Raw genomic sequence first — 113,454 nt, 5'->3', positions numbered from 1 at the left:
GACGAGGAGTGGACCGCCGAGTACGCCGAGCCGGGTGCCTGGGCGGACCGTCACGTGCCGATCGGGCGGGCCCGGGTGTACGGGATCGGCTCCGCCGAGGACCTCACCATCATCACGTTCGGTAACGGCGTGCGGATGTCGCTGCGCGCGGCGGCCACGCTGGCCGAGGAGGGCGTGGGCAGCCGGGTGGTGGACCTGCGCTGGCTGGCTCCGCTGCCGGTGGCCGACATCATCAGGGAGGCGTCGGCGACCGGCCGGGTGCTGGTGGTGGACGAGACGCGGCGGTCCGGCGGGGTGGGCGAGGGCGTGCTGTCCGCGCTCGTCGACACCGGGTACGTGGGCGCCGCACGCCGCGTTGCCGGACTTGACTCGTTTGTACCATTAGGTCCGGCTGCCCGTCAGGTTCTGGTCTCCGCGGAAGCCATCACCCAGGGTGCCCGTACGCTGCTGGCACGGTAAATTCCGTTCCACCCGGTGCGCCACTTGCGCGGCGAGCCGCAACTGTGTGGACTGGGCCCGACGGTGTCACCCGACGCCACGAGCAGGGATAGATGAGGAGGCACGCGACAGTGAGCGCGACCGCTGGCCAGGCCGACGGGGTACGCAGCCTGGCGGACCGGTTCGGTATCGAGCCGGGCATGGTCGTCATGGAGATGGGCTACGACGACGACGTCGACACCGATCTCCGGGACGCCCTGACCGACCGCTGTGGGGAACTCGTCGACGAGGACACCGACGAGGTTGTCGACGCGGTTCTGGTCTGGCACCGCGACGGCGACGGTGACCTGTTCGAGCTCCTCGTCGACGCCCTCGGGCCGCTCGCGGACAACGGCGTGGTGTGGCTCCTGACCCCCAAGGCCGGCCGGGACGGCCACGTCGAGCCGAGCGAGGTCGCGGAGAGCGCGCAGACCGCAGGGCTGCAGCAGACCTCGACCGTCAACGCCGGCCGCGACTGGAGCGGCGCCCGCCTCGTCATGCGGCGCGGGTCGAAGAGCAAGAAGTAGGGCGGCGCCGCACACCCGGCGACCGCGGTCGCCGGGTGTGGCAGGCTGATCATCTCCAGACCCGATCCCCGAGGGAGCACGCATGCCCATCGAGGTTGGCGCCGAGGCGCCCGACTTCCTGCTCAAGGACCAGAACAACCAGGAGGTCCGGCTCTCCGACTTCCGCGGTCGCAAGACCGTGCTGCTGGTCTTCTACCCGCTCGCCTTCACCGGCATCTGCCAGGGCGAGCTGTGCGAGGTGCGGGACAACCTCAACGAGTACGTCAACGACGACGTCCAGGTGCTGACCGTCAGCGTCGACTCCGTGTACGCCCACAAGATCTGGGCCGACCGGGAGGGCTACCAGTTCCCGCTGCTGGCCGACTTCTGGCCGCACGGCGCGGTGGCGCAGGCGTACGGCGTCTTCAACGACGTCGCGGGCATCGCCAACCGGGGCACCTTCGTCATCGACAAGGCCGGCGTGGTCCGGTTCGCCGAGATGAACATGCCCGGCGAGGCGCGCGACCAGCAGGGCTGGCGCAAGGCGCTGGCCGAGGCCGTCGCCGCCTGAGTCCCACACCCCAGGCACGTCGTTGCGCGGGGCCGGAGGCGGACAGGTAAGCTGGCCGCTCCGGCCCGCCGTACGGGCGTTCCGGGCGCGTAGCTCAGTGGGAGAGCACTCGCCTTACAAGCGAGGGGTCGCAGGTTCGAAACCTGCCGCGCCCACCACCTTTCAGAAATCCGTAGCATGCGCCTGTGTCGGATGATCCCGTCTTCACGGCAGTGCTCGACAGCCTGCTCGACTGCCTGGCGTTCTTCGAGCTGTGCGATGACGAAACGCTTCACCCCGACACCGCCGTACGGCAGTTGGAGGACGCGGCGTCCCGCCTCAGCGGCCTGGCGCCCGCCGATCGGGCTCGCCTGGCCGCGGCCATCACCGCCAGAGCGCAGAGCTTCGAGCCGCCGTACCGTCGGTTCGTCGAGGAGGCGCCGGAAGCGTTCGGGCTCCTGGACGAAGACGACTGAGCCGAGCCGTCACGCCTGGGCGTTGCCCGGCCGGCGTTCGGCGTGCTGGTCGGCGTCGGCGTACGCGGTGGCTTCGAGCTGCCGGCGTTCTTCCGGGTCGAGTTGGCTGTAGTAGGTCCAGAAGGTGCCGAACGCGTCGCTGATCGCAGGTCCGTACGTGCTGGTGGTGGCCGCGTTCCTGAGCGTCATGTGGCCGTCGAGGACGGCGCGGGCCATCTCGCGGAGTTCGGGTTGTGGGCTGTCGGCGAGCCGGCCGAGGCTGTCGCGCAGCGCCTTCACGCGTCGGGGGTCGCCGCCGGCGATGTCGGCGATCTCGCTCATCGGGTGGCTCCGGAGGTGACGAGCGGGTGGTCGTACCCGTTGCTGCCGGGTAGCGCGGGGAGCTTGACGGATTCCAGGTCGCCGAGCCGATGGGTCAACGCGGACCGGAACGCGAGGACGGCGGCGTTGGCGTGCTGGTAGAGCTGTGTGGCCTGGCCCCACAGCCGGAGCATGTTGGCGACCTCGACGGCGGCCACGCCGTAGCCGATGACGGCGCCGACACCGGTCGCCGCGGTGACGGTGCCGGCGGCGGCGGAGATGCCGGCGATGATGGCCGCGTCGACGAGGCCCTTGATGATGCCGCCGATCGATTCGCCGATGGACCAGACCGAGTCGGCCATGATCTTGTATTCGTTGCCGATGTCGTTGAGCGGCCCGCGCAGGGCGGCGGTGGCGCCGGAGAGCTGCGTGAAGTAGCTGTGGGCGGCGTCTCCCGCCTGCCCGTTCCAGATCTGGTGCAGCGTCGCGGCGCCGGTCTGGACGTTGAGGGCCAGGTCGTGCAGCGCGTTGCCGGCGTTGCTCAGCACGGGCTGCATGACGGCGAGGGCCTCCCAGTTGCCGAACAGGCGTTCCTGCATCCAGGAGATCGGGTCGAAGCCGAAGACCGCGTCGAAGCCCTTCATGGCCCACGACGTGGGGCTCACGTAGTCCATCCAGCCGAGAGCGTTCGGTGGTGAGTCCGGCTCCGGCGGCGGGGTGAGGCTGCCGGACACGTCGCGCAGGTCGACGAAGGGCGGCGGGGGACAGACGAGGGTCTTGAGTTCTTCCTCCAGCGCCGTCGGAGGCTGGCAGGGGACGGCACCCGGGAGCGTGCGGTCCATGTCGGCTGCTGACCGCAGATCCGTCTTGCGGTAGTAGGCGGCGGCAGCGGTCAACTCCGGCCCGGACGCGTCGAGCAGCGTGGTCAGCCGCTTCATCGTGTCCGCGATGACTGTGGAGGCGTGTCGATGACCGTCGGCGGCGATGGCGATGAGCTCGCCGCCGCTGGCCTCCTTGGTGTGGTTGCCGATGTAGCCGGCGATCGCGCTCGCGTCGCCGCTGGCGCGGTCCACCTGCCGGGCGTAGTTGACCAGCGCCGCGGGTTCGACGTCGAAGCTCACGGTTCGAGCACCGTGGCGAAGAGGACCAGCCCGGCCAGGCCGACCACCACGAGCGCACTCGACACGATCAGCAGCCTGACCGCGACCCGGTGCTGGTGGCGAACCGGGTAGTAGGCGGCCCCGGCCAGCCCGGCGAGCACGAGGACAAGCATCGGGATCAGCCGCCGTCCGTCCGCCGCGCCGACGACCGTGGCGAACACCCCGACGAAGCCGAAGAAGATCGCCACGTTGGCGATCGCGTTCCGCAGATTGGCGTACGCGGTGACCTGCAGGTCGGCGACCGCGCCGCGGACGTCCCGCTCGGCCTGCGCCCGCTCCTCCGGAGACATCGGTTTACGCGGCTTGCGCCGGCTCTTGTTACCCCCCGCAACCATGCGGGCGACGATAGCAATCATCGCCCTGCTCAGGCTGTCCCTCCCGTCCCACCCACCGTGCCCGGACGGTCGAGAGCGGACCGTCAGCGATCTGCCGGAGAGGTCAGGAACTCCAGCCGCCCACGCCGCCGCTTCCGGTGTTGCTGCCGTCCGTGCGATTCCGGTGGTCGTCGAGCCTGCGGCGGGCCTCGGCGGATGCCCGGAGGTCACGTACCTGGCGGCCGTCCACTCGTGTCTGCCGACGACGACGTAACAGGCCGGCGGCAAGCACGGCCGCCGCGACGACGAGTACGAGAATGATCCAGCGCATGTCGACCTCCCGGGTCATGCCTGCCCCCAGTGTGCGCCGCCGGTCAAGGGTTCCAGGGTCGGCATCCGGCCACGACAGCGGTGCTGCGGGCGGAGCCGCTCAGGCGGGATGCTCGCGCAGGAACGACCGTGCCGCCGCCTTCGCGGCCGCTGTCGCCTCCTCCGTCTGGTCGAAGGACGGGCCCCAACCGGTGTAGACCTCGAGGAAGCGGTCGGCGACTGCTCGCAGCTCCGGAGCCTGGGATTCGGCCGCCTGGCAGTAGATCTCGTACGCCAGGTCCTCGGCGTCGCCCTCTCCCGCGACGATGGCCGCCGCTGCCTGGCGCATCAGGTGCAGCCGAGCGCCGCCCTCGTCCGGGACCGGCGAGCCGAGCTCGTCCATCGCCTCCCGGAACAGGTCGACGGCCTCCCGAGCCTGGCCCCTGGACAGGCCGGCGAGTTCACGCAGGCTGGGCGAGTCGATGCCACGGGCCAGCGCGTGAGCGGCCGCCATCGCCAGGTCGTCGCCGACCGGCTCGTCCAAGGCCAGCCGGACGGCGACGTCGCGCAGTTGCTGCATCCCGCAGACATTAGGCGGTGCCGGGAAGTGGCACCGGCCGTCGCACCGCCGTGCGGCGACCGAGGAGGAACTCGATATGACTGAGAGGCATATTTATGCCTCTCAGTCATATCGGTTCGAGGCCTCAGTCCTCCGGCAGGCGTGACTCCGTGTGACCGGACGGTCAGGCGTCGCGGGAAGGGCGCTCGCCGTCGTCTTCCGGGTCGGCGGTGAGGGGCAGCGTGGGCCAGGACGCGAGGTCGTGGAGCATCTGCCGGTCGTGGGTGGCGACGACCACCGCCGCCCGGGTCGTCAGCAGGGCCGCGGTGAGGTCGTCGACCAGCGGTGCCGACAGGTGGTTCGTGGGTTCGTCGAGGATCAGCAGGTCGGGACGTTCGGCCAGCCGCAGCGCCAGGTTCAGCCGCCGTTGCTGTCCGTGCGACATCCGGTCGACCGGGGCACGCCGGGCCTCGGCGTCGAGCAGGCTCGTCGCGCTCAGCGGCAGCGCCGTGCCGCCCCGGAGGCGCCCGGTGGAGCGCAGCCGCCCCACGTGCTGCTCGTACAGGTCGTGCGCGAGCATCCCGGGCGGCCAGTCGGGCACCTCCTGACCGAGGTACGCGACGCGTGCCCCGGACAGGTGGCGGACCTCCCCGGTCGACGGCGTGAGGTCGCCGGCCAGCACGGAGAGCAGCGTCGACTTGCCCGCGCCGTTGGGCCCGGTCACCAGCAGGCGGTCCCCGCCGTCGAGCGTGAGCGTGACCGGGGTACGCAGACGCCCGGCCACCGTGACGTCGTGGCACCGCAGGATCGGCAGTCCGGCCCGGGTGTCCAGCGGCGGCCAGCGCAGCGGCTGCGGCGGCTCCGGCACGGTGACCCGGTGCGCGTCGAGTGCCTCCTGCCGGCGTCGTAGCGCCTGGACCAGGCCGGGCGCGCGGGACTGGCGCTGGTGCTTGCCGTGGCCCTTGGCCGGACGCCAGCCGGTGCTGAGCCGATCCTGCGCCTCCCGTACCCCGTCGGCCAGCCGCTGGTGCTCGGCCTGCTGTGCCTCGTGGTCGCGTACCCAGTTCGCGAAGTCGCGACTGCGTCCGTCCTGCCAGGCGGCGTAGTCCCCGGCGTAGCGGCGCGGGCGCCCGTCCGCGCTGGGGTCGAGGTCGAGGAACTCCGTGGCCACGTCCCGCAGCAGGGCGCGGTCGTGGGTCACCAGCACCACGCCTCCGGGGTGCTCGCGCAGCCGGGCGGTGAGGAAGGCGAGGCCGGTCGCGTCGAGGTGGTTCGTCGGCTCGTCCAGCATCAGCAGGTCGACCCGGGCCCCCAGCAGGCACGCCAGCCGTACCCGGTAGCGCTGGCCGACGGACAGCGTGGCCAGCGGGCGGTCCCGGTCCGGGCAGGCGTCGAGACCGGCCAGCGCCACGTCGACGCGACGCTGCGCGTCCCAGGCGTCCAGCCGGGTGGCGGCGTCGAGCGCGGCGGCGTACGCGTCGTCCGCGCCGGCCCGGCCCTCGGCCAGCGCGTCGGCGGCGTCGTCCAGTGCCCGCAGCGCGCGTGCGGACTCACGGATCGCCCCGTGGACGAGCGTGCCCACTGTCTCGCCGTGGCGCGCCTCCAGGTTCTGCCGGGCGACGCCGATCGTGCCCAGCCGTTCCACGGTGCCCTGGTCGGGCACGAGAATGCCGGCCAGCACGTGCAGCAGGGTGGTCTTGCCGCGGCCGTTCTCGCCGACGACCGCCAGGCGGGAGCCGGCGGAGACGGTCACGCCGACGTCGGACAGGACGACCCGGCCGCCGCGTACGACACGGACGCCGTCGGCCCGGACGTGCGCCCGGTGCCCGGCGGGCAGCAGGCCCTCCGCGGCGAACGGGGATGAAGGAATGTTGTCGAGGTTGTTCACAGTCCGCTCTCGGCTCGTCGTGGAGCCGGGCAGCGCGAGGACACCGCCCGGCGGGAACGCCAGGACGGCGGAGCAGAGCTGGTACGTCAGAAGAAGCCGGTCACCCTGCCGCCGTCAGCGGAGGGACCAGGGCTTCATGACGGCGGCGTGGAACCTCATGCGGCCAACACTACCCGGAGCGGAACCGGGGATCATCGGGATTATCGGCGCAGGCGGGCGTGGGCCTCGGCGTCGAGCAGGTCGTTCACCGCGAGCGCCGAGTTGATCAGGGCGAGGTGGCTGAACGCCTGCGGGTAGTTGCCGATCTGCTCACCGGTGGAGGCGATCTCCTCGGCGTAGAGGCCGAGGTGGTTGCTGAAGGTGAGCATCTTCTCCAGGGTGAGCCGGGCGTCGTCCAGCCGGCCGGAGCGGGCCAGTGCCTCGACGTACCAGAAGGTGCACATGTTGAACGTGCCCTCGTGGCCGGGCAGACCGTCGGGGGAGTGCAGCGGGTCGTACCGGTGGACCAGGCTGTCCGAAACCAGATCGCGCTCGATCGACTCCAGCGTGGACAGCCAGAGCGGGTCGGTGGGCGTGACGAACCCGACCGCCGGCATGTAGAGCAGGGCGGCGTCGAGCACGTTCTCGTCGTACGCCTGCACGAAGCTGCCGCGTTCCCGGTGGAAACCGCGGGCCATGACCTGGTTGTAGATCCGGTTGCGCTGTTCGGTCCAGCAGCTCATGTCCCCGGGGCGGCCGGTCCGGGTGGCCAGGCGGATGGCCCGGTCCAGCGCCACCCAGGACATCACCCGGCCGAACGTGTAGTTGCGGGGGTGGTGGCGGCTCTCCCAGATGCCGGCGTCGCGCTGGTCCCAGTTGTGGCAGAGCCAGTCGATCAGGCGCACGGTGCTCTTCCACACCTGGTGCGACACCCGGATGCCCTGCTCGTCGGCGAGGTGCATGGCGTACAGCGCCTCGCCGTGGATGTCGAGCTGGATCTGGTCGGCCGCGCCGTTGCCGATCCGCACCGGCCGGGAGCCCCGGTACCCCTCCAGGTGGTCGAGCACCTCCTCGTGCAGGTCCGAGGAGCCGTCGACCCGATACATGATCTTCAGCGGGTCCTGGTGGTCGCCGGCTTCGCGGATGCGCTCGTCGAGCCAGTCCATGTACCGGCTGACCTCCTCGGTGAACCCGAGGCCGAGCAGCGCGTGCACCGAGAACGAGGTGTCGCGTACCCAGGTGTAGCGGTAGTCCCAGTTGCGGGAGCCGCCGACCAGCTCGGGCAGCGCGGCGGTCGGCGCGGCGATCATCGCGCCGGTCGGCGCGTACGTCATGAGTTTGAGCGTGATGGCGGAGCGCTCGACCATCTCCCGCCAGCGGCCGGTGTAGCGGGAGCGTTCGACCCAGCGCCGCCAGTAGTCCCGGGTCCACTCGAACATGCCCTGGACCTCTTCCGGCGGGATGATCCGGGGTTCCTCACTGCCGGTCTCCAGGATCACCCCGCCGGTGTCGCCCTCGTTGAGGGTGCCGTACGCGATGAGGTCGCCGTCCTCCATGCGGATCTCGCCGGTCTGGGCCCAGAGCTGCCGCACCGGGTCGATCGGGTTGAAGGTGAGCGTCTCCGACGGGCCGCGGAACAGGTAGCCGTTGCGGTGCCGCTCCAGCTTGTGGCTCTGGCGTGCGTAGTCGAACCGGGGCCGGCACTCCACCCGGAACCGCATGCTGCCGCGCACCATGTTGACCATGCGCACGATGCGGTGCGAGTCGGTGACGCGTTCGCCGGTGACCGGCATGAAGTCGATCACCTCGGCGACGCCGTCCGCGCTGATGAACCGGGTGATCAGGATCGGCGTGCCGGGCAGGTAGAGCTGCTTGGTGACGTACCGGACCTCGTGCGGGGCGATCTGGAAGAAGCCGCCCTTGTCCTTGTCCAGCAGCGCGGCGAAGATGCTCGGCGAGTCGAAGCGCGGCGCGCAGAACCAGTCGATCGTCCCGTCACAGGTCACCAGCGCCGCGGTCTGGAGGTCGCCGATCAGCCCGTGATCCTCGATCGCCGGATAGCCCCTCACGTCGCCCCCCAGGTTCCGACTGCCCTCTCCGACTCAACCTAGGGGAAGAATTGTCAGGTTAGGGACGATTCGTGGTCACCCACCCTCCCGCGCGCCCCGCCGCGCCTCGACCGCTCGGCGGGTCTCCTCCTGCACCAGATCCGCGTTGATCATCGCTGCGGTCCGGGCGCCCGCCGCCGCGGCGGACCCGACCTGCGCCGACAGGTCGGTCACGTTGCCCGCGACCCACACCCCCGGCACATCGGTACGCCCCGACTCGTCGGCCGCCAGGTACTCGCCCATCCCGCTCGGGTGCGGTTGCGGGCGCAGGCCCAGCCCGGCCAGGAACCCGGCGCGCGCCACCATCCGGGGCGCGACGGTCAGCACCTCGCGGCCGACAGTGCGGCCGTCGCGCAGGCGTACCCCGGTCAGCCGGTCCCCGTCCGTCTCGACGGCCGCGACCTCGCCCTCGACCACCGGCACGCCGCGCGCGGCGAGCTGCTCGGCCTGCTCGTCGGTGAGCGGCGGCGCGGTGTGCCGCAGGTAGACCACGTCGTCGCTCCACTGCCGGAACAGCAGCGTCTGGTGCACCGACATCGGGCCGGTGCCGATGACGCCGATCGGCCGCTCGCGCACCTCCCAGCCGTGGCAGTACGGGCAGTGCACCACGTCCCGCCCCCAGCGCTCGCGCAGGCCGGGCACCTCGGGCAGCTCGTCGACCAGACCGGTGGCGACCAGCACGTGCCCGGCGCGGATCCGGCGGCCGTCGGCGAGCGCCACCTCGAACCCGGCGTCGTCGCGGGCCACCGTCTCGACCCGGCCCTCGGTCAGGTGCCCGCCGTAGCGGCGGACCTCGTCCCGGCCGCGCGCCAGCAGCTCGGCCGGCGGCACGCCGTCGTGGCCCAGCAGCGCGTGCACGCCGTCGGCGGGCGCGTTGCGGGGTTCGCCCCCGTCCACCACCAGCACCGACCGGCGGGCCCGGGCCAGCATGAGTGCGCCGTTGAGCCCGGCCGCGCCGCCGCCGATCACCAGTACCTCGTAGTTCTCGGTCATCGTGACCACCTCCGCGACCAGACTGCGTCCGGGGTCGGCAGAACCGCAAACTCTGTTGCTGATGTGGCAAACTGGCAGGCATGGACGACGACCTCGACCAGGCCCTCGACGCGGTCGGCCCTCGCCTGCGCGCGCTGCGCCGCGAACGGGAGACCACCCTCACCGACCTCTCCGCCGCCACCGGCATCTCGGTGAGCACGCTGTCCCGGCTGGAGTCCGGCGGTCGTAAGCCGACGCTGGAACTGCTGCTCCCGCTGGCCCGCGCGCACGGCGTCACGCTCGACGAACTGGTCGGCGCCCCGCCCACCGGCGACCCGCGCGTCCACCTGCGGCCGGTCGCCGCGCACGGGATGACCATGCTGCCGCTCACCCGCCGGGCCGGCGGCATCCAGGCGTACAAGCTGATCATCCCGGCCGGCGGGCGGTCCGAGCCCGAGCCGAAGACCCACGAGGGGTACGAGTGGGTCTACGTGCTCAACGGGCGGCTGCGGCTCGTGCTCGGCGAGCACGACCTGGTGCTCGAACCCGGTGAGGCGGCCGAGTTCGACACCCGCGTACCGCACTGGTTCGGCCGCGCCGACAGCGAGGGGGTGGAGTTCCTCAGCCTCTTCGGCAGCCAGGGCGAACGTGCCCACCTGCGCGCCCGCCCTCGCACGTCCCGCTGAGGGGCGTCCGCGAACGCGCCCGCGGCGGCGCCGGCGGCGCGACGATCGGCAGGTGACCTATGCGGACGTCGGCGGGCTGCGGATCTGGTACGAGGAGCACGGCGCCGGCCGGCCGCTGGTCCTGCTGCACGGCGGCTACGGGTCGACGGAGACGTTCGCGCCGGTCCGGCCGGCGCTGGCCGCCCGCCGCCGGCTGATCGCCGTCGACCTGCGCGGCCACGGCCGCACCGGCGGCCTGGACCGGCCGCTGCGGTACGAGTCGATGGCCGACGACGTGGCCGGGCTGCTGCGTCACCTCGGTCTGCCGCACGCCGACGTGCTCGGCTACTCGCTCGGCGGCGCGGTGGCCCTGCGTACCGCGATCCAGCACCCCGCCCTGGTCCGCCGCCTGGTGCTCGTCTCCACGCCGGTGCGGCGGCGCGGCTGGTACCCGGAGACGCTGGCCGCGATGTCCGCCCACGACGAGCGCGCCGCCGAGCGCATGCGCGGCACCCCGCCGTACGAGCGATACGCGCGGGTGGCGCCCCGCCCGCAGGACTGGCCCCTGCTCTGGGCCCGCAGCGGGGAACTGCTGCGCCGGGAGTACGACTGGTCCGCCGAGGTTGCCGCGCTGCCGATGCCGGTGCTGCTGGTCTTCGCCGACGCGGACGAGATCCCGGTGAGCCACGCGGCGGAGTTCTTCGGCCTGCTCGGCGGCGGCCACCGGGACGCGGGCGACGACGGGGCCGGCCGTCCCGCGTCCCGGCTCGCCGTGCTGCCCGGGCTCACCCACTACGACGTGGTGGCCTCGCCCGCGCTGCCGGCGGCGGTGCTGCCGTTCCTCACCCACCCGGCGCGCGCACCCGGCTGACTCACCCCACGAGCGCCGGGGTGTCGGCGCGCGCCGTCGTGGGCGGGCGCAGCAGCGCGTACGCGAGCACGACGGCAACCACCACGAGCCCCGCACCGACCGCGAACGCCGCGTGGAATCCGCTGGTCAGCGCGGCGGCCCGGTCGTCGCCGAGCGCTACCCGGTCCGCCGTCCGGGCGGCGGCCAACGTGGACAGCACCGCGACGCCGAACGCCATGCCGAATTGCTGGGTGGTGTTGAACAGCCCGGAGGCGAGACCGGCGTCCTCGGCGCGGGCGGCGGACATGCCGAGCGCGGTGAGCGCCGGCAGCACCAGGCCGAACCCGCCGGCGAGCAGCATCACCGGGAGCACGTCGCGCAGGTAGTGGCCGTCCACCGGCACCCGGGCCAGCAGCGCGAACATGGCGGCGAGCAGCACGAGCCCGGCGATCAGTACGACCCGCTCGCCGAAGCGGGCGTTGAGCCGGGCCGAGACGCCGAGCGACACCGCGCCGATGACGGCTGCCGCCGGGAGCAGCGCCAGCCCGGTGCGCGTGGCGTCGTAGCCGAGCACCTGCTGGAGGTAGAGCGTGACGAGGACCTGGAACGCGAACGTCGCGGCCACGGTGAGGATCTGGACCACGTTCGCCACGGCGACGCCGCGCGAGCGCAGCAGCCGCAGCGGCATGAGCGGGCGGCGCGCGGTGGCCTGCCGGACCACGAACCCGGCGACCAGCGCGGCGGCGAGCGCGCCGAGACCGAGCGTGTGCGCCGACGTCGCGCCGTACCGCTCGATCGTGACCACCGTGTAGATGCCGAGCACGAGCCCGGCGGTGACCAGCAGCGCGCCCGCCACGTCGGCCCCGGCGGCCAGGCCCAGGCCCCGGTCGGCGGGCAGCGTGCGGACCGCGAGCGCGATCGTGGCCAGGCCGATCGGCAGGTTGATCAGGAAGATCCAGTGCCAGCCCAGCGCGTCGGTGAGCAGGCCGCCGGCGACCTGGCCGATGGCCGCCCCGGCGGCGCCGGTGAACGCGAACACGGCGAACGCCCGCGCCCGCTCGGCCGCGTCGGGAAAGAGCGTGACCAGGATGCCGAGGCTCACCGCGGTGGCCGCCGCGCTGCCGACGCCCTGGAGGAAGCGGGCCGCGACGAGCGTGGCGCTGTTCCCGGCGAGCCCGGCCAGCACCGACGCGGCGGTGAACAGCGCGGTGCCGCCGAGGAACATCGCCCGGCGCCCGATCAGGTCGCCGAGCCGTCCGGCGAGCAGGAGCAGGCTGCCGAACGCGATCAGGTACGCGTTGACCACCCAGCTCAGGCCGGTCGGGGAGAAGCGCAGGTCGCGCTGGATGGCCGGCATCGCCACGGTGACGATGCTGCCGTCGAGGATGGTCATCAGGGCGCCGGTGGCGAGCACGCCGAGGGCGAGCCGCCGCGAGCGGGGAGCGGACATGGAGTCCTCCTGTCGAGAGGTGCGACAGGAGAGACCGTAACGGATAGTTCCGTTGCAGACAATCTGTTCTGAGACTATTGGCGTGCTCGGCGTGCCGGCTTCGGACTCTGCACCGGCGTGGCCAGGTGTCCGCCGGCCAGGCGCCGCAGCGCGCGCAGGAAGACCTCCCGCTCGTCGTCCGGCAGGCTCGCGAGCGTCTCGGCGTGCACCCGGTCGACGATCTCCTGGCTGCGCGCGGCGACCCGGGTGCCCTCCTCGGTCACCGCGATGATCCGCGCCCGCCGGTCCGTACGGGCCGGACGCCGCTCGGCCAGCCCGGCCCGCTCCAGCGCGTCCACCGTGACGACCATCGTCGTCTTGTCCATGTCGCCCATCTCGGCGAGCTGGATCTGCGTACGCTCCTCGGGCAGCGCGTGCGCGAGCACGCAGTGCATCCGTGCGGTCAGCCCGATCTCGGCGAGCGCCGCCGCCACCCGGGTACGCAACACGTGGCTGGTGTGGTCGAGGAGGTACGACAGGTCCGGGGTGCTCATTCGCCCAGCGTACCGATGATTCCGTGGCGGATGATCCGGCTCGGACCCGGACTGGACCCGGATACGATCTTGTGAGATGTCGTCGGTGAGAGAGGTTGGGTGCGGTGAGCGACGAGCACGGCAGGCAAGTGGTGGTGGGTTACGACGGATCTCCGGCCGCTAGCGCCGCCATCGAGGTGGGCGCGCTGCTGTTCCCCGGCGCGCACGCGTGGATCGGGCATCTGTGGACGCCTCCCTTCGCCAGCGAGGAACTCCGCAAGCGGCTCTGGACCGGCACCCGCAACATCAACGTGTTCGTCGAGGCGATCGAGCGCGAGGGCAGCCGGGAGGCCGACCGGATGACGGCCGTCGGCGTGATGCTGGGCCGCGCCGCCGGCTGGGACGCCGAGCCGCTCGTGTGCCGCAGCTACGGCGGCGAAGGACTCCGGCTCGCCGAGCTGGCCGACGAGAAGCAGGCCGACGTGCTGCTGCTCGGGTCGCGGGGCCTCGGCGGCGCCCGCGCCGTGCTCGGCTCCGTCTCCGACATGGCCGTGCACTACAGCCCGCGTCCCGTACTGGTCGTGCCGCACCCGCTGCTGACCGACGAGTACGACGCGCTCGCCGCCGGGCCGGTCGTGGTCGGCTGGGACGCCTCCGCCGGATCCGAGGCCGCGCTCGCCGCCGCCCGTCGCCTCTTCCCGGAGCGCGAGATCGTCCTGGCCGCCGTCGACGGCGACGAGGGGGACGCGCCGGAGACGGTCGACGGGGTGACGACGGTGCGCGTACGCGCCGGCGGCGGCGCGCCCGGTCGCGCGGTCGCCGACGCGCTCTCCGCCGTGGCAACCGAGCGCAAGGCGAGCCTGGTCGTGGTCGGCTCGCGCGGCCGTACCGCAGTCCGCAAGATCCTGCTCGGCAGCGTCGCCATGGCCACGCTGCACCGCGCCCACCGGCCGGTCATGGTGGTGCCGCAGAGCCCGGTCCGCGAAACCGAGTAGCGGTCACCGGAACAGCACGGGTGTCTCCCCGGGCCGGGAGACACCCGTGGCGTTCCACTCGTGCGTCGGCAGTCCGGTGGGCGCCTCAGCGCTGGCTGCTGTCGATGTGTGCCAACTATCCTCGGTATCGGAGAGCCAGTCGCCATCCGACGGAGTGGTCGATGCTGAAAGGTCTGGCAGCGGACCGGCACGCGCAGGGGGACAGCCGCCGGCTCAACCTCGGCGCGCTGCTGCGGCGCGTCCACCTGACCGGCCCGGTCACGCGCGTCGAGCTGGCCGAGTGGATGGGCGTCAACCGCAGCACCGTCATGGCGCTCACCGCGGAACTGGCGGCGGCCGGCCTGGTCCGGGAGGTGGCGGCCGGTGGCAGCGGGCGGGCCGGGCGTCCGTCGCGTGTGGTGCGTCCCTCCTCCGACACCGTCTACGTCCTCGCGTTCGACATCGCCGTGGACCGGCTCGTGGCCGCCCGTGTCGGGCTCGGCGGGGTGATCTCGGCGCGGCTGGAGGCGGAACGGCCGCGGGCCGGTGCCGACCTCGACTCGGTGGTCTCGGTGCTCGCCGACTTCGGGCGGGCGCTGCACCACGCCGCGCCACCCGGGTCGGTGTGCGTGGGCGTCGGCGCCTCCTACTGCGGCATGATCCGGCCGGGGGACGGGATGGTCCGGTTCGGACCGGACATGGGGTGGGTGGACCAGGCGTTCGGCGCCGAGCTGGCCGGGCGGCTGGACCTGGGCCTCCCTGTCCTGGTCGGCAACGAGGCGCACCTGGGCGCGCTGGCCGAGCATCAGCGCGGGGCCGGTGTCGGCGTGCAGAACCTCGTCTACCTGCACGGTGACGTGGGTGTCGGCGGCGGGATCATCGTGGGCGGGGAACTGCTCGACGGCGACGGCGGGTACGCCTCCGAGGTCGGGCACATGCTCGTGAACCCGTACCAGGGGCGGGCCTGCGGCTGCGGCTCGCGCGGGTGTCTGGAGGCCGAGGTCGGGGAGCGGGCGCTGCTCGACGTCGCGGGCCGCCCGGCGCAGGAGAAGGGGCGTGAGGCGGTACGCGCGGTGGTCGCCGCCGCTGCTCAGGGGGAACCGGCAGCGCAGGAGGCGCTGCGGCACATCGGTGACTGGCTGGGCATCGGCGTGGCGAACGTGATCAACCTGTTCAACCCGGGCGTGGTGATCTTCGGGGGCACGCTCAGCGAGGTCTTCCCGGTCTGCGCCGGTCACGTCCGTAGCCGGATCGCCGCCAACGTGCTGCCCATCTCCCGCGACAAGGCCCGCCTGCGGGTGTCCGCGCTCGGCTACGACGCGACCCTGATCGGCGCCGCCGAGCTGGGCTTCTCCCCGTTGTTCGCCGACCCCCTCGGAGTCCCCACTGCCGGGTGAGCCCGCGCGCCGCGCACCGCCGCGCGTTCAGCCTCCCTTGAGCGCGTTGATCTTGCGCTTCCGGCCCTGACAAAGCGCGCCAAAGGTGCATCCCAGGGGCCGAAACCGCAAGATCGCCGGGGCGGGGCGGGGCGGGGCGGGGCGGGGCGGGGCCGGGCCGGGCGGGGCGTTCAGGGCTTCAGGCGGTGGGTCAGCCACGGGAGCAGGGACTCGCCCTGGAGGCGCTGGAACGCGCGCACGGTCGGGATGCCGGGTGGTGGGGGCTGGCGGGCGCCGTCGAGGAAGAACCCGGTGAGTCCGGCCAGCACTCCCGTCAGGTCGGCCGGGTCGACATCGGCGGTCAGTGGCCGGGCGGCCAGCAGCGCGTCGGGGTCGTGTCCGCCGTACACCTGCACGTTGACGACGGTGAGCAGGGTGTCCAACCAGGCCGGTCCCCGGCAGGCCCAGGGCCAGTCGACAACGGTGACCGACCCGTCCGGGCCGAGCAGCAGGTTGTCGGCGCGGACGTCGACGTGGCAGAGCGTGTCGCCGTCGAGCGCGGCCAGCCCTCGCTCGGCGGCGGCGCACAGCTCGGGCAGGTGAGACCGGGCCCACGGGTCGAGGTCGGCCGGCGGGTCGGCGGCGAGGCGCCGCCAGCCGCCGAAGTCGTGTGCGAGCCGTTCGGCGGCGGTGGGGGTGGGCGCGGCGGCGGGCGCCGGGGTGAGCGCGGCGGCCATCGTCTCCAGCGTGGACAGCACGGCGGCCAGCTCGTCGGCCCGCCACGGGGTGACCGGGTGCCGGCCCTCGACGTCGGCGAAGACCAGCGCGATCCACTCGCCGTCGTCGTAGCTGCCGAGCAGCCGGGGCGCGGGCGCGTCCGGCGGCAGGGCGTCGGCGATCCGGGCCTCGGCGCGGTGCAGGGTGGGGCTGCGGTCGTTCTGCGCCGGGCTGACCGCCTTGACGAAGGCCCGGCCACCGCCTGCGGTACGGACGCGGTCGGCGGTGCCGGGGGAGAAGCCGCCCGGCTGGGACTGCGCCGCCACCACCCGGTCGCCGAGGACTGCTTCGACGCCGTCGCGGACGTGCGGGGGCAGCTCGTGCCAGTGCAGCCGGGTCTTCGTCACCGCTCCACGGTGCGTGCCGCCCGCCGCCGGGGCAACCGGGTTAACCGTTGCGCGTGTAGTGCAGGACGACCACGCCGGCGTCGAACGGGCGCGCCGAGGTGAGCGTGAGGCGCCGCGGATCGAAGCCGCTGTCGACGAGCTTGATGCCGCTGCCGACGACCACCGGGTTGAGCTTGACCACCATCTCGTCGATCTCGTCGAGGAGCTGACCGGCGAGCCGGCCGCCGCCGCAGAGCCAGATGTCGCGCCCGGGGCGGGTCTTCAGCTCGCGGACGAGGGCCACCGGGTCGCCGTCGACGACGTGCACGTCCGGGTAGTCGGCAGGGGGCAGCGAGCGGCTGAACACGTACTGCTCGAGGTGGGCGTAGGGGCTGGTGACGCCGAGCTGCAGGCCCGGCTCGTAGCTGCCGCGGCCCATCAGCACGGTGTCGAAGCGGCCGGCGGGCGGGGAGTCGATGCCGAGCTGGGCGTGGACGAACGTGGGCAGCGTCTGGGGCCACTCGGCCGCCAGGTGGGGCGCCAGGTCGGGCGTCAGGGGGAGGAAGTCGAACGACCCGTCGGGCGCGGCGATGAAGCCGTCGAGGGTGCTGGCGACGAAGTAGACGAGCTTGCGCAAACCGGCTCCGATGTCCGAGGTGATCCACGACGGCTGTCGTGGTTCGATGGCGAATCTACAACACCTGTCGTGGTTGTTGCTAGTGTGTTCGCGTGGCCAGGAATCCGGAACGCCGTACCCTGCTCGCCGACGCCGGCCTGCGGATCCTCGCCGACGCGGGCGCGCGCGGGCTGACCCACCGGGCGGTCGACGCCGAGGCGGGTGTGCCCACCGGCACCACCTCGAACTACTTCCCGTCCCGCGCGGCCCTGCTCGCCGGCCTGGCCGAACGCATCTTCGACCGGATCGCCCCCGACCCGGCCGTCCTGGCCGACCTCGGCCGCCGCGAGCCGTCGCTCGCGCTGATGACCGACTACCTGCGCGACATCGTCGCGCGCACCACCCGCGAGCCGGGCCTCACCCGGGCGCTGTTCGAGCTTCGGCTGGAGGCCGCGCGCCGCCCGGAGCTGCGGGCCGCGCTCGGCGGCGTGCTGCGCCAGGGGTACGCCGACGACGTCGCCCACCACACCGCCGCCGGACTACCGGGCGGGGCGTACGAGGTGGCGCTGCTGCACTACGCGGTCGACGGGCTCCTGCTCGACCTGCTGACCACCTCGATCGACGCCGGGTTCGACACCGATCAGGTGGTCTCGGACCTCGTCTCCCGTCTGGTCGGCGGCGCCGCCGACTAGGCGCGAGTCAGGTGTCTGCGGTTACCGATTTGCATTGCTAACGGGGGGTCGACAGGTGGCCGTAGAGATCGTCGTCCCGCTGTAACGCGATACCCAGCGCCCGCAAGCACATGTAGAGGGGCATCGACGCGGCCGCCGCGACATCGTCGGGTAGGCAGTCGAGCGAGTCCGGGTCGCGTCGGAGCAGATGCAGGTCTATGCGGCAGTCGAGGGTCAAGCCCTGAACGTACGGCGTCTCCACGAGCCGAACGTCGGTGTCCACCAGATCATCTGACGATACGGTGAGTTCGGTCAGGCCGACGTACTCCGGCTTGCCGCCTCGGTTGAGCCAGCGAAAGTAGCCGAGCACCCGCGTCTTCCCCAGATGGCTTGGACTAAGGTGGCTTTCCTCCATCAACTCGCGGCGCATCGCCGAGCTGATGAAGTCGGTCAACTTGGCGCCCGGCGGAATATCGTCAACGTCGACCAAGTCCACCGAGCCGGAGCCGGCTGGTGCGGCCAGCCCGCCCGGGCCCGCTTCCCCCTCCGGTTGCTGCCATGCCAGGACGAGCCGCCGGTCCTTAGTTAACGCCAGGGTCGACACACCGATTGCATTCGCCAACCTGCTTTCCGACAACGGCAGGAGACGGCCGCCTTCCCCATAGGGCAGAAGGCTCCCATCCAGGTTCAGGGCCCCGGTGGCTCGATCCAGCACTCGCCAGCCGAACAGGTAGTTGGAGCAGAGGAGCGCGTAATAGTCGGTGCAGCCGAGTCGCACCGCACCGCCTCGGAGCAGTTCCGGCGTGAGGTCATCCGACTGGCGGACGAGGCGACCGTTGAATGTCCTCCGAGGGCGCACTCGAGCGACCAGGATCGGCCCGGAATGTGCTGCCACCCGCCGAGGCAGTTCCAGCCGCTCGGCCGACCACCGGTAAGTCGCCTCGGCGTGCGGGAGTGCATCATCAACATCGGGTCGGCACCATGCCACCTCATGGTGATCTGTCGGTAGTCGCACGAGGATTTCCATTCCGGCTGTGGGGGGCGTCGACACGCCTCTGTGTCGAACGAGCCGGACGCGTCCGCGCCGCAACGCCAGCCATTGCGGCGCTAGCAGGAGCACCGAGAGCAGGACGGCGGCAAGCCCAGTCAGCAGTGCCGGAACTGATCCCAGCGGAGTTGACGCCAGGCCAATGACGCCCAACAAGAACCCTGCGACGGCCGCGTACCAGGTCCAGCGGTGACGTGCGAGAGCAAGACGCAACTGCCACCAACCGCGGACGCCTACCAGCAGCAACCAGATCCGCCAGTGTCGTAGCCCACGGGCCGACTTCTGCGCCATTCCCACCCTCACCTTCACGGATCAAGGCCGACAGGTTATTCGAAGACTTTTCGACTAGCTGTCTGGTTTGAGCAGTTCTCAGCAGGCATGGGTTGCAGAGCGTGGGGAAACCACGGCGGACGCCCCTGGGAAGGAGCAACGGATGAGGGAACGCACCGGACTGACCATCGGCGTGCTCGGCTCCTACGGCGGTCGCAACCTCGGCGACGAGGCGATCCTCACGGGTCTCCTGGACGATCTGCGCCGCCACGAGCCAAACGCCCGGATCATCGTCTTCTCCCGCAACCCGGCGCACACCGCGCTGGCCCACCCCGAGGTCGAGGCGGTGCCGTGGGAGGGCGTCAGCCGCGTCGACTCGTCCCCGGTGCTCAACCAGCTCGACCTGCTCATCCTCGGCGGCGGCGGGATCCTCTACGACAAGGAGGCCCGGCGCTACCTGCGGGTGGTCCGGGTCGCCCAGGAGCGCGGGCTGCCGCTGATCACGTACGCGGTCGGGGTCGGCCCGCTCACCGACACGCTGGACAGCGGCATGGTGCGCGAAACCCTGGCGCAGGCCGTCGAGGTGACAGTCCGCGACCAGGAGTCCCGGATGGTGCTGGAGGAGGCGGGCCTGGTGAACCCGATCACCGTCACCGCCGACCCGGCGTTCCTGCTCGAACCGGAGGAGTTCCCCCAGCAGTGGCTGCGCGAGGAGGGCGTACCGGCCGGCTCCCGGCTGGTCGGGCTCAGCGTGCGCGAGCCGGGCCGGGCCGCCGAACGGCTCGACGTGGACGGCTACCACCGCCTGCTCGCCCAGATCGGTGATTTCCTGGTGCACCGGATCGACGCGCACGTGCTGTTCGTGCCGATGGAACGCGACGACATCCGGCACTCCCACGGCGTGCTGTCGCACATGACCGCCGCCGACCGGGGCCGCATCCTGCACGGCGACTACCGCCCGGCGCAGATCCTCGGGCTGATGCGCCACTTCGACCTCGCGGTCGGCATGCGCCTGCACTTCCTGATCTTCGCGGCCATGATGGGCACGCCGTTCCTGCCGCTGCCGTACGCCGGAAAGGTCTTCGACCTGGCCCAGCGGCTCGGTGTGCCGGCGCTGCGCGGCGTGGAACGGGAGGTGGAGGGCCCGTTGCTGGCCGAGGTGGACCGGCTGTGGGACGAGCGGGCGGCCCGGGCCGACGCGACCGCACGCCGGGTCGCGGAGGTCTGCGAGCAGGCGCGCGGCACCTCCCAGGTGACCCGCAGCGTGCTGGACAGCATTCGGGCCCGCACGCTGACGCCCGCGGTGTGAGCCGGGCCGTCAGACCGCCGGGCCGCGCCAGGAGTAGACCCACTCCCGGCCCGGCTGGTCGTCCGACTCCAGCTCGTAGATCTGCGCCTCCGCGAGTCCCTGCGGCCCGAGGTGGTGGTGGGTCAGCGGCGGGCGGCCGTTGACGTCCAGCTCGACGGTGACGGTCTCGCCGTCGGCCGTACCGCCCACCAGAGGGATCTGCACCGTGGAAGCCATGCGCCCATCCTGCCCCGGCCGGCCCGCCCGCGCAGGGGATCACGCGGGGCAGCGGACCGGGCACACCGCGTACTAGGGTCCGGAAATGGCGCACCCGACGATCGATCCGACACTCGGTCCGGTCCTCGCCCGCACGGGCGGCGAACGGGCAATCCTCGACGCGTTCCTCGACCTGCATCGCGCCAACGTGCTGCGCAAGGTGCGCGGCCTGACCGACGCCGACGCCGGCCGGCGGCTGGTGCCCTCACTGACCACCCTGGCCGGGCTGCTCAAGCACCTGGCCCTGGTCGAGGGCAACTGGTTCCGCCGCCTGTTCGCCCCCGAGCCGGGCGACGTCTACCTCACCTCCCAGGCCGACGCCGACGCCAGCTTCACGCTGCGCGCCGGCGAGACGGTCGAGACGCTCGCCGCCGCGTACGAGGCGGCCTGCGACGAGTCCCGCCGGGTCGCCGCCCGGTTCGACCTCGACCACGTGGTGCCGCATCCGCAACTCGGTGAGGTGTCGCTGCGGTGGGTGCTGGTGCACCTGATCGAGGAGACCGCCCGGCACGCCGGGCACGCCGACATCCTGCGTGAGCTGACCGACGGCGAGACCGGCGCGATCTGACGCCTCAGTCACGGGGCAGCAGCCCGTCCGGGTACTCCATCCCGTCGTGCGTGCAGGCGGCGGCGGCGACCCGGGCGGCGTACCGGGCCGCGTCGAGGACGTCCGCGCCGCGCAGCCGGGCGGCGATCACCCCGGCGGCGAAGGCGTCCCCGGCACCGTTGGTGTCCACCACCGGGCCCGGCGGGGTGGCGGCGGGCACGTGCGTCGGCGGCGCGCCGGGCGTGTGCAGCGTCGCGCCCGCCGCCCCGCCGGTGACCAGCACCGTGCGCGGCGCCAGCTCGGCCGCCTCCTTCGCGGCCCGCTCGCCGAGCCGCGTGTCGCTGACGAAGACCAGGTCGGCGATCCGGGCGAACGGGCGGTGGTAGTCGTTCTCGCCGTCCCAGTCGTGCAGGTCGGTGGAGACCGACGTGGCGGCGCGCAGCACCCCCAGCGAGTCCCGGGCCCAATCCATGATCGACAGGTGGACGTGGGTCGCCTCGGCGACGAGCGCGGCCAGCTCCGCCTCGCCGAAGGGCGCCGGTCCCGACCAGGGACGCGGGTCGTGCAGCGACATCCGCCGCCCCGCCGGGTCGACCATGTTCACCGAGCGGCGGGTACCGGCCGGCGCGTCGGCGAGCGTCGTCCGGATCGAGGTACGCGCCAGCGCCGCCCGCACCACGTCACCGGCCGCGTCGGCACCGAGCACGTCGACGAGCGCCACCCGCAGGCCGAGCGCGTGCGCGGCCAGCGCCACCCCGGCCCCGGTGTTGCCGATCCGCATGTCGATCGGCGGCACCAGCAGCGAGTCGGCGACGGGCGGCGGCAGCGCGGGCACCTGAACCCGGACGTCCACGCCGAGCCCGCCGATCACGAGAAGGTCGACCATGGCGCCGACGATAGCGGCGCCCGGCGGCCTATCCTGGCTCCCCGGGCGCCGTCTTTCGGCCCCGGGGCCGTCGTCGAGGGGGAGCAGTGCTGGTCATCCACGGGTTGTGGCTGCCCGGCGCCGGGCTCGCCCTGTGGGCCGAGGACAGCACGCTCCCGGCCCGCGCGCCCCGCCGTCCCGGCCGCGTCCCGCGCGAGCGCCCGCACCCGTTCGCCGCCGACCACACCACGCTCGCCGACGCGCTCGACGGCCTGCCGGGCGAGCCGATCTCCGTCCTGCTGAGCCTGCCGACCCGCGCCGGCTCGCCGCTGGACTCGCCGGAGCTGGTCCGGGCCACCGTCGGGGAACCGGTCCGCGGCCCGGTCACCCGCGCCGGGTGGCGCGCTCCCGCCCTGGGGTACGCCCCGGACGACGCGTACGCGCTGCTGCGCGCCCCGATCCCGGGCCCGGTCGGGGCGAGCCTGCGCCACCTGTGCGAGCTGGCCGACTTCGCCGCCGACCTGGTCGTACGCGGCCGGTTGCTGCCCGGCGTGCTCGAGGCGTACCCCGGTGGTGTGCCCGGCGCAGGGTCGGCCGCGACCGGCGGGCGGACCTCGGCGCGGCGCTCACCGGTGGTTTCGGGGGCCGGGCGGCCGTTGCGGGCCGTGCGGGCGGACGACGTGGCGACCGGGTGGGCGCTCTGGCGGCCGCTGCTCACCGGCACCGACGCGGGTTGGGCGCGCGACCTGGCGACGGCGTTGCCCCCGGCGGCCCGCGCCGGCCGGGAATGGCGGCCCGAGGTTTCGGCCGCGGCCATCGGCGGCGCGGCGATCGTCTCGGGGCCGGCTGATGCCCGGACGGGCGGCGGCGCCGGGCGCTCGCCGGGAGGGAGTGCACCGCGAAGCGGGCCGAGCGGTCCGGCGGACGACGCGTGGGCCGGGCGGGCCGACGACATCGGGGCCGGTGAGCTGGTCGCGGAGGCGCTCGACGGGCTCGTCGACGCCGCCGCCCGGGTGGCGCTGGCCGACACCCGGCTGCACCGGGGATGCGCCCGGTCGGCGCGGTGCCGCGCTGGCTGGCCGCGCTCACCGGACCGCAGCGCGCCTTCCCCGCCGAGCCGGACGCGCTGGCGACGCTGCGCGACGAACTGGACGCCTGGCAGCGCGACGCGGCGGGCGGCACGGTACGGGCCACGTTCCGCCTCGTCGAGCCGGCCGTCGACCCGGTCGCCGAACTGGTCGAGGACGCCGTCTGGCGGGTCGAGTTCGGCCTGCACCCGGCCGACGAGCCGGGACTCGTGGTCGACGCCGCGCACATCTGGCAGCGGCCCGCACCGGCGCTCGCCGCCCGGGGGGTGGAGCCGCAGGAGACGCTCCTGGCCGAGCTGGGCCGGGCCAGCCGGCTGTGGCCCGAGGTGGACGCCGCGCTGCGCACCGCCGCGCCCGAGGGCATGGAGCTGGACGCCGAGGGCGCACACCGGTTCCTGCGCGAGGGCGCGCCCGTGCTGCACGCGGCCGGGTTCGGGGTGCTGCTGCCGTCCTGGTGGCGGCGCTCCTCGTCCCGGCTGGGGGCGCGGTTGCGGGCGCGCAGCCGTACCGCGCCCGGTGCGGTGGCCACCACCGCCGGGAAGCTGGGTCTGGACGCGCTCGTCGACTACCGCTGGGAGCTGGCGCTCGGCGACCAGCCGCTGACCGCGGAGGAACTGGCGTCGCTGGCCGACCTGAAGTCGCCCCTGGTCCGGCTGCGCGGCCGGTGGGTCGAGCTGGACCCGCAGCGGCTGGAGGCCGGGCTGAAGCTGCTGCGGTCCTCCGGCGAGCTGACGGTGGCCGACCTGCTCCGGATGGGACTGTCCGGTGACGACGGCGCCGGTGAACTGCCGGTCCTGGACGTGGTCGCCGACGGGGCACTGGGCGAACTGCTCGCCGGTGAGGCGGAGCGGCGGCTCACCCCGGCCGACCCGCCGCCGGGCTTCACCGGGACGCTGCGGCCGTACCAGCGTCGCGGGCTGGCCTGGCTGGCGTTCCTCCAGTCGCTCGGGCTCGGCGGGATCCTCGCCGACGACATGGGCCTGGGCAAGACCGTGCAACTGCTCGCGCTGCTCGCCGGCGACCCGCCGGAAGCCGGGCCCACGCTGCTGGTCTGCCCGATGTCCCTCGTCGGCAACTGGCAGCGCGAGGCGGCGAAGTTCGCGCCCGGGCTGCGGGTGCACGTGCACCACGGCGCCGAGCGCGCCCGGGGCGAGGGCTTCGCCACCGCGGTGGGGGAGGCGGACCTGGTGCTCACCACGTACTCGGTGGCGGCCCGGGACGCGTTCGAGCTGGCCGGCGTCGACTGGCACCGGGTGGTGGTGGACGAGGCGCAGGCGATCAAGAACGCCGCCACCCGGCAGGCCGAGGCGGTCCGGTCGCTGCCCGCGCGGCACCGGGTCGCGGTCACCGGTACGCCGGTGGAGAACCGGCTCGCCGACCTCTGGTCGATCATGCAGTTCGCGAATCCGGGGCTGCTCGGACCGGCCGCGACGTTCCGCAAGCGCTTCGCCGAACCGATCGAGCGGCACGGCGACGCCGAGGTGGCCGAGCGGCTGCGCCGGATCACCGGCCCGTTCGTGCTGCGCCGCCTCAAGACCGACCCGACGATCATCACCGACCTGCCGGAGAAGCTGGAGATGGAGGTGGTCTGCAACCTCACCGCCGAGCAGGCCGCGCTCTACCAGGCCGTGGTGGACGACATGATGGCGAAGATCGAGTCCAGCGACGGGATCGAGCGGCGCGGGCTGGTGCTGGCCACCATGACCCGGCTCAAGCAGGTCTGCAACCACCCCGCCCAACTGCTGCACGACGGATCCGCTCTGGACGGCCGGTCCGGCAAGCTGGAACGCCTCGACGAGATCGTCGACGAGGTGCTCGCGGCGGAGGAGAAGGCGCTGCTGTTCACCCAGTACGCCGAGTTCGGCGGCATGCTGCGCGGGCACCTGTCGGCGCGTACCGGCCGGGAGGTGCTGCTGTTGCACGGCGGCGTCGGCAAAGCCGAACGGGACGCCATGGTGACCCGGTTCCAGACCCCGCAGGGGCCGCCGCTGTTCGTCCTGTCGCTCAAGGCCGGCGGCACCGGGCTGACCCTGACCGCCGCCAACCACGTGGTGCACGTGGACCGGTGGTGGAACCCGGCCGTCGAGGACCAGGCCACCGACCGGGCGTTCCGCATCGGACAGCGCCGCCGCGTGCAGGTACGCAAGTTCGTCTGCGCCGGCACCGTCGAGGAGAAGGTGGCCGCGATGATCGCCGACAAGCGCAGCCTCGCCCGGTCGGTGGTGGGCAGCGGCGAGCAGTGGGTCACCGAACTGTCCACCGAGACGCTGCGCGACCTGTTCACCCTGGAGTCCGGGGCGGTGGTCGAGTGAGCCCCGGTTTTGACGAGTACGGTCCGCCGCTGCGGGTCGAGGGCGGGCTACGGGCACGCAGCACCCGGGGCGCGATCGGGCAGTCCTGGTGGTCCCGGCGGTTCGTGGAGGTGCTGGAGTCGTTCGCGCTCGGCTCCCGGCTGACCCGTGGCCGGGCGTACGCGCGCCGGGGCCAGGTGCTCCGGCTGGACGTGTCGCCGGGCGAGGTCACCGCCGAGGTGCAGGGCTCCCGGCCACGGCCCTACCCGGTGCGGATCGGGCTGGCCGCGTACCCGGAGAAGACGTGGCGGCGGATCGAGGCCGAACTGGCCGGGCAGGCGTTCTTCAGCGCCCGGCTGCTCGCCGGTGACCTGCCGGCCGAACTGGAGGAGCTGTTCGCCGACGCGGGCGCGCCGCTGTTCCCGGCCGAGATCGACGAACTCGACCAGCGGTGCGGCTGCCCCGACTTCGCGGTGCCGTGCAAACACCTGGCGGCCACGTTCTACCTGCTCGCCGAGGCGTTCGACGCCGACCCGTTCCACCTGCTGCACTGGCGTGGCCGGTCCCGCGCCGAACTGCTGGACCGGCTGCGTACGCTCCGGGGCGCCGACGCCCGGGGCGCCGACGCCCGGGGTGCGGGCGGAGGCGGCGGTGCGGGTGCAACCGGCGACGTGGGCCGAACCGGCGACGTGGGCCGAACCGGCGACGTGGGCCGAACCGGCGGTGTGGGCCGAACCGGCGGCGCGGGAGCGGGACCGGTTCCGGGTGCCCGGCCGGAGCCGGCCGCGTCGAGCGCGGTGCCGGTGGTCGGCGCGGCGCGTGCCCTGGCCGGGTTGCCGGCGGTGGAGCCGGACGACGAGCTGGACCGGTTCTGGCTGGCGCCGGTGGCGTTGCCGGACCGGCCGCCCACGCTCGCCACCGGCCCGGAGCTGCTGCTGCGCCAGCTCGGGCCACCCGGGGCCGCGGTCGGCGGGCCGGGCCTGGCCGAGCGGCTGCGCCGGGCGTACCGGGAGTTCGCTGGCGGCGAAGCCGCCTCCCCCAGGGAGTTCAGCGGCGGCGAAGCCGCAGGCGAGCGTTAAGAGGGGGCCCTTCCTCTACCGAATGCGTTAAGAAGGGGCCCTTCCTTACGCCTAAAGGAGGCGGCGGCGAAAACGCCACATCACTGCGGCGTTGGCGACGAGCACCACCGCGCAGATCGCCCCGGCCAGCCGTCCGACGAGCACTGTCATCGCCGGCAGCGAGGCCCACAGCACGATCGTCAACAGCATCATGTACCGGCCCCGGCGGCCCTTGATCCGGCTGTCCAGCCGGGCGAAGAACCGTGGATCACTCTCCCGCAGTTGACGGGTGATGAGTTCGAACCTGCGCTGATCCTCTTGGCTGAGCATGGCGGTGCCTTCCCCTCACGGCTTCAGCGGTTCGGCGGCATACCCGGATCGGAGGGCGGTCACGCGCCGCTGCTGCTGCTGTTTCGGCGGACCGGACGGGCGGGACGACGTTCTCAGCGCAGGCTTATCCGTACCTTAAGTTTTGGTGAGGCGGTGAACGCCCCCGGCGGCGTCGCCGGGGGGCGAAACCTCGCATCCGGGCGGTGTGCGCCCGGGTCGGCCCTGCTCCGGAGGCCGCCGCGTCCCCGCCGCCGCGACGGGCCCTCCCCGGCGGGCTTGAGCACCGTCTTAAGTGCGCTCACGAGCGCGTCCGACGCGTCTTGAGCGGCCGGGGCGGCATGGCTACTTTCCCGTAGGCAACTTCTCCGGCAACCGTCGCCGCCCCTGCGCTCACCCGTCCCCCCGGGTGGCAGGCGTGCCGGCGCTCGAAGAAAACGGGATAGGTACATGGCCGACCTGAACGTGCCACCGCGTCGTCCCCGGGACGACCGCGGCTGGGACGGATACCAGCACCCCCATCCGGACGGGTACCGCGACCCGCACGCCGCGCCGCACCCCGGCGCCCACCCCGCTCAGGGCCCGCAGTGGGTCGGGCCGAACGGCTTCGCCCCCGCCACGCCGGCCCCCGCCGGCTACCCCCAGCCCGGTGGCTACGCCCAGCCCGCCGGCGGGTACGGCCCGCCGCCCGGCGGCGGACTGCCCGACCTGGACGACGACGGCGAGGAGGCCCCGAAGCGGGGCCGGCGCCGGGCGCTCGCCACCCTCGGCGGCGCCGTGGTGGTCGCCGGTGGCGCCGCCCTGGCCATGTCCCCGCAGGTGCGCGGTCTGTTCAGTGACGCCCCGGCCGGTGACGCCACCGGCACGGTGACCACCGACGGCAACGCGGCCCGGCCCAGCGGCCAGCAGCCCAGCACGGTACGCACCTACACCGAGCAGAACGAGAGCTACATGGGCTCCCGGGCCGGCGAGGCGCTCAAGCGCAACGCGCCGTCCGGTGGCCGGCTCTACGGCAGCCCGGCGGAAGCCGCCGCGGCGACCAAGGTGACGGTCAAGACCGTGCTCGCCAAGGACCCGATCCGGCACCTGCTGACCCGGACCACCTTCGGTCCGACGCAGAAGATGATGGCGGAGGTCAAGCGGGTCGGCATCGACGACTGGCTGCGTGAGCAGCTCCAGCCGGAGAAGATCGCCCCGACCAAGGCCGAGCTGAAGCTGAGCGAGCTGCAGTCGCTCAAGCTCAGCCCGACGCAGCTTCGCGACCAGCGCGAGCAGCTCAACGAGAAGGGCGTCGACCCGGCCCGGGAGACGGTGGACGCCACCATCGCCCGGCAGATCTGGTCCGACCGCCAGCTGTTCGAGGTGATGGTCGACTTCTGGAACGACTTCCTGCACGTCGCCGCCGACTTCGACGGCGGGGAGAACTACCGCAACGCGTTCGACCGGGACGTCATCCGCAAGCACGCGCTCGGCAGCTACCCGGAGATGCTCGTCGCCGCGAACAAGCACCCGGCGCTGCTGCTCTACCTGAACCAGGTCGACTCGCGTAAGGACGCGGTCAACGAGAACCTGGCCCGGGAGAACCTGGAGCTGTACTCGGTCGGCGTCGACGGCGGCTACACCGAGAAGGACGTCCGCCAGGCCGCGCTGCTCCAGACCGGACGCGGTGTCGCCGACGGCAAGTACAAGTTCTTCGCCGAGCGGCACTACCTCGGCAAGGTGAAGATCCTCGGGTTCAGCCACGCCAACAACTCCGACGACCCGGTGGCTGCCGACAAGGTCATCGACTCGTACATCCGCTACATCGCGATGCACCCGTCGACCGCGCGGTACGTGGCACAGAACCTCGCCACCCGCTTCGTCTCCGACACCCCGCCGAAGTCCGTGGTGGACCGGCTCGCCAAGGCTTACACCACGAACAAGGGCCAGATCCGGCCGGTGCTGGCGACGCTGTTCAGCTCCTCGGAGTTCTGGGCCGCGGTCGGGCAGAAGGTGCGCCGCCCGATGGAGTACCTGGTCGCCACGTACCGGGCGCTCGGCGTCTCGCCGGACGCGGCACCCGACTACTCCGGCGACAACCGGCGGACCCCGTTCGCGCAGGGCCTGCGGCAGATCCAGGACAAGATGCGCGAACTCGGCCAGTACCCGATGGGCAAGCCCACCCCGGACGGCTACGCCGACGTCTACCTGGCCTGGACCTCCGCCGGCACCATGATCGACGGCTGGAACGAGGCGGGTGACCTGCTCGCCGGCTACCGCAAGCAGTTCACCTTCGTCAAGCCGGAGAAGCTGGTGGCGAAGCCGCCGGCCACCGCCGGGGCGTACGTGGACGCGCTCGCCCAGCGGCTGGTGCAGCAGAAGCTCAGCGCCAAGGAGAAGAAGCTCGTGCTCGCCGTGGCCGGTGTGGCCGAGAGCGCCAAGGTCGACGCCACCTTCAACGGGGCCATCGCCGCTGTCGCGCGGACGATCCTCGCGTCCCCCCAGCACCACCTCCGGTGAGGCATTCGATGGAGATGACCGTGAACCCGTACCCCCTGCACCCCGAGTGCCCCGACCTGCGGCGGCTGGCCGACAACCCGGCCGAGGCGCTGCTGCGCGCGGAGGCGGACATCGTCGCGGCCGAGAACGCGGCCGAGGCCGACCGGTACCGCCGGCTGGAGGAGATCGAGGAGGCGCAGCAGGACGGCCGGGGCGTCACCCGGCGTACCTTCGTCGCCGGCGCCGCCGCGACCGCGACCGCGCTCGCGACCGCGCAGTTCGTCACCACCTCGGCGTCGTTCGCCGCGACCAAGACCGGCACGCTGATCCACGTCTTCCTCTACGGCGGGCTGGACGGGCTGAGCCTGGTCGCCCCCGCCGATGACCCGGTGCTCGCCAAGGCGCGCCCCGACCTGCTGCTCGGCAACGACTCGCTGGCGCTGGCCCGCGGCTTCAAGCTCACCAGCGCGTTCGCGCCGCTGGACAAGTGGCTCAAGGCCGGGCAGCTCGGCTTCGTGCCGGCCGTGTCCGACCCGCGCCTGTCGCGCAGCCACTTCCAGGCCGCCGACGCGTGCAACCTGGGCGGCCTGCCGGGCGAGACCGGCGGCCGGGGCTGGCTGGACAGCCTGGTCGACTCGCTGGGCAAGGGCACCGCGTTCCGCAGCGTCGGCATCGGCAGCACCCTGCCCCGCTCGCTGGTCGGCGTGAACGGCGCGATCTCCCTCAACAGCGTCGGCGACCTGCGGCTCAACGGCGCCGACAAGTACCGCGCGGCCACCGAGAAGGCCATCCGTGGCCTGTTCACCGGCATCAACCACCCGGTCGAGGAGGCGGTGCAGGAGGGCATGGGCGCGCTCGCCACCGCGCAGAAGCTCGCCGCCAAGCCGTACGCCGCCGCCGAGGGCGTCCAGTACCAGGGCGTCGGGAACGCGTTCAAGCAGCTCGCCCAGCTCATCAAGGGCGGCGCGAACGTGCGGGTGGCCACCGTCGGCATGGGCGGCTACGACACGCACGAGAACCAGGGCACCCGCGAGGGCGGCCAGCTCTGGCGGCGGCTCAACGAGCTGGCGAACGCGATGGCCGCGTTCTTCACCGACCTGGGCGACCAGGCGGCGGACGTGACCATCATGGTGTCCAGCGAGTTCGGCCGGCGGGTCGGCTCGAACGGCGGCGGCACCGACCACGGGCACGGCGGTGTGGTCACCGTGCTGTCCGGCCGCAAGCTCGCCGGTTCGCTGCTCGGCACCTGGAACGGGCTGGACAAGCTGGACAGCGGCGACGTGCCGGAATACAACAACATGTTCAACGTCTACGGATCCGTCGCGCAGGGCCGCTTCGGCCTGACCACCGCCCAGGTGGACAAGGTCTTCCCCCGGCAGAAGTTCACCCCGGTCAAGATCTACGCGTGACGTACCAGGACACCCGCGCCGCCGGCCGCCGTACCGGGCATCCCGCCCCGTACGGCGGCCGTCCGGCTGCCCCCGTACCCCCGGGTCGTCCGCGCCGCGGACCCGGCGGCCGGCGTGCGCTCGCGGTGGCCTTCTGGCTGGGCCTGGTCGCCGCGGTCCTGCCGTGGTGGCTGGACACCCCGGCCGGGTCGCTCGCCGACACCGCCGACCTGCTCACCGCCGGCGGCCGGATCACCGGCCTGATCGCCGGCTACCTGCTGCTGGTGCAGGTGCTGATGATGAGCCGGCTCGGCGTGCTGGAACGCGCGCTCGGCGGCGAGCGGATCTCCCGCCTGCACCGCGATCTCGGCGCGACGCTGCTGGTGGCGGTGCTCACGCACATGTCGCTGCTGGTGGTCGGCTACAGCCGGCAGGAACGCAAGACGGTGCTCGGCGAGGTCGGCGCGCTGCTGACCGACTACGAGGACATGGTCACCGCGTTCGTCGCGGCGGGCATCCTGGTCACCGTCGCGTTCACCGCGGTACGCGCCGTGCGGCGCCGACTGCCGTACGAGCTGTGGCACCTGCTGCACGCCGCCAGCTATCTCACGCTGCTGCTCGGGTACGCGCACCAGTTCAGCAACGGCGCGCAGCTCTACGAGCCCGGCCCGGTGCGTACCGGCTGGATCGCCGCGTACCTGCTGGTGGTGGCCGCGCTGGTGTGGGGCCGGATGCTCGCCCCGCTGGTGTTCAACCTGCGGCACCGGCTGCGCGTCGCCGACGTGGTCGCGGAGAGCCCGGACACCGTCTCGGTCTACCTGACCGGGCAGCGGCTCAACCAGATCGACCTGCTCGGCGGGCAGTTTTTCCGCTGGCGCTTCCTCAACCCCGGCTGCTGGTGGCAGTCGCACCCGTTCTCCGTCTCCGCCGCCGCGAACGACCGCTGGCTGCGGATCACCGTCAAGGTGGTCGGCGGGTACACCGCCGAGCTGCGGGACCTCACGCCCGGCACCCGGGTCTGGGTGCAGGGACCCTCCGGTACGTTCACCGCCGCGCACCGCACCCGGGAACGGGCGCTGCTCATCGCCGGGGGCAGCGGCATCGCGCCGTTGCGGGCGATGCTGGAGGAGTTGCCGCCCGGCGCGGCGCTGATCTACCGGGCGCGTACCCCGGCCGACGTGCTGCTGCACCAGGAGCTGGACTGGCTCGCGCAGGCCCGGCACACCTCCGTCTGGTACGTCGTCGGCCGCCGCGACGACCCCGGCCCCCGCCAGGTGATGAACCCCGAGGGGCTGCGCCGCCTGGTGCCTGATCTGACCCGCCGCGACGTCTACCTGTGCGGCCCCGGCGGCCTGGTCGACGAGGCGGTCGCCGCGCTGCGGGCGGCGGGCGTGCCCCGCCGCCAGATCCACCTGACCGCGTTCGAGCTGTAGGAGAGGCACTGCCCATGCGTCGCGCGCTGTTCGCGATCACCGGCCTGGCCGCCGGCACCACCGCACTGGTGGTGCTCAAGGGTGCGCCGGGCACCGGGCAGGCCACGCCGGACGTACCGGCCGCGCTGGCACCGGTCGCACCCGGTGGGTCGGCCGCGCCCGAGCCGCCGTCGCCCACCGGCTCCGCGCCCGGCGACGTCACCCCGTCGCCGCGCGCCTCGTCGAAGCCCGCCCCGAAGCCGTCCGCCGACCGCAGCGCGGCCAGCCGGGGCGGCACCCGCACCAGCACCAGCACCGCACCCGCCGCGCCGCGGACCACCACCAGCGCGCCGAAGGCCACCACCCGCACGGTGACCGGGTCGTCGGTCACCTACGAGTACGGCTCGCTCCAGGTCCGGATCACGCTCAGCGGCAGCCGGATCGTCGACGCCACCGCGATCGGACTGCCGCTGGGCGGGCAGTCCGGGCAGCGCAGCGACGACGTGCAGGCCCGCTACAGCGGCACCTCCGGCGAGGTGGTGGCCCGGCAGAGCGCGAACCTGAGCACCGTGTCCGGGGCCACCTACACCAGCACCGCGTACAAGCAGTCGTTGCAGGCCGCGCTGGACAAGGCGTGACAGTGCCGGCTCGTGCCGGCGTCGCCGTCGGTCCCGGTCGGTCCGCCCGGCGCGGCCTGCGCCGGGTCGAACACGTCATGGGTACGGCGATCAGCCTCGACCTCGCCGACGACCTGCCGGGGGAGGCCCTGCACGAGCTGGCCGAGGACACGTTCGGCTGGCTGCGCGAGGTGGACGCGCGGTTCAGCACGTACCGCGACGACAGCGAGGTGTGCCGGATGGACCGGGGCGAACTGCGGGCCGCCGACGCCTCCGCCGACCTGCGGGCCGTGCTGGCGGCCTGCGCCGACCTGTGGACCGCCACCGACGGGTTCTTCGACGTGTACGCGACCGGGCGGCTCGACCCGTCCGGCTACGTGAAGGGCTGGGCGGCACAGGTCGCCTCGGACCGGCTGGTGACCGCGGGCGCGCCGAACCACTGCGTGAACGCGGGCGGCGACGTGCGGGTACGCGGCCACGACGCGACCGGTGAGCCGTGGCGGATCGGGGTGCGTCATCCGTGGGACGCGGCGGCGACCTGTCTGGTGCTGACCGGCACCGACATGGCGGTCGCCACCTCGGGCGTGTACGAGCGCGGCCACCACGTGGTCGACCCGCGCCGGGGCGTACCGGCGACCGGCTTGCGCTCGGTGACGGTGGTGGGGCCCGATCTGGGTGTGGCCGACGCGTACGCGACAGCGGCGGTGGCGATGGGCGCACCCGGCCTGGCCTGGCTGGACCGCCTACCGTCCCCGTGGCAGCACGCCGTGGTCACGGACGAGGCCCACCAACACCACTCCCGAACCCTCCCCACCCTGCCCTGACCTGCGCCGCCCTCCCGCCCCGCTTTGCCCCGTCGATCATGAGGTTGGCGGCACCGCCTCCCGGCGTGTCGCACCGCCAACTTCATGATCGACCACGCGTCGGCCCGGCGCGGTGGGCTGTGGGGAGAGAGGCGGGGAGGGACGCAGGCGGGGTCAGCGGAGGGGGCGGTGGAGGATGGCGGGGCGGGAGCCCGTCGGGCGAGGACGTCCGGGGCGGACGCCGAGGGGGCGGGTGAAGGCCCACGGGTGCAGGCGGCGTCGGGGCCGCGCCGGCTCGGTACCGCCGGTGTGGCGGGCAGCGTCGTCCCTGGACATGGTCAAACCCCCGCTCTGGCGCGCTCGCGCCCTCGCCAGGTTCAACGAGCCCGGTGCCGGGGAGGTCGCTGTCGGCCACCCGTCCGGGTCACCGGACCCGCCGTGAACAGGGAGAACGCTCGGCGTCGGCGTACGCGTTGCGGCAGCACCGGCCGGGTGCCGGGAGGTCAGCGGCCGCGGCGGGGCAGCGGGAGATGACCGGGGAACAGGTCCGCGCCGAGCGTCACCCCGGCCGCGCGTAACGCGGCGATCAGCGCGTTCTGCACCAGGTACGAGTCGGGCAGCTGCCAGCGGGCCTGCTCCGGGGCGACCGCCCAGCGCACCGTCCCCTCGGGCAGCCGGGTCGGCGGGGCCGGAATCCACGAGCCGGGTCCGTGGCGGACCACGTGGAAGCAGTGCTCCAGCTCGGGCCGCAGCGGGTCGCCGGGGCGTACCAGGAACATCCAGCGCCCGGTCGGGGTGACCAGCGCGGGCCCGCGTACGCCGAACCCGGCGGGATGGGTGGCGACCGCGTCCAGGACCTGCCGGCCCAGGTGGGCGGCGACCTCCAGGACGTCGAACGCGCGCCCGGTGGGCAGCAGGATGCCGTGCGGGCGGCTGCGCCACCAGGTGGCCACCCGGGCCGGGTCGTCGCTGGCGGCGTGCTCCCAGTCCTCGAGGGCCGGGTGGCAGCCCACCGTGGGGCAGCCGGCCCGGCCGCACACGAAGCGGCTGTTGGCCAGGCAGGCGCCGGGGGTGACCGGCCAGCCGTGCAGCGCGTACCGCACCGCGACCCGGCGCAGCCGGACCCGTTCCAGCGGTGACAGGTGAGCGACGCGCGGTCGGACGTTCCTCCACATGTCAGTCGTCCCCTCTGGTCCCACCGAACCGTCCACAAGCCCGAACCGTCCACAAGCCCGAACCGTCCACAAGCCACACGTCGAAAGCCGTCACTGCCGTAACCCACGCTCGTTGAGGTGACTAACGGTCGGTGCAACTTGCACGAAAACTACGAGAACTGGCTGGTCGGTGGACGCACAACCTGTGCGATCGGCGCGAGTCTGAGGGACGTGGGGGGACCGGCCGGCGCCGTGAGGGGGAGGGAGCAGGGATGGACGAACTACCCATAGGCCGGCGGGTGGCGTACTGGCGGAGTCGCCGCAAGATGTCCCAGCAGGTCTTCGCCGACCGGCTCGGCAAGTCCAAGAGCTGGGTGGACAAGGTGGAGCGCGGCGTCCGCCGGCTGGACAAGTTCTCCGTTCTCTACGAGATCGCCGACATCCTCCAGATCGACGTGCAGCTGCTGCACGGCAAGGACCCGGAACGGCGCACCGACGCGCTCAACTGCATCGACCAGGTCGAGGTGGAGGAGATCCGCACCGCCCTGGAACGGTACGACTCCATGAGCGCCTACTTCGACGCGGCGCCCTACCCGCCGCCGCTGGCCGACATGCGCAAGGCCGTGAACCACGCCTGGCTCACCTACCAGTACGGCCGGTACGGCATGCTGACCCGCGCGCTGCCCAAGCTGCTGCGCGACGCCCAGGCGGCGGACGCCGGCTACGCCACCGGCGACCAGGTACGCGAGGCCGCCCACCTGCTCGGGCAGGTCTACCAGATCGCCTCCTCGGTGCTGCGCAAGCTCGGCGAGTGCGACCTCGCCTGGCTGGCCGCCGACCGGTCGATGGCGGTGGCCCAGCGCGCCGACGACCCGCTGCTGGCCGGCATCGCCACCACGCGCGTCTGCAACGCGCTCGTCGCGATGGGCCGCCCCCGCCCGGCGCTGGAACTCAACGTCCGCATCGCGGGCCGGCTCGCGCCCGGCGGCGACAACGACGTCCGCCCGGAACGGCTCTCCGTGTACGGCATGCTGCTGCTCCAGGGCGCGATGGCCGCCGCCCGGATCGGCGACTCGGCGACGGTGGACGACCTGCTCGCCGGCGCCGGTGAGGCGGCCACCATGCTCGGCGGCGACCACAACCACTACTGGACCTCCTTCGGCCCGACCAACCTGGAGCTGCACCGCGCGGCGGCGGCGGTCGAGCTGGGCGACGGCGGCCGGGCGGTGGAGACCCACATGCGGCTGTCCGAGCCCGCGTTCAACGCGCTGCTGCCGGAGCGGCGCGCGCACCACCTGCTCGACCTGGCCCGGGGCTACTCCCAGATCGGTGACGTCGCCAACGCCGGGGACATGCTGCTGCGCGGTGACCGGCTCGCGCCGTCGGAGATCCGGTGCCGGCCGATAGCGCACGAATTGATGTCCGAGATTCTCCGTCGCACACGTGGTGCGCCGCCTCCGCCGATCGCGGAGTTGGCTGAGCACATGGGAGTCGGAGTATGAGCGGTCCGGAGACCGCAAACGGGCACCGGCGGGTGCTCTACGTCATCGCCTGCGGTTCGCCGCTGGCCCGTCACGTCGGCCGGCTGGTCGACCTCGCCCAGCGGGACGGCTGGACGGTCTGCGTGGTCACCACGCCGGACGGCGCGAAGTTCGTCGACCGGACGGAGCTGGCCCGGCAGACCGGCCATCCGGTCCGTACGCACTACAAGAACCCGGGCGACCCGGACGTGCTTCCCCCGGCGGACGCCATGCTGGTGTGCCCGGCCACCGTCAACACGATCAACAAGTGGGCGGTGGGCATCACCGACACCCTGGCGCTCGGCCTGCTGGTCGAGGCGCAGGGCATGGGGGTGCCGATCGCGGCCGTCCCGTACACGAACGAGGCGATGGCCGCGCACCCGGCGTTCCGGGCCAGTATCGACCGGCTGGCGCAGTGGGGCGTCCGGGTGGTGTTCGGCGACCACGTCGTACGCCTGCATCCGCCCGGCACGGGGGACCGGCGCGCGGACGCCTTCCCCTGGGACGCCGGCCTGGCCGCCCTGCGCGGCGCGGACCGGCCGGTCGCCCCGGTCGGCTGAGAGTCGCGACGGGTACGGCCCTCGGCAGATGCCGGGGGCCGCGCCCGGCGGCGCTCGGCGTGTATCGGCGCGGACGCCGGTAAGCTGGCCGCCCGTGAGTACAACCGTCGCCGACGTGGTGGCCGCGCTGGACCGCCGTTATCCGCCCGCCTGGGCCGAGGAGTGGGACCGGGTCGGCCTGGTGCTGGGCGAGCCCGACCACCCGGTACGCCGTGTCGCCTGCGTGGTGGACGTGGTTCCGGAGACCGTGGACGAGGCGCTCGACGCCGGCGCGGACATGATCGTCGCGCACCACCCGCTGCTGCTGCGCGGCGTCTCCTCGGTGGCCGCCACCACGTACAAGGGCCGGATCGTGCACCGGCTGATCAAGGCGGACGTCGCGCTGCACGTGGCGCACACCAACGCCGACGTGGCCGATCCCGGCGTGTCCGACGCGCTCGCCGCCCGGTTCGGGTTGACCGGGCTGCGCCCGCTGCACCCGCCCCGCCCCGGCTCGCCCGCCGCCGGGCCCGGCCGGGGCATCGGCCGCATCGGCGAGCTGCCCACCCCGATGACGCTCGCCGAGCTGACCCGGCTGGCCGCCGCCGTGCTCCCGGTCACCGCCTGGGGAGTTCGCGCCGCCGGGGATCCCGGGCGTATGGTTCGTACCCTCGCCGTCAGCGGCGGCTCGGGGGACGGCTTCCTCGCCGAGGCGACCGCGGCCGGGGTGGACGCGTTCCTCACCGCGGACCTGCGCCACCACCCGGCCGGGGAACACCTCGCCGCCGGCGGCCCGGCGCTGCTGGACGCCGCCCACTGGGCGACGGAGCGACCCTGGCTGGACGACCTGGCCGCCTACCTGGCCGCCGAGCTGGACGTCGAGACCGTGGTGTCCGACCTGGACACCGACCCGTGGACCGTGCACGCCGCCGCGCCCCGGCCGGACGACAAGGAGCCCCGACGTGAAGGCTGACCCGAAGGTGCAGCGCCGCCTGCTCGACCTCCAGGCGATCGACACCGCGCTGGCCCAGCTCGCGCACCGCCGCCGCACCCTGCCGGAGCGCGCGGAGCTGGAGGCCCTGGCGCGTGAGCTGTCCGCGCTGGAGGACGAGCGGGTCCGCGCCCAGGTGGCAGTCGACGACCTGGACCGGGACATCGCCCGGATCGAGAAGGACGTCGACCAGGTGCGGGCGCGCAAGAGCAAGGACGAGGCCCGCCTGGCCTCGGGCAGCGGCCCGGCCCGGGAGCTGGAGGCGATCCAGCACGAGCTGGTCTCGCTCAACCGCCGCCAGAGCGACCTGGAGGACGCCGAGCTGGAGCTGATGGAGCAGCGGGAGACCGCGCAGGGCGTGCTCGACGGCGTCGAGAGCCGGCTCGCCGAGGCCCGCGAGCGTCGTGCCGCGACCGAGCAGCGCCGCGACGAGACCCTCGCCGAGATCGCCAAGGAGGAGGAGTTCAAGCGGACCGCCCGCCAGCCGCTCGCCGGTGACCTCCCGGCGGACCTGATCAGCCTCTACGACAAGATCCGCGAGGACACCGGCATGGGCGCCGCGCTGCTCACCGGTGGCCGCTGCGGCGGCTGCCGACTGGAGATGTCCGGCGCCGACTTGGCCCGAATCCGCAAGGCCGACCCGGACGACGTGGTCCGCTGCGAGGAGTGCCGGCGGATCATGGTCCGGACCAACGAGTCGGGGCTGTAGCCGTCGTGGCGGTGCGCGCGGTGGTGATCGAGGCCGACGGCGGCTCCCGGGGCAACCCCGGGCCGGCCGGCTACGGCGCTGTGGTCCGGGACCCGGAGACCGGTGAGGTGCTGGCCGAGCGGTCCGAGTCGATCGGTACTGCTACGAACAACGTGGCCGAGTACCGGGGCCTGATCGCCGGGCTGGAGGCCGCCGCCGAGCTGGGCGCGGCCGAGGTCGAGGCGCGGATGGACTCCAAGCTGGTGGTCGAGCAGATGTGCGGCCGCTGGCAGATCAAGCACCCCGGGCTGCGTCCGCTCGCCGCCCAGGCGGCCGGGCTGGTCAGCCGCTTCACCGCCGTACGGTTCACCTGGGTGCCCCGGGAGCGCAACCGGCACGCCGACGCCCTCGCCAACGCGGCCATGGACGCCGCCGCCTCGGGCGCGGCGCCGGCGGCCGCCCCCGTGAAGGCCGAGGCGCGGGAGGCGGCGGTCGTGCGCGCCACCGGCACCGACCCGGCCACCACGCCCGCCTCCTGGGAGCCGCGCCCCACCGAGGAGGCCACCCGGCTGATCCTGGTGCGGCACGGCGAGACCGAGCGCACCGTGCAGAAGCGCTACTCCGGCCGGGGCGACGTGCCGCTCACCGAGCGCGGCCGGGCCCAGGCCCGGGCCACCGCCGCCCGGGTGGCCGCGCTGGCGCCGTCCGTCGTCGCGGTGGTCAGTTCCCCGCTGTCGAGGTGTACGGCAACCGCCGAGGCGGTCGCCGCGCATGTCGGAAACCCGCCGGTACGTACCGACGACGACCTGATCGAGTGCGACTTCGGGGTCTGGGAGGGGCACACGTTCGCCGAGGTACGCGAGGGCTGGGCGGCCGAACTGGACGCCTGGCTCGCCTCCACGAGGGTCGCGCCGCCGAAGGGCGAGTCGTTCGTGACAGTCGCCGAGCGGACCGGGCGGGCGGTCGACCGGCTGCGGTCGGCGTACCCGGGGGAGACGGTCGTGGTGGTCTCCCACGTCTCGCCGATCAAGCTGGTGCTGCGCGACGCGCTCGCTGCCGGCGACGCGTTCCTGCACCGGCTCTACCTGGACACGGCGGGTATCTCGGTGCTGGACCTGTACCCGGACGGCGGCGTCGCGGTCCGCTCGGTCAACGACACCTCCCACCTCACGGACGTCTGACGGCCGCTCGGCGCATGCCGGCGGCCGTTCGGCGCATCGACATCACCCGATCGGACGTGACCCCCGTCACAGGGTCGTAGCCTCCGGCCGTCACATGGCCCGCTACGAATGCCCGGAGGGGTGTCACATGTCCGAACTGGAACCGGAGGCGCTCGGCACGGCGCGATCCAGGGCGAAGGACAAGAGTCCCTGGAACTGGTTGCTCTTCATCCCGATCGTGGTGCCGCTGATCCCGGCACTGTTCAACGCCGACTCGCCCCGGCTGTTCGGCTTCCCGCGCTTCTACTGGCTGCAACTGGTCTGGATCCTGCTCGGCGTCGGCACCACCACGCTGGTCTACCAGATGACCAAGAAGAAGCGGGGTGACCACTGATGTGGCGGGACCACCTCACCGAGATCATCGTCTTCACGCTGCTGTTCCTGCTGGTCAGCGCCATGGGATTCGTGGCCGCCCGGTGGCGCAGACCGACCGACATGGCCCACCTCGACGAGTGGGGACTGGGCGGGCGCAGCTTCGGCGGCTGGATCACCTGGTTCCTGGTCGGCGGTGACCTCTACACCGCGTACACGTTCGTGGCGGTCCCGGCGCTGATCTTCGGGGCCGGCGCGGCGGGCTTCTTCGCCGTGCCGTACACGATCGTCATCTACCCGCTGGTGTTCCTGGTGCTGTGCCGGCTCTGGTCGGTCTCGCACCGGCACGGGTTCGTCACCCCGGCCGACTTCGTCCGCAACCGGTTCGGCTCGCCGATCCTGGCGCTGCTGGTCGCGATCACCGGCATCGTCGCCACCATGCCGTACATCGCGCTGCAGCTGGTCGGCATCGAGGCGGTGCTCAAGACCATGGGCGTGACCGGGGACAGCGCGCTGGCCCGGCACCTGCCGATCATCATCGCGTTCGCGATCCTGGCCGCGTACACCTATCAGTCAGGGCTGCGCGCCCCGGCACTGATCGCGTTCGTCAAGGACTCGCTGATCTACATCGTGATCCTGGTCGCGGTGATCTGGCTGCCGTACAAGCTCGGCGGATGGGGCGCCATCTTCGACGCGGCCGACGCGAAGTTCCAGGCGTCACCCGCGCCCGGCGACGGCATCCTGCTCAACCAGAACAACCAGATCCAGTACGTGACGCTGGCGTTCGGCTCGGCGCTGGCGCTGTTCCTCTACCCGCACAGCATCACCGGCGTGCTGGCCAGCCGGAACCGCGACGTGATCAAGCGGAACATGTCCGCGCTGCCCGCGTACAGCCTGCTGCTGGGGTTGATCGCGCTGCTCGGGTACATGGCCATCGCGGCGAACGTGAAGCCGCTACCAGGCGCGAAGGAGGGCACGACCGACGGCAACACGGTGGTGCCGCTGCTGTTCGACCAGCAGTTCCCGGACTGGTTCGCCGGGGTGGCGTACGCCGCCATCGGCATCGGCGCGCTGGTGCCCGCGGCGATCATGTCGATCGCGGCGGCGAACCTGTTCACGCGCAACATCTACAAGGAGTACCTGAAGCGGGACGCCACCCCGGCGCAGGAGGCGAACGTCTCGAAGATCACCTCGCTGGTGGTGAAGGTCGGCGCGGTGGCCTGCATCGTCTTCCTCGACCCGCAGTTCTCCATCGACCTGCAGCTCATCGGCGGCGTGATCATCCTCCAGACGCTGCCGGCGGTGGCGCTGGGCCTCTACACCCGCTGGTTCCACAGGGGTGCGCTGATCGCCGGCTGGGCGGCCGGCATGGGCCTCGGCATGTGGATGCTGTACCAGATCGGCAACCCGGCGACCGGGAAGAAGCACTTCGCCGGTTCGGCGTTCCCGCTGGAGAAGTTCGGCTTCGACACCCCGAAGACCATCTACGTCGGCATCGTGGCGGTGCTGGTGAACCTGGTCGTGGCCGCGCTGCTCACGTTGGTGCTGCGTGCCGCGAAGGTGGCCGACGGACCCGACCACACCACGCCGGACGACTACTTCGCCGACGAGGGCGACCCGCGCGTCACGCCCTCCGCCGACGCCGCCCGCGAGCCCGTGGCATGAAAGGAAGGGCCCCTTATTAACGCCTCGTGCATTGAAAGGGGCCCTTCCTAACACCTCAGCGGCGGCGGTTGCGCGCGTCGAGCGCCTCGTTGAGGCGGTGCAACATCTCCGCCAGCGTCTCCCGGTCCGCCTCGGGCCAGGCGGCGAGGATGTCGCCGTACAGCCGGGTGCGGGCCGCCCGGACGGCGGCCATCCGCTGGAGCCCGGCCGCCGTCGCGGAGATCACCGTGCCGCGCCCGTCGGCCGGGTCGGGGGTACGTGAGATCAGCCCGTCGCGCTGGAGCGCGGAGACCTGCCGGGTGACTGTCGAGCCGTCCAGGCTCAGCCGTGCGGCGAGCGCCGAGACGTTCTGCGGGCCGGCGGCGTCCAGGTGGCGCAGGATCACGTACGCGGCGCGGTCGAGCAGCCGGTGCTCCGTCGTGCCGGTGCCTCGGCGGGTGGCCTCGCCCAGGCGCATCAGCAGCGCGACCTCGGTTTCGATCCGGCCCAGCGTGGCCTCGGCGGCGTGGACGTCCTCGCTCATGACTGTATGATACAGGGAAAATGCCTGTACGATACAGCTATCTGGGAGGTTGCGGAGTGGATCGCCGATCCGAGCCCAACCGCAGTGCCGTCTACGCCACCACGCTCGTGGCGTTCCTCGCCATCGCCGGCATCGCCGTGGTCGACCCGATCCTGCCCGCCATCGGCGAGGCGATCGGCGTCACCGCCTGGCAGGTCGAGCTGCTCTTCACCGCGTACATCGCGGTCATGGCCGTCGGCATGATCCCGGCGACGCTCGCCAGCGGACGGTTCGGTTTCAAGCCGGTGCTCGTCACCGGCGTCTCCGTCGTCGGCCTCGCCGCGATCGGAGCCTCGTTCAGCAACGACATCGTGCAGCTGTCCGTGCTGCGCGGCGTCTGGGGTCTGGGCAACGCGATGTTCTTCGCCACCGCCATGGTGGTGCTGGTCAACCTGGCGAACGACAGGGAATGGGTGGTCGGCCTGTTCGAGACCGCCCTCGGGCTCGGCTTCGCCGTCGGCCCGCTGATCGGCGGCCTGCTCGGCGAGGTGAGCTGGCGGCTGCCGTTCTTCGTCTGCGGCATGTTCATGGTGCTGGCGCTCGGCGTCGCCGCCCGCAAGCTGCGCGAACCTGCGAACAAGCAACAGCCGGTACGCCTCGGCCAGATCTTCGCCACGTACCGCAAGCCCGCGTTCGTGACGCTGTGCGTGGTCACCGCCGCGTACAACTTCGTCTTCTTCGTCGTCCTCGGCTACACGCCGCTGTTCCTGCGCCTCGACGTCATCCCGCTGGGCCTGGCGTTCACCGGCTGGGGCCTCGGCCTGGCCGCCGGCATTCTGGTGCTCGGGCACCGGCTCGCCCACCGCATCGGCGCCGTGCAGACCGTCGGCGTCGCCCTGCTCGGCCTGCTGGCCTGCATGGTCGCGTTCGCCACCTCCACCGGCACCGCCGTCTCGCTCGTCGTGCTGGTCGTGGCCGGCCTGTTCATGGGCCTCGCCAACGCCAACCTGACCGACCTGGCGCTCGGGCTCGGCTCCGCCGACCGGCGCGTCGCCACCGGCGCGTTCAACCTGGTCCGCTGGGGCGCCGCCGCGCCCGCGCCGATCATCTCCGGCAAGCTGGCCGAGCACAGCCTGGCGCTGCCGTTCTGGGTCGGCTTCGGGGTGCTCGCCGCGGGCCTGCTCGCGTACCTCGCGTTCGGCCACCTGATGGCGGCCGGCTACGGCGAACGCGTCATCTGGAACCGGGCCGCCCGCCGCGCCGAACACGCACCGGAGGAGCCGGTGGGGGAGGCCTACTGACCGGTCCCGGTCCAGCCGGGCCTGGTCCGGCCCGCCCCGGTGGCGTCAGGTCAGCGCCCGCCACAGCAGGTAGAACCCGATGGCCGTGCCGAACACCACGATCACCGTCTTCAGCACCACCTGCGGAAGCCGGCGGGCCAGCCGCGCGCCCGCGTACCCGCCGAACAGGGTGGCCGGCGCGACCACCGCGACGGCCGCCCAGTTCAACGGGCCGAACAGGGCGAACACCACGAGCGTGGTCAGCCCCACCACGGCCGAGAGCAGGTTCTTCACCGCCGACACCCGGGCCAGCGTCGCGTCGAGCACCAGCGCCAACCCGGCCACCAGCATCACCCCGAGGGCCGCGCCGAAGTAGCCTCCGTACACCGTGCCGAGCGCGACCATGGTCTGAACCGTGACGGTACGGCGGCGCGCGCCCAGCCGTTCCGGATGGCCGACCAGCCGGCGCAGCGGACCCTGGAACGCGAGTACGGCGGTCGCGCCCAGCACGAGGAACGGCACCACCAGCTCGAACGCGCGCGCCGGAGTCGCCAGCAGCAGCGCGCACCCGGCGATCGTGCCGAGGACGGCGGTGGGCAGCAGCGACCACAACTCCCGCCCGCGCGGCAGGTCAACCCGGCTGCCCGCCACGCTCGCCACGTACCCCGGAAAGACCGACACGGAGTTGGAGACGTTCGCCGCCACCGGCGGCAGGCCAGTGGCGATCATCGCCGGGAACGTGATCAGCGAGCCACCACCGGCCACCGCGTTCACAGTGCCCGCGGCGAGACCGGCGGCGATCAGGAGCGCGGCGTCGGAGAGATCCATGGTCCCCCGAGGCTAGTACGCCCTCGTTGTGTCACGGCGTCGACCCGTGCTGGGCCCGCCGGGGCGGAAATGGGCGCGGCGGATGCGTCGTTAGGATGAGGGCGCGACGGACGAGTCGACCGGGCGGTCGCGTCGACGGGCCCCGGCCCGTCGCCGAGGAACGTCCGGACTCCACAGGGCAGGGTGGTTGCTAACGGCAACCCGGGGTGACCCGCGGGACAGTGCCACAGAAAACAGACCGCCGGCCCGTAACGGGACGGTAAGGGTGAAACGGTGGGGTAAGAGCCCACCAGCACCCCGGGTGACCGGGGTGGCTCGGTAAACCCCACCCGGAGCAAGGCCAAGAAAGGGCCGTCACCGCAAGATGACGACCCGCGCAGACGCTTGAGGGCTGCCCGCCCGATGTCTGCGGGTAGGCCGCTGGAGCCTGCCGGCAACGGCAGGCCGAGATGGATGGCCGCCGCCGGTGCGCCTGCGGGCGTGCCGGTCACAGAATCCGGCGTACAGGTCGACTCGTCCGTCGCCCACCAGCTCAGAGCCGCCGGCGCTACAACTCGCGCCACTCTCCTGCCCGGCCGGTATCACCTGTGCGAACGAACTCCTCGATGACCTGCCAGGCGCGTTCGAGGTCGAGAACGACGTCCGCGGTGAACTCCACCAGGTCGTCCAGCACCAGTACCTCGGTATGCGTGCACGCAGGCTCATCGGCGGCCAGCAGGAAAACGGCATCCTCGTCCGCCATCAGGTGGACGACCGCCGCCGACCCCGTGAACCCGAGCGTCAGCACCGGGAATGCGGCGTCGCCCCGCACCTCGAGGTAGCCGCGCCCCTGGGCGCGCAGTTCCTCGAACCGCTCGACCAGACCGGCGACGCCCGACCGCTCCATCGGCACGAACCTCCCCGACGAGGGAGACGTAGCGCTCCACGCAATGGTCACCCGGCAACACTAGGGATTCGGTGCGGCCGAAACTCGCAGGAGCGTGGTCCCGTGGCGGCGCTAGGATCGGCTGCCCGTCAACCGTGTGCGGCGGGCTCCGGGAAGGGAACCGCGATGGCGGACGTGTCGGTCGAAGTGCCGTGCCCCCTGCGCGAGTGCATCGACTATTGCGAGGTCCACTGCGTTCGCGGGTGCTGCGGGATCGACGCCGTGTCCACCGACCCCGCACTCATCGAAAAGTGGTGCCGCCGGGTGGGTCCGGCCAAGGTGGTAGAGGCTCGGCTTCAACTCATGAAGTTGATCGAGGTGGTCGAGGACCGCTCCCGTTGCGTCACGTCGGACTTCCTGAACCACCGCACACATGACGAGGCCGCACGGCGTGAGTTGCTGGACTTCCTGACCGCGCTCGATGCCGGACTGGCGGCCGGCTCACTCGTCCCGTAGCGGCGGGGGAAGCGGCGCCTCTCCCTTCAGGGCCATCTCGGCCAGCTCGATGCGTTCCGGATGGAGGACGGCGTCGCGAAGCGGGTGGCTCGGCACGTTGATGCACCGCTGACCCGCCACCGCCTCGCAGACCGGGCACTGGAGGAACAGCCCGCACTGCGGCACCAACTCGCTGCCCTGGGCCAGCGCACCCCGGCCGATCTTGACGATCGCCCGGTAGAGGTCGTCGTCCTGATGCCGGGCGGCGGCGGCTGCCACCTCCCGCATGCCCTCCCAGAAGAGTTCCGCGGCCCTCGGTTCGTCGATGTCGATGTTGATGCGCACGGTCGGGAGTACCCGCCCTCGGCGCGGTGGAACATCGCCCGCCAGACCTTGCGATGATCAGGTGGTGACCTCCTACGTGTCCCACACCACCGTGGACTGTGCCGACGCCTATGCCCTGTCCCGCTGGTGGGCAGGCGTTCTCGACTACCGCGAGGATCCCGACGACCCGAACGAGCCGGGCCACGAGGAGTGCATGATCTCCTCGCGGGACGGGCGGCATCGGCTGCTGTTCATCGAGGTGCCGGACGCGAAGCAGGTCAAGAACCGTATCCATCTCGACCTGCGCCCCGTCGAGGGGACGCGCGACGAGGAGCTGGCCCGGCTGACCGGGCTGGGCGCGGCAGTGGTGGCCGACCGGCGCAACTCCGACGGCACCGGCTGGGTGGTGCTCGCCGATCCGGAGGGCAACGAGTTCTGCATCCTCCGCAGCGACGCCGAGGTGGCCGCCACCCGAGCGTGACCGCGATCGAGCGCCGCCCGCCGGCTCCAGCCACCGATCTTGCAGTTGTGGCACCTCCCGAACTTCGCGAACAGGGGTGTTCTGGGCGCCACAACTCCAAGATCGACCAGCAGGGCGACGAGCGCGGGCGGCGGGGACGAGCGTGGGCGCGAGGGGTGGGTGTGGGACGCTGCGGTGGTGATCGAGCTTGCGGACATCGAGGCGGCCGCCGACCGGATCGCCGACGTCGTGGTGCACACCCCGACCCTGCCCAGCCCGGGACTGACCGAGCTGCTCGGCGTACCGGTCACCGCCAAGCTGGAACTGCTGCAACGTACCGGATCCTTCAAGGCCCGGGGCGCGGCGGCGAAGCTGCTCGCGCTCGACGACGCGGAGCGGGCGGCCGGGGTCGTCGCGGTCAGCGGCGGCAACCACGGCATCGCGGTCGCGGTGATGGCCGGCGCGCTCGGGGTGGCGGCGACTGTGGTGATGCCGCGCACCGCGCCCGCCCGCGCGGTCGAGGTGGCCCGTGCGGCCGGGGCCGAAGTGCGGCTGACCGAGGACATGGCGGGCGCGTTCGCGCTGATGAACCGGCTGCGGGACGAGGGCGTGACGCTGCTGCACCCGTTCGACGACCCGATCGTGCTCGCCGGGCAGGGCACCGTCGGGCTGGAACTGGCCGACGACGCCGGTGAGCTGACCGACGTGCTTGTCAGCATCGGCGGGGGCGCGCTGATCTCGGGTGTGGCGGTGGCGCTGCGGGCGCGCCGGCCGGGGGTACGCGTCTGGGGCGTGGAGACCGAGGGCGCGCAGGCGATGTCGCAGGCGATCGCGAAGGGCGGGCCGGTCGAGGTGCCGTTGTCGTCGATCGTCACCACGCTCAGCGCGCCGACCGTCTCGCAGCTCACTTACGACCATGTGACCGCGCTGGTCAGTGATGTCCTCGTGGTCTCCGACGCCGAGGCGGTGCGGGGCACGCTCGAGTTGGCCGAGCACGCCAAGGTGTGGGCCGAGCCGGCCGCCGGGTGCCTGCTGCCCGCCGCCCGCCGGGTCATCGAGCGGGTGGGCGGCGACGCCCGGATCGGCCTGGTGGTCTGCGGCGGCAACGCCACCGTGGCCGACGTGACCGCGTGGGCCGGCCGCTTCGGCATCTGACGCGCCGCGCCGCACGAGCCGGACAACCCCGGGGTACGCCGGCCGCCTCCGGTCCGGACGGGTGGGACCGGGTGGACGACCGGCGTACGTCAGGACGTGGCCGGGCTGACGCCGTCGAGCAGTTCGGCGAGCTTGGCCGCGGTGGCCGGGGCGTGCAGGTGCAGCCGCGCCACGTTGATGCTGTCCGTGCCGATCACTGCGAGCAGCGCCTGCCCGTTGATCGCGTACACGCTGAGGTAGCCGCCCGCGTTGCGCACCGTGGACTGCTGGAAGTCGCCCTGTCCGAGCCGGATCCCGACCTGACGGCCGAGCCCGTACGTGGTGGCGGCGAGCGCGGCCAGGTCGTCCGGGTCGGCGCCGTTCTGCAGGTTGTGCGTGACGAGCAGGCCGTCGACACCGCCGAGGACGCAGCCGTGCACGCCGGGGATCTGCAGCCGCAGCGCGGACAGTTCCTGTGCGATGGCCGGGTACGGCAGCGCCGGGTTGCCGGCGAGTGAGGGGGGAAGCGCGCGTGGTGGCGGCAGGGTGCCGGTCTGGGCGCGCGCACGGCGGGGGAGGTCGTCCACCCGGCTCACAGTTCCAGGCTCTCCTCGATCATGCGCAGTTGGTGCCGCGCCATCGCGAGGTTGGCCCGGCTCTTGCTCACCATCAGGTAGAGGAACAGGCCCTTGCCGGTGCGGTTGCTCAGCGGGCGGATCAGGTGGTACTGGCTGCCGAGCGTGATCAGGATGTCCTCGATCTCGTCGTCGAGCTTGAGCATCTCGATGGTGCGCAGCTTGGCGCGTACGACATCGGTGTTGCCGGCGGCGGCGACCGTCAGGTCGATCTCGCCGGTGCCCCCGGCGACGCCGAGTGTCATGCCACTTGTGTAGTCGACGAGCGCGGCTCCGATCGCACCGTCGATGTCCATCGCGTTCTTCAGCGCGATGTCAAGGTTGCCCACGATTTTCTCTCCCCAGCTCGGGCCGCTGTCTGCTGAAAGCGCGACAGCGGATTCGTCCGTCGAGGCTCGCATATGGAGGCGTGAGGTGCACACGGACCGCCGGTGATCCACCTGAGCGGGCCCTCCGGACGGGCCACCGGTCCCGCGGGAGGGACCACGCCGTCCATCGCCGATCGCCGTCCGTCCCGGAAAGACGGTGCATCCATGCTATGTAGAGATCCGGTAGAGTGAGCCAGTGCGACTGACCATTCCGGTGGCGAAGGTGCTCTCGGCGCTGCTCGCCGAGCCCGGGGCGCCGCGCTACGGCCTCGACCTGATGCGGCTCACCGGCCTGCCCAGCGGGACGCTCTACCCGGTGCTGCACCGCCTCCAGGATGCCGGCTGGCTCGCCGCCGACTGGGAGGACGTCGACCCGGTCACCGCCGGCCGCCCGGCCCGCCGCTACTACCGCCTCACCGGCGAGGGCACCCGGTCGGCCCGGCTGGCGCTGGCCGAGCTGCGTGCCCTCGTACCCTCCGAACGGGCCGGCGGCGCGGACCCGGCCGGGGTGCCGGCGTGGTGATCCGGCGGGTGACGGCGCTGCTGCTGCGGGTCGCGGTGCGCCGGTGGCCGGCGGAGCTGCGCGCCGACCTGGCCCGCGAGTGGGCCGCCGAGCTGCACGAGCTGGCCCGCACCGGGCAGCGGTGGGGGATGGTCCGGTTCGCCGCGAGCCTGGCGGCGCGCCGGGCGGCCACGCCACTGACCGGGCGGGCCGGGGCGCGGCGGCTGGGGCGTACCGCAGGGGTGTTGCTGCTCGCGCCGCCGGCCTGCGTCGCGGTCCTCGTGGTGGCGGCAGTGGTGATGGGCCTGGCCCGCGGGTGGCTGGAGATGCGCGTGCCGTGGGCCGTCGCCGCGCAGCTGCCGGCCTGGTCGGCGCTCACCGCGCTGCTCGGCGTCGCGCTCGCGCTCGTCGTCGCCCGGGCCGCGCGCCGGACCGTACGCGTGGGGGCGCTGCCCACCGCGCTCGGCGTGGTGCTGCCGATCGCCGCGACGGTGACCGCGACGCTCGCGCTGTTCGCCGCCCGGGGCGAGAGCCGCGTCTGGGAGAGCGTGCCCGGGCTGCTGCTCTGGCTGGCGCTGCTGACGGCGGCGCTCTGGACTGCCGGGGTGCTGGCGCGCCGGGGCCGGGTCCGGGCCGCGTGGCTGGCGGGGCTGCTCGGCGCGCTGGTGGCGGCCGACGCGGCGGTGGTGCTCGCGGTGGTCACCTCGATCCCGGCCGCCGCGCCGGTGGCGGACGACCTGCCGCCGGACGCGGTGGACCGGATCTCCGCGCCGCTCTGGCTGTTCACCTGCTGGACCGACTCGTCGTTCGGGCTGCCCCGGCCGACCGAGTGGGAACGGTTCCTCATCACCGACCGGGTGCTCGTCGAGCCGATGTTCCACCTGGCCTGCACGCCCTACGCCCTGGCGTACGCGATCGGGGCGGCCCGCCCGGCGCCCGCCGCCGCGCCCGGTCCGGAGCCCGTCCCGGCGCCCGCCTAGCCGGGCCGCGGGGGTTCCGCCGTTCCCCGCCGCAACCGCCGTGACCAGGTCTAATGTGGAGAAGGCCGTGACTATTTGTGCCGTTCCGGTGGCGGCCGGGCGGTTCCGGGTGCACAGTGATCGCATGAGCGACGACGGAAGTGGTGGGCACTACTACTGGTGCACGCGACACCACCGGGTCGAGACCGATGCCGACGTGTGTCCCGCGCGGCACGTTCTCGGACCGTACGCCTCAGCCGCCGACGCGGACAACGCCCTGCAGACCGTGCGGGAGCGGAACGACGCGTGGGACGCCGAGGACGCCCGTTGGGCCGGGGAGGGCCGCTAGACGGCGCGGGAGGGCCCGCGTCGAGGTGATCCGTGCTCCGCGAGGGCGAGAGCACGTCCCCAGGAAAGGGAACCGAGATGGCCGAAGCACAGCAGGCCACCCGCCCGGCCGCGAAACGGACGACCGCGAAGAGGACCGCCGCGGGCAGGACGACGACGGTCACCAAGGCGTCGCCGAACGCCTCGGGCGCCGGCGCCGGACGGGCACCGGCGAAGAAGGCGGCGGCCAAGAAGGCAGCCGCCAGAAAGGTCGTGTCGGCGGCGCGCAAGGCGCCGGCCAAGGCCACCACCACCAGGACGACCGCGAAGAAGACAGCGGCTCGTACGGCACCGGCCGGCCGGGCCACCGCCAAGAGCGCGCCGGCCAAGAAGACCACCGCGAAGAAGACCACCGCGAAGAAGACGGCGGCAACGAAGACCACAGCGGCGAAGAAGACAGCGGCGGCGACGAAGACCACGGCGGCCCGCAAGACCACAACGGCCCGGACCACCGCCACCGCGAAGAAGGCGCCGGCCCGCAAGACGACCACCGCGAAGAAGACGACGGCGGCCAAGAAGACCACCGGCGCGCGCAAGGTCACCGCGGCGGCGAAGAAGACCACCGCCGCGGCGAAGAAGGCGCCCGCGAAGAAGACCACCGCCTCGACGCGTCCCACGGCGCGCAAGACGGCGGCGAAGAAGGCGCCCGCGCGCAAGACCACCACCGCGCGCAAGACCACCACCACGGCGAAGAAGACCACCGCCGCGAAGAAGGCGCCCGCCCGTAAGAGCACCGCCGCCAAGAGCACCACCGCACGCAAGGCGCCGGCCCGCCGCGCCTGACGCCGTGGACACCGCTCCCTCCCGGGGAGCGGAACGTGCGGGTCGCTGTCAGGATTGAGCGCGTGGTGATCCGACGCGTACTGGCGCCCCGTATCGACTTCGGCGCGCTGCGCCGCGAGCTGGGACTGCCCGAGGGCTTCCCGGCCGCGGCGCAGCGCGAAGCCGACCTGGCCGCCGCCGCGCCGCCGCCGGCCGTCGCCGACCGGACCGACATCCCGTTCGTCACCGTCGACCCGGCGACCTCGCGCGACCTCGACCAGGCCATGCACCTCACCCGCCGTCCCGGCGGCGGCTACCGCGTCCGGTACGCGATCGCTGACGTCCTGACCCACGTACGCCTCGGTGGTGACCTGGAGGCCGAGACGTGGCGCCGGGGACAGACGGTCTACCTGCCCGACGGCAACGTGCCGTTGCACCCGCACACGCTCAGCGAGGGGGCGGCCAGCCTGCTGCCCGACGCCGACCGGGCCGCCGTGCTCTGGACCGTCGACCTGGACGCCGACGGCGGCACGGTGGCGGTCACGCTGGAGCGGGCGCTGGTGCGCAGCCGGGCCAAGCTCGACTACGGCGGCGTGCAGCGCGACGCCGACGCCGGGCGGCTGCCCGAGCCGATCGCCCTGCTGCCCGAGATCGGGGCGCTGCTCACCGCCCGGGGCCTGACCCGGGGCGCGATCAACCTGCCGCTGCCGGAGCAGGACGTCGAGCCCGACGGGGACGGGTGGCGGCTGGTGCTGCGCGGCCCCGGCCCGATGGAGGAGCACAACGCGCAGATCTCGCTGCTGACCGGCATGGCCGCCGCCGACATCATGCTGGCCGGCCGGATCGGGCTGCTGCGCACCATGCCCCGTCCCCGCGCGGAGGCGGTCGAGCGGCTGCGCCTCGCCGCCGGCCCGCTCGGCGTGCCCTGGCCGGACGGCACACCCGTGGGTCAGGTGCTCGACGGGCTGGACACCTCCCGGCCCCGGGTGGCCGCCTTCGTCGACCAGGCCGCCGAGCTGATGCGCGGCGCGGCGTACACCGCCTTCGACGGCGAGGTGCCCGAGCAGCCCGAGCACGGCGGCGTGGCCGCCGCGTACGCGCATGTCACGGCGCCGCTGCGCCGCCTGGCCGACCGCTACGCCACCGAGGTCTGCCTGGCCCTGCACGAGGGCCGGGTGGTGCCCGAACAGGTCCGGGCCGCGCTGCCGAAGCTGCCCGAGGTGATGGCCGCGACCGACCGGACCGCCGGTGCGGCCACCCGGGGCGCCGTGGAACTGGCCGAGGCGGTACTGCTCGCGCACCGGGTGGGGGAGACGTTCGAGGCGGCCGTGCTCGACGTGGACGAACCGCGCCCGGCGGGCAACGGCCGCCCGGGCCGCCCGCCCGGCGGCACGATCGCGCTCGACGAGCCGCCGGTACGGGCCCGCTGCACCGGCGAGCTGCCGCTGGGCGAACGCGTCCGGGTACGGCTCACCGTCGCCGACCCGACCCAGCGCCGGGTCGCCTTCGAACGGGCCTGACCAGCGCGGCCATTGTCACAGCATCGGGATGCACCGCACGCCGCCGTGCTTTGCGAGGATGTGCCCATGGCTTATGACGCGACCACGCTGCCCGACGTCTCCGGGCTGACCGTCGGCATCATCGGTGGCACCGGCGACCAGGGACGGGGTCTCGCCTACCGGTTCGCCCGGGCCGGGCAGACCGTGCTGATCGGCTCCCGCACGGCGGAACGGGCCAACCAGGCCGCCGCCGAGATCGCCGCCCTGCCCGGGGTTGCCGACGGCGCTCTGGTCTCCGGCGGCGACAACGAGGACGTCGCGCGGCGCAGCGACGTGGTGATCGTGGCGGTGCCGTGGGACGGGCACGCGGCCACCGTCGCCGCGCTCGCCGAACCGCTGGCCGGCAAGATCGTGGTGGACTGCGTCAACCCGCTCGGCTTCGACAAGCAGGGCCCGTACGCGCTCACCGTCGACGAGGGCAGCGCCGTGCAACAGGCCGCCGCGCTGCTGCCCGAGTCCCGGGTGTGCGCCGCGTTCAACCACGTCAGCGCGCCGCTGCTGGCCGACCCGGAGATCGACCGGATCGAGCTGGACGTGCTGATCTGCACCGAGGAGCGGGAACTCGTGGGTGTGGTCGGCGCGCTGGCCGCGCGGATCCCCGGCATGCGGGGCATCTACGCCGGGCGGCTGCGCAACGCCCACCAGATCGAGGCGTTCACCGCGAACCTGATCGCGATCAACAAGCGTTACAAGGCGCACGCCGGCATCCGCGTCACCGACGTCTGACGTGCGCGCCGCCGTCGCCGCGTGCGCCGCGGCGGCGTCTGTTAAGAAGGGGCCCCTCCTCTACGCCAGGCGTTAAGAAGGGGCCCTTCCTTACATCCCTCAGAAGGTGTGCTCGGGGGCGGGGAACTCGCCGCCGCGTACCTCGTCGGCGAACCGGCGGGTCGCGTCCGTCAGCGCGCCCGCCAGTTCGGCGTAGCGCTTGACGAAGCGAGGCGCCCGCCCGGTACGCAGCCCGGCCATGTCCTGCCAGACCAGCACCTGCCCGTCGGTGTCCGGGCCGGCCCCGATCCCGACGGTGGGGATGGACAGCTCGGCGGTGACCCGCTTGGCCACCTCGCCCGGCACCATCTCCAGCACCACGGCGAACGCGCCCGCCTCGGCCACCGCCCGCGCGTCGGCGAGCACCTCCTCGGCGGCCTCGCCCCGGCCCTGCACCCGGTAGCCGCCGAGCGTGTGCTCGCTCTGCGGGGTGAAACCGATGTGTGCCATCACCGGGATGCCGGCGCCGGTGATCGCCTCGATCTGGGCGGCGCAGCGCCGCCCGCCCTCCAGCTTCACCGCGTGGCAGCCGCCCTCCTTCATGAACCGCACCGCGGTGCGCAGCGCCTGCGCCGGGCCTTCCTCGTACGAGCCGAACGGCAGGTCGCCGACGATCAGCGAGTGCTTCGTGGCCCGCACCACGGCACGTACCAGCGGCAGCAGCTCCTCGGCGGTCACCGGCAGCGTGGTCTCGTAGCCGAAGACGTTGTTCGCCGCGGAGTCGCCGACCAGCAGCACCGGGATCCCCGCCTGGTCGAAGATCGAGGCCGTGTACTGGTCGTACGAGGTGAGCATCGCCCACCGCTCGCCGCGTTCCTTGGCGGCGATCAGGTCTCGGGTGCGTACCCGCCGGGTCGCCGGCCCGCCGTAGAGCGCGGTCACCTCGGCCGGGGTGGACTCCACCATGACAATCTCCTTCCTCGAGGCCGCGCACGCGGTCCCCGGGTTCCCCACGATCGTCGCACCGGGCGGCGGGCCGCGGGCAGGTCGCAGTGGAGGATGTCACTCCCCGGCCGGGGGAACGGTCAGCCGTCCTCGCGCCAGCGGTTGGTGATCGGCAGCCGCCGGTCCCGCCCGAACGCCTTCATGGAGATCTTGGTGCCGGGCGCCGACTGCCGTCGCTTGTACTCGGCGGTATCCACCATCCGCAGCACCTTGTCCACCACGGCCGGGTCGTGGCCGGACTCGACCAGGCCGTCGCGGCCCAGGTCGCCGTCGACGTAGCCGATCAGGATCGGGTCGAGCACGTCGTAGTCGGGCAGCGTGTCGCTGTCGAGCTGGCCGGGGCTCAGCTCGGCCGACGGCGGCTTGCCGATCGAGTTCTCCGGGATCGGTGGCGTCTGCCCGCGCCGTGCCGCGTCCGCGTTGCGCCACTTCGCCAGCCGCCACACCAGCGTCTTCCAGACGTCCTTGACCGGGTTGTAGCCGCCCACCGAGTCGCCGTAGAGCGTCGAGTAGCCCACCGCCAGCTCGCTCTTGTTGCCGGTGGTGAGCACCAGGTGGCCCTCCTGGTTCGACAGCGCCATCAGGATCACGCCGCGGACCCGGGCCTGGAGGTTCTCCACCGCCACCCCGGACAGCGACATGTTCGCCAGGAACGAGTCCACCATCGGCTGGATCGGCTCGACCCGGTAGTCCAGGCCGGTGCGCTTCGCCAGGTCCTCGGCGTCGGTGCGGGAGTGCTCGGAGGAGTGCTGGCTGGGCATCGAGACGCCGACGACCCGGTCCGGGCCGACCGCGTCCACCGCGATGGCCGCGGCCACCGCCGAGTCGATGCCGCCGGACAGGCCGAGCACCACCGACGGGAAGCGGTTCTTGTCGACGTAGTCACGCAGGCCCAGCACCAGCGCGTGCCACACCTCGGCCTCGTCGGCGACCGGTTCGATGATGCCGCCGTCCGCCGCCGGTCCGGTCGGCGCGGCCGGGATCGCCGGGATCTCGTGGCGGACCACGCGCATCCCGTCGGTCAGCGCGCCGGTCCCGCCGGGCGTACCGGCCGCCGGCAGCTCCAGGTCGTGCACCACCAGGTGCTCGACGAACTGCGGTGCCCGGGTCAGCAGCGTGCCGTCCGCGGTGACGATCATCGAGTCGCCGTCGTAGACGAGTTCGTCCTGGCCGCCGACCATGTTCACGTACGCGATGGGGGCGCCGGCCTCGGCAGCGCGCCGACGCACCAGCGGCAGCCGCACGTCGTCCTTGTTCAGCTCGTACGGCGAGGCGTTGATGCTCAGCACCAGCCCGACGCCGGCCTCCCGGGCCACCGCGAACGGGCCGCCGGCCTGCCACAGGTCCTCGCAGATGGTCAGCGCCACGTCGACCCCGCCGACGCGCACCACGGTGAGTGTGTCGCCGGGGACGAAGTAGCGGTCCTCGTCGAAGACGCCGTAGTTGGGCAGGTGATGCTTGAAGTAGGTGGCCACCACCTCGCCCCGGTGCAGCACCGCCGCCGCGTTGCGGGCGCCCCGGCCCGGCTGGGCGTCGGCGCTGACCTGCGGAGGGCCGTCCGCGTCCAGGTAGCCGACCATCACCGGCAGGTCACCGAGGCCGTCGGCGGCCAGGTCGGCGGCGAGCCGGTGCAGCGCGGCACGGGACGCGGCCACGAACGAGCGGCGGAACACCAGGTCCTCGACCGGGTAACCGGTGAGCATCAGCTCGGGGAACAGGACGAGCTGGGCGCCGGCGTCGGCGGCCTGACGACTCCACGAGCGGACCAGGCCGGCGTTGCCGGCGAGGTCGCCTACCGTCGGGTTGACCTGGCACAGGGCGAGACGCAGGGTGGGCATGCCTCCATCTTCCCCCAGCCGTCCGGGCCGAATCCGACAGGTCGCGGGATACCGGGGCGGCCGGCCGCGCGTCCCGGCGGGCCGGACACGGCGGGACGGCCGGCCGGGGGTAGGCGTAACGTCGGCGTAACGAGCCCGGTGGAGACTGGGCGGTCAGGCCGGGCCGGCCCGACCGGTGCGGACGTACGTGTCACGAGGGGTGGAAGTGGACCGTCAGCAGGAGTTCGTCCTCCGCACGCTGGAAGAGCGGGACATCCGTTTCGTCCGGCTGTGGTTCACCGATGTGCTCGGCACGCTCAAGAGCGTCTCGGTGGCCCCGGCGGAGCTGGAGGCGGCCTTCGACGAGGGAATCGGGTTCGACGGCTCCGCGATCGAGGGCTTCGCCCGGGTCTTCGAGTCGGACATGGTGGCCATGCCGGACCCGACCACGTTCCAGGTCTTCCCGTTCGAGGGCGGGGTGAGCGGCGAGAGCGCCCGGATGTTCTGCGACATCTCGCTGCCCGACGGCAGCCCGTCGTGGGCCGACCCGCGGCACGTGCTGCGCCGGATGCTCTCCCGGGCCGCCGACAAGGGCTTCACCTTCTACACCCACCCGGAGATCGAGTTCTTCCTGCTGGAGAACGGTCCGCAGGACGGCTCGGTGCCGATCCCGGTGGACACCGGCGGCTACTTCGAGCACACCACGCACGCCGTCGCGCGGGACTTCCGCCGCCAGGCCGTGCTGGCGCTGGAGCGGATCGGCATCTCGGTGGAGTACAGCCACCACGAGGTCGCCCCCGGCCAGCAGGAGATCGACCTGCGCTACGCCGACGCGCTCACCACCGCCGACAACATCATGACGTTCCGGCACGTGGTGAAGGAGGTGGCGCTCTCCACCGGTGTGCAGGCCAGCTTCATGCCGAAGCCGTTCACCGACCAGCCGGGCAGCGGCATGCACACGCACCTGTCGCTGTTCGAGGGGGAGCGCAACGCGTTCCACGACGCCGGTGACCCGATGAAGCTGTCGAAGGTCGCCAAGTCGTTCATCGCCGGTCTGCTCACCCACGCCCGGGAGTACACCGCGGTCACGAACCAGTGGGTGAACTCGTACAAGCGGCTGTTCCCGCAGGCGCTGCCGGACCGGATCACCGAGAGCCCCGCGTACGTCTGCTGGGGTCACCTGAACCGGTCCGCGCTGGTGCGGGTGCCCGCGTACGGCAAGCCGAACTCGGCCCGGGTCGAGGTGCGTTCGCTGGACTCCGCGACCAACCCCTACCTGGCGTTCGCGGTGATGCTCGGCGCCGGCCTCAAGGGCATCGAGGAGGGCTACGAGCTGCCGCCGGGCGCCGAGGACGACGTCTGGTCGTTGAGCAGCGCCGAGCGCCGCGCCATGGGCTACGAGGCGCTGCCGGAGAACCTGGCCGAGGCGATCGACGTGATGGCCGGCTCGGAGCTGGTGGCCGAGGTGCTCGGCGAGCACGTCTTCGACTTCTTCCTGCGCAACAAGCGCTCCGAGTGGGAGCAGTACCGCCGCGAGGTCACCCCGTACGAGCGGCAGCGCTACCTCTCGCTCTAGATCGTTGTGGCGCGGTGCCGCTATCGTCTGCGGCACCGCCCGGCACCTCCGCCGGGCGGCGTGAGCCGGGGAGGCGTTGGTGCTGGGAGATCTGCTCGACGGGGCGTGGCAGAGCATCGTGTTCGGGCTGGTCGGGGTGGCGCTGATGGCCGCCGGCTTCCTGCTCGTCGACCTGCTCACCCCGGGCAAGCTGCGGGAGCTGATCTGGGTGCGCCGCAACGGCAACGCCGCGCTGCTGCTCGCCGCCAACCAGCTCGGCATCGCCGGCATCGTCTTCACCGCCGTGCTGACCAGCTACAGCTCGTTCACCAAGGGCCTGGCGTCCACAGTGGTGTTCGGGCTGGTCGGCCTGCTGGTGATGGCGGTGGCCTTCCTGGTGCTGGACCTGCTCACCCCGGGCAAGCTGGGCGACGTCATCGCCGCCGACGAGCCGCACCCGGCCGCCAGGGTCAGCGCCGCCACCCACTTCGGCGCCGCGCTGATCGTCTGCGCCTGCATCGCCTGAGGGGTGTCGTACCCCCGGGTTAGCGTCCGGGGGTGAACCGCACCGATCGCCTCTACGCCCTGGTCGAGGAGCTGCGGGCGGTGTCGCCGCGCCCGCGCAGCGCGACCTGGCTGGCCCGCCGCTTCGAGGTGAGCACCCGCACCGTCGAGCGCGACATCTCCGCGTTGCAGGGCGCCGGGGTGCCGATCTGGGCCGAGCCGGGCCGCACCGGCGGCTACGCGGTCGACCGGGCCCGCACGTTGCCGCCGGTCAACCTGACACCGGCCGAGGCGGTGGCGATGGCCGTCGCGCTGCACCGGCTCGGCGGTTCCCCGTTCGCCCCGGCGGCGGGCGCCGCGCTGCGCAAGCTGGTCGCGGTGATGCCGCCGGCCGATGTGGCCGAGGCGCACCGGCTCGCCGGCCGGGTGCACCTGGTCGGCGACGGACCGGGCACGCCCGTCCCGGCCGCCGTCGCCGACGCGGTCGCCGCCGGGCGGGTGCTGCGCCTGCGGTACGCCGACCGCGGCGGCGCCGATTCGGTACGCGACGTGGAGCCGCTCGCCTATCTGGGCAACTCGGTGCACTGGTACCTGGTCGCCTGGTGCCGGCTGCGCGACGGTGTGCGTTGCTTCCGCACCGACCGGATCCGCTCGGTGCACCCGCTGGCCGAGCCGGTGACCCGGGAGTGGCGTCCGGACGACCTCGACGTGCCGGTCGACCGGGTGCGCCCGCTCACCCTGGTCTGAAACCCGACAGCGCGGGCCGCTCGAGTCGGCGATCCTGGTCGGTCTGCCGTCCCTGGGGAGGAAACGCCGGTGCCCGACACGCTCAGTTACGCCGACGCAGTACGCCTGCTCGGTGGCGAGAAGAGCAAGGTCGTCGACTGGTTCGACAAGCTGGTCGGCTGGTCCCTGCTGGGGGCCTCGGTCGTTGGCGTGAAGGACGCTTTGGGTATCTTCGACGCTAAGGCGGAGTTCGTCCGCCTCGGTCACGAGTTGATGCGTAACGTCGCGGAAAAGCGGTCCGGATTGTCCCGCTTTGGGCGCTCCCAGCGGCTGGAGGCGGCGCACGCGGTCATCGTGGTGACCGCGTTCTTCGAGGCGCTCGACGGCTTGGACCTGCCGTTCGACCTCGGGGAGCTGGCGATCGACCGGTCCGACCAACTACATCTGGCCGGCGCCCGACACGCCGTCGAGGACCTCACCGGTGCGCTTTTCCGGACTGCTGCCCCGGTGCCCGGCCCGCACCTGCCCCAGCCGGTGCTGCGGTCGGCGCTCGTCGCCTGGTATGCGCAGAAGGCCCACGGGTTCCTCAGCTTCCTCGGTGGGCTGGCAGTCGGCGACACGCTCCCCGATGCGAGCTGGCGCATCACGGAGCGAGCTCTCGCCGATCTCCCCGCCGTCGCCGTCGACAAATACGTCGCCATGCTGCACCGGCTCGCCGTGGACTTCCCCGAGGTGTCCTTCTGGATCGACCTGCACGAGCACGAGGCCACCCGGGTCGAGGTCCGCCGGTTGTCGCTGGGCCTGGCCGACCTGCACCGGGCCTTGGCCGAGCTGTCCACCGGTTCGGCTCCGGACGGGCGGCGGGCCGGCCTCGCCGCCGCGTACTCCGCCGAGCTGGTCCGGCCGATCATCAGCTCCGGCGACGTGCCGGCCGGGCTGACCGTGCCGACGCTGGGCGAGGCGTACGTGCCGCCGCTGTGCCGGATCGCCGACCTCGACCGGGCCGCGCGGCCCAGCGACGAGAACTGGTGGGACGACCGGCCGGACCGTGACGACCTCTGGCAGGCGCTGGTCGTTCACTTCACCTCGCCCGGGGCCGTCCGGGCCCCGTTGCTGGTGCTCGGGCAACCCGGCTCGGGCAAGTCGGTGCTCACTCGGATCATCGCCGCCCGGCTGCCCGCCGCCGACTTCCTGGTAGTCCGGGTGGTGCTCCGCGACGTGTACGCAGCCGGCGACATTCAGGAACAGATCGAACAGGCGGTCCGTCAGGACACCGGCGAACGCGTCGAGTGGCCCGCGCTGGCCCGCTCGGCCGGCGACGCGCTGCCGGTGGTGCTGCTCGACGGCTTCGACGAGCTGTTGCAGGCCACCGGCGTCAACCAGACTGACTATCTGCGGCGGGTGGCCGAGTTCCAACGACGGGAGGCCGACCAGGGGCGGCCGGTGGCGGTTCTGGTGACCAGCCGGACCAGCGTGGCCGACCGTGCCCAGCCGCCGCCCGGCACCGTGGCGGTGCGGCTGGAACCGTTCGACGAGAGCCGCGTCGACGCGTGGGTGCGGACCTGGAACCGGGTCAACGCCGCGTCGCTCCGGGCGCCGGGAGCCCGGCCGCTCGACCCGGCCACGGTGTTGTCGCACCGGGACCTCGCCGGGCAACCGCTGCTGCTGCTGATGCTGGCCCTCTACGATGCCGAGGGGCACGACCTGCGCCAGGCCGGTGATCTGCGTCGCGGCGAGCTGTACGAGCGGCTGCTGCGCCGCTTCGCCCGGTGGGAGGTGGTCAAGCAACGCTCGGGCCTGCCCGAGCCGGAGCTGGACCGGGCGGTCGAGGAGGAACTGTCGCGGCTGGCCGTGGTGGCCTTCGCGATGTTCAACCGGGGCGTGCAATGGGTGAGCGTCGCCGATCTGGATGCCGACCTGGCCGCGCTGCCCTTCGGTGGCTCGGCGTCCGGTCGGCGCGACGAACTGCGGGCCCCTCTGGCGGCTGCCGAGGTGGTGCTGGGCCGGTTCTTCTTCATCCACCGTGCCCGGGTCGGTGACGAGGCGCGACGCCGCGAGACGTACGAGTTCCTGCACGCCACGTTCGGCGAATTCCTGGTGGCCCGGCTCACCACGCGGGTGGTCGACGACCTGGTCAAGCGGCGTAGGGCGGCCAGCCTGACGCTGGCCGCCGAACCGGTCGAGGACGACCTGTTGCACGCGCTGCTCTCGTACGCGGTGTTCAGCAGCCGGGTCACCGTGCTCGGCTTCGTCGAGGAGAAGCTGCGCGACGACCCGGACCGGGCCGCCTGGGCCGACCTGCTGGTGCGGTTGTTCCGGGCCGCGCCTTACGCGACCGGCAGCCGCCGCTACGACGAGTACCGCCCTCGTCGCCTGCGGGAGTCCGCCCGCTGCGCCGCCTACACCGCCAACCTGTTGCTGCTGATCCTGGTGGCGGAGGTGGAGACCGTCGGACGGACGCTGTTCCTGGAGGATCCGGTGGCCGAGTGGCGAGCCCAGGTGGGGTTGTGGCGCTCCCAGCTCTCACCCGAGGAGTGGCAGAGCCTCAGCGACGTGCTGGCCCTGGACCGGCTCGGCGCGGGGCCGGACCGGGACGTCCGGCTTCGGCTGGGTGACCGTCTCGCGGTGCCGCCGAACGCGGACCCGCTGTGGTTGCTCGGTGTGCCGCAGGGGGCGCATGCTGGCCTACCGGCCGAGCTGTTGACCCGGGCTCGCCGCGCCGCCCACCTCGCCTGTGACGTCGACGGGGCGGTGCTGGTCGGTGCCCTGGAGCCGGTGTTCGACAAGCTCGCCACGGCGCTGGCACTGGTCGTCGGGTCGGACTCGGACGGCGTGTCGTCCGCCGCGCACACGTTGCTCGAGGCGTGGCTGCTGCCGTTGCGCGCGGCGTCGGACCAAGAGCGGCGGCGGGTGTATCTGCGGTGTGTGTTCCTGGCCGAGCACGGCGCGGGCGTGGTCCCCGACTGGGACCGCGGCGCCTTCCTCCGCCTGCTGCTCGACCGGGTGGCCGGCGACCGCGAGGCGTCCGCCGAGGTGGTGGCCGACGTGTTGGAGGCCGTCTGCCGGCTGGACCTGCTGCCCTTCACCGACATCTCGGCCGTGTTGCTGTCCTGCGTGCACCGAGTGCTTGGCCTGGACCGGCGGGTCGACCGGCGGCTCGTCGCGGTCGTTGAGGCGGCGGCGAGGATTCCCCTGCCGCCGCACGAGTCTCCGCTGGATGAGGTGGCCGCGGAGATAGCCGTTCGGCTGCACGAGGCCGGCGTGGAGACCATTCCGATCGGGGCGGCGCTGCTCAACGACGTCAACCAGCGATATGGCGAGCGGCGTCCCGACCTGGTGCGCCGACTGGTTCCGCTGGTGGAGGATCCGCCGAATCTGACGCCGAAACTCCGACAGCACGTTGTCGGGGACAACGCCGAAGCTGATTCCTGACGACGCCGGCGATCGCCGGCGCGAACCTCAGGAGGCAGCATGTCCAGCACGCCCGTGACCTGGTTCGAGATCGGCTCCGACCGGCCGGACGAGGCGCAGCGGTTCTACGCCGACCTGTTCGGCTGGAGTTTCGAGGAGCAGGGCGGCCCGGCCGGGTCGTACCGGCAGACGGCGGCCGGCGGTGAGCGGGGGATCGGCGGCGGGATCCGGGGCACCGACACCGGCAACTACGCGATCTTCTACGCCGAGGTGGCGGACGTCGCGGAGACCTGCCGCCGGGCCGAGGCGACCGGCGGTGTCGTGGTGACGGCGCCGGTGACCACGCCCGCCGGCCTGGTACGGGCCCTGCTGCGCGACCCGTCGGGCAATCTGCTCGGCGTCTTCACCCCGCCGTCCGAGGGCTGAGCGCGTCCGGGCCGGCCGGTGACCGTGGCGGGCCGTCCGCACGCGACGGCGCCGGTGGGGCGGGGCCACGCCGGTCAGGCGGCCGCGGCGGCGGCCGTCCTGACCGTCCATGGTGCCGGCCGGCATCAGGCAGCGGCGGGCAAGAGAACGGTCGATGTCCGGACCGGTCAGGGCGGTAGCGGGCTGCGCCGGTCGGTCGGACGATCACCCGAGAGGATCTTGGATGCGCCCGCGACCTCGGGTTATGTTCAAGATCCTCCGAGTTGGACGGCCAACGACCGGCCGGCTCGCACAGTCAGGAGAAGCGTATGACCAACGACGGCCACCCCTCTTCCCCCGCCATGGACATCACCGGATCCACTGTGAACCGACGCCGCATGCTGACCATCGCCCTCGGTGGCGCCGCCACCGTGGCCCTGCCCGCGCCGGCCTGGGCGGCCGACGACAGTCGGCCGGGCTCCCGTCGGGCGCCGGCGCTCACGTCGGACGATCGCAAGATCATCGCTCAGGTCTCGGCCGAGCGGGCGCTGGCGCATCTGCGCGTCCTCAGCGAGGAGATCGGGCCGCGTATCGGCGGGACCGCCTCGGAGCGGCGTGCCGCCGACTAAATCGCCAAGCAGCTCGACCGCCTCGGCTACCAGGTAAGGCTGGAGCCGTTCGCGGTGGCGGACAAGTTCCTCGCTCAGCTCGCCTCGCCGGCCGGGCTGCCCACCGACCTGAACTGGCAGGCCGGTGCCTCCCCGCAGGCCGCGCTGAACATCACCGTTCAGGGCGACGTGGTGGACGTGGGCGCGGGTGCTCCCGAGAACTACCCGGCGAGCGTGGCCGGCCAGATCGTGCTCGTCGACTACGTGGCGGCCCGGCGCGAGCAGCTGGTCGCCGCCGCGCTGGAGCGCGGCGCGGCCGCCGTGGTGTTCCTCGCCGCCGACGGGGTGCCGCCCCGGCGCAGCGGCACGTTCTCACCGACCCTGCCGGGCTCGGCCGGCGCCCCGGTGCCGATCCCGGTGGTCGGCGTCGCCCAGGCGCAGAAGGAGCGGCTGCGGGCCCTGCTCGCCACCGGGCGGCTCACGCTCACCGTCTCCACCGCCGCGCACCGCAACCTGACGTCCCACAACGTCATCGCGGAGCGGGTCGGGCGGTCGGGCGCGAACGGGCCGGTCGTCATGGTCAGCGCTCACTACGACACGGTCGTCGGCGCCCCCGGCGCCAACGACGACGGTTCCGGCACGGTGCTCTGCCTCGAACTGGCCCGGGTGATGAAGGCGATCCCGGTCGACGCCACCCTGCGGTTCGCGCTGTGGGGCTCGGAGGAGCAGGGCCTGCTCGGCTCCCGTCATCACGTGCGACAGCTCCCGCAAGCCGAGCGGGACCGCATCCTGGCGGTGTACCAGAACGACATGGTCGCCACGAGCTGGGACCCGGCCACTCTCTACTGGCTGCTGTCCTTCACCGGCCAGTCCAACCGGGCCACCGACGAGGTGGCCGCCGCCGGTGTACGCCTCGGCTACGACCCGCGGATGTCGCCGGTGACGCAGCGCGGCTCCAGCGATCACCAGTCCTTCCAGGAGGTCGGCATCGCCAGCGCCAACTTCTCCTGGCGCGGGGAGACGAGCCCGGCGCTGCTGGAGCCGCCGTACCACACCCCGGAGGACACCATCGCCAAGAACATCAGCCTCGAGCGACTCCAGGTCTCCCTCGAACTGATCGGCTGCGCCGCGTACGCGACCGCTCGCTGACCCGCTGCCGTACCCGTGTCGCCGGCGCTGCGGTGTCACGGGTACGCCGCGAACGGCGCCGCACCGGGGAGCCCCGGTGCGGCGCCTCTGTCGCACCGCCTGGTGCCGAGCCGGCGCCGGTCACGAGGAGGTCCGGCCGGCGGGGCGTGGCCGTGCGTCACTTGCCGTCCGGGCCGCCCTTGCCGTGCCCGCCGCGCGGGCCGCCCTTGCCGTCGTGGCCGGGGCCGCCCGGGAACACGCCCGCCTCGGCGGCCTTGAGCACCGCGTCGGCCTGCTCCTGGGTCAGCTTGCCGTCGGTGACGGCCTGGTCCAGCCGCTCCTTCAGCGCGGCCTGCCGGTCCTCGGTCGACGGCCGCTCCGGCCGCTCCGGGCGGTCGCCCTGGCGCTGCTCGTGCAGCTTCTCCAGCGCCGCGGTGACCTTGTCGGTCGAGACGCCCAGCTCCTTGGCGAGCGCCTCGGCGAACTCGGCCTGCCGGTCGGCGTGCTTCTGGCGGCGGTCGTCAGCCTGGTCGGTGCTGCCGGCGCTCGAAGACGGGTTCGGGCTCTTGTCGTCGGCGAGCGCCACCGTCGGGGCGGCGATCCCGACGCCGAGCACGCCGGCGGCGGCCAGGCCGGCCAGCAGCTGCTTCTTCGACATCGTGCGGATCATGCGATTCTCCTGTTCGGTGGTGGTGCGATGACGTCACCGACAGTGGCCGCCGGAACTGAGGGCCACCCGTGGCGAACCTGTCAGCGAGCTGGCAACCCGCCCGGAAGGCCCGAATTATTCGTGTTGCTGCCTCCCCGGAGTGCCCGCGAGGCTGGGGCGAACCCGACGAAAGGCCACTCGATGACACAGCCCGCCATCCGCGAGATCCCGCTCACCGGGCCGGGCTCCGGGCCGTACTCGATCACGGTCGGGCCCGACGGCGCGCTCTGGCTGGCGCTGGCCGGCTCCGGCGGCGTCGCCCGGCTCGGCCTCGACGGTGAGGTACGGACCTACCGCGACGACCCGCCCGGCAGCCGCCCGCTGATCATCGTCGCCGGCCCCGACGACGCGCTCTGGTACACCCGCTCGGGTGACGACCGGCTCGGCCGGATCACCGTCGACGGCGAGACCGGCTCGGTGCCGCTGCCGCCCGGCTGCGGCCCCTGCGGGCTGGCGGCCGGTGCGGACGGCGCGCTCTGGTACGCCGGGATGAGCGACGACACGATCGGCCGGGTGAGCGTCGACGGAGAGGTCACATCCTTCCCGCTGCCGGCGGCCAAGGGCTTCCCGTCGATGCTGGCCGCCGGCCCGGACGACGCGCTCTGGCTCACGCTCAACCAGGCGAACGCGATCGCCCGGGTCGACCTGGACGGCGAGGTGACAGTGCATCCGCTGCCCACCGAGGCGGCCGGGCCGGTCGGCATCACCCGCGGTGGCGACGGCGCCCTCTGGTTCGTCGAGATCCTCGCCGGGCAGCTCGGCCGGATCACGCCGGACGGGCGGATCGACGAGATCCCGTTGCCGGACCGGACGGCGCGCCCGCACGCGATCGTCGCCGACCCGGCCGGTGGCTGCTGGTTCACCGAGTGGGGCGCCAACCGCATCGGCCACGTCGACCCCGACGGTCACATCACCGCCCACACCCTGCCCACGCCGGCCTCGGAACCCCACGGCCTGACGGTCACCCCCGACGGCTCGGTCTGGGCTGCCCTGGAGATCGGCGCCGTCGCCCACCTCGCGCCCTCCCAGCGTCGATCATGAGGTTGGCGGCAGTCCAGAGATCCACAACTGCCGCCAACCTCATGATCAACCCGGTGGGCGGACGGCGGCGGTGACCGTCAGGGTGCCGGTGGTGGCGTCGAGCCGGGCACTGGTGTTCACCGGGACGGTGAGCTGGCCGGGGCCGTGACCGATCGGCAGGCCGCCGAGCACCGGCACGCCGAGGTCGCCCAGGCGGTCGGTGAGCACGTCCACGACAGTGGTGTCCCAGCCGTCCGCGCACTCGGTGAACTGGCCGACCGCCACCCCGGCGATCCCGTCCAGCGCGCCGCAGCGGCGCAGGTGGGTGAGCATCCGGTCGATCTTGTACGGCGGCTCCTGCACCTCCTCGACCAGCAGGATCGCCCCGGTCAGGTCGGGCATGTCCGGCGTACCGATGGACGCGGTGATCAGGCACAGGTTGCCGCCGATCAGCCGGCCCTCGGCCCGCCCGGGCACCCGCACCGGGTACGTCTCCTCCGCCTCGACCGCCGCGACCGTCACCGGCTCGGCGCTGGTCAGCGCCGCGTGCAGCGACTCCGCCGAGCGGACCGGCGTGCGTTCGTCCCGCCACGCCGCACCCGGACCGTGCACCCCGGCCAGGCGGGCGCCCCGCCACAGCGCGAACTGCAACGCGGTGATGTCGGAGAACCCGGCCACCACCTTCGGGTCCCGGCGCACCGCCGCCATGTCGATCAGGTCGACCACCCGCTGTGCGCCGTAGCCGCCCCGGGTGCAGATCACCCCGCGGATCTCCGGGTCGGCGAACGCGGCGTTGAGGTCCGCGGCCCGCAGCGCGTCGTCGCCGGCCAGGTAACCCCGCCGGGCGTACGCGTTCGGCGCGGGCACCGGCCGCAACCCCCAGCCGGTCAGCAGCTCGATGCCGCGGGCCACCCGCTCGGGACGGGTCGGCCCGGACGGGGACACCAGCATCACCGCGTCGCCGGGACGCAGGGCCGGCGGGCGCAGGCAGTCGTCAGGCACGATCGGAGCCTAGGGCCTGCCGGACCGTGCCCTGTCGGGCGCACCGGTTAGCCTCGACGTCGTGGCGACCGCGCTGGTGATCGAGAACGACCCGACCGACGACCTCCGCCGCCTGGGGGAGTGGCTCATCGAAGGGGGCCTTGAGCTGCGTGTGCTGCGTCCGCACGCCGGCGACGTGCTCCCCACCGACCTGGAGGGATACGCCGCGCTCGTGGTGCTCGGCGGCGACCAGCAGGCCTACCCGGGGGCCGACGACGCCCCCGGCGCGCCCTGGTTCCCGGCGCTGGAGGGGCTGCTGCGCAAGGCGGTCCGCGGGCGGGTGCCCACGCTCGCCGTCTGCCTCGGCGCGCAACTGCTCGCCACCGCGCACGCCGGCCGCGTCGAGCGCAGCCCGTCCGGCCCGGAGGTCGGGCCGGCGCTCGTGGGCCGGCGCGACGCCGCCGAGGACGACCCACTGTTCCGGTACGTGCCGTTGATGCCCGACGTGTTCCAGTGGCACGCCGACGAGATCACCGAGCTGCCGCACGGCGCGACGCTGCTCGCCGCGTCCACCCGCTACCCGCACCAGGCGTTCCGTCTCGGCGACCGGGCCTGGGGCCTGCAGTTCCACATCGAGTGCGACACCGCGATGATCGCCGAGTGGTCCCGCGACTCGGCAGTGCTGGCCGAGCTGGGCTACGACCCCGAACTGGTGGTGGCCGCCTGCGACCGGGTGATGGCCGACGTCGAGGAGGCGTGGCAGCCGTTCGCGATCCGGTTCGCCGCGCTCGCGCTCGGCGAACTCGGCGACGACAACCCGCGCCGCAGCCTGCCGCTGCTCGGGGCCTGACGGTGACCCGGCCGGCCCGCGGGCGCCTGGCCCGCTACGGATTCGCCGAGGGTGACGGCGCCACCCGCGCCGTGGACCTGCTCGGCCCGGACGGGCTCGCCCTCTGGCGGCCCGACACCCAGGAACCCGCCGACGACCGCGCCGCCGAGCTGCTCGGCGCGCTGTCCCGCGCCGCCGACCCCGATCTGGCACTGCGTCAGCTGCACCGGCTGGTCGAGTCCGAGCGGCGCTCCGGCGACGAGGTGGCCGTCCGCGACGCCCTGGCCGCCGACCCCGGGCTGCGCCGCCGGCTGGTCGCGGTGCTCGGCGCCTCCTCCGCGCTCGGCGACCACCTGGTCGCCAACCCCGGGCAGTGGGCGGTGCTGGCGACCGAGCCGGACGGGCTCGCCCCCACCGCGGACGGCCGGCTCGACCTCAGCGTCGCCGCCCGGCTCACCACCATGACCGGCGCGGTCCCGCTGCTGCGGCAGGCGTACCGTCTCGCGCTGCTGCGGATCGCGGCGGCCGACCTGACCGGCGGGCGCGGCCTGGAGCAGACCATGGCGGCGCTGTCCGGGCTGGCCGACGCCACGCTGGCCGCCGCCTACGACATCGCCGCCGACGAGCTGCCCGACGGCACGCCGCGCCCCCGCCTCGCGGTCGTGGCGATGGGCAAGTGCGGCGGCGACGAGCTGAACTACGTCTCCGACGTCGACGTCATCTTCGTCGCCGCGACCGACGACGACCTGCCCGCCGCGACCCAGGTCGCCACCCGGCTGATCCAGATCTGCGGGCTGGTGGCCTGGCCGGTCGACGCGGCGCTGCGGCCCGAGGGCAACCGGGGGCCGCTGGTCCGCACGCTCGCCAGCCACCTCGCCTACTACAAGCGCTGGGCCCGCACCTGGGAGTTCCAGGCGTTGCTCAAGGCCCGCCCGGCCGCGGGCGACCTGGAGCTGGCCCGGGAGTGGATCGAGGCGCTGGCCCCGCTCGTGTGGACCGCCGCCGAACGCCCCGAGGCGGTCCAGGACGTCCGCTCGATGCGTCGCAAGATCCTCGACAACGTGCCGCCGAAGGAGCTGGAACGCGAGATCAAGCGCGGTCCGGGTGGGCTGCGCGACATCGAGTTCGCCGTGCAGCTGCTCCAGCTCGTGCACGGCCGGGGCGACGAGTCGCTGCGCGTGCCGGGCACCGTACCGGCGCTGCGCGCGCTGGTCGCCGGCGGCTACGTGGGCCGCGCCGACGGGGAGGCGCTGCTGCGCGGATACCGCTTCCTGCGCGCCGTCGAGCACCGGCTCCAGCTCCAGGCCCTGCGCCGCACCCACACCGTGCCGACCGAACCGGCCGCGCTGCGCTGGCTCGCCGCCGCGCTCGGCTACGCGGCCACCCCGGGCCGCAGCGCCGTCGAGGAGTTCCGCGCCGAGTGGGTCACCCACGCCACCGAGGTACGCCGGCTGCACGCCAAACTGCTCTACCGGCCGCTGCTGGAATCCGTGGCCCGGGTACCGGCCGAAGGGCTGCGCCTCACGCCCGAGGCGGCCCGGCACCGGCTGGAAGTGCTCGGCTTCGCCGACCCGGCCGGCGCGCTGCGGCACCTCCAGGCGCTCACCGGCGGCGTCAGCCGTACCGCAGCCATCCAGCGCACGCTGCTGCCGGTGCTGCTCGACGAGTTCGCCGACGCCCCCGAGCCGGACCGCGGTCTGCTCAACTACCGGCAGGTCTCCGACAAGCTCGGCAGCACCCCCTGGTACCTGCGTCTTCTGCGCGACTCCGGCCCGGTGGCGCGCCGGCTGGCCCGGGTGCTGTCCTCGTCCCGGTACGCGGCCGACATGCTGGCCCGCGAACCGGAGGCGCTGCGGCTGCTCGCCGAGGACAGCGAACTGACCCCGCGTCCACGGGAGACGCTCGTCGAGGGCTTCGCCGCGGCTGCCGCCCGCCACGACGACCCGGTCGAGGCGATCCGGGCGGTCCGCGCGCTGCGCCGCCGGGAGCTGGTCCGGATCGCCGCCGCCGACGTGCTCAGCCACGCCGGTTCGCTGGCACCGCTCACCCCGCGCCCGGTCGGCGGCGGGGAACGCCGGCCCACTGTGGTGGACGTGACCGCCGTCGGCACCGCGTTGTCGCACGTCGCCGACGCCACGCTGGCCGCCGCGCTGCGCGCCGCCCGTACCGTCCACCCCGGGCCGCCCGGCCTGCGCTTCGCGGTGATCGGGATGGGCCGGCTCGGCGGGTACGAGTCGAACTACCTCTCCGACGCCGACGTGCTGTTCGTCTACGACCCGCCGCCCGGGGTGGAGGAGAGCGTGGCGAGCGCCGCCGCGCAGGCCATCGCCGAGGAGCTGCGCCGGCTGCTGTCCGCGCCCGCCCCCGACCCGCCGCTCGGCGTCGACGCCGACCTGCGCCCCGAGGGCCGGCAGGGCCCGCTGGTGCGCAGCCTGGCCGCGTACGCCCAGTACTACGCGCGCTGGTCCCGGGTGTGGGAGGCGCAGGCGCTGCTGCGGGCCCGGTACGTCTGCGGCGACGCCGACCTGGGCGCCGAGTTCGAGGCCATGATCGAGCCGGTGCGCTACCCGGCCGAAGGGCTGAGCCGCGAGCAGGTGATCGAGATCCGCCGGATCAAGGCACGGGTGGAGACCGAGCGGCTGCCCCGCGGCGCCGACCCGGCCACGCACACCAAGCTGGGCCGGGGCGGGCTGGCCGACGTCGAGTGGGCGGTGCAGTTGCTCCAGCTCCGCTACGCCGGTCAGGTGCCCGCGCTGCGCGGCACCCGTACGCTCGACGCCCTCGCCGCCGCCCGTGACGCCGGGCTGCTCGACGCCTCCGACGCCGCCGAGCTGGCCGCCGGATGGACGCTCGCGGCCGAGGTTCGCGACGCGCTGATGCTGGTACGCGGCCGGGCCGGCGACCAGCTGCCCCGGCACGGGGTGGAGCTGGCCGGTGTGGTGCGGCTGCTCGGGCGCGAGGACCAGGGCGAGTTCCTCGACGAGTACCTGCGCACCGGCCGCCACTCCCGCACAGTCGTCCAGCGAATCCTCGAGTCCCCCCTCTAGCCCAAGCCGCCCTCTACCGCCCCGCCTCCCCTCGGCGTTGATCTTGCACTTGTGGCCCCGGCGAAAGGGGTATATCCGACTCTCGAGGGGTCGCAACCGCAAGATCGACGGGGCAGGGGCAGGGGCAGGGGCAGGGGCAGGAGGGGCGGGTGGGTCAGCTTGTGAGGGTGTAGGTGCCCTCTCGGGGGACCGTCACGGTGGTCCAGGTGCCGTCTCGGGTGACTTCGGCGCCGCCTGAGGCGGTCAGCCAGCGGTCGTGGCGGACGCGGATCGGGATCGGGCCGGCTGTGGGGGCGCGGAACGTGATCGAGGCGCCGTCCTGGCTGATCAGCTCACCCGGTGCGCCGACCAGCGGGGTGGGGTCGGCGACCGCGTACAGCTTCCAGTGCCGGTCCGACCAGACCTCGGTCAGGTACGGCTGGCCCGCCTCCACCAGCTTCGCCTCCGACGAACCCACCCAGGAGAACTCGGCGTCGGGCACGGCCACGTACTGCACCGCGTTGTCGGCCAGCCAGTCCCGGTAGGTGATCGGGGTCAGTGGAACGCCGGTGCCGTCCGCGCCGGGCACCGTGGTGAAGAACAGCGGATTGCGGTCGATGTCGGCCTGCCGCAGCCAGCCCCGGGCCAGCGGCACGTCGCCCATGTGGGCCGCCTCCCAGTAGTTGCGGGTCGGCGGCACCTCCACCCGCCCGGTCAGGCCGCGCCGGGCCAGTTCCGCGCGCAGCGGGGCGAAGTACGCCGGGTCGGCGGTCGGGTCGTCGGCGCTGCGCAGGTCGGCGGTGACCACCGGCGGCTGCCACCAGCACACCATCGCCAGCAGCGCGGCCAGCGCGAACGCCCCGGCGAGCCGGGAGCGCCGACCGGCGGCGCGGAGCCGACCGGACAGCGGGGCGGGAAGCGTCGCGGTGGCGGCCAGCACCGGCAGCGCGAACATCACCACCAGGCGGGTGGCGTTCAGCCCCACCGGGGTGTGCAGCAGCGCCGACGCCAGCACCCCGGCCGCGGACAGCAGCGCGCCGACCCGCACCGGCCGGTACGCGACGAGAGCCGCCACGACCAGGCTCGTCACCACGGCGTGCACGGTGTCGGCCGTGCTGATGTTCATCCAGCCGCCCTCGCCGAACAGCAGCCCGGTCACCGCCAGCGGCGCGGCGGCCGGTACGGCGAGCAGCAGGCCGTCGGCGTACCTGCGGGTCAGCAGCAGCGCGACGCCGGCGAGCCCGACGAACAGCCCGGCCACCGGGCTGGCCGCGGAGGCGAGCAGTGCGGCGGCAGCGGCGGCGACGGCCGCCCAGACGCGCCGGCCGGGACCGGGACCGGGAGGGCCGGACCCGACCGGCTCGGCGGCGGCACCGGCGACGAGGCTGGTGCAGCGGGCCGGGACGGTGAGCGCGAGCAGCGCGGCCAGGCCGAACGCGACGCCGAGGGCGTACGTGACCCGGCCGGACACCAGGTTGCCGGCGATCGTGACCACGCCGACCAGGCTGCCCAGCAGCGGCCGGGGCACCCGGGTCCGCACCAGCAGGGCGGCGAACGCGGTGGCGGAGGCGAGCAGGGCGAGCGCGCCGGTGACGCGTACCCCGAGCAGCGCCATCAGCGGCGGCGAGACGAGGCTGTAGCCCCACGGGTGCACGCCGCCGTACCAGCGCAGGTCCACCAGGGCGGCCCCGTGCTCGGCGAAGAAGCCGGCGCGGGCGACCTGCGCGGACAGGTCCGAGCCGGTGGCCGGCAGCGTGAGGTGGAACGCGGCGAGGACGAGCGCCGACACGGCGGAGACCGCCACCACCCGACCGCCCCGCATGCCCACCTCCTGATCGCGAACCACCGTACTGGCAGCATGTCGGACGTGCCTCACCACCTCTCGCGCTGGATCGGCCTGGCGGGTTCGGTGCTGCTCGCCGTGGCCGCGTACCTCGGTGGCGCCCTGCCCGACGGCGAGTTGCGTCCCACCCCGGTCAGCATCTGGCAGGGCCCGAACGGGCCGCTGATCATCGGGTTGTGGCTGGTCGGCACCGGGCTGCTGGCGTGGGCCTGGTGGTCGCTGCGGGACAGCGTGCCGTCGGCCCGCTGGGTGCTGGTCACCGTGGCCCTGTGGCTGCTGCCGATGCTCGTCGCGCCGCCGCTGGGCAGCCGGGATGTGTACGCGTACGCGTGTCAGGGCGCCAGCTTCTCGGCCGGGATCAACCCCTACGAGCAGGGCGTGTCGGCGCTGCCATGCCCCTGGCTGGACACCATCTCCTACATCTGGCGGGACACCCCGGCGCCGTACGGGCCGCTGTTCGTGCTGCTCGCCGGCGCGGTGGTGGAGGCCACCGGCTCGCTGCTCGGCGCCGTGGTGCTGTTCCGGGCGCTCGCCGTGGCCGGGGTGGCGCTCACCGCGTGGGCGCTGCCGGTGCTGGCCCGCCGCTGCGGGGTGCCGCCGCAGCGGGCGCTCTGGCTGGCGCTGGCCAGCCCGCTGGTGCCCGTGCACCTGGTCTCCGGCGCGCACAACGACGCGCTGATGATCGGCCTGCTCGTGGCCGGGCTGGCGGTGGTCGCGGCCCGCCCGGGCCGGCCCGGACCGCTGCTCGCCGGTGGGGCGCTGCTCGGACTCGCCGCCGCCGTCAAGGTCACCGCGCTGGTGGTGATGCCGTTCGCCGCGCTGGCCGCGATCGTCGGGGCGTACCGGATCAGGACGCTCGTGCGCGACGGCGGGTGGGTGGTCGGCGGCTCGCTCGCGGCGCTCGCCGCGGTGACCGTCGCGTCCGGCCTCGGGCTGGGGTTCATCAGCGGGCTGGAGCAGGGCGGGCTGGTGGTGGCGTGGACGTCGCCGCCGACGGCGGTGGGGCAGACGGTGGGCTACCTGCTGGCGCCGTTCGGGGTGCACGTCGACGCGTTGCCGGTGACCCGGGCGATCGGCATGGTCGTGCTGATCGCCGTGCTGATCTGGCTCTGGTTCCGGTCGTTCCGTCGCGGTGAACCGTTCTGGCACGCCGGGCTGGCGCTCACCGCCACCGTCGCGCTGTCCCCGCTGTTCCACCCCTGGTACTGGCTGTGGCCGCTGGCAGTGCTCGCCGCCACCGCGCGCCGCACGCTCTGGTTCTCGATCGTCACAGTGGTGTCGTCGTTCCTGGTGCTCGCCGACGGCACCGGGCTGGCCCGGTACAGCAAGATGCCCGGTGCGCCGCTGATGACCCTGTTCGTGATCGGTGTGGTCGTCTGGTTGGTACGGTCGGCTCGCCAGGGCCGGCAGCCGGTTCCCGTGGACTGAGGGGAGGGCCGGTGAGCGAGCCCGACGGACCCGTCCGGCCGGTCGCCGCCGGTCTCGCCCGCTACGCCGGTCTCGCCGGGGCCGTCCTGCTCACCGTCGCCGGGTGGCTCGGCGGCGCCCTTCCCGGTACGCCCTCGCGGGCCACGCTCGCCGCGATCTGGTCGGCGCCGCACGGGCCGCTGACGCTCGGCTGCTGGCTGGCCGGGACGGTGCTGCTGGTGGGCGCATGGTGGTCGCTGCGGTGGGGCGCCCCGTCCGGCCGGTGGGCGTACCTGACGGCGGGGCTCTGGTCGCTGCCGCTGCTCGCCGCGCCGCCGATCGGCAGCCGCGACGTCTACTCGTACGCCTGCCAGGGCTGGACGTGGACGCAGGGGCTCAGCCCGTACCGGGTGGGGGTCGCGGCGGCCGGCTGCCCGTGGACCGACTCGGTGTCGCCGATCTGGCGGGACACCCCGGCGCCGTACGGGCCGTTCTTCGTCCTGCTGGCCGGGCTCGCGGTCCTCGTCGGTGGCGGCCTGATCGGGACGATCGTGGCGCTGCGGCTGGTCGCGGTGGCCGGGGTGCTGCTGGCGGCGCTCTGCCTGCCCGGTCTGGCCCGCGCCGCCGGGGTGCCCACCCGCCGGGCCGCCTGGCTGGTGCTCGCGTGCCCGCTGGTCGGCGTACACCTGGTGGCGGGCGCGCACAACGACGCGCTCGCGCTCGGGTTGCTCCTGCTCGGCCTGCTGGTGCTGGTCCGCCTGCCGGGCAGGCCGCGCGCGCTGCTGGTCGCCGGGGGGCTGCTGGGCCTGGCGGTGGCGGTGAAGGCGGTCGCGGTCGTGGCGCTGCCGTTCGCGGCGCTCGCCGCCGTGCTCGGCCGCTACACCTGGCGGGCGCTGCTGCGCGACGGCGGGCAGCTGGCGGCGTCGGTGCTCGGCACCCTGCTGGTCGTGTCGCTCGCCACCGGCCTCGGACTGGGCTGGGTGGGAGGGCTCGGCCACAGCGGCGACTCGCAGCAGTGGACCTCCCCGCCCACCGCTGTCGGCTTCGTCGTCGACTACGCCGGCGAGCTGGCCGGGCTGCGGCCGGCGGCGGTGCCGGTGGCCCGGACGGTCGCGCTGGTGCTGCTGGCCGGCACGCTCGTCGCGCTCTGGTGGTGGGCGTGGACGACGCTGCGGCGGCTCAACGACGCCCGGCAACGGGTGGCCCGGCTGACGCTGGCCCGGCCCCGGGTGGCACTGCTCGGCGCGGGACTGGCGCTCGCCGCCACCGTGCTGCTCGCCCCGGTCTTCCACCCCTGGTACGCGATCTGGCCGCTGACGCTGCTCGCGGTCGCGGCGGTGCCGCTGGCCCGGCAGGTCTGGTTCGTGGCGCCCTGCGCGCTGGCCTCCGTGCTCACCCTGCCCGACGGATCCAACCTGGCCCGGTTCAGCAAGGCGCCGGGCGCGGTGCTGATGACGGTGCTGGTGGTGGTCGTCGCGGTCGCCGGCGCCCGGGCCACGTTGCGCCGCCGCACGACGTAAAGGCCGGACCGCGCTGCTTAAACGGCCGGGCCGGCTCCGCCATCGCGGAGCCGGCCCGGCCGGTGCTGACGTACGTGCTCAGCAGTCGAAGTACATCGCGAACTCATGCGGGGTCGGGCGCAGACGCACCGGGTCGACCTCGTTGGCCCGCTTCCACTCGACCCAGGTCGAGATCAGGTCCGGCGTGAACACGCCGCCGTCGAGCAGGTAGTCGTGGTCGGCCTCGAGCGCGTTGAGCACCTCCGGCAGCGAACCCGGGACCTGCTTGACGTCGCCCCACTCCTCCGGCGGCAGGTCGTACAGGTCCTTGTCGATCGGCGCCGGCGGCTCGATCTTGTTCTTGATGCCGTCCAGGCCGGCCATCATCATGGCCGAGAACGCCAGGTACGGGTTGCTGGACGGGTCCGGCACCCGGAACTCGACGCGCTTGGCCTTCGGGTTGCTGCCGGTCACCGGGATGCGGGTGCACGCGGAGCGGTTGCGCTGCGAGTAGACCAGGTTGACCGGCGCCTCGAAGCCCGGCACCAGACGACGGTAGGAGTTCACCGTCGGGTTGGTGAAGGCCAGCAGCGAGGGTGCGTGGTGCAGCAGGCCGCCGATGTACCAGCGGGCGGTGTCGGACAGGCCGGCGTAGCCGGTCTCGTCGTAGAACAGCGGCTCGCCGCCGCGCCAGAGGCTCTGGTGGGTGTGCATGCCGGAGCCGTTGTCACCGAACAGCGGCTTGGGCATGAACGTCGCGGTCTTGCCGGCGGCCCAGGTCTCGTTCTTGACGATGTACTTGAACAGCTGGAGCTGGTCGGCGGCGTGCAGCAGGGTGGAGAACTTGTAGTTGATCTCCGACTGGCCGGCGGTGCCCACCTCGTGGTGCGAGCGCTCGACGGTGAATCCGCCGTCGACGAGGCGCCGCACGATCCGGTCGCGCAGGTCGGCGTAGTGGTCCACCGGCGGCACCGGGAAGTAGCCGCCCTTGTACGCGGTCTTGTAACCGCGGTTGCCGCCCTCCTCGATCCGGCCGCTGTTCCAGGCGCCCTCGATCGAGTCGATGTAGTAGAAGGACTGGTGCGCGGAGGTCTCGTGGCGGATGGAGTCGAAGATGTAGAACTCCGCCTCCGCCCCGAAGTACGCGGTGTCGGCGATCCCGCTGGCGGCGAGGTAGGCCTCGGCCTTCTTCGCGACGTTGCGGGGGTCGCGGGAGTACGCCTCGCGGGTGAACGGGTCGTGGATGAAGAAGTTGAGCGCGAGGGTCTTCTGGGCCCGGAACGGGTCGATGAAGGCGGTCGCGACGTCCGGCAGCAGGAGCATGTCGGACTCGTGGATGGCCTGGAAGCCGCGGATCGAGGATCCGTCGAAGGCGAGGCCGTCGGTGAAGACGCTGTCGTCGAACGACTCGACCGGCAGGTTGAAGTGCTGCATCACGCCGGGCAGGTCACAGAAACGTACGTCGACGAACTTCACGTCCTCGTTGGCGAGGTATCGCAGGAGTTCCTCGGAATTGGCGAACACACGTCCTCCTGGCAGGTCCACTCCGGTAGCTGGCTACTGGCGACGCTATGGCCGGGGGGTTGCCCTGCCGTGTCTCGTCTGTTTCCGCCGTGTTACGTCGCTTGCGGAGCGTCATCCCGGCACACTCTGATGCCGAATGTCGTATTTTTCGTCAGGGGTCGCGGCGGCGCTACCCTGGCCGCTGTGACCGATACCGCCGCCACACCGGTGCCGCCCGCCACCGACCCCGCGTTCACCCCGCCCAGCCTCGGCCGCCGCTTCGGCGCCCTGATCATCGACTGGGTGCTGTGCCTGATGGTCGCCCGGGCGTTCTCCGACCCGGTCCGCGACGGCTGGCCGCCGGTCCTGGTGCTGATCCTGGAGTACGGCTTCTTCATCGGCCTGTTCGCCCAGACCCCCGGCATGTTCCTCACCCGGCTGCGCTGCGTGTCCTGGGCCGACGGCGGCCGGATCGGGCTGCTCCGCGGGCTGTGGCGCGGACTCCTGCTGGCCCTCGTGGTGCCGGCGCTGCTCATGGACGAGCACCGGCGCGGCCTGCACGACCGGCTCGCCGGGTCGGTCGTCACCGACGCCCCGCGCCGCTGACCCGCATGAGGAAAGGAGCCGGCCCCGCACGGGACCGGCTCCTTCTCGCGTACGCCGGAGGTCAGCGACCCCGGGTCTGCCGGAACGCGCCACGCGGCGGCCGCATGTTCTTCGGGATCGCGCCCTTGGGCATCTGCGGTCGCGCGGTGAGCGCCTTGAGCCGCTTGTCGAGGGCGTTGACGTCCTTCGGGGACAGGGCGCGCGGCAGCCGCATCAGCGTCATCCGCAGCTTGCGGACCGGCAGCTCACCCTCGCCCTGCCCGATCACGTAGTCGTGCAGCGGGGCGGTGCCGATCACCTTCGCGAGGCGGCGCTTCTCCTGGCCGAGCAGGCCGCGGACGCGCTGCGGGTTGCCCTCGGCCAGCAGGATCACGCCCTGCCGGCCCACCACCAGGTGCACCATGTCCATCTGGGTGGTCGAGCTGACCGCCGGGGTGACCCGCCAGTCGCCGCGCATGCTCTCCATGATCTGCGCCGCCGCGCCCGGCTGCCCCTCGGCGGCGTTCATCATCGCCTTGTTGGAGCGCAGGTTGAGCACGATCAGCACGGCGAGCAGGGCGAGCAGGATGCCGATCGGCAGCCAGATCCAGCCCCAGGCGATCACCGCGACCACGGTGAGCGCGAGCGGGATCAGCACCGCCGCCGCGGTCAGCGGCGCGAACCACTTGTCCTGCTTGGCGGTGAACCGGAACACCATCCCGATCTGCTTCAGCCGCTGGCCGAACGAGACCTTCTCCTGGGGCTTTGCCATACCGCAGAGTCTAGTGGTCGGCGCACATCACGTTGATCCGTGGCCGCCTGTTCCGCCGAGGGCTGAGTACCTTACCGCCGCGCCGGCCCGAACCGGCCCGCCGGTAAGGAGGCGGAGGGGCCGAAGATCAGGCGGCGTACCCATGCCCCGGGGGCACCTTCGCGCGGAGAGTCGATCTCGACAGGGAACGACACCGCACGGCAAGGGAGACCGAGATGTTCGGCAACGACGCGGACTTCATCCTCAGCATCCACCGCAGCCACGCCTCCGAGTTGCAGGCCGACGCCGCCCAGGACCGGCTCGCCCGGTCGCTGCCCCGCCGGCACCCGCGCGGCTGGCTCGGCCGACGCCGGCACGGCGCCCGCACCACCGACGCCCGCCGGTGACCGCACCGGCGGCCGTCGCCGGTCCGGCCGGGTTCGTGGGCGCGGCCGGTGCCGTGGGGGAAGTCGCCGGTCCGGCCGTCACGGGGGCGGCCGGGCCGGCTGGCCCCCTCGGCCCGGCCGCGCAGTCGGGGGGTCGTGGCATGCTCGACGGCGTGACCGTACGCGCTGCCAGCACCGTCCTCGTCGGCCGCCGGCCCGAGCTGACGGCGCTCGGTGACGCGCTGACCCGGTCCCGGTCCGGCGAGCCGACGACGGTGCTCGTCGGCGGCGAGGCGGGTGTCGGCAAGACCCGGCTGCTGGAGGAGTTCGGCACCCAGGTGGAGGCGGCCGGCGCGCGGCTGCTCGTCGGCCAGTGCCTGGAACTGGGCGAGGCCGGCCTGCCGTTCGCCCCGTTCGCCGCCGCGCTGCGCGACGTGCTGCGCCACGACGGGCCGGCCGCCTTCGCCGGCTACGAGGCGGAGTTCGCCCGGCTGCTGCCGGAACTGGCCCGGATGCCCGCGGCCGTCGCCGTGCCCGCCGGGCCGGCCCTCGCCGACACCCCGCGCGGCTACCTGTTCGACCTGGTCGCCGACCTGTTCCGGCGGATCGCCGAGGAACGCCCGCTGGTGCTGGTGATCGAGGACCTGCACTGGGCCGACCGGTCCACCCGGGATCTGATCGGCTTCCTCGTGCGGGCCGCCCGCGCGACCCGCCTGCTGGTCGTCTGCACCTACCGCACCGACGAGCTGCACCGCGGGCACCCGCTGCGGCCGTTCCTCGCCGAGCTGGACCGGGTTCGCGGCGTGGACCGGATCGAGCTGGGCCGCCTCGACCGGGATGGCACCGCCGCCGTACTGGCCGACCTGCTCGGCATCGAGCAGTACGCCCGGACCGTCGACGACGTGCACGAACGCACCCAGGGCAACCCGTTCTTCATCGAGGAGCTGGCCGCCGCCGGTGGCCCGGTCGGCTGCGCGGCCATCCCGGAGACGCTGCGCGACCTGCTGCTGGCCCGCGTCGACCGGCTGCCCGAGCCGGCCCAGCGGGTGCTGCGGATCGCCGCCGCCGGAGGCACCCGTTTCGCCCACCAGCTTCTCGCCGAGGTGGCCGGCCTGCCCGAGGCCGAACTGGAGGACGCGCTGCGCGCCGCCGTGGCCGGGCAGCTCGTGGTGGCCGACCCGGATGGCGACTACGAGTTCCGGCACGCGCTGGTCCGCGAGGCCGTGCACGACGACCTGCTGCCCGGCGAGCACGCGCGGCTGCACGCCCGCTACGCCGCCGCGATCGAGGCCCAACCGCACCTGGTCGCCGCCGGTCGCGCGCCGGCCGAGATCGCCCACCACTGGTACGCGGCGCACGACCACCCGCGCGCGCTCACGGCCGCCCGGGTCGCCGCCGAGGCGGCAGCCGAACGGTACGCGTACGCCGAGCAGAGCCGGCTGCTGGAGCGCGTCCTCGAACTGTGGGAGCAGGTGCCCGACGCCGCCGACCGGCTCGGCATGGACCACCTGCGGGTGCTGGAGGACACGCTCACCGCCGCGGTCACCGCCGGTGACCTCAGCCGCGCGCTCACGCTCACCCGGGCCGCGCTGGCCGAGGTCGACTCCGACGCCGAACCGCTGCGCGCCGCCCGCCTGCTCGACCATCGGGGCCGGCTGTTCGCGCTGCTCGGCAAGAGCGACGGCGCGGCCGAGCTGCGCGAGGCGTACCGGCTGGCGGCCGCCGCCCCCGACGGCCCGGAACGGTTCGCTGTGCTCGCCGACATCGCGTCGCACCTGATGAAGGTCGACCCGCGCGAGGCCGCCTCGGTCGCCGCCGAGGCCGCGGCCGGCGCGTCCGAGGTCGGCACCGACCTGGTGCTGCTGCCCACCCGGATCGCCCTGCTGCACCGCCTCGACGGCACCCCGGAGCGCGGGCTGGCCGAGCTGCGCCGGGTCGAGGCGCGGGCCCGCGCCGCCGGTGACTCGTGGGCCCTGGTCAGCGCGCTGGTCTTCCTCTCCGACGTGCTCTACGAGCTGGGCCGCTACGACGAGTCGGAGCAGGCGGCCGCGGCCGGGGTGACCGAGGCGCGCCGGGTCGGCATCAGCCGCTCGATCGGGGCGTACCTGCTGTCGAACCGGGCCGAGGCGCTGATCGCGCTGGGCCGCTGGGACGAGGCGGACGCCACCTGCGCCGAGGCGGCCCGGATCGACCCGCCCGGCGTCTCCGGGCTGCACTGGCTGCAACTGCGCGCCGGGCTCCACCTGGCCCGCGCCCATCCCGCCGCCGACGAGGTCGTCGGGCGGGCGCTCGCGTTCCTCCGGCGCCCCTACCTGTGGCCCAACCACCGGCTGCCGCTGCACGAGCTGCGCGTGGAGGCCGCGCTCGCCGCCGACGACAAGCTGGAAGCGGTACGCGCGGCGCGCGCCGCCCTGGCCGACCCGCACCTGACCGACCTGCCGCGCGAGGGGTGGCCGGTGCTCGGTGCGGTGGCGCGTACCGCCGCGCTGACCGGGGACGCCACGCTCGCCGCCGAGGTGTCCACGAGGGCCGCCGCGCTGCCCGCCCGGCACCCGGCCGAGCAGGCGTACGCGGCAGGCGTCACTGCCGTCCTGACCGGGGTCGGTCCCGCCGCTCCCGCCGACGCGCTCGTCGCGTGGCGGGCGGCGGTGGCGGCGTGGCGGACGGCCGGGCAGCCGTACCCGCTGGGCCGGGCGCTGCTCGGGCTGGCCGAGGCGGCCGCGGCGGCGGGCGAGCGGGACGAGGTGGCCGCCGCGGTACGGGAGACAGTGGAACTGGCCGCCAAGCTGGGCGCCACCCCGCTGGGCGAGCAGGCGGCGACTCTGGCCCGCCGGGTCGGACTGCGCGGCACCGGGCGACCCGGGCCGGACCTGCTGACCAGCCGGGAACAGGAGGTGCTGCGGCTGGTCGCCGAGGGGCACAGCAACAGCCGGATCGCCGAGCGCCTGTTCATCTCGCCGAAGACGGCGAGCGTGCACGTGTCCCGGATCATCGCCAAGCTCGACGTGACCAACCGGGTGGAGGCCGCCGCGCTGGCCCACCGTCTCGGCCTGCTCGACGCTGCGCCCCCCGCCCCGGCACAGCGCCGCGCCCGGTAGCGCGCCGCGTCGGCCCACGCCGCGTCGGCCCGCGCGGCATCGGGAGCGAGCGGTGACCGCTTCGGGCCTGCGTCAGCGGCGTGGCAGGTAGATCCGCCAGCCGGCGACGGTGACGACGTCGAGCGCGCCCGATTCGGTGCCGACGCGTTCGTCCAGCCGGGCGGCCAGCGGTGAGCCGGCGAGCGCCACCCAGGCCGCGTCCGGGTCGGCCGCCACCTCCCGCCGGTACGCGGGCAGCCTGTCGAAACCGGGGCGCAGGTCGTCCTCGACCACGGCGCAGAGCACGTTCTCGCCGGTGGCGTAGGCGAGCCGGTTGCACGTCCAGTAGCCGCCGCGCACATTCCGCACGTCGAGCGCGCCGAGCGTGTCCACGAGCGACCGGTGCCGGTCGGCCTCGGCGTGCACGGCCGGCGCTGCCCGGATCACGTCCACCGTGGCCGCCACGCCGGTGCCGAGCACACCCGCGAGCACCGCCACCGCCGCGACTCGCGCCACCCGGACCGCCGGCCGGCGGGCGGCCCGCCACAGTGGCCAGAACAGGGCCGGTACGGCGACCGCCAGGCACGACAGGTAACGGCTGCTCTCGATCGGCGTCTGCCCGGCCGCGTTGCTCACCGCGTAGGCCGCGAGCACGCCCGCCGCCCCGCCGAGCAGCGCCAGCCGCACCCCGGCCGACACCCGCTCCGCCGAGCGCGGACCGCCGGCGGCACGGCGAAGCGTGTGCCACGCGGTGAACGCGGCGAGCAGCAACAGCACCGGGAACGCGACGGCCCACCAGAGCTGCCAGGTCGCGCACCGGCCGGGGGAGCAGAAGCCCATCGCCAGCGGCGGCCCGAGCACCAGCCCGCCGTGCAGCCGGTCCGCCCAGTCCGCGGGCGTACCCGTGCCACCGGCCGCCAGCACCGCGGTCACCGGGTTGCGGCCGTGCCGGATGCTGTCGGCGAGCATCGGCGCCGCGCCCAGCAGCAGCGCGCCCGCCAGCACCACCCCGGCCCGGCCGGCCAGTTCCCGCCACCGCCACGCCACCAGCAGCACGCCGAGCGTCAGCACGTACGGCAGGATCAGCGGGTCCACCCAGAGCAGCACCCCGGAGACCAGTCCCCAGGCCGCCCAGCGGGGCAGCCGCGCGCCCGCCCCGGTCACGCAGAGCCCGACCGTCAGCAGCGCCAGCGCGGCGCCGGCCGGATTCAGCTCCGGATAGCCGCCACCGGCGATGAGCTGGTTCTTCACCACCCGGTCCGAGCCGAGCGCCAGCACGGCCACGACGAGCAGGGCGTACCAGCGGTCACCGCCGAGCCGCCGGGTCAGCCGCCAGGACAGCAGCAGGAACAACGCGTACAGCGCCAGCGTGGGCAGCCGCAGCACGAGCACCGACGGCCCGGCGAGCGCGACCAGCGGCGCGGCCAGGTACGCCTCCAGCGTGCCCATGTAGGCCTGGCCGTAGAACCAGACCGGGAAGCCGTCGCCGCGGGCGATGTGCAGGGCGGCCAGCCCCATCGTCGCCTCGTCGCTGTTCGTGGGCGGCACGTCGGCGAACAGCAGCGCCAGCCGGTACCCCACAGCGGCGAGCCCGACGAGCAGGGCGAGCAGAGTCGGCAACGGCAGCCGCCGGGGCGTACGAGGGCGCACGGATTCGCGTGGCTCCTCGCGTACCCCGGCGGTCATGCCTGTGATCATGGCATCCGGCGGGCGGCGGCGGCGGGTGACGCGGTCGACGGCCGGCCTCAGCCGGCGACCGGAACCTCCCGGCGGGCGGCGAGCGCCTGCTGGTAGAGGCGGCCCGCGCGGTACGACGAACGGACCAGCGGGCCGCTCATCACGCCCGCGAAGCCGATCTCCTCGGCCTCCTCGCGCAGCTCGACGAACTCCTCCGGCTTGACCCAGCGGGTCACCGGGTGGTGCCGGGGGGAGGGGCGCAGGTACTGCGTGATGGTGATCAGCTCGCAGCCCGCCTCGTGCAGGTCGCGCAGCGCCTGGGACACCTCGGCGCGCTCCTCGCCCATGCCGAGGATCAGGTTGCTCTTGGTGACCAGGCCGTCGGCCCGCGCCTGGCGGATCACGTCCAGCGAACGCTCGTAGCGGAACGCCGGGCGGATCCGCTTGAAGATGCGCGGCACCGTCTCCACGTTGTGCGCCAGCACCTCGGGCCGCGAGCCGAAGACCTCGGCGAGCTGCTCCGGTACGGCGTTGAAGTCGGGGATCAGCAGCTCGACACCGCAGCCGGACTGCAGCGCGTGGATCTGCCGGACCGTCTCGGCGTAGAGCCAGGCACCGCCGTCGGGCAGGTCGTCGCGGGCGACACCGGTGATGGTCGCGTAGCGCAGGCCCATCGCGGCGACCGACTCGGCGACACGCCGCGGCTCGTCGGCGTCGAACTCGGCCGGCTTGCCGGTGTCGATCTGGCAGAAGTCGCAGCGCCGGGTGCACTGGTCACCACCGATGAGGAAGGTGGCCTCCCGGTCCTCCCAGCACTCGTAGATGTTGGGGCAGCCGGCCTCCTGGCACACGGTGTGCAGCCCTTCGCGCGAGACGAGCCCGCGCAACTGGGTGTACTCCGGGCCCATCTTGGCCTTCACCTTGATCCATGGCGGCTTGCGCTCGATCGGCGTCTCGGCGTTGCGCGCCTCGATCCGCAGCATCCGCCGCCCCTCCGGGGCGACGGTCGCGGTGCGCGCTGGCTGCTCAGTCGTCGGCGCGGATTGCTCGATCGTCACAAAACCGAGCGTACGCCGGTCGGCGCCGGTCGATGAACGTGGGCGACGGCCGTCACGCCGGAATCGCTGTGACACCGGACACCAGGGGTGAAAAAACCCGGTCACAGCGCGGCCCGCGCGGTGCTAGCGTGCCGGGCAGAGCTGTGACGGAGCCGAGTAACGGACCGATCCGCCAGTCGAGAGAGCCGCCGGTTGCTGCGAGGCGGTCTGGCGCCGGTCCGTGAAGACCCTCCCGAGCTGCGGGAAGAACGGCGCGTCGCGCCCAGTAGAGCCCGCCCGGCCGGCCCCGGTGAAAAGGCGACGAACGAGGTTCCCGCTTCGGCGGGGACGAAGGTGTGGTGGCACCGCGAGGTTCCCGCTCGCCCACACCTCCCTGGGGATCGCGTTGCGATTGGTCAAGGAGGTAGTCGTCGTGCAACGCATCCTGTCCACCCAACTCCCCGCCCATGTGGGCGCCACCGTGCGGCTCGCCGGCTGGGTCCACCGCCGCCGGCTGCTCAAGTCGGTGGCCTTCCTGATCGTCCGCGACGCCGCCGGGCTCGCGCAGGTGGTGGTCGCCGCGCCCGCCGTGCGCGAGCAGATCGAGGCGCTCACCGAGGAGACGGTCGTCGAGGTCGTCGGCACCGTGGTCGCGAACGCCACCGCGCCCGCCGGGGTCGAGGTCGTCGAGCCGACGGTACGTCCGCTCGGGCCGACCGCCGTCCCGCCCCCGTTCGACCTGTACCGGCCGGTGCTCACCGCCGGCCTGCACACTCAGCTCGACCACGCGCCGGTCGCGCTGCGGCACCCGGTCCGCTCCGCCGCGCTGCGGGTATCGGCGGCCGCCGTGTCCGGCTTCCGGGCCACGCTCGACGGGCAGGGCTTCGTCGAGGTGCACACGCCGAAGGTGGTCGCCTCGTCCACCGAGAGCGGGGCGAACGTGTTCGCGCTGGACTGGTTCGGGCGGCCCGCCTACCTGGCCCAGTCGCCGCAGTTCTACAAGCAGCTCATGGTGGGCGTCTTCGAGCGGGTGTACGAGGTGGGGCCGGTGTTCCGTGCCGAGCCGCACGACACGGTGCGCCACCTGGCCCAGTACACGTCGCTCGACGTCGAGCTGGGGTTCGTGGCCGACCACCGGGACGTGATGACGGTGCTGCGGGAGACCCTGGCCGGGATGGTGGCGACCGTCGGCGAGCGGGCCGGTGGGGCGCTGACGACGCTCGGCGTGACGGTGCCGCAGGTGCCGGCCGAGATCCCGGCGGTGCACTTCACCGACGCGCTGAAGATCGCCGGGGCGCCGCCTTCCGAACCCGACCTGGCGCCGGCGCACGAGCGGGCGCTGGGGGAGTGGGCGCTCCGCGAGCACGGGAGCGACTTCCTCTTCGTCACCGGGTACCCGATGGCGAAGCGCCCCTTCTACACCCACCCGGACCCGGCCCGGCCCGCGTACTCGAACGGTTTCGACCTGCTGTTCCGGGGCGTGGAGCTGGTCACCGGCGGGCAGCGCCTGCACCGGCACGCCGACTACCTGGCCGCGCTCGCGGCGCGGGGCGAGCCGGTGGAGCCGTACGCCGGGTACGTGGACGCGTTCCGGCACGGCATGCCGCCGCACGGCGGGTTCGCGATCGGGCTGGAGCGATTCGTCGCGCGGCTCGTCGGTGCGGCGAACGTCCGGGAGGTGACCGCCTTCCCGCGCGACCTGCACCGCCTCACGCCCTGACCGGCGGCTCTCGGCCGCGCCGGGGCTGGGAAACCAGCCCCGGCGCGGACACTGAGAGTGAGGGGAGGTCGTCTCCGGCTGCGGTCACGGTCCGTAAGGGTGCGCTAGATGTCGCGCGGGTGCCCTTGTTGCCTCCGGAGCGGGCTGAGCAGGGGTTATGGCGGCGCCCGCCGAGGGGGAGGGACGGGTGCGTGCGCCCTTTGCTCTGCAGCCACCGACGCATCGATCGACCAGGAGTGACCGTCGCGTATCCGGCTGCAGAGCAAAGTCGGCGAGAGGGGACAACCCTCGGGCACGGCTTCTGTCACTCACGGTGACCGCAGGGCGCTGGCCTGCGGCGGCGATCGGACCGGTCGGCCACCGTGTGTCCGAGGCGGTCAGGCCGGGCCGAGCAGGTCCCAGGGGTTGCCGGCGATGTCGCGGAAGACCGCGACCCGGCCGTACGGCTCGGTGCGGGGTGGCCGGACGAACTCGACGGCCGCGTCGACCATCCGGCGGTACACCGCCTCGAAGTCGTCGACCTGCAGGAAGAAGCCCACCCGGCCGTGGGTCTGGTCGCCCACCGCGCCGGCCTGGTGTTCGCCGTCGGCGCGGGCCAGCAGCAGGCCGGTCCCGCCGCCCGGCGGGCGTACCACCACCCAGCGCTTGGGCCGGCCGTCGTTCGTCAGGGACGGGCTGTCCTCGGCCAGCTCGAAGCCGAGCACCTCGGTGAAGAACGCGATGGCCGGGTCGTACTCGGCCACGACGAGCGTGACCAGGTCGAGCCGCACCGGGCTCAGACCCGCGTCAGCGTCGGCAGGTGCCGTTCGACCACCGGCAGCACGTCGGCCACGGTGATCGGCCGGCCCAGCTCGGCGGTCAGCGAGGTGACCCCGGCGTCGCGGATGCCGCAGGGCACGATCCGGTCGAAGAAGCCCAGGTCGCAGTCGCAGTTGACGGAGAAGCCGTGCAGCGTGACGCCGCGGGCCACCCGGATGCCGATGGCGGCCACCTTGCGGGCCGGCCCCCTGTCGTCCTCCGGCACCCACACGCCGCTGCGTCCCTCGACCCGGCCGGCGGCCAGCCCGAACTCGGCACACACGTCGATCAGCAGTTGCTCGGTGCGGCGGACGTACGCGACCACGTCGACCGGGTCGGGCAGCCGGACGATCGGGTAGCCGACGAGCTGCCCCGGACCGTGCCAGGTGATCTTCCCGCCGCGGTCCACGTCCACCACCGGGGTGCCGTCCATCGGCCGGTCCCACGGCTCGGTGCGCTTGCCGGCGGTGTAGACGCTGGGGTGCTCCAGCAGCAGCACGGTGTCGCCCTGCTCGCCGGCCACCACCGCCTCGTGCAGCCGGCGCTGCTCGTCCCAGGCGGCCTGGTAGTCGAGCAGGCCGGCGCGGACGGCGGTCAGCCCGGAAGTCGTCACGCTCACCCGTCCAGCCTAGTCCCGCCCACCGGGAACCGGACCCGTGAGCCTCGTCGCCATCGGGCCGAGGCGGCGGTCAGGCCGGCACCCGCCACAGCCAGACGTCCTCGACCCGCTCGGGCGGGCCGAGCAGCGCGGCGGCGGTGCGCCGCAGCGCCTCCTCGTCGACGTCGAACTTGGCGCCGTGCACCCGGTCCGGCAGCACCACCGCCTGGACCCCCCAGTAGCGCAGGTCCGCCCGGGACGCCCGGATGCTGCCGTCGGTGATGATCGGCACCAGGCCGGTCCGCCCAGCCTGATCCATCAGCGAGTCGAAGGTGCGCGGCACCGGGCCGATCCGGCCCCGGCCCTCCGGCCCGCCCGGCCCGAGGAAGAACCCGGACGGGATCCGGAACTCACCCTGCCGGTTCGCCAGCGCGTACGCCTGCCAGCGCTGCCCGTCCGGGTAGACGTCCACGGTCAGCGGCAGCGGGGTCAGCACCCCGTCCGGCGGGACGTAGCGCTGCCAGGCGCCACTGGTGATGAACTGCGGAATCGGCTCGCGGACGCTGGTGAGCAGCGGCGTCGGCACCAGCGGCAGCAGCGCGGCGACGAAGCCGAGCGCCCAGGCCAGCCCGCTCACCCGGTGCCGTGGCGGCCGGGCGCGCAGCGTGTCGATCGCGTACGCCAGCAGCAGGCCGATCACCGGCGCGACCACGAGCGCCAGCCGGGACGGCAACGCCGCGTTGATCACCGGCAGGTTGTCCAGCACCCCGAACGGCAGCGTCTGGTCGAAGCGGCGGCCGTTCCACTTCACCGTCGGCCCCCACGACAGCACCGCGAAGACCACGGCGGTCACGCCGAGCGCCGCGAGCGTGGCCCGGAACGCCCGGTCCGCGCGCCACCACAGCAGCGCGAAACAGGCGACGGCGAGCAGGAGCAGCGGTACGCCGAAGAACGAGTTCTCCTCCGTCGGGTTGGGCGCCAGCGAGGTGCCCCACCCGGCCCAGCCGGCCAGCGACCGGCGCGGGTACGACCCGTACGCGGCGATGTCCTCGGAGTGGATCAGCGGGTCGAACCCGGTGCCGTGGAACCGTTGCGGCCCGAGGAAGTGCAGCCAGAGCGGGTACGCCAGCAGCGCCCCGGCGACGAGCGCCGTCACGCCCAGCCCGGCCGCCATCCGGGGCAGCGCGGCGCGTACCTCGGACCGGCGGGCCGGGTGCAGCGCCCACACGGCGAGGAACACGCCGAGCGCCAGCGCGGTGAAGAACAGCCCCTCGGCGGCGATCGAGAACGCGACCGCCACCAGCAGCCCGAGCACGATCCCGCCGGTGACCGCCCGGCCCGGGCGACGCAGCCGGAACACGCCCCAGATCAGCAGCGGCACCAGCCAGCCCGCCGTCCAGTTCAGGTGTGCGTTCGCGTGCGACACCATCGCCGGGCAGAAGGCGATGAACAGCGCGGCCACACCGGCGGCCAGCCGGCTGCGCACCAGGTGCCGGCTGAGCAGCCAGTACCAGGCCACCGCCGTCGCGGCCAGGTTGAGCGTGAGGATCACCAGGAAGGTCGCGGGCGGCCCGATCAGGTACGTCAGGGGCGCGAAGACCGCCGCGTACACGGTGATCGAGGTGTTCACCGCGAGGTTCACCCCGTCCGGCACGTTGATCAGCGTGGTGAACAGCGGGTTCTGGCCGTGGGTCAGCGCGTGCCCGCCGAACGCCAGCAGCCACTCGAACAGCGCCTGGTCGCTGGAGTTGACGGTGATGGCCCGGCTGTTCGGATCCCGCCACATGCCACTGGTCACCCAGAGGGCCAGGGTCAGCGCGGCGAGCGTCACCAGCAGGTCGGAGCGCCGGTCGCGGACAGCTGTCGGCGACCGGCCGGTGGCCGGGGACGGGGAGGAGGGCACGCAGCGGACGTTACCAACCGGACCTGGGCAGACCGCCCGGACACGAAACTCGGCCGCACACTTCGGTGGTCGTGAATGTGTGAGCGGCGGCCATTCCGGTGTGACGAAACGCGGCCGTAACGTCGCGGCAACCCGGAAGTGACTCAGTTCACATTCCACGATCGGGAGGTCCCCGTGCCCCGCTCCTCATCCCTCATCGCCCGCGTCGCCGGGGCGGCGGCCGGGGTCGTGCTGGCCGCGGCCACCGCGCTGGTCGCCGCCCTTCCCGCCCAGGCCGCCTCGCTGACCCAGGTCACCGGCTTCGGCTCCAACCCCGGCAACCTGGCCATGTACGCGTACCGCCCGGACGGCCTGCCCGCCGGCGCGCCCGCCGTGGTGCTGCTGCACGGCTGCGTGCAGAACGCCTCGACGTACGTCGCCAACTCCGGCTGGCAGAAGTACGCCGACCAGTGGAAGTTCACGCTCATCGCGCCGCAGCAGCCCAGCGGCAACAACGCCAACTCCTGCTTCAACTGGTTCGAGACCGGCGACACCGCGCGCGGCCAGGGTGAGACGCTGTCGATCAAGCAGATGGTCGACTACGCCAGGACCACCTACGGCACCGACGGCGCCCGGGTCTACGTCAGCGGCCTCTCCGCCGGTGGTGCGATGAGCGCGGCCATGCTCGCCGCCTACCCGGACGTCTTCGCCGGCGGCTCGATCATCGCCGGCATCCCGTACCGCTGCGCCACCAGCACCGTCACCGCGTTCAGCTGCATGAACCCGGGCGTGGACAAGACCCCGGCGCAGTGGGGCGACCTGGTCCGCGGCGCGTACGCCGGCTACTCCGGCAAGCGGCCCCGGGTGGCGATCTGGCACGGCACCAGCGACACCACGGTGGCGACCGCGAACGCCGCCGAGTCGCGGGACCAGTGGACCAACGTGCTGGGCGTGCCGACCACCCCGACCAGCACGTCCACGCTGCCGTCCGGGACGAGCCTGGAGGTCTACGGCGCCGACCAGGTCCGTCTCTACCGGGTCTCCGGGATGGGCCACGGCACTCCCGTCGACCCGGGTACGGGCGCGGACCAGTGCGGCACCGCCGGGGCGTACTTCCTGGACACCATCTGTTCGACGTACCGCGACGCGGTCTTCTTCGGGCTCGGCGGTGGCGGCGCCTCGCCCAGCCCGACCCCGACGGCGACCGCGTCACCCACCCCGACCGCGTCACCGACCCCGACCGCCTCGCCCTCGCCGACCAGTGCGCCGGTCTGCGTCACCGCCAGCAACTACGCGCACGTCGTGGCCGGGCGGGCCTACCAGTCCGGCGGGTACGCCTACGCGCTCGGCAGCGGGCAGCGGATGGGCCTCTACAACACCTTCTACACGAGCACGCTCAAGCAGACCGGACCCGCGTACTGGGTGATCGGCTGCTGAACCGCGACGCCGCGCCGCCCTCGCGGGCTCACTCCGTGAGGGCGGCGCGCAGCGCGCCCGGCAGGTCCGGATGCGTCCAGGGGAAGCCGGACTTGTCGAGCACGCCCGGCAGCACCCGGCTGCTGGTGAGCGCCTCCTGTGAGAAGCCGCCGAGCACCACCTTCAGCGCCACCGCCGGGATCGGCATGATCGCCGGGCGGTGCAGCTGCCGGGCCAGCTCCCGGCTGAAGTCGGCGTTGGTGACCGGCGCCGGGCCGACCACGTTGACCGGGCCCGCCACGTCGTCGTGGTCCAGCAGGAACTTCGCCGCGTTCAGCCAGTCCCGCATCGAGATCCACGGCACCCACTGCCGCCCGCTGCCCAGCTTGCCGCCGACGCCCAGCCGGAACGGCAGCAGCTGCGGCTTGAGCAGGCCGCCGTCGCGGTGCAGCGGCAGTCCGGTACGCAGGCGAACCACCCGTACCCCGGCGTCCTCGGCCGGCCGCGTCGCGGCCTCCCACACCCGGCAGACGTCGGCCAGGAACCCCTCACCCGCAGGCGCCTCCTCGGTGACCGCCCGGTCGCCGGTGTTGCCGTACCAGCCGACGGCGGAGGAGTTCAGCAGCACTGCGGGCCGGTCGGCGGCGGGCAGGCCGGCGATCGTGATGGCGAGCGTGGTGGTGCTGTCCACCCGGCTGGTCCGGATCAGCTTGCGGTACTCGTCGTTCCAGCGCTTGTCGCCCACCCCGGCGCCGGCCAGGTTCACCACCGCGTCGGCGTCGGCGACGCACTGCGGGTCCAGCTGCGCGGCGGACGGGTTCCACTGCCGTTCGGCGGGTGTGCGTGGTGGGCGGCGGACCAGGCGGGTGACCTGGTGGCCGTCCGCGGTGAGGCAGTCGACCAGTCGGGTGCCGAGGAAGCCGGACACGCCGGCCATGAGGATCCGCATGCTCACATCTTCCGATACGAACCCCGATTCGGATGCGTTGAGCGAAATCACTCACTCGTCACGCCGGCCGGGTTGCGCGCCGCCCGTCGCCCCTCAGCCGGTCGGCCTGTTGACCGGATGCACGGTGATCAGACCGTCGAGTCCGAGGAAGTCGGCGGGGTTCGTGGTGTAGAGAGGAAGCGCGTTGGCGTGTGCGACGGAGGCGATCATCAGGTCCGCCACCCGGCGGCGTGTGCCTCGTCCGGCGGCGAGCACAGCCGCTGAAACCAGGCCGAATGCCCGCGCCGCCTCGGCGTCGAACGGAAGTGGTTCGAACGTGGCTTCGACGTGTTGCAGGACGCTCATCCGGTGGGCACGCTCGCGCGGATCGTCGGTGTGATGTGGACCGGCCGAGAGTTCGGCAAGCGTGACCGCACTGATGACCATCTCGTCGGGCAGTTCCGCGCCGTCGAGGCCAGCCAGATGGATGACGATGTTGGTGTCGATCAGACCGCGAACGGGGAGGTCACCATTCACGGCCGGGCAGATCCTGGTCGATTGCGGCGTCGAGGTCGGCCCGGAAGCGTGCCTCGTCCAGCCGTGGTGCGCTGGCGAAGGCGGCGAGCACCTCGGCTCGCGGCACGAACGTGCGCCGCCGGATCGGGATCAACCGCCCGATCGGCGTGCCGTTGCGGGTGATGGTGAAGGACTCTCCGCGCTCGACTCCGCGCATGATGGCGCCGGAGTCGTTGCGCAGCTCGCGTTGGGTGATCTCGCGATGAGCGTGCTCGGCCACACCGGCAGCCTACCGCCTGTGTGCTACGAAGTGCTACAGGTTGTCCGCGTCGGTGCGGCCGGGCCGGTCAGGCGTCGGCCGGGGCGGTGCGCAGGTCGGCGAGCAGGCGTTCCACCTCGGCGAAAGCCGCCTCCGGCAGCGGCCCGTACGCCAGCGCGCCGAGGTTCTCCTCGGCCTGCGCCACCGTCCGGCAGCCGGGGATCGGCAGCGTCTGCGGGCTGCGGGCGAGCAGCCAGCCCAGCGCGCCCTGGGCGAGGGTCCGGCCGTCTGCGGTCAGCGCCGCACGGACCCGGGCCACCCGCTCGGACCACTCGGCGCGCGGTACGCCGCCGGTGAACCAGTCCAGCCACTCCGGCGCCACGCCGCGTACGTCGTCGTCGCCCCGGGCGGTCGGCGCGTCATGGTACTTCGCGGTGAGCAGGCCCATCGCCAGCGGCCCCCGGTTCAGGGCGGCCAGGTCGAACTCCGCGCAGACCGCGAGCATGGCGGCGTTGTCCCGCAGCACCGACTGGTCGTGCTGGATCGCCGCGCAGTGCGGTCCCGCCTCGGCGAAGGCGCGCGCCGAGGTGGGGTCGTCGGTGCTCCAGCCGTACGCCCGGATCTTGCCCTCCGCGACCAGGTCCTCCAGCGTTCCGACGAGGTCCAGTGCCCGCGGTACCGGCAGGCCGCCCAGGTGGAGCTGGTAGAGGTCGACGTGGTCGGTGCCGAGCCGGCGCAGCGAACCCTCCAGGCTGCGCCGCGCGTAGTCCGCGGTGGCGTCCTCGCCGAGCGCCTGGCGGGTCTCCTCGTCGGTGGGGTAGCCGAACTTGGTCGCGATGACCGCCCGGTCCCGGCGGCCGGCGAGCGCGCGCCCCAGCACCCGTTCGCTGTGCCCCGCGCCGTAGTTGCTGGAGGTGTCGAACAGCGTCGCGCCCAGCTCCAGGGCCCGGTGGACGGTACGCACCGACTCGTCGTCGTCCACCTCGCCCCAGCCCAGCGGCTGGGTGCCGTCCCAGAGCGGGCCGCCGATCGCCCAGCAGCCCATGCCGATCGCGCTGACCTCGATGCCGCTGCGGCCCAGCCGTCGTGTCGTCGTCATGCGGCCAGTGTTCACCGTCGAGTGTGCTCGAAGTCCAGCTCTTTTCCCGCCAGCCGGGGCAGGAGCGGGGCGAGCGCGTCGACCGCTCCGGCGCGTACCACGAAGCGGGTGACGCCCCAGCGGCGCTCGTGCCCGGCCACGGCCGCGACGATCTCGTCGGGCGTGCCGGCCAGCACGAACGGGGTGGCCAGCACCTCCGCCGGGGTGAGTCCGGTCTCGGCGGCCGTCCCGGCGGCGGCCGCCTCCGCGTCGTCGGTGACGGCGACGTGCTGGACCAGCGCCTCCAGGACCGGCGGGGTGTCCCGGTCGGCGGCGCCGGCCGCGACGCAGGCGAGCTGCGCCTCGATCTGGTCGGCCCGCCACCGGACGGTGTGCTGGTGGCCGTCGGGCAGGGTACGGCCGAAGCCGGCCAGGCCGACCACGTCGGCGTGCCTCCCGGCCCAGCGCAGCAGCGCCGAGTTGGACGTGCCCACGGTCAGCGGGATCCGGTCCTGGACCGGCCGGGGCGCCGTGAGACGGGCGGTGTGCGCGGTCAGCTCCTCGGTGTCCACAGTGACCTCGTCGCCGGCCAGCAGCGCCCGTACCGCCTCGGTCACCGCGACGCAGCGGCGGACCCGGCCGGCGACGTCCGGGCGCTCGCGTCCGACGGCCCGCCACTCGGCCGGCGTGTGGCCCGCCCCGACGCCGAACCGGGCCCGCCCGCCGGAGACCACGTCCAGGGTGGCCACGTCGGCGGCGAGCAGGATCGGCTCGCGGACGCCGGCGTTGGAGACGTACGAGCCGAGGCCCAGCGTGCTGGTCACGGCCGCCGCGGCGGCCAGCGCGACGAACGGCGACGCGCAGTCGCCGGGGTGGTCGGCCGCGAACAGCGCGTCGAAGCCGGCCGCCTCGACGGTACGGGCCAGCTCGGTCCAGCTCGCCGCGTCGGTGGGTTGGGCCTGTACGGAGAAGGTCGCCATCGTCTCAGCATCGGCGCGCACGCAGCGGTGGGCCACCCCGTACGCGCCGATTCTGCCGACGGCCGAACGTCACACCGCGTCGAGGCGGGCCAGGTCGGCGGGGGAGAGACGCAGCGCGGCGGCGGCGACGTTCTGCTCCAGGTGCGCGGGGTCGCCGGTGCCGGGGATGGCCAGCACGTTCGGGCCCCGGGCCAGCGTCCAGGCCAGCCGGACCTGGGTCGCCGTTACGCCGTGCTCCCGGGCCACCGCGAGCACCTCCGGGTGCTCCTCGCCGGTCGCGCCGGCCTCCCGGCCGCTGGTGACGATGGAGAAGAACGGCACGAACGCGGTGCCGTGCGCCGCGCAGTCCCGGATCAGCTCGTCGTGGCTGCGGCGGTAGCCCAGGCCGTACGAGTTCTGCACGCACACCACCGGGGCGATGGCGCGCGCCTCGGCGACCTGGTGCGGGCGTACGGCGGAGACGCCGAGGTGCCGGATCAGCCCGGCGTCGCGCAGCTCGGCCAGTGCGCCGAAGTGCTCGGACAGCGGCTCCGGGCCGTGCACCCGCAGGTTGATCACGTCCAGGTGGTCGCGGCCGAGCTGGCGCAGGTTCTCCTCCACCTGCCCGCGCAGCTGGTCCGGGCGGGCCGCCGGCAGCCACTGCCCGGACGGGTCCTTGCCCGGCCCGACCTTGGTGACGATGACCAGACCCTCCGGGTACGGCCACAGCGCCCGGTTGATCAGCTCGTTGGCCGAGCGCAGCGGCGAGAAGTAGAACGCGGCCGTATCGATGTGGTTGACGCCCAGCTCGACGGCGCGGCGCAGTACGGCGACGGCCCGGTCCCGGTCGCTGGGGCTGCCGTCGGCGTTCGCGGTCAGCCGCATCGCGCCCAGGCCCATCCGGTTGACGGTCAGGTCGCCGAGCTGCCAGGTGCCGGCCGCGCCGGCGTGGACGGTGTCGATGGTCATGTGGCCCCCGTATCCCTCAGGTGTGGCCCCGCGGCGGGGCCGACAGGTTTCACGGAGGCGGCGGGCCGCTGGTTCACTCGCCTTCGTCGCGGTCGTCGGGCCGTTCGTGCCAGCGGGCCCGCCAGGCCGCCTCGTGCGCCTCGTGGCTGGCGCGTTCCTCGAAGATCAGCTTTCGCAGGGCCCGCCGGCCCTCGTCGAAGACGATCACTTCGACGGCCACCATACCCACGGTGATGGCGGTGAGCATGCCCAGCGCGGCCAGCCCCGGCACCCGTTCCGCGACCGGGATGGTCAGGCCGAGCAGCAACGCCGTCGCGACCCGCGTCCAGCTCAGCGTGCGCAGGGTACGCAGCTGGAACAGCATGTTGCCGCAGAGGTAGCAGATCACGCCGCCGAACAGCAGCGGTACGCCGGGACCGTGCGCCGGTTCGCTCGGTGGCACGTTCGGGTCGGCGATCCCGTGCACGATCGTCTCGGCGCCGAGCGCGAACAGGATGATGCCCGCGATCATCGGCAGGAACAGGTACGCGTACGCGTCCCGGGCCATCGCCACCCGGGGGCCGTCCTGCGCGACGTGCAACGCGATCCGGGCGGCCGGCCCGATCATGTCGTAGTGCGCCCACCAGAGCGCGGCGGTGAAGAAGATGCCGAGTACCGCCGCCGCGACGGCGGGCCAGGTCGGCGGCTGGCCGAGCAGGTTGCTGCCCACGCCGACCGAGATGACCGACTCGCCCAGCGCGATGATCAGGATCAGGTCGTACCGCTCGGTCCAGTGCTCGGCCGACGCGACGCCCCAGCCCCAGGTGCCGGCGATCATGCCGCTGCCGTACTGGAGCAGGATGACCACCGCCCACAGCACGTCCCGGAGCGCCGCCGCGGAGAACAGGTCGTCGATCCTCGGCGGCAGCAGCGCGGCGACCAGCAGCAGCGCGGTGCTGCCGATCAGTTCCGGGGCGAACCGGATCAGTTGCCGGCGCTCGTTCGGGCTGTCCCGTACCGCGTGCCGGTACAGCAGCAGGTGGATCAACCGCAGGACGGTGTAGCTGAGCGCCGCGACCATCGGCCCGGCCGCGTTGCCGCGCGGGTCGCGGAACGCGTGCGGCAGCGAGAGCGCGAACGTGAACAGCGCGGCCATGCCGACGGTCATGAGCACCGGGACGAAGCCCTCGCCGAGGCGTACCCGGGTGGCGACCACGCTGTGCACCACCCACGACCACCAGAGCACGGCGAGGACCAGCAGCGCGTGCAGCAGCGCGCCGCCGGTCACCTGCAGGGCGGTGGCCCGGGTGATGATGAAGAACGAGAAGACGAAGACCAGGTCGAAGAAGATCTCGAACCGGTCGACCCGGGCGCCGGGGGCCACCGGCACCGCCGGTCCCAGGCGTCCCCGCCACCCGTACGAGCCCACCGGCCGAGTCTGTCAGCGCAGGTCGGGCCGGGTGGCCGATTCGGTCAGCCCGGCCGGTGCCGCAGACCGTCCATCAGCAGGTCGAGCAGGCGTCCGGCCTGGGCGCGCTGGTCCGGCTCGCCGGCCACCAGGGAGACCCCGCTGAGGCTGGCGAGCACGTCGGCGGCGGCCACGTCGGCGCGCAGGGCACCGGCCGCCGCGCCGGCCGCGAGCAGTTCGCCGAGCGCGGCCAGCAGCCGGTCGCGGCTCTGCGCGTACGGGTTGGCGCCGGAGGCGATGACCAGCCGCAGCGCGTCGGCCATGCCCCGCTTGGTGGCGAGGTAGTCGACGAACCGGTCCATCCACGCGCGCAGCGCCGCGTCGGCGGGCTGGGCGGCGAGCAGCGCCGGGGCGGCGTCGCAGAGCTTCTCCAGCTCGTTGCGGTACGCCGCCTCGATCAGCGCCTCCCGGCTGGGGAAGTGGCGGTAGAGCGTGCCGATGCCGACGCCGGCCTCCTTGGCGACCCGGTCCAGCGTTACCTCCGGGCCGTCCTGGGAAAACGCCTGGACCGCGGCGTCCAGCAGCCGCTGCCGGTTGCGCAGCGCGTCCGCGCGCAGCGGTCGGTCGGGCACGGTTCCTCCTCGGCTCGACCGGGTCGCGGCCCGGGTCGGTGGTAACCGGAGTCTCCTCCGGTTATGCTGAGCAAGTAACGGAGGATCCTCCGCTTCTGATCGTAGCGGGCGGACATCGGTCCGCGTCGCCGTCGACAAGGATGGACCATGACAACCCCGACACCAGTCACCACCCCGTTCTCCGCCGAGACCACCGCCCTGGAGGTGGTCAGTGACCTGGACCTGACCGGCCGGCGGGCCGTCGTCACCGGCGGCGCCTCCGGGATCGGCGTCGAGACCGCCCGCGCGCTCGCCGCCGCCGGGGCCGACGTCACCCTCGCCGTACGCAACACCGAGGCCGGTCAGCGTGCCGCCGCCGAGATCACCGGTGCCACCGGCAACGACCGGATCCTGGTCGCCCCGCTCGACCTGGACGATCTCGCGTCGGTGGCCGCGTTCGTCCGGAACTGGGACGGGCCGCTGCACATGCTCGTCAACAACGCCGGGATCATGGCCTCCCCGGAGATGCGTACCCAGCAGGGCTGGGAGATGCAGTTCGCCACGAACCACCTCGGCCACTTCGCGCTGGCCACCGGACTGCGCCCGGCGCTCGCCGCGGCCGGTGGCGCGCGGATCGTCTCGGTCAGCTCGGGCGCCCACCTGCGCTCGCCTGTGGTGTTCTCCGACATCCACTTCCGGCAGCGGCCGTACGACCCGTGGCTGGCGTACGGGCAGTCCAAGACCGCGAACGTGCTGTTCGCGGTGGAGGCGACCCGTCGCTGGGCCGACGACGGCATCTACACCAACGCGCTGATGCCCGGCGCGATCCGGACCAACCTGCAGCGCTACATCACCGAGGAGGAACTGGTCCGGATGCGCGCGCAGAGCGGTGGCGGCGCGGCCTCGTTCAAGACCCCCGAGCAGGGCGCGGCGACCTCGGTGCTGGTCGCCGCCTCACCGCTGCTCGACGGCGTCGGCGGCCGGTACTTCGAGGACTGCCAGGAGGCCGGGCCGAACCAGCCGGGCACGCGGACCGGCTGGGCGCCGTACGCCCGGGACCCGGAGGCCGCCGAGCAGCTCTGGACCGTATCCGAGGAGCACCTGAAGGGCTGAGGCCGCACACGACGAAGGGGGCGCGCGGCATGTCGCCGCGCGCCCCCTCGCCGTACGGGATCTACAGACCCAGCTCGGCCTCGAAGTTGCCGCCCTCCAGCCGCTGCTTCACGGCGGTGAGGAAGCGGGCCGCGTCGGCGCCGTCGATCAGCCGGTGGTCGTACGACATGGCCAGGTAGACCATCGACCGGATCGCGACGACCTCACCCAGCTCCGGGTCGTTGACCACGACCGGGCGCTTCACCACGGCACCCGTGCCGAGCATCGCCGACTGCGGCGACGGCACGATCGGGGTGTCGAACAGCGCGCCCCGGCTGCCGGTGTTGGTGATCGTGAAGGTCGCCCCGGCCATCTCGTCCGGGGTGATCTTGTTGGCCCGGGTGCGCTCGGCCAGGTCGGCGATCCGCTTGGCGATGCCGCCCATGTTGAGGTCACCGGCGTTGTGGATGACCGGCACGAGCAGGCCGCGCTCGGTGTCCACGGCGATGCCCAGGTGCTCGGCGGCCGGGTAGGTGATCGTGCCGCCGTCCAGGTCCATGCTGGCCTGGACGATCGGGTACGTCTGGAGCGCCTCGATCGCGGCCAGCGCGAAGAACGGCAGGAAGGACAGCTTCACGCCGTGCTTGGCCTGGAACGAGTCCTTGGCCCGCGCCCGCAGCTTGGCGACCTTGGTGACGTCGACCTCGACGACGGTGGTCAGCTGCGCCGTCTCGTGCAGCGACTGCTGCATCCGCTTGGCGATGGTGGCCCGGATGCGCGGCAGCTTCTCCGTGGTGCCCCGCTTGGCGCTCGGCTCCGGCTTGGCGGCCGGCTTTGCCGGGGCCTCGGCCTTGGCGGCCGGCGCGGCGGCGGCCGGCTCCGGCTTGGCGGCCTTCGCCTTCTCGGCCGCCTCCAGCACGTCCTGCTTGCGGATGCGGCCACCCACGCCGGTGCCCTTGAGCGAGCCCAGGTCCACGCCGTGCTCGGCGGCGAGCTTGCGCACCAGCGGCGTCACGTACCCGGCGGAGTCCTCGCCGAACTCGGCCGGAACGCTCGGACGCTGCGCGGCGGCCGGCGCGGACGGCTGGGCTGCCGCCTCGGCCTTGGCCGGCTGCGCTGCCTTCTCCGCCTCGGCGGCCGGCTCGTTGTAGGACGCGCCCGGCGTCGGCTCCTCGACCTTCGGCTCCGGCTTCGGCTCGGGCTTCGCCTCGACCTTCGGCTCCGGCTTGGGCTCGGGCTTCGGCTCCGCCTTCGCGGGGGCGGCACCGGCCACCCCGACGATCGCCAGCACGGCGCCGACGTCGGCGGTCTCGTCCTCGGCGACCTTGATCTCCTGCAGCGTGCCGGCGACCGGCGACGGGATCTCGGTGTCGACCTTGTCGGTGGAGACCTCCAGCAGCGGCTCGTCCACCTCGACGGTCTCGCCGACCTGCTTGAGCCAGCGGGTGACCGTACCCTCGGTGACGCTCTCGCCCAGGGCCGGCATGGTCACCGGCGTGCCCTCGCCCGACGACGCGGCGGGCTGGGCCGGCTCCTCGACGGCCGGCTGCTCGGCCTCGGCGCCCGGCTCGGCGGCGGCCTCCTCGGCCTGCTGCTCCGGCTCGGGGCCGGTGCCCTCGGCGGCGGCCGTCGGCTCGGTGGCCGGCTCGGCCTCCTCGGTGGGAGCCGCGCCCGCGTCCTCGCCCTCGCCGGCGATGACCGCCAGCTCGCTGCCGACCTCGGCGGTCTCGTCCTCGCCGACCACGATCCGGCTCAGCACGCCCGCCGCGGGGGACGGGATCTCGGTGTCGACCTTGTCGGTCGACACCTCGAGCAGGGGCTCGTCGACCTCGACGGTGTCACCCTCCTGCTTGAGCCAGCGCGTGACGGTGCCCTCGGTGACGCTCTCGCCGAGCCGGGGCATGGTGACCGATACCGGCATGTTCTCCAGACTCCTTCATTCCCCTGGTGGGATCATCGCCCGTCGCCGGACGCCGCGGTTGTCGTGTCAGGCGTGCGAGTGCAGCGGCTTGCCGGCCAGGGCCAGGTGCGCCTCGCCCAGAGCCTCGTTCTGCGTCGGGTGGGCGTGCACGAGCTGCGCCACCTCGGCCGGGTACGCCTCCCAGTTGTAGATGAGCTGCGCCTCGCCGATCAGCTCACCGACCCGGGCGCCGACCATGTGCACGCCGACCACCGGGCCGTCGTCCACCCGGACCAGCTTCACGTGGCCGGCGGTCTTGAGGATCTGGCTCTTGCCGTTGCCGCCCAGGTTGTAGTTGTAGGTCTTGATCTTGTCGGCGCCGTACTGCTCCTTGGCCTTCGCCTCGGTCAGGCCGACCGACGCCAGCTCCGGGTCGCAGTAGGTGACGCGCGGGATGCCGGCCTCGTCGATGACGGCCGGGCTCTTCCCGGCGATCTCCTCGGCGACGAAGATGCCCTGCTGGAAGCCGCGGTGCGCGAGCTGCAGGCCGGGCACGATGTCGCCGACCGCGTAGACGTTCGGCACGCTGGTGCGCAGCCGCTCGTCGGTCAGCACGTAGCCGCGGTCCATCTTGACGCCCTGCTCCTCGTAGCCGAGGCCGGCGGTGTTCGGGCCACGGCCCACGGCGACCAGCAGCAGCTCGGCCTCGACCGTGTCGCCGCCCTGAATGGTCAGCTTCACGCCCTTGTCGGTCTTCTCGACCTTCTCGAACGGCTTGCCGACCTTGAAGTTGATCTTCCGCTTGCGGAACGCCCGCTCCAGCGCCTTCGACGACTCCTCGTCCTCGGCCGCGACCAGGCGGGGCAGCGCCTCGACGATGGTCACGTCCACGCCGAAGGACTTCCAGACGCTGGCGAACTCGACGCCGATCACGCCGCCGCCGAGCACGATCGCCGACGACGGGACGCGGTCCAGGGTCAGGGCGTGGTCGCTGGTGATGATCCGCTCACCGTCGACGTCCAGGCCGGGCAGGCTCTTGGCGTACGAGCCGGAGGCCAGCACGACGTTGCGGCCGGTGTAGCGCTTGCCGTCCACCTCGACGACGTTCTTGCCGACCAGCTTGCCCGCGCCGGCCACGAAGGTGATCTTCTTGCTGCCGCCCACCAGGCCCTGCAGGCCCTTGTACAGACGGGAGATCACGCCGTCCTTGTACGAGTTGACCGCCTTCATGTCGATGCCGACCAGCTCGGCCTTCACGCCGAACTGCTCGGACTCGCGGGTCTGGTCGGCGATCTCGGCGGCGTGCAGCAGCGCCTTGGTCGGGATGCACCCGTTGTGCAGGCAGGTCCCGCCCAGCTTGCTCTTCTCGATGAGGGCGACGGAGAGGTCCAGCTGGGCGGCACGCAGCGCCGCCGCGTAGCCGCCGCTACCACCTCCGAGGATGACGATGTCGAAGGTCGTGTCGTTCGGCTCGCTCACATCCAACTCCCAGGTCGCGTCACTGCATCGGGGGTTACGGCGGAGTAACAGGCACACCCCACCTCGGTCATCTTGTCACCACCACGGACCGGGCGCGTACCGAGGTGCCCAACGACACGTCGGTGACACGTACCCTTGGCACCGTTCTCGATGACGGCGGTGGGGGAGGAGTGGATTCGGTGGGGCTGTTCCGACGACGCAAGCGGGCGGCCCCGGCGAGCCGCGACCGCGCCGCCGACCGTGCCGATCTGGACCATCTGGAGAACTTCGTCCGGACCCGGAAGGGCGTCGAGGCGTACATCGAGCCTCGTACGACAGTCACCGAGACCACGATCATGCTGATCGCCGACGACGGCGAGTGGACCCGGCGGCGCGTCGGCGGGCCGGACGAGGCTCGCCGCTGGGCGCACCGGATCGCCATTCCGATCTACGACGTGCGGCTGATGGGCTACCCGCAGCGCATGCGCGACTACAACGAGCGCCGCAAGCGCCGTCCCGAGCTGTACTGAGGCTCTCGGGCGCAGGTGTTGAAAAGGGCCCCTTCTGCAACGCCAGGCGTTGAGAAGGGGCCCTTCCCTACACGTCAGCCGTTGGTGGCGACGTCCTCGACCAGGTGCACGAGCGTACGCACCGGCACGCCGGTGCCGCCCTTGGTCCAGTAGCCGGTCGCCTCACCCGAGTGGTAGCCCGGGCCGGCGATGTCGATGTGCGCCCACGCCACGTCGTCGGTGACGAACTCGCGCAGGAACACGCCGCCCTGCAGCATGTGCCCGGCCCGGTCCATCCCGGCGTTGACCTGGGAGATGTCCGCGACCTCGGACTCCATGCCCTTGCGCACGTCGTCCGGCAGCGGCATCGGCCAGGCCGGCTCGCCGGTCGCGTCACCGGCGACCCGCACCCGCTCGCACAGCTCCGGGGTGCCCATCACACCGGCGATCCGCTTGCCCAGCGCGATCACCTGGCCGCCGGTCAGCGTGGAGGTCTCGAACAGGTAGTCGGCGCCGTCCGCGCAGGCCCGCGCCATCGCGTCGGCCAGCACCATCCGGCCCTCGGCGTCGGTGTTGAGCACCTCCACCTTCTTGCCGTTGAACATGCTGATCACGTCGCCCGGCCGGTAGCTGGTGCCCGACGGCATGTTCTCCGCCATCGGCAGGTAGCCGGTGACGGTGACCGACGGCTTGAGCGCCGCGACCGCCAGCATGGCCGCGCCGACCGCCGCCGCGCCGGCCATGTCCGACTTCATCTCCCACATGCCCTGCGCCGGCTTGATCGAGATACCGCCGGTGTCGAACGTGATGCCCTTGCCGACCAGCGCGACCCGCTTGCCGTTGCCGCCGCCGGAGGGCGTGTAGGTGATCTTCACCAGCCGCGGCGGTGCCTCGGAGCCCTGGCCGACGGCGAGGATGCCGCCGTAGCCACCGGCCTTGAGCGCCGCCTCGTCCAGCACCTCGACCTCCAGCCCCGCCTCGCGGGCCGCGGCGGAGACGACATCGGCGAACGCCGGGGGACGCAGCTCGTTCGGCGCGGTGTTCACCCAGTCCCGGCTGGTCCGCACCGCGCCGGCCACCGCCTGCGCCCGCGCCACCTCGGCCTGGGCGGTCGCGTCCGCCGCGTCCGGCACCGCCACCAGCACCTCGGCCACCGGCTCGCGCCGGGCCGGCTGCGGCTTGGTCTTGTAGCCGGCGAACCGGTAGCCGCCCAGCAGCGCGCCCTCGGCGACCGCGCGCAGCGCGGCCAGGGCGTCGGCGTCGTCGGGCAGCGGCAGGGCCAGGGCGACGCGCGAGGCGCCGGCCAGCGCCCGTACGGCGGCGCCGGCGGCCCGGCGCAGCGACTCCGGGGCCGGAGCGGCGCCCGAGGGCTCCGGGCCGAGGCCGACGGCCACGACCAGCGGGGCGGTCACGGTGCCCAGCGTGGCCAGCTTGATCACCTCACCCGGGCCACCGGTCGCGCCGAGCAGGGCCAGCGTCGCGGTCAGCTTTCCGTCGAACGCGGCGGCGATGCTCTCCCCGCCGGTGGCCAGCAGCAGGGCGTGGGCGGGTGCGCCGTTGCCCGGCTCGGTGGTCTGGCTGTGCACGCCGATCACGATCGCGTCGACGGCGAGTTCGGCGGGGTCGGTGTCGACCAGGCTGAGGGTGGTGCGGGGCGATGTCACGAAAGCTACTCCGGGCGGGCCGGGCCGGCCGCGTCGTCGCGTACCGGCGATGAAGGTGTCTCCGGCGGCAACCTACCCGCCGGGAGGCGTGGCTGTCCCGCCGATGCGTGCCGACGGGATCCCGCCGATGCTAACCACAGCGGTCCGGGCCGGTAAGTTGCCACCCATGACCGAGGTGACCTCCGACGCCGCCGAGACCCGGCTGCGCCGCTCCCCGCTGCACGAGCGGCACACCGCGCTCGGCGCGAAGTTCGCCCCCTTCGGGGGCTGGCAGATGCCGCTCGAGTACGCCGGTGGCGGCGTGCTCAAGGAGCACACGGCCGTCCGCGAGGGCGTCGGCGTGTTCGACGTCTCGCACCTGGGCAAGATCCGGGTCACCGGGCCGGGCGCGGCGGACTTCGTCAACGCCTGCCTCACCAACGACCTCGGCCGGATCACCCCCGGCCAGGCGCAGTACACGCTCTGCTGCGACGACGCCACCGGCGGCGTGGTGGACGACATCATCGCCTACCTGCACGCCGACGACCACGTCTTCCTGGTGCCCAACGCGGCCAACACCGCCGAGGTGGCCCGCCGGCTGCGCGCCGCCGCGCCCGCGGGCGTCACCGTCACCGACGAGCACGAGGCGTACGCGGTGCTCGCCGTCCAGGGACCGCGCTCGGCGGACCTGCTGGGCGCGCTCGGCCTACCCACCGGGCACGACTACATGAGCTTCTCCACCGCCACGCTCGACGGGGTGGAGTTGACGGTGTGCCGCACCGGCTACACCGGCGAGATGGGCTACGAGCTGGTCGTGGCGTCCGAGCACGCGGTCGCCGTCTGGGACGCGCTGTTCGCGGCGGCCGACGACGTCCGCGCCTGCGGCCTGGCCGCCCGGGACACGCTGCGCACCGAGATGGGCTACCCGCTGCACGGGCAGGACCTGTCCCCGGAGATCACCCCGGTGCAGGGCCGCTCCGGCTGGGCCGTGGGCTGGGACAAGGCGGCTTTCTGGGGCCGCGACGCGCTGCGCGCCGAGAAGGCCGCCGGCCCGGCCCGTACGCTGCGCGGCCTCACCGCCGTCGACCGGGCCATCCCGCGCCCCGGCATGGCCGTCTACGCGGGCGACCGGCAGGTCGGCACCGTCACCAGCGGCACGTTCAGCCCGACGCTCAAGCAGGGCATCGCGCTGGCGCTTGTCGACACCGACCCGAAGCTGCCCGACGGGGACGAGCTGGAGGTGGACATCCGTGGCCGCCGCGCCCGGATGCGTCTGACCCGGCCGCCGTTCGTCAAGCCCTCGGTGCGCTGAGGCCGGAGGCGGGCCCGCCCTCGGTGCGCTGAGCCGCGCGGGTCAGTCCTCGCCGCGCTCCCCGGCGTCGAGGACGGCCTGTGTCCAGCCGCCCTCCAGCACGCCGGTGCCGTCCAGCACGGCCCAGTCGACGACGTCTGTCGCCTCCACCACCACGGGGGAGCCGATCCGCACGCTCGGGTCGGTGTTGGCGTCGCTGGCGCTGGCGCCGACGATCCGTTCCGGGGTGTCCCACGAGGTCACCCCGGCCCAGACGTACTCGGGGCCGTCGTCGCCGGGCAGGCCGTACTTGACCACGAGCTGGCTCTCCTCGGGCAGTCGCCCGGCCAGGAAGCGGGCCCGGATGTCGCCGAGCGCCTCCCGGGCGGTCTCCACCGCCCGGCTCATCGCGTCACCGGTGCGGGTGTAGCGCACGTCCGGCTGGATGCCGTTGAACAGCGTCGCGCAGGCGGCGGCGAAGTAGCGGCCGGGCGGACCCGGGTGCCCCGGCGGCGGGTTGAGGCTCAGGAACGAGTCGGCGTCCGGGTCGGTGGCCGGGTCCAGCTCCAGCCGCAGCAGCACCGGCGCGGTGACGCCGTGCTGCTCCGGATTGCCGTACGCGACGGCGATGTCGTGCCCGGTCACCGTGGCCAGCACGGGAAGCTGCACGAACGCCGGCACCTCCTCGCCGGACAGCCCGTCGGTCCAGTCCCGCAGCAGCCGCCGGGCCGCGCCGGTCATCACCGCGCCCCACGCCCGGGTCAGGTGGTCCGGTACGCCCTGCGCCTGCAACTCCAGCAGCCCGAACCGGCGCAGCCCCTTCGTGGTGAACCAGAGCCCGTCGGAGTCCGAGGAGTAGGGCACCAGCACCCAGTCGACGAGCCGGATCCGGCCCTGGTCGTCCGGCAGCGAACGCAGCGCCGCGGCCGGGTCGAGGAACTGGAGCCCGAAGACGTCCACCACGTCCCCGTCCACCGTCTCGGCGACCGCCGCGGCCACCGCGCGGGCGGCCCACTCGTGCGCCGGCGGCCAGCCCGGCCGGTACTCGGCCTGCACCACCACCAGGTGGGTGGCGGCGGCCAGCCGGGCCAGCTGCTCCTCGGTCGCGCCGAACGCGGTGAGAAGGTCCGGCGGCAGCTCGGGGAACTCGTCGACGGTACGGGTGTCGACTGTCATCAGCGGGCTGTCGAGCATCTGCCGGGCCAGCCCGTGCACCGGTTCGGCGAGCCGGCCGGCCAGCCCTTCCACGGCCGTCTTCGGGCTCACCTTGGGCAGCCCGGTGATCGGTACCAGGTACGTCGCGTCGAGCGACTCGGGCACCGGTACCGGCAGGAAGTCGTCCGTGATGAGCATGCCGTCCCCCTCGACCGCGCCGGTGCACTCGCCCCGAACGCTACCCGCCCGGACCGGTGGCGCTCAGCCGGTCAGCACCAGTCCCAGGTAGGACAGCGTGGTGACGATCTCCACGAGCGCTCCGAGCACGTCGCCGGTGATGCCGCCGAAGCGGCGTACCAGGTGCCGCAGCAGCCCGGCCGCGACGGCGAGCGCGGCGAGGACGGCGAGCGGCCCCTGCCACGGACGGTCCGGCACCGCGGGCACCGCCGCCAGCGCGACGGCGACCGCGCCGAGCGCCGGCGCCCCCACCCGACCGTGCCGGCGACGAGCGCGCCCAGGCCCTCCGGCCGGGCCGCCGGCACGCCGCGCCGGCAGGCCAGGCCGACGGCGAGCCGCCCGGCCGCGGTGGCCGCGACCACCGCGGCGAACGCGGGGAGGGCGTCCCGGCCGGCCAGCTCCGCGAGCACCGCGCTCTGGAGCAGGAGTACGACCACCAGCGCGACCACCCCGAACGGGCCGACGTCCGGCTGCTTCATGATCTCCAGCGCGGCCGGACCGCGCCGGTACGAGCCCAGCGCGTCGACGGTGTCGGCCAGCCCGTCCAGGTGCAGGCCCCGGGTGAGCAGCGCGCCCAGTCCCACGGTGACCACGGCGGCGACGAACGGTGGCGCGAGCGCGCCGGTGAGCAGCAGCACCCCGCCGAGTACGGCGCCGAGCAGCGCGCCGACCAGCGGCGCGAGCGCCATCGCGGTGCCGGCGGCGGCCCGGTCGACGCGTCCGGCGCGTACCGGGGCGGTGGTGAACGTGGTGAGCGCCAGCCGGATGCCGTCGGCGAGCCGCGCCTCAGTCGGCACGTCGGCCGGGGGAGACCGGCTCGTCGGACCCGATCGTCGTCGGTCCCGGCCCGGCCGGCTCCGGCTCGGCGAAGTCCGGCTCGTCGTCGGTCCGGCCGGCGTCGCTGCCCTCGTCGCCGGTGTCGCGGTCGTCGTCGGGGCCGCCCAGCGACGGGTGCACCGGAAGCGTCGCGGCGAGCGTCAGCGCGGAGCGCAGCAGCGGCAGCGCGGCCAGCGCGGTCGCCCCCTCGCCCAGGTCGAGCCGCAGGTCCACCAGCGGGGTCAGGCCGAGCACGTCGGCGGCGAGCCGTACACCCGGACGGCCGCCGTGGTCGGGCAGCAGGCACCAGTGCCGGGCCTGCCCGGCCAGGTCGCGGCTGACCATGGCGGCGGCGGTGCCGACCGGCCCGTCCAGCAGCACCGGCAGCTTGCGGGCGGTGGCGCCCAGCAGCACGCCGGTGGCCAGCGCGATGTCGCCGCCGCCCAGCTCGGCCAGCACGTCCTTGGCCTCCCGGGCGGAGCGCCGGGTGCGGTGCAGCGCGTCCCGCACCGCCGCGCAGCGGACCATCCAGGCCGCGTCGTCGATCTCGCCCTGCTCGGTGACCACCCGGCCGAGCACCGTCGGCGGTTCCGCGCCGGCGGTGGCCGCGAGCACGGCTGCGGCGGCGGCCTCGGCGCCGGCCCCGCACGCGGCGAGCACCAGCAGCTGTACGCCCGCGTCGGCGGCCTGCTCGGCGAGCCGCCAGCCGTAGCGCAGCGCCGCCTCGACCTCGTCGGCGGGCAGGGCCGGACGCTCCTCCATCGGCGCCGAGACGGGCGCCTCGACGATCTGCAGGCCGGCGCGGTTCTCGGCGGCGAGCCGGGCCAGCGCGCCCCGGCCGGCGCGAGCCTGCCGGGCGCGTCGGGCCGACTCACCGGCCGGTGCGCCCGCCGAAGCGCCGCCCTCGTGGTCGCCCTGGATCAGCAGGACGCGCACCGAGTCCCACGGACGCGGCGTCGAGGTGCCCTGGGTGGCGGCGGCGAAGCCGACCACCTGTTCCAGCACGCCGAGACCGGCGCCGGGGATGTCGAGGGTGGCGAGCCGGTCGACCGCCTGCGGCCCGGTGTAGTCGTCGGGCATCGGCAGTTCCATGCCCGGCTGGATCACCAGCCCGGTGGCGATCATCGGCAGCGCCATGGTGGGTGCGGCCCAGTCGCCCGTACCGGGCTCGTCGGACGTGGCCGGGGCGGGCACCGGGGCGGCGGCCGGGGTGAGCACCTCGGGCAGCGTCACGTCCCCGGCGCCGAGGTCGGCCGGCGCGGTCCGGGGTGCCGCGGCGCGGCCGGGCTCGGCCTCGGGCGACGTGGCGGCGGGCGGCACGGCGTGCGCGGGGGCCGGAGCGGCCGGCTTGAGCCACGCGGCCTGGCCGGCGACCACCAGCGCGACCGCGTCGCAGGCGTCGGCGACCGCGCGGTTGGCGGCGCCGAGCGCGTCGGTGAACGCCCGGCCGAGCGGCGTGGTGGGCACCAGCGACAGGCCCACCTCGGGGCTGACCAGCACCAGGCGGGCGGTGCTGGAGCGCACCGCCGCGGCCAACTCGGCGATCGTGGCGGTGTCGTCGGCCGGCTGGTGGGCCGGGTCGAGCAGCACCGTCACCCAGCCGCCCAGGTCGTCCACGAGCAGCGTCTCGTTCGGCCCGGCGGCGGCGATCACCTCGACCAGCCGGCCCGGGTTCGCGGCCGTCTCCTCGGTGGTCCAGCTCCCCGGCCGGCGGGCGCGGTGCGTCGCGAGGCGGATCGCCCACTCGGTGTCCTCGGGACCCCCGGCCGGGGCGGTCGCCACGTACCGGACCGTGGGCGCGTCGGCGACCAGTGACTCGGCGAACTCGGACTTGCCGGAGCGGATACCGCCGAGCACCAGAAGGGTGTGCCACCCGTCAACGGACATGCCCCGTACCTTAGATGCCGCCGCCCGGGCAGGGCAGTCAGAGGTGGCTCATCGCGGTCGGCGCTCGGGGGCCTCGAAGCGATAGTCGTTGGGATTCACGTCAACCGGCTTCGGATCCTCCTGCCAGGCTCCCTCGCCGGGGCGGGCGAGGAGCGCGTCGAGCAGCTCCTCCCGGTCCATCTCGTGGGCCGCCTCGATGCCGCCGCGTACCGCCATCGCCCGCACCTCCTCGGTGTCCATCTCCCGCAACGGCCGCATGGTGTCCTCCCTCGCTGACGACGTCCGGCGTGGATACCCCCGTTGGTGACGGCCGAACCTTGCGGGCACCCGCGCGTCGGCCCGCGCCGGTCGAGGGGTGAAGCGTCGTGGGCGGGCGACTAGGCTTGCGGAGGTTTGGCGTCCTGCGGGACGACGGCGGCGAGGGGAGACGCAGCATGGCGTGGAGCTGGCGGTACGAGGGCACGAACGGCGACGTGGTGGACGGACCCGTCGAATCGTTCACGAGCCAGGCGGACGCCGAGTCGTGGATCGGCCAGACCTGGCGGGAGCTCGCGGCATCCGGCGTCACCACAGTCGTGCTGGTCGAGGACGACCGGGTGGACTACCGGATGAGCCTGCAACCCCCGGCCGAATGACCGGCTACGACCGCCCGGGCGAGCCGCTGATCCTCGGCGTGCCCCGGGCGGCGTTCCGGCCGAGCCCGATCTTCCTGGCCCTGGTCGCGCTGTTCGTCGCGTCCGGGGTGATGACCTGGAACCGGTACGGCAACGTCGGCTTCGACGTGTTCCTCTTCGTCGTGTCCGGCTGGCTGGTCTCGCTGTGCCTGCACGAGTACGCGCACGCCGTGGTCGCGTACCGCTCCGGTGACCGGGACATCGCGCACCGGGGCTACCTCACGCTCAACCCCCTGAAATACACCAGCCCGCTGCTGTCGATCGTGCTGCCGGTGGTCGTGGTGCTGCTCGGCGGCATCGGCCTGCCCGGCGGGGCGGTCTGGGTGGACCGGCACGCCATCCCCGGCCGGCTGCGGCACACGCTCGTCAGCCTGGCCGGGCCGGCCACCAACGTGCTGTTCACGCTGGTGCTGGTGGCGGCGGTGGCGTGGGGGCCGGAACTGGGCGGGCCGCTGGAGTTCTGGGCCGGCGTCGGGCTGCTCGCGTTCCTCCAGCTCACCGCCAGCGTGCTCAACCTGCTGCCGGTGCCGGGCCTGGACGGCGGCAACATGCTCCAGCCCTGGCTCAGCCCCGCCTACCGGCGGATGTACGACCTGTTCGCCCCGTACGGATTCATCCTGCTCTTCGCGCTGCTGTGGAGCCCGCAGATCAACCGGGCGTTCTTCGGCGCGGTCTTCGCCGTCGGCGACGCGCTCGGCCTGCCGCGCGAGCTGTACCAGATCGGCTACGCCCTGATCCGCTTCTGGGAGTAGCCGGCCGGTCGTCCCCGGGCCGGTGCGACCCGGCCCGGGAACGACGCGACGTCACGGGCGCTGAGCCGGGCTCTCGGTCTTCGCCGGGTCCCGCTCGGTGACCGGCTCGACGATCTCGTCGATCGCCTTGAGCAGGTCGGCGTCGAGCTTCACGCCCGCCGCCTTCACGTTGTCGTGCACCTGCTCCGGCCGGGACGCGCCGATGATCGCCGAGGAGACGTTCGGGTTCTGCAGCACCCAGGCGACGGCGAGCTGCGGCATGGTCAGCCCGGCCTGCTCGGCCAGCGGCTTGAGCCGCTGCACCCGGGTCAGCACGTCGTCGGTCATGAACCGGGCGATGAACCCGGCGCCGGACTTCTCGTCCGTGGCGCGGGAGCCCGCGGGCGGCGGCTGGCCCGGCAGGTACTTGCCGGACAGCACGCCCTGGGCCATCGGCGACCAGACGATCTGGCCGATGCCCAGCTCCTCGCTGGTGGGGACCACCTCGGTCTCGATGACGCGCCACAGCATCGAGTACTGCGGCTGGTTCGAGATCAGCGGGATGCGCAGCTCGCGGGCCAGCGCGTGCGCCTCACGCAGCTGGGACGCCTTCCACTCGGAGACGCCGATGTAGTGCGCCTTGCCGGAGCGTACGACGTCGGCGAAGGCCTCCATCGTCTCCTCCAGCGGGGTGCTGTAGTCGTAGCGGTGAGCCTGGTAGAGGTCCACGTGGTCGGTCTGCAGGCGGCGCAGCGAGCCGTCGATCGACTCCATGATGTGCTTGCGGGACAGACCCCTGTCGTTGCGGCCGGGACCGGTCGGCCAGTAGACCTTGGTGAAGATCTCCAGCCCTTCGCGACGCTCGCCCTTGAGCGCGCGGCCGAGCACCGACTCGGCGCGGGTGCCCGCGTACACGTCGGCGGTGTCGAAGGTGGTGATGCCGCTGTCGAGGGCGGCGCGGACGCACGCGACCGCCGCGTCCTCCTCGACCTGCGAGCCGTGGGTGATCCAGTTGCCGTACGAGATCTCGCTGACCATCAGGCCGGAGCGGCCCAGGTGACGGAATTCCATGCTCCCGACCCTAGACCTGCCCGCTCCCGGACGCCGTCCGGCGCTCCCCGGCGCCGGCGTGAGCCGCAGGTCAGAGCACCGGGCTGGCGTCGGCGAGCAGCCTGTCGATCTCGGCGACCACGGCCGCGCGGCCCGGGTGCACCGGGTCGATCAGCGGCTCGCCGCGCCGGTCCAGCGCGCCCCAGCGGCCCGACTCGGTGGCGACCAGGAACGCCACCGGGTGCACCACCACCGTCGGGTACGCCGGCGCCACCACCACCCGGCCGCCCCGGTCCACGACACCCCGGCGGCCGGCCAGCTCGACCACGGCGAGCCCGTCGGCGGTGAACCCGTCGACCTCGCGCCCGTCCGCGAGCGGTGTGCCGAGACGGTGGTAGCGGGTCGGCACCACCACCTCGCCGGTGAGGTCCACCGCACCCCAGCCGCCGTTCTGCCGTACCGCCGCCAGGCCGTTGTGGAACGGCCGCGCCTCCTCGTACCCGGGCGGGATCTTCACGATGTTCATCCGGTCGACGGCCATCCACCGGCCCTTGCCGTCCATCGACACCCAGGACAGCCCGTCCGAGAAGGGCACCACCGAGCGGTAGCCGTTGTTCGCCTCGATCAGCGCCGCGCCGGACGTGTCGATCAGCGCCCACCGGGACGCCTCCGGCCGCCGTACCCAGGCCAGGCCCTCGCGGAACGGCTGCGCCTCGGCGTACCGGTGCGCGATCACCATGTCGCCGTCGGCGTCCGCGTACCCCCAGAGCTGTTGCTCCTCGTCGAACGTCGCCACCGGCGGACGAGGCGTGCCGAGCACCTCCTCCGGTCGGCGCGGCGGGGGACCGAAACCGTCGGCGGCGGCCCGCTGCGCGACCGCGTCCAGCGCGACCTCGACCCGGGCGTTCAGCTGCGCGTCCTCGCCGTGACGCAGGTCCAGCGCGCGCTCGAAGTGCAGGCACGCCTCGGTCAGCCG

General features: G+C 73.5%; 107 protein-coding genes, 1 tRNA gene, 1 other RNA gene and 2 pseudogenes (2 of these 111 only partly in view). 59 read left to right on the top strand and 52 right to left on the bottom strand.

All coding sequences use genetic code 11. The annotated features are described in order from the left end of the window. The 5 genes from ACQP26_RS22805 to ACQP26_RS22785 form a co-directional block, all read left to right on the top strand. Positions 1-459, top strand: the 3' portion of a protein-coding gene (locus ACQP26_RS22805) for a transketolase C-terminal domain-containing protein (RefSeq protein WP_433493951.1). 2,490 nt of this gene lie to the left of the window's left edge; 459 of the gene's 2,949 nt are visible here — the last part of the coding sequence; its start codon lies off the left edge, out of view; its stop codon occupies positions 457-459. Positions 460-569: 110 nt separating this feature from the next. Further along, positions 570-1,004 (top strand): DUF3052 domain-containing protein, encoded by a 435-nt coding sequence (locus ACQP26_RS22800; RefSeq protein WP_269704715.1) that lies wholly within the window; start codon positions 570-572, stop codon positions 1,002-1,004. Between the two features lie 82 nt (positions 1,005-1,086). After that, positions 1,087-1,554, top strand: coding sequence for a peroxiredoxin (locus tag ACQP26_RS22795; protein ID WP_128138072.1), 468 nt, complete (start codon positions 1,087-1,089; stop codon positions 1,552-1,554). 83 nt (positions 1,555-1,637) lie between these two features. Beyond that, positions 1,638-1,712: transfer RNA gene (locus ACQP26_RS22790), tRNA-Val, on the top strand. 27 nt (positions 1,713-1,739) lie between these two features. Next, positions 1,740-2,009, top strand: a complete 270-nt coding sequence (locus ACQP26_RS22785) for a hypothetical protein (RefSeq protein ID WP_433493950.1) — start codon at positions 1,740-1,742, stop codon at positions 2,007-2,009. A gap of 9 nt (positions 2,010-2,018) precedes the next feature. Here the strand turns inward: ACQP26_RS22785 and ACQP26_RS22780 are convergent, their stop codons facing one another. From ACQP26_RS22780 to ACQP26_RS22745, 8 genes are all read right to left on the bottom strand, one after another. Further along, complete coding sequence (locus ACQP26_RS22780; RefSeq protein WP_433493949.1) at positions 2,019-2,330, bottom strand: hypothetical protein; 312 nt, start codon at positions 2,328-2,330, stop codon at positions 2,019-2,021. Continuing rightward, positions 2,327-3,430: a hypothetical protein gene (locus tag ACQP26_RS22775; protein WP_433493948.1), complete on the bottom strand. Its 1,104-nt coding sequence runs from the start codon at positions 3,428-3,430 to the stop codon at positions 2,327-2,329. Before ACQP26_RS22775 ends, ACQP26_RS22780 begins: the two co-directional genes overlap by 4 nt. After that, positions 3,427-3,804: a hypothetical protein gene (locus ACQP26_RS22770; protein WP_433493947.1), complete on the bottom strand. Its 378-nt coding sequence runs from the start codon at positions 3,802-3,804 to the stop codon at positions 3,427-3,429. The genes ACQP26_RS22775 and ACQP26_RS22770 overlap by 4 nt, the downstream gene beginning before the upstream one ends. A gap of 103 nt (positions 3,805-3,907) precedes the next feature. Further along, complete coding sequence (locus ACQP26_RS22765; RefSeq protein WP_269704720.1) at positions 3,908-4,132, bottom strand: hypothetical protein; 225 nt, start codon at positions 4,130-4,132, stop codon at positions 3,908-3,910. A gap of 81 nt (positions 4,133-4,213) precedes the next feature. Further along, positions 4,214-4,672: a hypothetical protein gene (locus ACQP26_RS22760; protein ID WP_433493946.1), complete on the bottom strand. Its 459-nt coding sequence runs from the start codon at positions 4,670-4,672 to the stop codon at positions 4,214-4,216. Positions 4,673-4,835: 163 nt separating this feature from the next. Next, positions 4,836-6,539 carry an ATP-binding cassette domain-containing protein gene (locus tag ACQP26_RS22755; RefSeq protein WP_433493945.1) on the bottom strand — a complete coding sequence of 568 codons (1,704 nt, stop codon included), beginning with the start codon at positions 6,537-6,539 and terminating at the stop codon, positions 4,836-4,838. Between the two features lie 200 nt (positions 6,540-6,739). Beyond that, a complete protein-coding gene (locus tag ACQP26_RS22750) occupies positions 6,740-8,587 on the bottom strand; it encodes a glycoside hydrolase family 15 protein (RefSeq protein ID WP_269704724.1) in 1,848 nt (615 codons plus the stop codon). A 75-nt stretch (positions 8,588-8,662) separates the two neighbouring features. Beyond that, the gene (locus ACQP26_RS22745; RefSeq protein ID WP_433493944.1) at positions 8,663-9,619 is read right to left on the bottom strand and encodes an NAD(P)/FAD-dependent oxidoreductase; all 957 of its coding nucleotides are present in this window, start codon (positions 9,617-9,619) and stop codon (positions 8,663-8,665) included. A gap of 80 nt (positions 9,620-9,699) precedes the next feature. Here ACQP26_RS22745 and ACQP26_RS22740 point away from each other — a divergent pair, with 80 nt between their 5' ends. After that, positions 9,700-10,284: a helix-turn-helix domain-containing protein gene (locus ACQP26_RS22740; protein WP_269704726.1), complete on the top strand. Its 585-nt coding sequence runs from the start codon at positions 9,700-9,702 to the stop codon at positions 10,282-10,284. 52 nt (positions 10,285-10,336) lie between these two features. Then, entirely contained in the window at positions 10,337-11,134 is a 798-nt protein-coding gene (locus tag ACQP26_RS22735) for an alpha/beta fold hydrolase (protein WP_433493943.1), read from the top strand. Between the two features lies 1 nt (position 11,135). Here the strand turns inward: ACQP26_RS22735 and ACQP26_RS22730 are convergent, their stop codons facing one another. Further along, on the bottom strand, positions 11,136-12,563 hold the full coding sequence (locus tag ACQP26_RS22730) for an MFS transporter (protein ID WP_433493942.1): 1,428 nt from the start codon (positions 12,561-12,563) through the stop codon (positions 11,136-11,138). A 74-nt stretch (positions 12,564-12,637) separates the two neighbouring features. After that, on the bottom strand, positions 12,638-13,096 hold the full coding sequence (locus ACQP26_RS22725) for a MarR family winged helix-turn-helix transcriptional regulator (protein WP_433493941.1): 459 nt from the start codon (positions 13,094-13,096) through the stop codon (positions 12,638-12,640). Positions 13,097-13,200: 104 nt separating this feature from the next. On the opposite strand from ACQP26_RS22725, the gene ACQP26_RS22720 reads away from it, so the two are divergent. Together ACQP26_RS22720 and ACQP26_RS22715 are read left to right on the top strand one after the other, a co-directional pair. Further along, positions 13,201-14,070, top strand: coding sequence for a universal stress protein (locus tag ACQP26_RS22720; protein WP_433493940.1), 870 nt, complete (start codon positions 13,201-13,203; stop codon positions 14,068-14,070). Between the two features lie 161 nt (positions 14,071-14,231). Then, positions 14,232-15,446: an ROK family transcriptional regulator gene (locus tag ACQP26_RS22715; RefSeq protein WP_433493939.1), complete on the top strand. Its 1,215-nt coding sequence runs from the start codon at positions 14,232-14,234 to the stop codon at positions 15,444-15,446. Positions 15,447-15,616: 170 nt separating this feature from the next. Here ACQP26_RS22715 and ACQP26_RS22710 read toward each other — a convergent pair whose 3' ends face one another. Next, positions 15,617-16,549 carry a phosphotransferase gene (locus tag ACQP26_RS22710; protein WP_433493938.1) on the bottom strand — a complete coding sequence of 311 codons (933 nt, stop codon included), beginning with the start codon at positions 16,547-16,549 and terminating at the stop codon, positions 15,617-15,619. A gap of 40 nt (positions 16,550-16,589) precedes the next feature. After that, positions 16,590-17,165: a dihydrofolate reductase family protein gene (locus ACQP26_RS22705; protein WP_269704733.1), complete on the bottom strand. Its 576-nt coding sequence runs from the start codon at positions 17,163-17,165 to the stop codon at positions 16,590-16,592. Positions 17,166-17,257: 92 nt separating this feature from the next. Here ACQP26_RS22705 and ACQP26_RS22700 point away from each other — a divergent pair, with 92 nt between their 5' ends. Continuing rightward, positions 17,258-17,836: a TetR/AcrR family transcriptional regulator gene (locus ACQP26_RS22700; RefSeq protein ID WP_433493937.1), complete on the top strand. Its 579-nt coding sequence runs from the start codon at positions 17,258-17,260 to the stop codon at positions 17,834-17,836. A 37-nt stretch (positions 17,837-17,873) separates the two neighbouring features. Here ACQP26_RS22700 and ACQP26_RS22695 read toward each other — a convergent pair whose 3' ends face one another. After that, positions 17,874-19,154, bottom strand: a complete 1,281-nt coding sequence (locus ACQP26_RS22695) for a hypothetical protein (protein WP_433493936.1) — start codon at positions 19,152-19,154, stop codon at positions 17,874-17,876. 142 nt (positions 19,155-19,296) lie between these two features. On the opposite strand from ACQP26_RS22695, the gene ACQP26_RS22690 reads away from it, so the two are divergent. Further along, positions 19,297-20,442 carry a polysaccharide pyruvyl transferase family protein gene (locus tag ACQP26_RS22690; protein ID WP_269704735.1) on the top strand — a complete coding sequence of 382 codons (1,146 nt, stop codon included), beginning with the start codon at positions 19,297-19,299 and terminating at the stop codon, positions 20,440-20,442. Positions 20,443-20,451: 9 nt separating this feature from the next. On the opposite strand, the gene ACQP26_RS22685 is transcribed toward ACQP26_RS22690, so the two are convergent. Next, complete coding sequence (locus ACQP26_RS22685) at positions 20,452-20,658, bottom strand: hypothetical protein (RefSeq protein WP_433493935.1); 207 nt, start codon at positions 20,656-20,658, stop codon at positions 20,452-20,454. 85 nt (positions 20,659-20,743) lie between these two features. On the opposite strand from ACQP26_RS22685, the gene ACQP26_RS22680 reads away from it, so the two are divergent. Next, positions 20,744-21,265 (top strand): DinB family protein, encoded by a 522-nt coding sequence (locus ACQP26_RS22680; RefSeq protein ID WP_269704737.1) that lies wholly within the window; start codon positions 20,744-20,746, stop codon positions 21,263-21,265. A gap of 4 nt (positions 21,266-21,269) precedes the next feature. Here the strand turns inward: ACQP26_RS22680 and ACQP26_RS22675 are convergent, their stop codons facing one another. Further along, positions 21,270-22,130 (bottom strand): carbohydrate kinase family protein, encoded by an 861-nt coding sequence (locus tag ACQP26_RS22675; protein WP_433493934.1) that lies wholly within the window; start codon positions 22,128-22,130, stop codon positions 21,270-21,272. A gap of 86 nt (positions 22,131-22,216) precedes the next feature. Here ACQP26_RS22675 and ACQP26_RS22670 point away from each other — a divergent pair. After that, a pseudogene (locus tag ACQP26_RS22670) lies at positions 22,217-25,509 on the top strand (SNF2-related protein). Continuing rightward, entirely contained in the window at positions 25,506-26,567 is a 1,062-nt protein-coding gene (locus ACQP26_RS22665) for an SWIM zinc finger family protein (protein WP_433493933.1), read from the top strand. Before ACQP26_RS22670 ends, ACQP26_RS22665 begins: the two are co-directional and overlap by 4 nt. Before the next feature lie 51 nt (positions 26,568-26,618). Here ACQP26_RS22665 and ACQP26_RS22660 read toward each other — a convergent pair whose 3' ends face one another. Next, positions 26,619-26,876, bottom strand: a complete 258-nt coding sequence (locus ACQP26_RS22660; RefSeq protein WP_269704741.1) for a DUF3040 domain-containing protein — start codon at positions 26,874-26,876, stop codon at positions 26,619-26,621. Positions 26,877-27,323: 447 nt separating this feature from the next. On the opposite strand from ACQP26_RS22660, the gene ACQP26_RS22655 reads away from it, so the two are divergent. From ACQP26_RS22655 to ACQP26_RS22635, 5 genes are all read left to right on the top strand, one after another. Further along, positions 27,324-29,372 carry a DUF1800 domain-containing protein gene (locus ACQP26_RS22655; RefSeq protein WP_433493932.1) on the top strand — a complete coding sequence of 683 codons (2,049 nt, stop codon included), beginning with the start codon at positions 27,324-27,326 and terminating at the stop codon, positions 29,370-29,372. Positions 29,373-29,386: 14 nt separating this feature from the next. Further along, positions 29,387-30,760, top strand: coding sequence for a DUF1501 domain-containing protein (locus ACQP26_RS22650; protein ID WP_269707035.1), 1,374 nt, complete (start codon positions 29,387-29,389; stop codon positions 30,758-30,760). Continuing rightward, complete coding sequence (locus ACQP26_RS22645) at positions 30,757-32,172, top strand: ferredoxin reductase family protein (protein ID WP_433493931.1); 1,416 nt, start codon at positions 30,757-30,759, stop codon at positions 32,170-32,172. The genes ACQP26_RS22650 and ACQP26_RS22645 overlap by 4 nt, the downstream gene beginning before the upstream one ends. 14 nt (positions 32,173-32,186) lie before the next feature. After that, positions 32,187-32,789: an FMN-binding protein gene (locus tag ACQP26_RS22640; protein ID WP_269704744.1), complete on the top strand. Its 603-nt coding sequence runs from the start codon at positions 32,187-32,189 to the stop codon at positions 32,787-32,789. 77 nt (positions 32,790-32,866) lie between these two features. Next, on the top strand, positions 32,867-33,592 hold the full coding sequence (locus tag ACQP26_RS22635) for an FAD:protein FMN transferase (protein ID WP_433496184.1): 726 nt from the start codon (positions 32,867-32,869) through the stop codon (positions 33,590-33,592). A 482-nt stretch (positions 33,593-34,074) separates the two neighbouring features. Here ACQP26_RS22635 and ACQP26_RS22630 read toward each other — a convergent pair whose 3' ends face one another. Continuing rightward, complete coding sequence (locus ACQP26_RS22630) at positions 34,075-34,746, bottom strand: bifunctional DNA primase/polymerase (protein ID WP_269704745.1); 672 nt, start codon at positions 34,744-34,746, stop codon at positions 34,075-34,077. A 251-nt stretch (positions 34,747-34,997) separates the two neighbouring features. Here ACQP26_RS22630 and ACQP26_RS22625 point away from each other — a divergent pair, with 251 nt between their 5' ends. The 7 genes from ACQP26_RS22625 to mctP all read left to right on the top strand — a co-directional run bounded on the left by ACQP26_RS22625 (position 34,998) and on the right by mctP (position 41,660). Next, positions 34,998-36,227: a helix-turn-helix domain-containing protein gene (locus tag ACQP26_RS22625; RefSeq protein ID WP_433493930.1), complete on the top strand. Its 1,230-nt coding sequence runs from the start codon at positions 34,998-35,000 to the stop codon at positions 36,225-36,227. After that, the gene (locus ACQP26_RS22620; RefSeq protein ID WP_281577099.1) at positions 36,224-36,805 is read left to right on the top strand and encodes a flavoprotein; all 582 of its coding nucleotides are present in this window, start codon (positions 36,224-36,226) and stop codon (positions 36,803-36,805) included. Before ACQP26_RS22625 ends, ACQP26_RS22620 begins: the two co-directional genes overlap by 4 nt. A 115-nt stretch (positions 36,806-36,920) precedes the next feature. Next, positions 36,921-37,757: a Nif3-like dinuclear metal center hexameric protein gene (locus ACQP26_RS22615; protein WP_281579973.1), complete on the top strand. Its 837-nt coding sequence runs from the start codon at positions 36,921-36,923 to the stop codon at positions 37,755-37,757. Next, positions 37,747-38,484: a zinc ribbon domain-containing protein gene (locus ACQP26_RS22610; protein WP_269704748.1), complete on the top strand. Its 738-nt coding sequence runs from the start codon at positions 37,747-37,749 to the stop codon at positions 38,482-38,484. The genes ACQP26_RS22615 and ACQP26_RS22610 overlap by 11 nt, the downstream gene beginning before the upstream one ends. Before the next feature lie 5 nt (positions 38,485-38,489). Then, on the top strand, positions 38,490-39,644 hold the full coding sequence (locus ACQP26_RS22605; RefSeq protein WP_433493929.1) for a bifunctional RNase H/acid phosphatase: 1,155 nt from the start codon (positions 38,490-38,492) through the stop codon (positions 39,642-39,644). A gap of 127 nt (positions 39,645-39,771) precedes the next feature. After that, on the top strand, positions 39,772-40,017 hold the full coding sequence (locus ACQP26_RS22600; protein WP_433493928.1) for a DUF3311 domain-containing protein: 246 nt from the start codon (positions 39,772-39,774) through the stop codon (positions 40,015-40,017). Further along, positions 40,017-41,660 (top strand): monocarboxylate uptake permease MctP, encoded by a 1,644-nt coding sequence (mctP, locus tag ACQP26_RS22595; protein WP_281577103.1) that lies wholly within the window; start codon positions 40,017-40,019, stop codon positions 41,658-41,660. The genes ACQP26_RS22600 and mctP overlap by 1 nt, the downstream gene beginning before the upstream one ends. Positions 41,661-41,715: 55 nt before the next feature. On the opposite strand, the gene ACQP26_RS22590 is transcribed toward mctP, so the two are convergent. Further along, positions 41,716-42,183, bottom strand: coding sequence for a MarR family winged helix-turn-helix transcriptional regulator (locus ACQP26_RS22590; RefSeq protein ID WP_269704751.1), 468 nt, complete (start codon positions 42,181-42,183; stop codon positions 41,716-41,718). Positions 42,184-42,239: 56 nt separating this feature from the next. Between ACQP26_RS22590 and ACQP26_RS22585 the strand changes: the two genes are divergently transcribed. Continuing rightward, complete coding sequence (locus tag ACQP26_RS22585; RefSeq protein ID WP_433493927.1) at positions 42,240-43,463, top strand: MFS transporter; 1,224 nt, start codon at positions 42,240-42,242, stop codon at positions 43,461-43,463. Between the two features lie 45 nt (positions 43,464-43,508). Here ACQP26_RS22585 and ACQP26_RS22580 read toward each other — a convergent pair whose 3' ends face one another. Further along, the gene (locus ACQP26_RS22580; protein ID WP_433493926.1) at positions 43,509-44,270 is read right to left on the bottom strand and encodes a sulfite exporter TauE/SafE family protein; all 762 of its coding nucleotides are present in this window, start codon (positions 44,268-44,270) and stop codon (positions 43,509-43,511) included. 111 nt (positions 44,271-44,381) lie between these two features. Between ACQP26_RS22580 and rnpB the strand changes: the two genes are divergently transcribed. Next, positions 44,382-44,790: RNase P RNA component class A (gene rnpB, locus ACQP26_RS22575), an RNA gene on the top strand. A gap of 27 nt (positions 44,791-44,817) precedes the next feature. Here the strand turns inward: rnpB and ACQP26_RS22570 are convergent. After that, the gene (locus ACQP26_RS22570; RefSeq protein WP_433496183.1) at positions 44,818-45,156 is read right to left on the bottom strand and encodes a hypothetical protein; all 339 of its coding nucleotides are present in this window, start codon (positions 45,154-45,156) and stop codon (positions 44,818-44,820) included. A 165-nt stretch (positions 45,157-45,321) separates the two neighbouring features. On the opposite strand from ACQP26_RS22570, the gene ACQP26_RS22565 reads away from it, so the two are divergent. Further along, a complete protein-coding gene (locus ACQP26_RS22565) occupies positions 45,322-45,651 on the top strand; it encodes a DUF6331 family protein (protein WP_433493925.1) in 330 nt (109 codons plus the stop codon). Here the strand turns inward: ACQP26_RS22565 and ACQP26_RS22560 are convergent. Then, the gene (locus ACQP26_RS22560) at positions 45,637-45,975 is read right to left on the bottom strand and encodes a zinc finger domain-containing protein (protein WP_433493924.1); all 339 of its coding nucleotides are present in this window, start codon (positions 45,973-45,975) and stop codon (positions 45,637-45,639) included. The two genes, ACQP26_RS22565 and ACQP26_RS22560, sit on opposite strands and share 15 nt — an antisense overlap. Positions 45,976-46,039: 64 nt before the next feature. Between ACQP26_RS22560 and ACQP26_RS22555 the strand changes: the two genes are divergently transcribed. After that, positions 46,040-46,435, top strand: coding sequence for a VOC family protein (locus tag ACQP26_RS22555; protein WP_433493923.1), 396 nt, complete (start codon positions 46,040-46,042; stop codon positions 46,433-46,435). A gap of 177 nt (positions 46,436-46,612) precedes the next feature. Then, on the top strand, positions 46,613-47,569 hold the full coding sequence (locus tag ACQP26_RS22550; protein WP_433493922.1) for a threonine/serine dehydratase: 957 nt from the start codon (positions 46,613-46,615) through the stop codon (positions 47,567-47,569). 89 nt (positions 47,570-47,658) lie between these two features. On the opposite strand, the gene ACQP26_RS22545 is transcribed toward ACQP26_RS22550, so the two are convergent. Both ACQP26_RS22545 and ACQP26_RS22540 read right to left on the bottom strand, forming a co-directional pair. Further along, on the bottom strand, positions 47,659-48,144 hold the full coding sequence (locus ACQP26_RS22545) for a roadblock/LC7 domain-containing protein (protein ID WP_269704764.1): 486 nt from the start codon (positions 48,142-48,144) through the stop codon (positions 47,659-47,661). Then, the gene (locus ACQP26_RS22540; protein ID WP_269704765.1) at positions 48,141-48,512 is read right to left on the bottom strand and encodes a hypothetical protein; all 372 of its coding nucleotides are present in this window, start codon (positions 48,510-48,512) and stop codon (positions 48,141-48,143) included. Before ACQP26_RS22540 ends, ACQP26_RS22545 begins: the two co-directional genes overlap by 4 nt. 235 nt (positions 48,513-48,747) lie before the next feature. Here ACQP26_RS22540 and ACQP26_RS22535 point away from each other — a divergent pair, with 235 nt between their 5' ends. The 6 genes from ACQP26_RS22535 (at position 48,748) to npdG (ending at position 53,446) form a co-directional block, all read left to right on the top strand. Then, a complete protein-coding gene (locus ACQP26_RS22535; protein WP_281577114.1) occupies positions 48,748-49,074 on the top strand; it encodes a PadR family transcriptional regulator in 327 nt (108 codons plus the stop codon). After that, the gene (locus ACQP26_RS22530) at positions 49,068-50,033 is read left to right on the top strand and encodes a hypothetical protein (RefSeq protein WP_433493921.1); all 966 of its coding nucleotides are present in this window, start codon (positions 49,068-49,070) and stop codon (positions 50,031-50,033) included. The genes ACQP26_RS22535 and ACQP26_RS22530 overlap by 7 nt, the downstream gene beginning before the upstream one ends. A gap of 124 nt (positions 50,034-50,157) precedes the next feature. Further along, positions 50,158-50,361 carry a hypothetical protein gene (locus ACQP26_RS22525; protein ID WP_018787041.1) on the top strand — a complete coding sequence of 68 codons (204 nt, stop codon included), beginning with the start codon at positions 50,158-50,160 and terminating at the stop codon, positions 50,359-50,361. 77 nt (positions 50,362-50,438) lie between these two features. Then, positions 50,439-51,182, top strand: a complete 744-nt coding sequence (locus tag ACQP26_RS22520; protein ID WP_433493920.1) for a histone — start codon at positions 50,439-50,441, stop codon at positions 51,180-51,182. 62 nt (positions 51,183-51,244) lie between these two features. Further along, the gene (locus tag ACQP26_RS22515) at positions 51,245-52,681 is read left to right on the top strand and encodes an RNB domain-containing ribonuclease (protein WP_433493919.1); all 1,437 of its coding nucleotides are present in this window, start codon (positions 51,245-51,247) and stop codon (positions 52,679-52,681) included. A 66-nt stretch (positions 52,682-52,747) separates the two neighbouring features. Then, entirely contained in the window at positions 52,748-53,446 is a 699-nt protein-coding gene (gene npdG / locus ACQP26_RS22510) for an NADPH-dependent F420 reductase (protein ID WP_269704770.1), read from the top strand. 99 nt (positions 53,447-53,545) lie between these two features. On the opposite strand, the gene panB is transcribed toward npdG, so the two are convergent. Together panB and ACQP26_RS22500 are read right to left on the bottom strand one after the other, a co-directional pair. Continuing rightward, positions 53,546-54,391, bottom strand: a complete 846-nt coding sequence (gene panB, locus ACQP26_RS22505; protein ID WP_433493918.1) for a 3-methyl-2-oxobutanoate hydroxymethyltransferase — start codon at positions 54,389-54,391, stop codon at positions 53,546-53,548. A 119-nt stretch (positions 54,392-54,510) separates the two neighbouring features. Beyond that, positions 54,511-56,268 carry an NAD+ synthase gene (locus ACQP26_RS22500; RefSeq protein ID WP_281577119.1) on the bottom strand — a complete coding sequence of 586 codons (1,758 nt, stop codon included), beginning with the start codon at positions 56,266-56,268 and terminating at the stop codon, positions 54,511-54,513. A 205-nt stretch (positions 56,269-56,473) separates the two neighbouring features. Between ACQP26_RS22500 and glnA (ACQP26_RS22495) the strand changes: the two genes are divergently transcribed. From glnA (ACQP26_RS22495) to ACQP26_RS22465, 7 genes are all read left to right on the top strand, one after another. Continuing rightward, positions 56,474-57,823 carry a type I glutamate--ammonia ligase gene (glnA, locus tag ACQP26_RS22495; protein WP_120568707.1) on the top strand — a complete coding sequence of 450 codons (1,350 nt, stop codon included), beginning with the start codon at positions 56,474-56,476 and terminating at the stop codon, positions 57,821-57,823. A gap of 79 nt (positions 57,824-57,902) precedes the next feature. Continuing rightward, positions 57,903-58,328, top strand: a complete 426-nt coding sequence (locus ACQP26_RS22490; RefSeq protein ID WP_269704773.1) for a DUF350 domain-containing protein — start codon at positions 57,903-57,905, stop codon at positions 58,326-58,328. A gap of 32 nt (positions 58,329-58,360) precedes the next feature. Continuing rightward, entirely contained in the window at positions 58,361-59,053 is a 693-nt protein-coding gene (locus ACQP26_RS22485) for a helix-turn-helix transcriptional regulator (protein ID WP_433493917.1), read from the top strand. 69 nt (positions 59,054-59,122) lie between these two features. Next, on the top strand, positions 59,123-62,464 hold the full coding sequence (locus ACQP26_RS22480; protein ID WP_433493916.1) for an NACHT domain-containing protein: 3,342 nt from the start codon (positions 59,123-59,125) through the stop codon (positions 62,462-62,464). A gap of 39 nt (positions 62,465-62,503) precedes the next feature. Continuing rightward, a complete protein-coding gene (locus tag ACQP26_RS22475) occupies positions 62,504-62,869 on the top strand; it encodes a VOC family protein (RefSeq protein ID WP_433493915.1) in 366 nt (121 codons plus the stop codon). Positions 62,870-63,177: 308 nt separating this feature from the next. Beyond that, positions 63,178-63,477 carry a hypothetical protein gene (locus ACQP26_RS22470; protein ID WP_433493914.1) on the top strand — a complete coding sequence of 100 codons (300 nt, stop codon included), beginning with the start codon at positions 63,178-63,180 and terminating at the stop codon, positions 63,475-63,477. A 54-nt stretch (positions 63,478-63,531) separates the two neighbouring features. Beyond that, positions 63,532-64,605 (top strand): M28 family peptidase, encoded by a 1,074-nt coding sequence (locus ACQP26_RS22465; protein WP_433493913.1) that lies wholly within the window; start codon positions 63,532-63,534, stop codon positions 64,603-64,605. A 157-nt stretch (positions 64,606-64,762) separates the two neighbouring features. Here the strand turns inward: ACQP26_RS22465 and ACQP26_RS22460 are convergent, their stop codons facing one another. Beyond that, a complete protein-coding gene (locus ACQP26_RS22460; protein ID WP_433493912.1) occupies positions 64,763-65,254 on the bottom strand; it encodes a hypothetical protein in 492 nt (163 codons plus the stop codon). 180 nt (positions 65,255-65,434) lie between these two features. On the opposite strand from ACQP26_RS22460, the gene ACQP26_RS22455 reads away from it, so the two are divergent. After that, on the top strand, positions 65,435-66,334 hold the full coding sequence (locus ACQP26_RS22455; RefSeq protein ID WP_281577122.1) for a Vgb family protein: 900 nt from the start codon (positions 65,435-65,437) through the stop codon (positions 66,332-66,334). A 45-nt stretch (positions 66,335-66,379) separates the two neighbouring features. Here the strand turns inward: ACQP26_RS22455 and ACQP26_RS22450 are convergent, their stop codons facing one another. Continuing rightward, the gene (locus ACQP26_RS22450; RefSeq protein ID WP_433496182.1) at positions 66,380-67,264 is read right to left on the bottom strand and encodes a S66 peptidase family protein; all 885 of its coding nucleotides are present in this window, start codon (positions 67,262-67,264) and stop codon (positions 66,380-66,382) included. Positions 67,265-67,376: 112 nt separating this feature from the next. Here ACQP26_RS22450 and ACQP26_RS22445 point away from each other — a divergent pair, with 112 nt between their 5' ends. Beyond that, entirely contained in the window at positions 67,377-68,144 is a 768-nt protein-coding gene (locus ACQP26_RS22445) for a type 1 glutamine amidotransferase (protein ID WP_281577123.1), read from the top strand. 2 nt (positions 68,145-68,146) lie between these two features. After that, the gene (locus ACQP26_RS22440) at positions 68,147-71,170 is read left to right on the top strand and encodes a bifunctional [glutamine synthetase] adenylyltransferase/[glutamine synthetase]-adenylyl-L-tyrosine phosphorylase (RefSeq protein ID WP_281577124.1); all 3,024 of its coding nucleotides are present in this window, start codon (positions 68,147-68,149) and stop codon (positions 71,168-71,170) included. A gap of 154 nt (positions 71,171-71,324) precedes the next feature. On the opposite strand, the gene ACQP26_RS22435 is transcribed toward ACQP26_RS22440, so the two are convergent. Further along, the gene (locus tag ACQP26_RS22435) at positions 71,325-72,971 is read right to left on the bottom strand and encodes a hypothetical protein (protein WP_281577125.1); all 1,647 of its coding nucleotides are present in this window, start codon (positions 72,969-72,971) and stop codon (positions 71,325-71,327) included. A gap of 36 nt (positions 72,972-73,007) precedes the next feature. On the opposite strand from ACQP26_RS22435, the gene mptB (ACQP26_RS22430) reads away from it, so the two are divergent. Both mptB (ACQP26_RS22430) and mptB (ACQP26_RS22425) read left to right on the top strand, forming a co-directional pair. After that, positions 73,008-74,420, top strand: coding sequence for a polyprenol phosphomannose-dependent alpha 1,6 mannosyltransferase MptB (gene mptB / locus ACQP26_RS22430; RefSeq protein WP_433493911.1), 1,413 nt, complete (start codon positions 73,008-73,010; stop codon positions 74,418-74,420). A gap of 11 nt (positions 74,421-74,431) precedes the next feature. Continuing rightward, complete coding sequence (mptB, locus tag ACQP26_RS22425) at positions 74,432-75,919, top strand: polyprenol phosphomannose-dependent alpha 1,6 mannosyltransferase MptB (protein ID WP_433493910.1); 1,488 nt, start codon at positions 74,432-74,434, stop codon at positions 75,917-75,919. A gap of 78 nt (positions 75,920-75,997) precedes the next feature. Here mptB (ACQP26_RS22425) and glnA (ACQP26_RS22420) read toward each other — a convergent pair whose 3' ends face one another. Then, positions 75,998-77,422, bottom strand: a complete 1,425-nt coding sequence (gene glnA / locus ACQP26_RS22420; RefSeq protein ID WP_269704782.1) for a type I glutamate--ammonia ligase — start codon at positions 77,420-77,422, stop codon at positions 75,998-76,000. Positions 77,423-77,551: 129 nt separating this feature from the next. On the opposite strand from glnA (ACQP26_RS22420), the gene ACQP26_RS22415 reads away from it, so the two are divergent. After that, positions 77,552-78,007 (top strand): RDD family protein, encoded by a 456-nt coding sequence (locus ACQP26_RS22415; protein WP_269704783.1) that lies wholly within the window; start codon positions 77,552-77,554, stop codon positions 78,005-78,007. Positions 78,008-78,068: 61 nt separating this feature from the next. On the opposite strand, the gene ACQP26_RS22410 is transcribed toward ACQP26_RS22415, so the two are convergent. After that, positions 78,069-78,758: a DUF4191 domain-containing protein gene (locus tag ACQP26_RS22410; protein ID WP_128138945.1), complete on the bottom strand. Its 690-nt coding sequence runs from the start codon at positions 78,756-78,758 to the stop codon at positions 78,069-78,071. A gap of 215 nt (positions 78,759-78,973) precedes the next feature. On the opposite strand from ACQP26_RS22410, the gene ACQP26_RS22405 reads away from it, so the two are divergent. Beyond that, complete coding sequence (locus ACQP26_RS22405) at positions 78,974-79,144, top strand: hypothetical protein (RefSeq protein ID WP_281577128.1); 171 nt, start codon at positions 78,974-78,976, stop codon at positions 79,142-79,144. A 152-nt stretch (positions 79,145-79,296) separates the two neighbouring features. Next, positions 79,297-82,221 (top strand): helix-turn-helix transcriptional regulator, encoded by a 2,925-nt coding sequence (locus ACQP26_RS22400; RefSeq protein WP_433493909.1) that lies wholly within the window; start codon positions 79,297-79,299, stop codon positions 82,219-82,221. A 72-nt stretch (positions 82,222-82,293) separates the two neighbouring features. Here ACQP26_RS22400 and ACQP26_RS22395 read toward each other — a convergent pair whose 3' ends face one another. Continuing rightward, positions 82,294-83,886, bottom strand: a complete 1,593-nt coding sequence (locus tag ACQP26_RS22395) for a DUF423 domain-containing protein (protein WP_433493908.1) — start codon at positions 83,884-83,886, stop codon at positions 82,294-82,296. A gap of 59 nt (positions 83,887-83,945) precedes the next feature. Beyond that, positions 83,946-84,935: a lipoyl synthase gene (gene lipA / locus ACQP26_RS22390; protein ID WP_269704787.1), complete on the bottom strand. Its 990-nt coding sequence runs from the start codon at positions 84,933-84,935 to the stop codon at positions 83,946-83,948. 412 nt (positions 84,936-85,347) lie between these two features. Between lipA and aspS the strand changes: the two genes are divergently transcribed. After that, on the top strand, positions 85,348-86,634 hold the full coding sequence (gene aspS / locus ACQP26_RS22385; protein WP_433493907.1) for an aspartate--tRNA(Asn) ligase: 1,287 nt from the start codon (positions 85,348-85,350) through the stop codon (positions 86,632-86,634). A 377-nt stretch (positions 86,635-87,011) separates the two neighbouring features. On the opposite strand, the gene ACQP26_RS22380 is transcribed toward aspS, so the two are convergent. The 3 genes from ACQP26_RS22380 to ACQP26_RS22370 all read right to left on the bottom strand — a co-directional run bounded on the left by ACQP26_RS22380 (position 87,012) and on the right by ACQP26_RS22370 (position 89,933). Then, on the bottom strand, positions 87,012-87,404 hold the full coding sequence (locus ACQP26_RS22380; RefSeq protein WP_433493906.1) for a VOC family protein: 393 nt from the start codon (positions 87,402-87,404) through the stop codon (positions 87,012-87,014). Positions 87,405-87,409: 5 nt separating this feature from the next. Continuing rightward, complete coding sequence (gene lipB, locus ACQP26_RS22375; RefSeq protein ID WP_433493905.1) at positions 87,410-88,051, bottom strand: lipoyl(octanoyl) transferase LipB; 642 nt, start codon at positions 88,049-88,051, stop codon at positions 87,410-87,412. A gap of 70 nt (positions 88,052-88,121) precedes the next feature. After that, positions 88,122-89,933 (bottom strand): DUF2079 domain-containing protein, encoded by a 1,812-nt coding sequence (locus tag ACQP26_RS22370; protein ID WP_433493904.1) that lies wholly within the window; start codon positions 89,931-89,933, stop codon positions 88,122-88,124. A gap of 174 nt (positions 89,934-90,107) precedes the next feature. Here ACQP26_RS22370 and ACQP26_RS22365 point away from each other — a divergent pair, with 174 nt between their 5' ends. Then, the gene (locus ACQP26_RS22365) at positions 90,108-91,349 is read left to right on the top strand and encodes an extracellular catalytic domain type 1 short-chain-length polyhydroxyalkanoate depolymerase (protein WP_433493903.1); all 1,242 of its coding nucleotides are present in this window, start codon (positions 90,108-90,110) and stop codon (positions 91,347-91,349) included. Positions 91,350-91,377: 28 nt separating this feature from the next. On the opposite strand, the gene ACQP26_RS22360 is transcribed toward ACQP26_RS22365, so the two are convergent. The 8 genes from ACQP26_RS22360 to ACQP26_RS22325 form a co-directional block, all read right to left on the bottom strand. Continuing rightward, positions 91,378-92,277, bottom strand: coding sequence for a TIGR01777 family oxidoreductase (locus ACQP26_RS22360; protein WP_433493902.1), 900 nt, complete (start codon positions 92,275-92,277; stop codon positions 91,378-91,380). A 93-nt stretch (positions 92,278-92,370) separates the two neighbouring features. Then, on the bottom strand, positions 92,371-92,793 hold the full coding sequence (locus ACQP26_RS22355) for a type II toxin-antitoxin system VapC family toxin (RefSeq protein ID WP_433493901.1): 423 nt from the start codon (positions 92,791-92,793) through the stop codon (positions 92,371-92,373). Continuing rightward, positions 92,783-93,052, bottom strand: coding sequence for a type II toxin-antitoxin system Phd/YefM family antitoxin (locus tag ACQP26_RS22350; RefSeq protein ID WP_269704794.1), 270 nt, complete (start codon positions 93,050-93,052; stop codon positions 92,783-92,785). The genes ACQP26_RS22355 and ACQP26_RS22350 overlap by 11 nt, the downstream gene beginning before the upstream one ends. A gap of 67 nt (positions 93,053-93,119) precedes the next feature. Further along, positions 93,120-94,130, bottom strand: a complete 1,011-nt coding sequence (locus ACQP26_RS22345) for an aldo/keto reductase (protein WP_433493900.1) — start codon at positions 94,128-94,130, stop codon at positions 93,120-93,122. Positions 94,131-94,141: 11 nt separating this feature from the next. Next, entirely contained in the window at positions 94,142-95,089 is a 948-nt protein-coding gene (locus tag ACQP26_RS22340) for an LLM class flavin-dependent oxidoreductase (RefSeq protein WP_433493899.1), read from the bottom strand. Positions 95,090-95,158: 69 nt separating this feature from the next. Beyond that, a complete protein-coding gene (locus ACQP26_RS22335) occupies positions 95,159-96,037 on the bottom strand; it encodes an oxidoreductase (RefSeq protein WP_269704797.1) in 879 nt (292 codons plus the stop codon). Between the two features lie 73 nt (positions 96,038-96,110). Further along, the gene (locus ACQP26_RS22330) at positions 96,111-97,445 is read right to left on the bottom strand and encodes a low temperature requirement protein A (protein WP_433493898.1); all 1,335 of its coding nucleotides are present in this window, start codon (positions 97,443-97,445) and stop codon (positions 96,111-96,113) included. A gap of 44 nt (positions 97,446-97,489) precedes the next feature. After that, positions 97,490-98,056, bottom strand: coding sequence for a TetR/AcrR family transcriptional regulator (locus tag ACQP26_RS22325; protein WP_433493897.1), 567 nt, complete (start codon positions 98,054-98,056; stop codon positions 97,490-97,492). A 147-nt stretch (positions 98,057-98,203) separates the two neighbouring features. On the opposite strand from ACQP26_RS22325, the gene ACQP26_RS22320 reads away from it, so the two are divergent. After that, positions 98,204-99,148, top strand: coding sequence for an SDR family NAD(P)-dependent oxidoreductase (locus ACQP26_RS22320; RefSeq protein WP_269704800.1), 945 nt, complete (start codon positions 98,204-98,206; stop codon positions 99,146-99,148). Between the two features lie 61 nt (positions 99,149-99,209). Here ACQP26_RS22320 and sucB read toward each other — a convergent pair whose 3' ends face one another. Beyond that, positions 99,210-101,048, bottom strand: coding sequence for a 2-oxoglutarate dehydrogenase, E2 component, dihydrolipoamide succinyltransferase (gene sucB, locus ACQP26_RS22315; protein WP_269704801.1), 1,839 nt, complete (start codon positions 101,046-101,048; stop codon positions 99,210-99,212). A gap of 66 nt (positions 101,049-101,114) precedes the next feature. After that, on the bottom strand, positions 101,115-102,506 hold the full coding sequence (gene lpdA / locus ACQP26_RS22310; protein ID WP_269704802.1) for a dihydrolipoyl dehydrogenase: 1,392 nt from the start codon (positions 102,504-102,506) through the stop codon (positions 101,115-101,117). Positions 102,507-102,685: 179 nt separating this feature from the next. Here lpdA and ACQP26_RS22305 point away from each other — a divergent pair, with 179 nt between their 5' ends. Further along, positions 102,686-103,015 carry a hypothetical protein gene (locus tag ACQP26_RS22305; protein ID WP_064448299.1) on the top strand — a complete coding sequence of 110 codons (330 nt, stop codon included), beginning with the start codon at positions 102,686-102,688 and terminating at the stop codon, positions 103,013-103,015. Positions 103,016-103,089: 74 nt separating this feature from the next. Here ACQP26_RS22305 and ACQP26_RS22300 read toward each other — a convergent pair whose 3' ends face one another. Continuing rightward, positions 103,090-104,658, bottom strand: a complete 1,569-nt coding sequence (locus ACQP26_RS22300; protein ID WP_433493896.1) for a leucyl aminopeptidase — start codon at positions 104,656-104,658, stop codon at positions 103,090-103,092. A gap of 166 nt (positions 104,659-104,824) precedes the next feature. On the opposite strand from ACQP26_RS22300, the gene gcvT reads away from it, so the two are divergent. Next, positions 104,825-105,949: a glycine cleavage system aminomethyltransferase GcvT gene (gcvT, locus tag ACQP26_RS22295; RefSeq protein ID WP_433493895.1), complete on the top strand. Its 1,125-nt coding sequence runs from the start codon at positions 104,825-104,827 to the stop codon at positions 105,947-105,949. 42 nt (positions 105,950-105,991) lie between these two features. On the opposite strand, the gene ACQP26_RS22290 is transcribed toward gcvT, so the two are convergent. The 4 genes and pseudogenes from ACQP26_RS22290 to ACQP26_RS22275 form a co-directional block, all read right to left on the bottom strand. Further along, positions 105,992-107,281 (bottom strand): DUF2314 domain-containing protein, encoded by a 1,290-nt coding sequence (locus tag ACQP26_RS22290; protein WP_433493894.1) that lies wholly within the window; start codon positions 107,279-107,281, stop codon positions 105,992-105,994. A gap of 63 nt (positions 107,282-107,344) precedes the next feature. Continuing rightward, positions 107,345-108,117: pseudogene (gene cobS / locus ACQP26_RS22285) on the bottom strand (adenosylcobinamide-GDP ribazoletransferase). Beyond that, entirely contained in the window at positions 108,107-110,023 is a 1,917-nt protein-coding gene (locus ACQP26_RS22280) for a bifunctional adenosylcobinamide kinase/adenosylcobinamide-phosphate guanylyltransferase (protein ID WP_433493893.1), read from the bottom strand. Before ACQP26_RS22280 ends, cobS begins: the two are co-directional and overlap by 11 nt. Before the next feature lie 48 nt (positions 110,024-110,071). Beyond that, complete coding sequence (locus ACQP26_RS22275; RefSeq protein ID WP_030500114.1) at positions 110,072-110,281, bottom strand: hypothetical protein; 210 nt, start codon at positions 110,279-110,281, stop codon at positions 110,072-110,074. A gap of 176 nt (positions 110,282-110,457) precedes the next feature. Between ACQP26_RS22275 and ACQP26_RS22270 the strand changes: the two genes are divergently transcribed. Next, the gene (locus tag ACQP26_RS22270; protein WP_269704808.1) at positions 110,458-110,658 is read left to right on the top strand and encodes a hypothetical protein; all 201 of its coding nucleotides are present in this window, start codon (positions 110,458-110,460) and stop codon (positions 110,656-110,658) included. After that, positions 110,655-111,449 carry a site-2 protease family protein gene (locus tag ACQP26_RS22265; protein WP_071098270.1) on the top strand — a complete coding sequence of 265 codons (795 nt, stop codon included), beginning with the start codon at positions 110,655-110,657 and terminating at the stop codon, positions 111,447-111,449. Before ACQP26_RS22270 ends, ACQP26_RS22265 begins: the two co-directional genes overlap by 4 nt. A gap of 51 nt (positions 111,450-111,500) precedes the next feature. On the opposite strand, the gene ACQP26_RS22260 is transcribed toward ACQP26_RS22265, so the two are convergent. After that, on the bottom strand, positions 111,501-112,499 hold the full coding sequence (locus ACQP26_RS22260) for an aldo/keto reductase family protein (RefSeq protein WP_281577141.1): 999 nt from the start codon (positions 112,497-112,499) through the stop codon (positions 111,501-111,503). Between the two features lie 70 nt (positions 112,500-112,569). Then, positions 112,570-113,454, bottom strand: partial view of a WG repeat-containing protein gene (locus tag ACQP26_RS22255; RefSeq protein ID WP_433493892.1) — the end only. Its footprint extends 1,035 nt past the window's final position; only the last 885 of its 1,920 coding nucleotides appear in the window; the start codon falls outside the window, past its right edge; it ends in the stop codon at positions 112,570-112,572.

The organism is Micromonospora sp. CA-248089 (assembly GCF_050948515.1).
Classification (GTDB): domain Bacteria; phylum Actinomycetota; class Actinomycetes; order Mycobacteriales; family Micromonosporaceae; genus Micromonospora.
The sequence above is the reverse complement of the archived record's forward strand: the minus strand, read 5'-3'. Positions and strand labels throughout refer to the sequence as shown.

Bases quoted from the DNA above. Each gene is read 5' to 3' on its own strand.
- ACQP26_RS22795 (WP_128138072.1), top strand. From the start codon at position 1,087: ATGCCCATCGAGGTTGGCGCCGAGGCGCCCGACTTCCTGCTCAAGGAC.
- ACQP26_RS22780 (WP_433493949.1), bottom strand. From the start codon at position 2,330: ATGAGCGAGATCGCCGACATCGCCGGCGGCGACCCCCGACGCGTGAAG.
- ACQP26_RS22770 (WP_433493947.1), bottom strand. From the start codon at position 3,804: ATGGTTGCGGGGGGTAACAAGAGCCGGCGCAAGCCGCGTAAACCGATG.
- ACQP26_RS22765 (WP_269704720.1), bottom strand. From the start codon at position 4,132: ATGACCCGGGAGGTCGACATGCGCTGGATCATTCTCGTACTCGTCGTC.
- ACQP26_RS22760 (WP_433493946.1), bottom strand. From the start codon at position 4,672: ATGCAGCAACTGCGCGACGTCGCCGTCCGGCTGGCCTTGGACGAGCCG.
- ACQP26_RS22745 (WP_433493944.1), bottom strand. From the start codon at position 9,619: ATGACCGAGAACTACGAGGTACTGGTGATCGGCGGCGGCGCGGCCGGG.
- ACQP26_RS22740 (WP_269704726.1), top strand. From the start codon at position 9,700: ATGGACGACGACCTCGACCAGGCCCTCGACGCGGTCGGCCCTCGCCTG.
- ACQP26_RS22730 (WP_433493942.1), bottom strand. From the start codon at position 12,563: ATGTCCGCTCCCCGCTCGCGGCGGCTCGCCCTCGGCGTGCTCGCCACC.
- ACQP26_RS22725 (WP_433493941.1), bottom strand. From the start codon at position 13,096: ATGAGCACCCCGGACCTGTCGTACCTCCTCGACCACACCAGCCACGTG.
- ACQP26_RS22715 (WP_433493939.1), top strand. From the start codon at position 14,232: ATGCTGAAAGGTCTGGCAGCGGACCGGCACGCGCAGGGGGACAGCCGC.
- ACQP26_RS22695 (WP_433493936.1), bottom strand. From the start codon at position 19,154: ATGGCGCAGAAGTCGGCCCGTGGGCTACGACACTGGCGGATCTGGTTG.
- ACQP26_RS22690 (WP_269704735.1), top strand. From the start codon at position 19,297: ATGAGGGAACGCACCGGACTGACCATCGGCGTGCTCGGCTCCTACGGC.
- ACQP26_RS22685 (WP_433493935.1), bottom strand. From the start codon at position 20,658: ATGGCTTCCACGGTGCAGATCCCTCTGGTGGGCGGTACGGCCGACGGC.
- ACQP26_RS22680 (WP_269704737.1), top strand. From the start codon at position 20,744: ATGGCGCACCCGACGATCGATCCGACACTCGGTCCGGTCCTCGCCCGC.
- ACQP26_RS22675 (WP_433493934.1), bottom strand. From the start codon at position 22,130: ATGGTCGACCTTCTCGTGATCGGCGGGCTCGGCGTGGACGTCCGGGTT.
- ACQP26_RS22660 (WP_269704741.1), bottom strand. From the start codon at position 26,876: ATGCTCAGCCAAGAGGATCAGCGCAGGTTCGAACTCATCACCCGTCAA.
- ACQP26_RS22655 (WP_433493932.1), top strand. From the start codon at position 27,324: ATGGCCGACCTGAACGTGCCACCGCGTCGTCCCCGGGACGACCGCGGC.
- ACQP26_RS22650 (WP_269707035.1), top strand. From the start codon at position 29,387: ATGACCGTGAACCCGTACCCCCTGCACCCCGAGTGCCCCGACCTGCGG.
- ACQP26_RS22640 (WP_269704744.1), top strand. From the start codon at position 32,187: ATGCGTCGCGCGCTGTTCGCGATCACCGGCCTGGCCGCCGGCACCACC.
- ACQP26_RS22635 (WP_433496184.1), top strand. From the start codon at position 32,867: ATGGGTACGGCGATCAGCCTCGACCTCGCCGACGACCTGCCGGGGGAG.
- ACQP26_RS22630 (WP_269704745.1), bottom strand. From the start codon at position 34,746: ATGTGGAGGAACGTCCGACCGCGCGTCGCTCACCTGTCACCGCTGGAA.
- ACQP26_RS22625 (WP_433493930.1), top strand. From the start codon at position 34,998: ATGGACGAACTACCCATAGGCCGGCGGGTGGCGTACTGGCGGAGTCGC.
- ACQP26_RS22620 (WP_281577099.1), top strand. From the start codon at position 36,224: ATGAGCGGTCCGGAGACCGCAAACGGGCACCGGCGGGTGCTCTACGTC.
- ACQP26_RS22600 (WP_433493928.1), top strand. From the start codon at position 39,772: ATGTCCGAACTGGAACCGGAGGCGCTCGGCACGGCGCGATCCAGGGCG.
- mctP (WP_281577103.1), top strand. From the start codon at position 40,017: ATGTGGCGGGACCACCTCACCGAGATCATCGTCTTCACGCTGCTGTTC.
- ACQP26_RS22590 (WP_269704751.1), bottom strand. From the start codon at position 42,183: ATGAGCGAGGACGTCCACGCCGCCGAGGCCACGCTGGGCCGGATCGAA.
- ACQP26_RS22580 (WP_433493926.1), bottom strand. From the start codon at position 44,270: ATGGATCTCTCCGACGCCGCGCTCCTGATCGCCGCCGGTCTCGCCGCG.
- ACQP26_RS22570 (WP_433496183.1), bottom strand. From the start codon at position 45,156: ATGGAGCGGTCGGGCGTCGCCGGTCTGGTCGAGCGGTTCGAGGAACTG.
- ACQP26_RS22565 (WP_433493925.1), top strand. From the start codon at position 45,322: ATGGCGGACGTGTCGGTCGAAGTGCCGTGCCCCCTGCGCGAGTGCATC.
- ACQP26_RS22525 (WP_018787041.1), top strand. From the start codon at position 50,158: ATGAGCGACGACGGAAGTGGTGGGCACTACTACTGGTGCACGCGACAC.
- ACQP26_RS22520 (WP_433493920.1), top strand. From the start codon at position 50,439: ATGGCCGAAGCACAGCAGGCCACCCGCCCGGCCGCGAAACGGACGACC.
- npdG (WP_269704770.1), top strand. From the start codon at position 52,748: ATGGCTTATGACGCGACCACGCTGCCCGACGTCTCCGGGCTGACCGTC.
- panB (WP_433493918.1), bottom strand. From the start codon at position 54,391: ATGGTGGAGTCCACCCCGGCCGAGGTGACCGCGCTCTACGGCGGGCCG.
- ACQP26_RS22500 (WP_281577119.1), bottom strand. From the start codon at position 56,268: ATGCCCACCCTGCGTCTCGCCCTGTGCCAGGTCAACCCGACGGTAGGC.
- ACQP26_RS22475 (WP_433493915.1), top strand. From the start codon at position 62,504: ATGTCCAGCACGCCCGTGACCTGGTTCGAGATCGGCTCCGACCGGCCG.
- ACQP26_RS22470 (WP_433493914.1), top strand. From the start codon at position 63,178: ATGACCAACGACGGCCACCCCTCTTCCCCCGCCATGGACATCACCGGA.
- ACQP26_RS22460 (WP_433493912.1), bottom strand. From the start codon at position 65,254: ATGATCCGCACGATGTCGAAGAAGCAGCTGCTGGCCGGCCTGGCCGCC.
- ACQP26_RS22455 (WP_281577122.1), top strand. From the start codon at position 65,435: ATGACACAGCCCGCCATCCGCGAGATCCCGCTCACCGGGCCGGGCTCC.
- ACQP26_RS22450 (WP_433496182.1), bottom strand. From the start codon at position 67,264: ATGCTGGTGTCCCCGTCCGGGCCGACCCGTCCCGAGCGGGTGGCCCGC.
- ACQP26_RS22435 (WP_281577125.1), bottom strand. From the start codon at position 72,971: ATGCGGGGCGGTCGGGTGGTGGCGGTCTCCGCCGTGTCGGCGCTCGTC.
- mptB (WP_433493911.1), top strand. From the start codon at position 73,008: ATGTCGGACGTGCCTCACCACCTCTCGCGCTGGATCGGCCTGGCGGGT.
- ACQP26_RS22415 (WP_269704783.1), top strand. From the start codon at position 77,552: ATGCCGAATGTCGTATTTTTCGTCAGGGGTCGCGGCGGCGCTACCCTG.
- ACQP26_RS22410 (WP_128138945.1), bottom strand. From the start codon at position 78,758: ATGGCAAAGCCCCAGGAGAAGGTCTCGTTCGGCCAGCGGCTGAAGCAG.
- ACQP26_RS22405 (WP_281577128.1), top strand. From the start codon at position 78,974: ATGTTCGGCAACGACGCGGACTTCATCCTCAGCATCCACCGCAGCCAC.
- ACQP26_RS22395 (WP_433493908.1), bottom strand. From the start codon at position 83,886: ATGACCGCCGGGGTACGCGAGGAGCCACGCGAATCCGTGCGCCCTCGT.
- ACQP26_RS22360 (WP_433493902.1), bottom strand. From the start codon at position 92,277: ATGCGGATCCTCATGGCCGGCGTGTCCGGCTTCCTCGGCACCCGACTG.
- ACQP26_RS22345 (WP_433493900.1), bottom strand. From the start codon at position 94,130: ATGACGACGACACGACGGCTGGGCCGCAGCGGCATCGAGGTCAGCGCG.
- ACQP26_RS22340 (WP_433493899.1), bottom strand. From the start codon at position 95,089: ATGGCGACCTTCTCCGTACAGGCCCAACCCACCGACGCGGCGAGCTGG.
- ACQP26_RS22335 (WP_269704797.1), bottom strand. From the start codon at position 96,037: ATGACCATCGACACCGTCCACGCCGGCGCGGCCGGCACCTGGCAGCTC.
- ACQP26_RS22320 (WP_269704800.1), top strand. From the start codon at position 98,204: ATGACAACCCCGACACCAGTCACCACCCCGTTCTCCGCCGAGACCACC.
- sucB (WP_269704801.1), bottom strand. From the start codon at position 101,048: ATGCCGGTATCGGTCACCATGCCCCGGCTCGGCGAGAGCGTCACCGAG.
- gcvT (WP_433493895.1), top strand. From the start codon at position 104,825: ATGACCGAGGTGACCTCCGACGCCGCCGAGACCCGGCTGCGCCGCTCC.
- ACQP26_RS22290 (WP_433493894.1), bottom strand. From the start codon at position 107,281: ATGCTCATCACGGACGACTTCCTGCCGGTACCGGTGCCCGAGTCGCTC.
- ACQP26_RS22280 (WP_433493893.1), bottom strand. From the start codon at position 110,023: ATGTCCGTTGACGGGTGGCACACCCTTCTGGTGCTCGGCGGTATCCGC.
- ACQP26_RS22275 (WP_030500114.1), bottom strand. From the start codon at position 110,281: ATGCGGCCGTTGCGGGAGATGGACACCGAGGAGGTGCGGGCGATGGCG.
- ACQP26_RS22270 (WP_269704808.1), top strand. From the start codon at position 110,458: ATGGCGTGGAGCTGGCGGTACGAGGGCACGAACGGCGACGTGGTGGAC.
- ACQP26_RS22265 (WP_071098270.1), top strand. From the start codon at position 110,655: ATGACCGGCTACGACCGCCCGGGCGAGCCGCTGATCCTCGGCGTGCCC.
- ACQP26_RS22260 (WP_281577141.1), bottom strand. From the start codon at position 112,499: ATGGAATTCCGTCACCTGGGCCGCTCCGGCCTGATGGTCAGCGAGATC.